This window comes from Pseudomonas sp. PL-6 (genome assembly GCF_054110165.1).
Window position 1 is genome coordinate 1,725,647 of sequence record NZ_CM134189.1, and the last position, 109,761, is coordinate 1,835,407.

A 109,761-nucleotide genomic window follows, 5' to 3' on the forward strand; every position below is an offset into this window, starting at 1 on the left:
GGAGGCGGCGCGCCAGGCCGCCGTGCCCGCCGGCGAGCTGCCCGATCCGAAACTGCTGCTGGGCCTGCAGAACCTGCCCATCGAAGGGCAGGAGCGCTGGCGCCTGGATGCCGAGCCCATGACCATGCGCATGCTCGGCGTCATGCAGGAGGTGCCCAACCGCGCCAAGCGCAGCGCCCGGGTCGAGCTGGCGCGGGCGGGCATCGACTCGGCCGCGGCCCAGGAACAGGTCGAGCGCCTGCAGGTGCAGCGGCAGACCGCCCAGGCCTGGATAGTCGCCCAGGCCCTGGAGCAGCGCCTGCAGCTGTTCCAGGGTTTCTATGCCGAGAACCGCCTGCTCGAGCGGGCGGTGCAGGCGCGCCTGGCCGGCGGGCGCGGGCAGAGCGCCGACAGCCTGGCGTCGCGTCAGGAGGCCCTGGCCCTGGCCGAACGCGAGGATGAACTGCAGCAGCAGCGCAGCCAGGCCCGCGCCGTCCTGCGCCGCTGGGTCGGCGCGGCGGCCGACGAGTCGCTGCTGGGCCCCTTGCCCGACTGGCCGGTGGACGAGGCGCGCTACCGCCATGCCTTGCCCCAGCACCCCGAACTGCAGGCCTACGTCCCGCAGACCCGTGAGGCCGAGGCCCGGGTCAAGCTGGCCGAAGCCGACAGACGCCCTGACTGGAGCTGGGAGCTGGCCTACCAGCAGCGTGATCGCGCCTTCGGCGACATGCTCTCGCTGCAGCTGAGCATCGACCTGCCGGTGTTCGCCGGCAGTCGGCAGAACCCGCGCATCGCCGCCCAGCGCGCCGAGTTGCTGGCCCTGGAGGCCGAGCGCGAGGCGCTGCTGCGTGAGCATGCCCTGCAGCTGGCCATGGACCTGGCCGAGCACCGTCGCCTGCAGCGCGCCGTCGAGCGCAGCCAGGAGCAACTGCTGCCCCTGGCCGAGCAGCGGGTACGCCTGAGCCTGGCCGACTACCAGGCCGGTCGCGGCGAGCTGGGCGAGCTGATCGCCGTCCGCCGCGAGCGGGTGGAGGCGCAGTTGCGCCATCTGGACTTTCTCGAACAGCGGGCGCTGGTTGCTGCCCGCCTGCATTTCGCCTACGCCAACCAGCAGGAGCGTGACCAATGAGCCCCTTACCGATCCAGGCCCTGGGCCTCGTCGTCCTGATTGCCGTCGGCGCGGCCAGCGGCTACTGGCTTGGCCGTCAGGAGCATGGCCATGCGCCCGTGGCGGCTGACAGCGAGCGTCCGGTGCTCTACTGGTACGACCCCATGTACCCGCAGCAGCGTTTCGAGCAGCCGGGCAAGTCACCCTTTATGGATATGGACCTGGTGCCGCGCTACGCCGATACGCAGGTCGGCGATGCGCCGAGCACGGCCATGCAGATCGACCCGCGCCTGACCCAGAACCTCGGCATGCGCCTGGCCCCGGTGGTGCGCGGGCCGCTGCAGGGCGAGCTGGAAGTGGTCGGCAGCCTGGGCTTCGACCAGCGCGACGTGGCCCTGGTGCAGACGCGCAGCTCCGCCTTCGTCGAGCGGGTCTACCCGCTGGCGCCGGAGGACCTGCTGGCGGCCGGCGCGCCGCTGGTGGATCTGCTGGTACCCGACTGGCTGGCGGCGCAGGAGGAATACCTGGCCCTGCGTGATCTCGACCAGCCGCAATTGCTGGCCGCGGCGCGCCAGCGCCTGCAGCTGGTGGGCATGCCGGCGGCGCTGATCGCGCGCCTGGAGCGCAGTGGCCAGGTGCAGCGGCTGTGGACGGTGACCAGCCCGATTGCCGGGGTAGTGCAGGAGCTGGAGGTGCGCGAGGGCATGACCCTCAGCGCCGGGCAGAGCCTGGCGCGGATCAACGGCCTGCAGCGGGTCTGGCTGGAGGTGGCGCTGCCCGAGGCGCAAGCCAGCGGGATCGAGCCCGGCCAGCCGGTCGAGGTGTTGCTGCCGGCCCTGCCGGGGGAGAGTATCGGCGGCCGTATCGAGGCGCTGTTGCCCGAGGCCAACCTGGACAGCCGCACCCTGCGCCTGCGGGTGGTGCTGGACAACCCCGCGGGGCGCCTGCGCCCCGGTATGAGCGCGCGGGTGCGCCTGCAGCACAGCCAGGGCAGCGAGACCCTGCTAGTGCCCAGCGAGGCGGTGATCCGCAGCGGCCGGCGCAACCTGGTGCTGCTGGCCGAGGGCGAGGGCCGCTACCGGCCGCTGGAAATCCGCATCGGCCGCGAGCAGGGCGACCAGGTCGAAGTCCTCGAAGGCCTGAGCGAGGGCCAGCAGGTGGTGGCGTCCGGGCAGTTCCTGCTGGATTCCGAGGCCAGCCTGCGTGGCCTGCTGGCTCAGGAGCTGGGGCAGCCGGCGGCCGAGGTCAAGCTACAGCCGGCCCTGCATGAGGCCGAGGGGCAGATCGACGAGATCGAGGCCGATGGTCTGCTGCTCACCCATGGTCCGTTCAAGACCCTGGGCATGCCGGGCATGAGCATGTTCTTCCCGGTGGTCGATAGCGCCCTGCTGCAGGGCCTGCAGCCCGGCCAGCGGGTGCGCGTGGCGGTGCGCGAAAGCGATGAGGGCCTGCTGATCGAACGGATTCAGCCGCTGGCATCCGCCGAGCATGGCGACCACGGCCATGACGAGGTGCAGCCATGATCGCCGCGCTGATTCGCTGGTCCCTGGCCAACCGCCTGCTGGTGCTGCTGGCCAGCCTGTTCGCCACTGCCTGGGGCGTCTGGGCGGTGCAGAACAGCGCCATCGATGCCCTGCCGGATCTGTCCGACACCCAGGTGATCATCCGCACGCCCTATGTCGGCCAGGCGCCGCAGATCGTCGAGAACCAGGTCACCTACCCGCTGGCCAGCGCCATGCTCTCGGTGCCGGGGGCCAGCGCGGTGCGCGGCTTCTCCTTCTTCGGCGACAGCTTCGTCTATGTCCTGTTCGAGGACGGCACCGACCTGTACTGGGCGCGCTCGCGGGTGCTGGAGTACCTCAGCCAGATCCAGGAGCGCCTGCCGGCCGGGGCCAAGCCGGCCCTCGGCCCGGATGCCACCGGGGTCGGCTGGATCTACCAGTACGCCCTGGTCGACCGCAGCGGCCGGCACGACCTGGCGCAGCTGCGCGGCCTGCAGGACTGGTTCCTCAACTTCGAGCTCAAGGCCCTGGCCAACGTCGCCGAGGTGGCGACCATCGGCGGCATGGTCAAGCAGTACCAGGTGCTGCTCGACCCGATCAAGCTGGCCAGCCGCGGCATCACCCAGCAGCAGGTGGTGGCGGCCATCGGCGAGGCCAACCAGGAAAGCGGCGGCAGCGTGCTGGAACTGGCCGAGGCCGAATATATGGTGCGCGCCTCCGGCTACCTGCAGAGCCTCGCGGACTTTCGCGCCATCCCCCTGCGCCTGGACGCCGGCGGCGTGCCGGTGACCCTGGGCGAGGTGGCGCATATCCAGCTCGGCCCGGAGATGCGCCGCGGCATCGCCGAGCTGGACGGCGAGGGTGAGGTGGTCGGCGGCGTGGTGATCCTGCGCAGCGGGGCGAACGCGCGCAGCACCATCGCCGCGGTCAAGGCCAAGCTCGACGAGCTTAAGGCCAGCCTGCCCGAGGGCGTGGAGATCGTCACCACCTACGACCGCAGCCAGCTGATCGACCGCGCGGTGCGCAACCTGGGCGAGAAGCTGGTGGAGGAATTCGTCGTCGTGGCCCTGGTCTGCCTGGCCTTTCTCTGGCACCTGCGCTCCTCCCTGGTGGCCATCGTCTCGCTGCCGCTGGGGGTGCTGATCGCCTTTATCGTCATGCAGCAGCAGGGCATCAACGCCAACATCATGTCCCTCGGCGGCATCGCCATCGCCATCGGCGCCATGGTCGACGCGGCCCTGGTGATGATCGAAAACGCCCACAAGAAGCTCGAACACTGGCATGCCGAGCACCCGGGCCAGCAGCTCAAGGGCGAGCGGCACTGGCAGGTGATCGGCCAGGCGGCGCTGGAGGTGGGCCCGGCGCTGTTCTTCAGCCTGATGATCATCACCCTGTCGTTTATCCCGGTGTTCACCCTGCAGGCCCAGGAGGGCCGCCTGTTCGGCCCGCTGGCCTTTACCAAGACCTACGCCATGGCCGCCGCCGCCGGGCTGTCGGTGACCCTGGTGCCGGTGCTGATGGGCTACTGGATTCGCGGGCGCATCCCGGATGAGCAGCGCAATCCGCTTAACCGCGGGCTGATCCGTGTTTATCAGCCGGTGCTGGAATGGGTGCTGCGCTTTCCCAAGGCGACCCTGGTGCTGGCCCTGCTGGTGTTTCTCAGCGCACTGTGGCCGGCCAGCCAGCTGGGCGGCGAGTTCCTGCCGCCGCTGGACGAGGGCGACCTGCTGTATATGCCCACCGCATTGCCCGGTTTGTCCGCGCAGAAGGCCGCCCAGCTGCTGCAGCAGAGCAACCGCATGATCAAGACGGTGCCCGAGGTGGCGCGGGTATTCGGTAAGGCCGGGCGTGCCGACAGCGCCACCGACCCGGCGCCGCTGGAGATGTTCGAGACCACCATCGCGTTCAAGCCGCGCGAGCAGTGGCGCCCCGGCATGACCGCGGACAAGCTGGTGGAGGAGCTGGACCGCGCGGTGCAGATACCGGGCCTGGCCAACCTGTGGATCCCGCCGATCCGCAACCGCATCGACATGCTCGCCACCGGCATCAAGAGCCCGATCGGGGTCAAGGTGGCCGGCAGCGACCTGGCGCAGATCGACGCGGTGACCCAGGCGGTGGAGCGGGTGGCGCGTACCGTGCCCGGGGTCAGCTCGGCCCTGGCCGAACGCCTCACCGGCGGGCGCTATATCGATGTGGATATCGACCGGGTGGCGGCCGCCCGCCATGGCCTGAATATCGCCGAGGTGCAGGAACTGGTGGCCGGCGCCATCGGCGGGATGAACGTCGGCGAAACCGTGGAAGGCCTGGCGCGCTTTCCCATCAACCTGCGTTATCCGCGCGAGTGGCGCGATTCCCTGAGCCGTTTGCGCGAGCTGCCGATCTATACGCCGGTGGGCAGCCAGATCACCCTCGGCACGGTGGCGCGCATCGCCATCAGCGACGGCCCGCCCATGCTCAGAAGCGAGAATGCGCGGCCCTCCGGCTGGGTCTATATCGACACCCGCGGCCGCGACATGGCCTCGGTGGTAGCCGACCTGCGCCTGGCCATCGCCGAGCAGGTGCGCCTGCAGCCGGGCATGAGCCTGAGTTTCTCCGGCCAGTTCGAGTTTCTCGAACGGGCCAATGCGCGGCTCAAGCTGGTGGTGCCGGCGACCCTGCTGATCATCTTCGTGCTGCTCTACCTGTGCTTTTCGCGCTTCGACGAGGCGCTGCTGATCATGGCCACCCTGCCGTTCGCCCTGACCGGCGGCGTCTGGTTCCTCTACTGGCTGGACTACAACCTGTCGGTGGCCACCGGGGTAGGCTTTATCGCCCTGGCCGGGGTGGCGGCGGAGTTCGGCGTGATAATGCTCCTGTACCTGCGCAACGCCTGGGCCGAGCGCCTGGCGGCCGGGCAGGGCACGCCGGCGGCCCTGCTCGAGGCGATTCGCGAGGGCGCGGTGCAGCGGGTGCGGCCCAAGGCAATGACGGTGGCGACCATCATCGCCGGCCTGCTGCCGATCCTGCTGGGCAGTGGCAGCGGCAGCGAGATCATGAGCCGCATCGCCGCGCCCATGGTCGGCGGCATGCTCAGCGCGCCGCTGCTGTCCTTGCTGGTGCTGCCGGCGGCCTACCAGCTGTTGCGTATGCGCGAGGTGCGCCAGGCGGGACCGCTGGTGAAAGGCGGGGTGCGCGGCGCACCATAGGGCAACGCGGCTCCGCTGGCCAACCGGAGCCGCGTCGGTTCATTGCCCGTTAGCCATCGACTGGCTTTCCAGCATCTGTTCCATCATCTGCAGCATGTCCTGCATGTTCTGGTGCATGTCCTTCAGGCATTGTTGCTGCATGGGCGCATCCTTGGCCATCGGGCATTGGCTCTGCTGCATGCGCTGGTTCATCATGCCCATCTGCGAACGCATGGCCTGGCGGTGTTCGCTGCGGATCTTCTGCCGCTGCTGAGGGTCGCTGGTGCCGTGCATCTGCCGCATCATGTCCTGCATCTGCGACCAGTCCATCATCATGCCTTGGCCCATGGGCATGCCTTGCTGGTTCTGCGCTAACTGCTCCGGATGATGGGCCTGCTCGGCTAAGGTGGGGGCGCTGAGCAGCGCGCCGGCGAGGGCTAGAGCGGTCAGTGCGTTGCGCGGGTTGCTGTTCATGGTGATTCTCCTGGTGTCGTTACGGGGTGTGGCAAATGCCGCTCAGGCACGCATGCCTGAGCAGCAGGAAATTGGCGATGGACGATGGCGAGCCGGCGCTTACCGAGCCCGTATCACCAGCTGAGCGGGCGCGGCGTCTCATGGCTTGCTCCCGGGTGCGGATCGCGCCCGTCGGGTCAGTTCCGCGCGAATCGCCAGGGCGATGTCACGCTCGGTTTTGCGCGCCAGAACCAGGCTGAGCAGGGCGGCCAACGGACAGGCCAGCAGCAACGGCGCCAATGCCAGCGTTAGCGGCGAGAGGCCGTAGCGGTACAGCAGCCAAGCGGCCAGCAGCGTGGCCAGCCAGGCGCATAGCCGGTAGCCCCGGCGTTTCACGCGGCCTCCCTGGGCATCGCTGCCGCCAGGCGCACGCGCTTGAGCAGCGCCGAATTGACGATCACCGACAGCGACGACAAGGCCATGGCGGCGGCCGCCAGGATCGGGTTGAGCAGGCCGAAGGCCGCGATGGGAATGCCGACGGTGTTGTAGATAAAGGCCCAGAACAGGTTCTGCTTGATCTTGCGCATGGTCGCGCGCGACAGCTGGATCGAGGCCACCACGTCGCGCACGTCGTCGCGGATAAGGATGATGCTGCCGGTCTCCTTGGCCACGTCGGAGCCCGAACCGATGGCGATGCCGATCTCGGCCGCGGCCAGGGCCGGGGCGTCGTTGACGCCGTCACCGACCATGGCCACCACCTGGCCCTCGCCCTGCAGCTGGCGGATCACCGCGACCTTGTCGTCCGGCAGCACCTCGGCGATCACCCGGCCGATGCCGACCTGGCGCGCCACCGCCTCGGCGGTGCGCCGGTTGTCGCCGCTCAGCAGCACCACCTGGATGCCGTCGGCCAGCAGCGCCGCGACCGCTTCGGCCGCCTCCGGCTTGACCGTATCGGCCACGGCGATCACCCCGAGCAGGCGCTGCTCGACGCCGACCAGCATGGCGGTCTTGCCATCGGCTTCCAGGGCGACCAGACTCGCCTCGGCCTCTGCGCTGGCGATGCCCTCGCGGGCGAACAGGCGCCGGTTGCCCAGCCAGACCTTGCGCCCCTCGACCGTGCCGGCGATGCCATGGCCGGCAATGCCCTCGATCGCGTCGGCCTTCGGCAGGCGCATGCCGCGCTGGCGGGCGGCGCGGACGATGGCCGCGCCCAGCGGATGCTCGGAGCCGGATTCGACAGCGGCGGCCAGTTGCAGCACCTCGTCCTCGGCGGCGTCGCCGAAGGCCAGCAGGTCGGTCAGCTCGGGTTCGCCGCGGGTGGTGGTGCCGGTCTTGTCGAACACCACGGTGGAGAGCTTTTCCGCCCGCTCCAGCACTTCGCCGCCGCGGATCAGGATGCCGTTATCGGCGCCCTTGCCGACCCCCACCATCAGTGCGGCGGGGGTGGCCACGCCGAGCGCGCAGGGGCAGGAGATGATCAGCACCGCGATAAAGGCCATCAGCCCCTGGGGAAAGCTGCCGGCCAGCGACCAGCCGAACAGCGCCAGGAAGGCCACGCCGACCACCGCCGGGACGAAGTAGGCGGTGACCTGATCGGCCAGGCGCTGGATCTGCGCGGTGCTGCCCTGCGCCTCCTCGACCATCCTGATGATCTGCGCCAGCGCCGTGTCGGCGCCGATGCGGCTGGCCTTGAAGCGGAACACCCCGCTGCGGTTGAGGGTGCCGCCGATCACCGCGCTGCCCGGGCGCTTGTCCACCGGCATCGATTCGCCGGTCAGCATCGACTCGTCGACGCTCGTCTGGCCTTCGCTGACCTCGCCGTCGGTGGGAATCTTCTCGCCGGGCTTGACCACCAGCATCTCGCCGACCATGACGTTTTCCACCGGCAGGTCGACTTCCTCGCCGTCGCGGATCACATGGGCGATGGCCGGCTTGAGGTCGAGCAGGCGGCGCACCGCGGCCGAGGATTTCTTCTTGATGATCTCCTCCATGTACCGGCCCAGCAGGACGAAGGCGATGATCACCGCCGAGACCTCGAAATAGACCTCGCGCTCGCCCACCTTGACCGGCAGCACCTCGGGAAAGAACAGCACCGCCACGCTGTAGAAGTAGGCCACCGAGGTGCCCATGGCGATCAGGAAATCCATGTTGATGTTGCGCGTGTGGATGGCATTCCACGCGCCCTTGTAGAAGCTCCAGCCGCCGATGAACTGCACCGGTGTCACCAGCAGGAACAGCCACATGCCCCAGGTGAAGAACGGCAGCGCGTCGAACGGCACCCAGCTCATCAGCATGGCGCCGGTGGCCAGGCCGATAAAGGCGCCGGCGCGCAGCAGGGCCAGCGCCAGCACCCCGGTCAGGGCGATGGCCACGCGGGTCTGCATGGCCTTGAGCTCGGCCTCCGGCGACTCGAAGGTGCGCACGCAACTGTCGCTGCAGAAGTAGTAGGTGCGCCCGCCGCGCTCGCGCGACAGCGCCGTGGCCTTGTCCACCATCATCCCGCAGATCGGGTCCTTGGCCAGTTGTCGGCCTGCGCTCGCCGGCGTATGGCTGTGCTGGCAGGGCTGGGCGGCGCTGCCTTGGGCATAGCGCGGCGCATCGCGCAGGAACTCCTCGCGGCAATGCGCCGAGCAGAACCAGTAGCGCCGGCCGGCGAACTCGGCGCTGGCTCCAGCCGTGGCGGGGGTGACCGCCATTCCGCACACCGGGTCGAGCACCTGTTCCTGGTCATCGGGTGTTGCCGTGGGCTGCAGCATGGGCAAGTGGTTCATGGTTGCTTCCTCGTGTCCGCGGCGGCGTGCGGACGGGCCGTTGGCCAGGGCAGGAACGCTGGGGTGGCGTCGCGGTAGCGGCGATAGGTGTCGCCGAAATGCGCGAGCATTTCGCGTTCCTCACGCCTGGCCAACTGCACGTACATCAGCAGCAGGACGGGGAACATCAGCAGGGTCAGCAGGGTCGGCCACTGCAACAGGAAGCCCAGCATGATCAGCACGAAGGCCAGGTACTGCGGATGGCGAATGCGCGCATAGGGGCCGCTGTCGGCCAGCTCGCCGGCCTGCTGCGCGCGGTAGAGCACGCGCCAGGCCGTGGCCAGCAGCCAGAAGCCGGCGAAGATCAGCAGGTTGCTGAGGATGTGCGGCGCGCCGAAGTGCGGGTCGCCTTCCAGGCCCAGCAGGCTGTGCCACAGATGGCCGGCCTCGTGGGACAGCGGATCGAACTGCGGGTAGCGGCTCTGCAGCCAGCCGGCCAGCAGGTAGAGGGTCAGCGGCGCGCCGTACATCTCGACGAACAGCGCGACGATAAAGGCCGCGAAGCTGCCGAAGGTACGCCAGTCCCGCGCGCTGCTGGGCTTGAAGAAGCTGAAGGCGAACAGGATGAATACCAGTGAATTGACGATCACCAGGCCCCACAGGCCGTAGGCCGAGGTCGTAGCGTCCATATGCGGCAGCCTCCCGCCTCAGTGACGATCGTGCCGACCGTGCCCACGGTGCATAAACAGATGCAGCAGCGGGCAGAGCAGCAGGACCAGGTAGGGCAGGGCACCGAGCAGATGGGCTTCGTGCTCCTCCCAGAGGAGGAACAGGGCGATGGCGCCGAACAGCAGCAGGGCCGGCCAGAAACGCCAGGTAGTGGCCGCGGGGGCCGGACGCAGATCGTGAGACATGACGGACTCTCCAGGAATCGGAGGGAGCTTGCCGGCACGGCGAATGACCGGCGCGGGCAGGCTGCGCATTGCACTGGAAGAGGCGGGGTTACTCGTTGAAGCGCTGCAGTTGCAGGTGCAGGGGCGGCGGGAAACCGGGCGCGTGCGCGCAGGGGACGAGACGCAGCAGGCGGCCGCGCAGCCTGTCGGGCAGGGCGAGCAGGCCGGGCATGGCGATCAGCGCGGCCAGTGCCAGCAGCGACAGCAGTTGGCTGAAAAGGATGTTCTGCAGGGCGCTGCAGCTGTCGTCCAGCGCACCGGTCCCCACCGCGCCATGGCCGTGGGTGGTCTGCAGGAACGTGGCCGCCTCCTCGAGATTGAGAACGCTGGCCGACTCCTCGCCCAGTTGCCCATCCAGATGGGGGTGGCTGTCGACATGGATGAGGGAGCAGCCGAGAAACAGCACGAGCCACAGCACCGCCAGGTGTCCGGCAAGCCTCGAATGGCGCTGGCGCAGGGCTTGGATCATGGCGCGGGCCGCAGGTGGGTGAAGGTATTGTCAGTAAAGACCCGCCGCGTGCGAGGCGCCTTGATCCAGATCAATGCTGGCGCTGGCCGTCAGCGCGCCACGCTGACGCCTTCCAGGCTGGCGAAGGAGGTGTCCTTGGCGGTCAGCAGGAAATCGCGCATAAAGGGCGCATCCAGCATGTCGCTGCGGATAGCCGCATAGAGCGTGGCGAACAGGCCCTTTTCGCCCAGGCGCTTGGCGCTGACGTAGCCGCGCGAGCTGTACTCGTGCAGCGCCCAGTTGGGCAGGCCGCAGACGCCGCGGCCGCTGGCCACCAGCTGCATCATCATCACCGTCAGCTCCGAGGTGCGCACCTGCGCCGGCTCGACGTCGGCCGGTTCGAGGAAACGGGTGAAGATGTCCAGGCGGTCGCGCTCCACCGGGTAGGTGATCAGGGTTTCGCTGGCCAGGTCTTCCGGCTGGATATAGGCCTTGCTCGCCAGGCGATGCTGGTTGGCCACGGCGAGCATGGCCTCGTAGGTGAACAGCGGCACATAGGTGATGCCGGCCAGCTCGATGGGATCCGAGGTCACCACCAGGTCCAGGTCGCCACGCGCCAGCGCCGGCAGCGGGGCGAAGGAGAAGCCCGAGGCCAGGTCCAGCTCCACCTCCGGCCAGGCATCGCGGAACTGGTCGATGGTCGGCATCAGCCACTGGAAGCAGCTGTGACACTCGATGGCCATATGCAGGCGGCCCGCGGTGCCACCGGCCAGTCGCGCCAGGTCGCGCTCGGCGCCGCGCAGCAGCGGTAGGGTGGCGTCGGCCAGCTGCAGCAGGCGCAGGCCGGCGCTGGTGAAGCGCACCGGCTTGGTCTTGCGCACGAACAGCTGCAAGCCCAGGCGCTCCTCCAGCTCCTTGAACTGATGCGACAGCGCCGACTGGGTCAGGTGCAGGCGCTCGGCGGCCTCCACCAGGCTGTCGGTTTCGCGCAGGGCGTGCAGGGTTTTCAGATGGCGTAGTTCGAGCATGGCGGACTCACGGAACCTAGAGTGGATGACACTGTGTGTATCCACCGCCGGCGCGCGCCGCTCGATGGTGGATGGGTAAAGCCTCATCCAGGCTACATGAGTGATTCTATAGATCAATACAAATGTCTTGAGCCTGTCTCATTCGGCGTGGCTGCCGGCCCCGTTGCGGCATTGCATGCAACAGGACGGTCGCGCCATTGCGGCCAGCGCTCGAGCCAGCCGGCCTGGTGACTGACCCCGGCCAGCCGGTGTAGCGCCAGGCAGTCGGCTGGGCCCAGCTGCGCGGCGTATGCGGCCAGCAGACCGGCCGGTATCACCCGGTCCTCGACCCCGGCCAAATGGCGTTGGGGCAATGCCCTCAGGCGTTCGACGCGGTCCAGTGGCTCCAGCGAGTCTTGCAGCGGAGCCAATTCGAGTAGTTGCGCCCAGCGCCTCGGGCTCAGATTACCGGCCAGGGTCTGCACTTGGGCGATGTCGTCGCGCTCGGCCGCCAGCAGCAGGGCCAGCGCGCCGCCGCCGGAGTAGCCAATCAGTTCGAAGTCGCTATTGCCATGTTGCCGCTTCAGCCAATCGAGCGCCTCGCTCAGGCTGTCGAGTACCGTTTGGGAAAACCGTCCCTCTGTCCAGTGGTGCGGTCCGCAGTCGGGCGACTGGATGAACTGGCAGGGCCGGGCCAGATAGACGCTGGGGCGAGGGTCGGCCAGCGCCAGGCGGGCCACCAGCAGATTACGTGGGGTCGGGTCCAGGCTGGGCTGGGTGGCGGTGATCCAGGCCCGGCCGTCGCCTTCCAGATAGACCCGCAACCGGCTGTCCGGCTGCCCCGCGTTCGGCAGTACGGCGCGCAGTTCGAACCCGGTCGTCTGCAGCGTCACCGTCCGGTGATTCTGCTGCCGGGCCAGTTCTTCCAGCTGGATGCCGGGAGATGCGCAGCCGCACAGGGCGGCTGCCAAACCCAGCAGGAACGATGAGGCCCGCAGCAGCGGGCCCCGGTACAGGCAGGTCATATCAGAAATCGTAACGGACCCTGGCCTGTACGGTGTCGCTGGAGAAGTCGGCCTTGCTCAGGTAGTCGTAGCTAACTCCGAGGCTGACCGCACCAAGTCGGTAGTGGAGGCCAAGGCTGGCTTCATAGCTGTCGCGCGCCGGCTTGGCGCCGCTGGTGACGAAGGGCGTGCCGCCTACCAGGAAGGCGCTGGTGCTGCTGATCTGGTCGGCGATGAGGTCATGGTAGGCCATCAACCGGACTTCCGGCTCGAGGCTGCCCTGGCCTGCGCTGAAGTGACCGGCCAGGCGCACGCCGGCACCCAGCTCGCCTATTTCGTAGCGCTGACCGGCGACGGCGAGTGCGGCGGACGAGCCCTTCTCGCGGAAACTGTCGATACGCACGTTGCTGTACCGAGCGGCCACACGCGGTTCGAGCAGCAGGCCCTGGCCGATATCAAGACCATAGCCGCCGAGCAGGCTCAGACCCCACAGTTCGCTGTCGTAGTCGCCCTCGGCGCGGGTACCAGCGATGTAGCGCTTGCTCTGGTTGTCGCTGCGGCCATAGGTCAGGCTGGCGTCGGCGAACCAGGCATCTCGTTCGAAACCGCTGTAGAGGGTCAGGGCATGGCCCTCGATATCGGTCTTGTTGCCGGTCTGGCTGCGTACGTCGCTGGTCAGGTAGCTGTAGGCCAGGCCGAGGGTGGTCTGGGCGGTCGGCTTGCCGTCGGCGCCAATGGCGATGCCCTGGCTGTCGGCGTCATAGCCGGGAATGCCGTGGCGGGTACCCTGGTCGGCGTCGCTGCTCAGCACCTGCGTCCAGACCCCGGTCTGGCTCAACCCGTCGCCGGAGGACAGGCCCTGGCGCAGGCTGGCGCTGCGCTGGTTAAGACTGTTGCTGATCAGCTGATGGCCACCGACAACCGCCTGGGACGCGCCGCCGTTGACCTCGGGCGCGAGCTGCTGCGCCAGGCGCACCAGTTGTTCGCCGTTGCTGCTTACCGTGGCTTCGAACAGCGGATCGTCGTTGCGCAAACTGCCGAGGGTGGTGCCGTAGAAGGCGGTAAAGGCGGGCAGCAGATAGGCCTGGGCGCCATGTTCGCTCAGGTAGTCACCGAGCTGTTTCGTGGACAGGCTTTTGACCATGGCGGTGACCCGGGTGTCGGTCACTTCGTAGCTTTCGATTTGCAGCAGGTCGGACAGGCTGGTGACCTGAAGACCAGCATTGTAAGCGGCGCCCCGGTCGTCGATATGGGCGGCGGAGACCAGCACATATTCACGTAGCGGTAGCCCGCGGAAATCTTCCGACGCGGGCTTCAGGCGGATCTGGTCATTGAATTCAAACGAGGCATTGCCGGTGACTTCCAGAATGGCGCGATGGGCGTCGGTCTGGTTGTGCAGGTTGAGGTCGAGGTTACTGTTACCCGCAAGCTCCAGTCTTCCCTCCAGACGGGTATGGGGCTGGCCCAGCTCCAGAGATGAAACGCCGAGCAGAGGACTCTGGATGAGTTGGCCGTTGAATAGTGCATCGCCTGAGGTGAACAGGGTTTGCAACCCCAGTAGGTCGCCTCGAATCTCGCCGCCATCGAAGTTCACCGAGATATTGCCAGAGCCCTTGATGGCGGCCTCTCCACCTTCAATCAGTCCTGCCCACATATCGACCTGAAGCCAGGACGCGAAGCCTGCGAAATTGGCAGGGGTGGGCGCTGTTTCGATGGCAATACCCTCGGCCTGGAGGGTACCGGTATTGATCACCCAGAGACTTTCAGAGGATGCGGGGGCATCCGCATAGTCGCTGTTGAGAACGATGGCCCGGCTGCCGACGCCTTGCGAAGATATCTGCCCCTCGTTGATCAGGATGGGCAGGTTGTTCGGGTGATCTATGTAGACGCCGACGCTTTCGCGTCCTTCGGTCCGGATAAGTCCGCGGTTGGTCAAGAAGCTAGGTTCAGGCTGGATACTACCCTGGGATATGGAAAGCGCGCGGCTGGAGTCGCCACTGGCACTGATCAGGCCGGTTTCCGTATTCAACAGCCCTGTGATCGAGCTTCCGTCTTCCAGGCTAATGGCTCGGCTGGCCGAGCCGCTGGCCTGGATCTGGCCGGAGTTGTAGAGCCCCCCATCGATGCGACTGGCGTTCTCTATCTTGAGCGCATGGCTATGGTCGCCTTCGGCGCTGATCCGCCCGTGGTTGTACAGACCTTCCGCACCGATCTGGCTGTTCCAGATCAACAGACCATTGACGGTTTCGTCGTCATTCGGATCCATGGCGCCGCTGCCATGGATGCTGCCGTTGTTGACGATGCCCTGAACCGAGCTCATGCCGAAGTTGAGTGTGGTGGCAGGGTTGCCCTGACTGCTCAGGTTGCCGTTATTGGTGAAGGTACCGGTAATGCTGCTGCCGTCCACATCGATGGCGCTGTTGGAGTCGCCCGAGGCGTCGAGGTCGGCCTGGTTGGTGACATCGCCCTGGATCAGGATGCCACCGAACTCGATGAGGTCGTCCGTGGAGGCGGATGCTGCTCCTGTCAACGTCAGTGATTCGGCCAGGTCGTTGCCGAATTCCAAGGGTACCTGGCCGCTCACGTCCTGGGTCTGTGCCTGAAGGCCGAGAGAGGCGCCGAGACTGGCGAAAACGGCAAGGGCGAGCGGGGTCTTGCGGGCAAAGCGCAGGCGCATGGAGTGTTCCTTACTCGATAAGGCTTCCGAAAAAGCACGACGGGGGAGGGATGAAACAGGTGGGGAAGATTAATTGGAGTGAAGGCCAAGTGCCATTTTTTTGCTGGATGGCAGCTCAGATACGTGGCATATCGCAAAAAATCAAAGCGGTTCGAGGGCGCCGCTTTGGCTCTAGGCTGCATGTTCTCTGGGGGCTCGGACATTAGCTACTCGCTCAGCCGCGCCTGCTGCTCCGGGGGCATGCAATCCGCGGCCTTTACATGAAAAATTCTATAGTTCAATCCAAATATCTTGAGTTTGTCTCACTCGATGCGTCTGCCGAGAATAGCGCCATCTCGATTTCCCTATGGAGCGTTCTGACATGGCCCTGTCCCATTCCCTCGGTTTTCCCCGTATCGGTCGCGACCGCGAACTGAAGAAAGCCCTCGAAGCCCATTGGCAAGGCACGCTCGACGAGGCCGGTCTGCGTGCGGTCGGCCAGCGCCTGCGCGCCGAGCACTGGCAGCTGCAGAGGGACGCCGGCATCGAGCTGCTGCCGGTCGGCGACTTCGCCTGGTACGACCAGGTGCTCGGCCATTCCCTGGCGCTGGGCGTGATCCCCGAGCGCTTTCGTCCGGCCGCCGGCAAGCCGGGCCTCGATACTCTGTTCGCCATGGCCCGTGGCGCCGTTGGCAACCAGAGCGACCACAGTTGCTGTGGCGGCGCCCACGCCCAGGAGCTGACCAAGTGGTTCGATACCAACTACCACTACCTGGTGCCTGAGTTTGCCGTCGACCAGCAGTTCGCCCTGAGCTGGGAGCAGTTGTTCGAGGAAGTGGACGAAGCCCATGCCCTCGGTCACGCCGTCAAGCCGGTGCTGATCGGCCCGTTGACCTACCTGTGGCTGGGCAAGGTCAAGGGCAGCGACTTCGACAAACTGGAGCTGCTCGAACGTCTGCTGCCGGTCTACGGCGAGATGCTCCGGCGCCTGGCCGCCCAGGGCGTGGAATGGGTGCAGATCGACGAGCCGATCCTCGCGCTGGATCTGCCGCAGGACTGGAAGAACGCCTTCGAGCGCGCCTACAACCTGCTGCAGCGCGAGCCGGGCAAGAAGCTGATCGCCACCTACTTCGGCGGCCTGGAGGACAACCTCGGCCTGGCCGCCAACCTGCCGGTGGACGGCCTGCATATCGACCTGGTGCGTGCGCCGGAGCAGTACCCGACCATCCTCGATCGCCTGCCGGCCTACAAGGTGCTGTCGCTCGGCGTGGTCAACGGCCGCAACGTCTGGCGCAGCGATCTGGACAAGGTGCTCGAGCTGCTGCGCCATGCCCACGAACGTCTGGGCGAGCGCCTGTGGGTGGCGCCGTCCTGCTCGCTGCTGCACAGCCCGGTGGACCTGGGACGCGAGGATCAGCTGGACGCCGAACTGAAGAGCTGGCTGGCCTTCGCCGTGCAGAAATGCCGCGAGGTCGCGTTGCTCGGCCAGGCGCTGGAGGCGCCGGAGGATGCCGAGGTGCAGGCCGCGCTGGCGCAGAGCCGCGCGGTGCAGGCCGCCCGCGCCGCATCAAAGCGCATCCACAAGGCCGAGGTGCAGGCGCGCCTGGCGGCGATCCGCCCGCGTCATGCCCAGCGTCAGTCGCCCTTCGCCACGCGTAGCGCCAAGCAGCGCGCGCACCTACAGCTGCCGCCGTTGCCGACCACCAGCATCGGCTCCTTCCCGCAGACCGCCGCCATTCGCCTGGCGCGGCAGGCATTCAAGGCCGGCAAGCTGAGCGCGGCCGAGTACGCCGAGGCCATGCACAGCGAGATCCGTCACGCCGTCGAGGTGCAGGAAAACCTCGGCCTGGACGTGCTGGTGCATGGCGAGGCCGAGCGCAACGACATGGTCGAATACTTCGCCGAGCAGCTCGACGGCTACGCCTTCACCCGTTTCGGCTGGGTGCAGAGCTATGGCTCGCGCTGCGTCAAACCGGCGGTGATAGTCGGCGACCTGAGCCGTCCGCGGGCGATGACGGTGGACTGGATTCGCTATGCCCAGGGCCTGACCGCCAAGCCGATGAAGGGCATGCTGACCGGGCCGGTGACCATGCTGATGTGGTCCTTCCCGCGCGAGGACGTGCCGCGCGAGGTGCAGGCGCGCCAGCTGGCCCTGGCCATCCGCGACGAAGTGCTGGACCTGGAGGCGGCCGGCGTCAAGATCATCCAGATCGACGAGGCGGCCTTCCGCGAGGGCCTGCCGCTGCGTCGGGCCGCTTGGCAGGGCTATCTGGACTGGGCGACCGAGGCCTTCCGTCTGACCGCCAGCGGCGTGCGCGACGAGACGCAGATCCATACCCACATGTGCTACAGCGAGTTCAACGACGTGATCGAAGCCATCGCCGCCATGGATGCCGATGTCATCACCATCGAGACCTCGCGTTCGGACATGCAGCTGCTGGAGGCCTTCGAGCGCTTCGCCTATCCCAACGAGATCGGCCCGGGCGTCTACGACATCCACTCGCCGCGCGTGCCGGACAGCGCCGAGATGGCCGGCTTGCTGCGCAAGGCAGCCACGCGCATTCCCGTCGAGCGCCTCTGGGTCAATCCGGACTGCGGCCTGAAGACCCGCGCCTGGTCGGAGACCGAGGCGGCGCTGGTCAATATGGTCGCCGCCGCCAGGCAGTTGCGCGCCGAACTGGCCTGATCGGCGCTTCGCCCTGTCGGTTTGCCTGCGTTGGCGTTCGATGGGCGCCAGGGGCGTTGGGCTTCGTCGCAGGCTCCTCAACCCAACCTACGGACGTAGGTTGGCGCTGAGCGCAGCGAAGCCCAACGCGGAGCCGCAGGGCGACCGCTCGTCTTCCTTCATCAAATTGTCATCGTTGTGTGGCAGCGCTCGCGAACGACTATCACCAGACTCGCGGTTCAGTGGGGTTCTGCGTTTCCGGTGTTTTCATGCGTCTATTTATTTTCCTGGCGGCGCTGCTGTGCGGCCTGCCGTCCTGGGCGGCGACTCGCTGCGAGCTCGAGCAACCGACCCGTTACGCGGACGTCGGCGACGTGCGCCTGGCCTACCAGAGCATCGGCAGCCAGCGCGACCCGGCGTTGCTGCTGGTCATGGGCCTGGGCGGGCAACTGATCCACTGGCCCGACGAGGTGGTCGAGCGCCTGTGCCAGCAGGGTTTTCGGGTGATACGTTTCGACAACCGCGATGTCGGCCTGAGCAGCTGGCGGCAGCCGGTGCCGACCATCAACCTGGGCTACGAGGTGCTGCGCTACCGCCTCGGCCTGGCGCCGGGCGCGCCTTACCGGTTGCGCGACATGGCCGGCGACGCCCTGGGTCTGATGGACGCTCTGGGCGTCGCGGCTTTCCATGTGCTGGGGGCGAGCATGGGCGGCATGATCGCCCAGCACCTGGCCGACCTGGCGCCAGCGCGGGTGCTCAGCCTGACCCTGGTGATGACCAGCTCCGGCGCGCAGGGCCTGCCGGCACCGGACGAGTCGCTGCTGCGCCTGCTGGCGCGGCGCGAGGCGGGCAGCCGCGAGGCGGCGCTGCAGCAGCAGGCCGACCTGCTCGCCGCACTGGGCAGCCCGGCGGTGCGCGACGACCGTGCGCTGTTGCTGCAGCAGGCACAGCTGGCCTACGACCGCGCCTTCAACCCCGAGGGTGTGCAGCGTCAGCTACTGGCGATCCTCGCCGAACCGAGCCGGGTGGCGCTGCTGGGTCGCCTGCGGGTGCCGACCCTGGTGGTGCACGGCACCGCCGACCCGCTGCTGCCGGTGATGCACGGCGTGCACGTGGCGGCGCATATCCGGGGGGCCGAACTCAAGCTGATTCCGGGGCTGGCCCATCGCTTTCAGGAGGCATTCAAGGAGCCGCTGCTGGCCGCCGTGCTGCCGCATCTGGCCGCGCACCGGCAGGATCTGGGGCTGGCAAGGCTGTGAGATAAGAGGCGAGGGCATGCGCCCCGGCATCCAGGTGCGCTCAGAGTTCCTGGTTATGCTTGATCGCCGCGCGGCGTTGCAGGTTGTCGATATGTTCGTTGCTGTGGCGCAGCAGCTTGTCGGCCATGTTCACCCGATCGATATAGCGGGCGATGCTCAGCTCGGCGTCGTGGCGGGACATGAAGGGGCCTTCCAGGGTGCCTTCGCGGGTGGCGAAGAAATACTGGCCGTTGACGGCGCTCAGGCGCGAACTGCGGTAATGGGTCCCGGGCTGGGGATCGACGTTGCGTTGGCCGAACATGACGCGGGCTCCATCTGCAAGGGGCGGAATGACTTGAGTCTACTGCGCGCCTTGCGCTCTGCCGAGCGAAGCGACCAGTGGTCGAGGTTGTCGGCCTGATTGGTGCTTTTTGCCGAGTTTTCCAAGATTTTGGCGCCGGAAGCCTGACATTTTCAGGGCTGAGGGCGGTACAGTTGCGCCGTGCAACGCCGCCTAACTGTTACTGTGCCGGTTGCGGTCCGCCTCCTAGAATGGCGCTTTGCGGCCCGAGCGACTTGCCGGGTCGCCCGTTTCGAGGTCGCCATGCATATCTCCTCTGGCCGTTGGCTCTACGGCCTGCTGCTCGCCCTGACCACGTCCGTGCTCTGGGGCATCCTGCCAATCAAGCTGAAAGAAGTGCTGCAGGTGATGGACCCGGTCACCGTCACCTGGTACCGCCTGCTGGTGGCCGGCTCGCTGCTGCTCGCCTACCTGGCCGCGTCCCGCCGGCTGCCGCGCTTTCGCCCGCTGGGGCGCAAGGGCGCCTGGCTGCTGGTGCTGGCGATCGCCGGACTGACCGCCAACTACGTGCTGTACTTGGTCGGCCTCAATCTGCTCAGCCCCGGCACGACGCAGCTGGTGATCCAGGTGGCGCCGATCCTGCTGCTGGTCAGCAGCCTGTTCGTCTTCCGCGAGCGTTTCAGCCTGGGCCAGGGCATCGGCCTGGCGATCCTGCTGCTGGGCTTCGTGCTGTTCTTCAACCAGCGCCTGGGCGAGCTGCTGACCTCGCTCACCGCCTACACCGCCGGCGTGCTGATCGTCCTGGCGGCGGCCTTCGTCTGGACCTTCTACGGCCTGGCGCAGAAGCAGCTGCTGACGCTGTGGAACTCGGTGCAGGTGATGATGGTGATCTACCTGGCCTGCGCCCTGCTGCTGACGCCCTGGGCGCAGCCGCTGCAGGCGCTCGAGCTGAGCCCGTTGCAGGGCTGGCTGCTGCTGGCCTGCTGCCTCAACACCCTGGTCGCCTACGGCGCCTTCGCCGAGGCGCTGGCGCACTGGGAGGCCTCGCGGGTCAGCGCCACCCTGGCCATCACCCCGCTGGTGACCTTCGCCTCGGTGGCCGTGGCGGCGAGCTGGTGGCCGGATCACGTGCAGCCCGAGCAGGTCAACTGGATCGCCTACGGCGGTGCCCTGCTGGTGGTGCTGGGCTCGGCGCTGACCGCGCTGGGGCCGTCGCTGCTGGCCGGGCTGCGCGCGCGCAAGGCAAGGCGGTTGGCCAGGGCGTAGAGGCGCCGCGCGCACCAGCAGCCGGCAATCCAGGCCAGCGCTACGCGCTGCCTAGGCCTTGACCCCCAGCGCCTCGGCCTTGCGCAGCCAGGCCTGGCGCTGTTCCTCGCTGGACGGTCGCACCGGGGCGAATTCGGCCAGGCGGCGGGTCTTGATCCCGCAGAAACCGAGGATGGTGCGCACCATCTGCCGGTGTGCCGGCGCGCCGTAGACCCAGCGGAAGTACCAGGGCGGGGTGTCCAGGGTCACCAGCAGGTCGGCGCTGCGCCCGCTCAGCAGCTTGTCCCACAGCTGCGAGCGGTGGCGGTACTTGAAGGCGAAGCCGGGCAGGAACACCCGGTCGAAGAAGCCCTTGAGCAGCGCTGGCAGGCCGCCCCACCAGACCGGGTAGACGAACACCAGGTGCTCGGCCCAGTGGATCAGGCGCTGGGCCTCGAGCAGGTCGGGTTCCAGGTTCTGGCTCTGGTCGTAGCCGTCGCGCAGGATCGGGTCGAACTGCAGCTCGCCCAGCTTCAGCTGGCGCACCACATGGCCCTGGTCGCGCGCGCCCTGGGCGTAGGCGGCGCCGAGGGCATGGCACAGGCTTTCGCGCTTGGGCGTGCCGAAGATCATCAGGATGCGTTTGCCGTCGCCTTCCAGCGGCGTGGCGCCGCTCTTGCCCTCAGTCATGTTTGCCGGCTCCGAGCATGTCCTGCGGCCGCACCCACTGGTCGAACTGGGCGTCGTTCAGGTAGCCCAGCTGCAGCGCCGCCTGGCGCAGGGTGCTGCCCTCGGCGTACGCCTTCTTGGCGATCTCGGCGGCCTTGTCGTAGCCGATATGCGGGTTCAGCGCGGTGACCAGCATCAGGCCATTCTCCAGGTGCGCGGCCATTTGCACGGCATCCGGCTGCAGCTCGGCGATGCAGTGCTGCTGGAAGTTGCGGCAGCCGTCGGCGAGCAGGCGGATCGACTGCAGCAGGTTGTGGATGATCACCGGCTTGAACACGTTCAGCTGCAGGTGGCCCTGGCTGGCGGCGAAGCCGATGGTGGCGTCGTTGCCCAGCACCTGGCAGGCGAGCATCGACAGCGCCTCGCACTGGGTCGGGTTGACCTTGCCGGGCATGATCGAGCTGCCCGGCTCGTTGGCCGGCAGGCGCACCTCGGCCAGGCCGGCGCGCGGGCCGGAGCCGAGCAGGCGCAGGTCGTTGGCCAGCTTCATCAGCGCCACGGCCAGGGTCTTCAGCGCGCCGGAGAGCTGCACCAGCGGCTCGTGGCCGGCGAGGGCGGCGAACTTGTTCGGCGCGCTGGTCAGCGGCAGGCCACTCAGCGCGGCCAGCTCGGCGGCGATGGCCTCGGCGAAGCCGGGTGGGGCGTTGAGCCCGGTGCCCACCGCGGTGCCGCCCTGGGCCAGTTCGCATACCGCCGGCAGGGCGGCGCGGATGGCCGCCTCGGCGTAGCCGAGCTGGGCGACGAAGGCCGACAGCTCCTGGCCGAAGGTGATGGGGGTGGCGTCCATCATATGGGTGCGCCCGGTCTTGACCAGGTGGGCGTGGCGCTGCGCCTGCTCCTGCAGGCCGTCGCGCAGCTCGGCGATGGCCGGCAGCAGGCTGTGCCTGACCGCCTGCGCCGCGGCGATGTGCATGGCGGTGGGGAAGCAGTCGTTGGAGCTCTGCGCGCGGTTGACGTGATCGTTGGGATGCACCGGGCTCTTGCCGCCGCGCGTGCCGCCGGCCAGTTCGTTGGCGCGGCCGGCGATCACCTCGTTGACGTTCATGTTGCTCTGCGTGCCGCTGCCGGTCTGCCACACCACCAGGGGGAACTGTGCATCGTGGTCGCCACCCAGCACCTCGTCGGCGGCCTGTTCGATCAGCCGGGCGATATCCGCTGGCAGCTCGCCGCTGCGGCTGTTGACCCGCGCCGCGGCCTTCTTGATCAGCGCCAGGGCGTGCAGCACCGCCAGCGGCATGCGCTCGGTGCCGATGGCGAAGTTGATCAGCGAGCGCTGCGTCTGCGCGCCCCAGTAGGCCTCGTTGGGGACTTCGATGGGGCCGATGCTGTCGGTTTCGGTGCGGCTCATGGCGATCTCCGGGAATAGGACGGCTGGCAGTTTAGGCCGTTGCGTCGGGCACTGGTTCCGCGGATTTTCTATCGCGACCATTACCAGCGGGCGTGGGTCGCGCCGAGCCAGCCGAGGGCGCCGTCCACCGGTACCCGCTCGCCCTTGGGACCGCGCAGCACGCCGTCGTAGCGACCGAACCACTGCTGGGTGTCGGCATGGAAGGGGCCGAGCTTGGGGCAGGCGCGGTGCAGCTGGCGCGGGCTGAAACGCAGCGCCACGCGCTCGTCCGCGCTGTCCAGGCGCCAGGGTGCCAGCGGCGCGTGGGCGCTCTGTTCGATGCTCAGGGGGCTGTCCAGGCGCTGCAGTTCGCCGCCGAACCACAGGGCGTTCTCCGACAGGCCGCTGTGTTCCAGCCAGCCGGAGCCGAAGTTGCCGGCGATGCCGCCCGGTGCGGCGAAGGCGGCGCGCTGCCAGTGGCTGTTCAGCGGCCACACGCCGCGGCCGAAATCCAGGGCGGCGAAGCTCTGCCCGGGGGCGCAGCTGTACTGCTTGCGTCCCAGCTGCAGGCTGCCGGCAGCCGGCAGGCCGAGCTGGCGGCTGGTGGCGTGGAAGCCGCCGCCCTGCAGCGGCGCCACCAGGTTGACCGATTGCAGGTGGGCGGGGCGCTGGATGTCCAGCGCCACCTGTAGCGGCTGGCCGCCGATATCCGGGGCGGCGGCGGTCAGGCGCAGGCGGCCGGGATGTTCGTCGATGCGCAGTTGCAGGCGCGGGTGGTTGAAGGCGTGGCTTTCCAGCGGCAGGTCGGGCAGCTGGCAGCCGAAGGCGAAGGGGCGCAGCTGGGTGTGGGCGACGGCCTGGCCGCTGTCCAGGTCGAGGAAGTAGGCGGCGCCGTAGCCCAGGTAATCGAGGTCGGCCAGGGTCAGCGCGAGCATCCACTGCGGGGTGGTGATGCACCAGTGGTTCCAGCGCTTGCGCCGGCCCAGGTGGCCGCGCAGGGCGCAGTGCACCTGCGGTCGGCTCGACCAGCCGATGGCTTCGGCAAGCAGCCGACCCTTGCTGTCGCACAGCGGCTGTGGGGGAAATTCGGCGGGGCTGGCGAAACTGGTCATCGGGCACGTCCATGTGTGTGCGCAGGCTGGCGATCAATTGCCGGGGCGAGGAGTGCGCACGCCATTCGAATCGGGGGCGCACAGCATGCCGAGCACGTTCAAGCATGGGCAAGTGCTGGCATTTTGGCAACTGACCAGCGGGTGCGGCAGTGCGCAGGGGTTTTGTGCGCTGGCGCACGATGCGGCCGACTTGAGGTAAACCGGGCTTGGGCACAAAATGCCCCCAGCGCAGTCTACCCAGACTCACCCGTCACCCCCGGAAGCCTTCCCATGCCTCATCTATTCAAGCTGTGCACCGCCGTTCTGCTCAGCGCCTCGGCGTCCCTGGCCCTGGCCGATGCCGCCAGCCATGCCGCCGATGCCGAGCGTTTCCTCAAGCTGGCACATGCCGACAAGCTGACCGTGCCGGTGTATGGCCAGGTGCAGCAGATGTTCGCCCAGCGCTTCGCCCAGGCGCCGGGTGGCAAGCAGGCGCTGCTGGAAAGCTATCAGGCCAAGGCCAATGCCGCGCTGGACAAGGCGGTGGGCTGGGACAAGCTCAAGCCGGACATGGTCAAGCTCTACACCAGCAACTTCGACGAGCAGGAGCTCAAGCAGCTGATCGCCTTCTACGAGTCGCCGCTGGGGCAGAAGGTGCTGCAGAAGATGCCGACCCTCACCGCGCAGTCCGCACAGATCACCCAGAGCAAGCTGGAAACCGCCGTGCCGGAGGTGAACAAGCTGCTGGCCGAGATGAGTGACGAGCTCGGCGTGAAACAACCCTGATGGAGCCCACGATGTCCAAGCAAGACCTGATCGTCGCCGCGCTGGCCGATCTGCAGCCCGAGCACCTCGAGGTGCTGGACGAGAGCCATATGCACAGCCGCGGCCTGGAGACCCACTACAAGGCGGTGATCGTCAGCCCGGCGTTCGCCGGCCTGAACGCGGTCAAGCGGCATCAGAAGGTCTATGCCACGGTCGGCGAGCTGATGGCGCAGATCCATGCCCTGGCCCTGCACACCTATACCCCCGAGGAGTGGGCGGCGCAGGGCGTGGCGCCGGCCTCGCCGACCTGCCGCGGCGGTCATTGACCCAGGCCGGATGAACGCCGGGGTGCTCCCCGGCTATCGCTGCGCTCGACCCGGGCTGCGGAGCGTTGCCGCCGGGCCAGGCGACAGGCTGTCGCGCCTTGTCGCCAACTCGCCCCGGCGCTTCGCGGCTTTGTTACAATCCGCCTCGCGCCGGCCCACGCCGGCGCTTTCGTTTGGCTTCTCGATCCGGCGAGTTCGCGCCGATCGAGCCCCAGTCCGCCCTTTACGTGGGCGACTACTGAAGGAAATTCCATGACCGACAAGATCGTCGTCGCGGCGCTGTACAAGTTCGTCTCCCTGCCGGACTACCAGGCGCTGCGCGAACCCCTGCTGCAAACCCTGCTCGATAACGGCATCAAGGGCACCCTGCTGCTCGCCGAAGAGGGCATCAACGGCACTGTCTCCGGCAGCCGCGCCGGCATCGATGCGTTGCTTGCCTGGTTCGCCGAGGACGCCCGTCTGGCCGATATCGACCACAAGGAGTCCTACTGCGATGAGCAGCCGTTCTATCGCACCAAGGTCAAGCTGAAGAAAGAGATCGTCACCCTCGGCGTGCCGGGCGTCGACCCCAACCAGCGCGTCGGCACCTACGTCGAGCCGCAGGACTGGAACGCCCTGATCAGCGACCCCGAGGTGCTGTTGATCGATACCCGCAACGACTACGAGGTGGCCATCGGCACCTTCGAGGGCGCCATCGACCCCAAGACCAAGTCGTTCCGCGAGTTTCCCGAGTACATCAAGGCCCACTTCGACCCGCGCCAGCATAAGAAGGTGGCGATGTTCTGCACCGGCGGCATCCGTTGCGAGAAGGCCTCCAGCTACATGCTCGGCGAGGGCTTCGAGGAGGTCTATCACCTCAAGGGCGGCATCCTCAAATACCTGGAGGAAGTGCCGCAGGAAGAGACCAAGTGGCAGGGCGACTGCTTCGTCTTCGACAACCGGGTGACCGTGCGCCACGACCTGACGGAGGGTGACTACGACCAGTGCCACGCCTGCCGCACGCCGATTTCCGTGGCAGACCGCCAGTCCGAGCGCTACAGCCCCGGCGTCAGCTGCCCGCATTGCTGGGACTCGCTGCCGGAGAAGACCCGTGAAGGCGCCCGCGAGCGGCAGAAGCAGATCGAGCTGGCGCGCGCGCGCAACCAGCCGCATCCTCTGGGACGCGACCCCCGCCAACTGAACGAGGCCTGACCATGGCAAGCCGCCTGCTCTACGTGATGGACCCGATGTGTTCCTGGTGCTGGGGCTTCGCCCCGGTGGCCGAGGCCCTCGCCGAGCAGGCCGCGGCGGCCGGCGTGCCGCTGCAGCTGGTGGTCGGCGGCCTGCGCCGCGACCAGGTGGCCATCGATGCCGCGGCGCGGGTGCGTTACCTGGGCTACTGGCAGGCGGTCAACGCCAGCACCGGACAGCTGTTCGACTTCGAGCGCGGCCTGCCCGAGGGCCTGGTCTACGACACCGAGCCGGCCTGCCGCGCCCTGGTCACCGCGCGCAGCCTCGACGCGGCCAGCGCCTGGCCGCTGCTCAAGCTGATCCAGCAGGCCTTCTACACCGAGGGCGTCGACGTCACCCAGGCCGGCGTGCTGGTGCAACTGGCCGAGCAGGCCGGCATTCCGCGCATCGAGTTCGCCGAGGCCTTCGACAGCCAGGCCATGGTTGATGCCACCGCCGCCGATTTCAGCTGGGTGCAGGATCTGGGCATCGCCGGTTTCCCCACCCTGCTGGCCGAGCGCGACGGCCAGCTGGCGCTGCTGACCAACGGCTATCAACCGCTGGAGGTACTGGCGCCGCTGCTCGGCCGCTGGCTGGAGCGCGCCGCCCATGCCTGATCGGTTGAGCTGGGCAGAAATCCGTCGCCTGGCCCTGCAGCACAAGAAAGCGCTGATCCTCGCCAACCTGGTCGCGGTGCTGGCCACCCTGTGCAGCGTGCCGATTCCGCTGCTGCTGCCGCTGCTGGTCGACGAGGTGCTGCTGCACGACGGCGACGCCGCGCTCAAGGTGATGGACAACTTCCTGCCGGCCAGTTGGGAGACCGCCGCCGGCTATATCGGCCTGATGCTGCTGCTGACCCTGCTGCTGCGCGGCTCGGCGCTAGTGTTCAACGTGCTGCAGGCACGCCTGTTCGCGCGGCTGTCGAAGGACATCGTCTACCGCATCCGCATGCGTTTGATCGAGCGGCTCAAGCGTATTTCCCTCGGCGAGTACGAGAGCCTCGGCGGCGGCACGGTCACCACTCATCTGGTCACCGACCTGGACACCCTGGACAAGTTCGTCGGCGAGACCCTCAGCCGCTTCCTGGTGGCGGTGCTGACCCTGGTCGGCACCTCGGCCATCCTGATCTGGATGCACTGGCAGCTGGCGCTGCTGATCCTGCTGTTCAACCCGTTGGTGATCTACGCCACGGTGCAGCTGGGCAAGCAGGTCAAGCACCTGAAGAAGCTCGAGAACGACAGCACCGGCCGCTTCACCCAGGCGCTGACCGAGACCCTCGACGCCATCCAGGAGGTGCGCGCCGGCAATCGCCAGGGCTATTTCCTCGGCCGCCTCGGTGGGCGGGCACGCGAGGTACGCGACTTTGCCGTGGCCTCGCAGTGGAAGAGCGATGCGTCGAACCGCGCCAGCGGCCTGCTGTTCCAGTTCGGCATCGATGTGTTCCGCGCCGCCGCCATGCTCACCGTGCTGTTCTCCGACCTGTCCATCGGCCAGATGCTCGCGGTGTTCAGCTACCTGTGGTTCATGATCGGCCCGGTGGAGCAGCTGCTCAGCCTGCAATACGCCTTCTACGCCGCCGGCGGCGCGCTGACGCGGATCAACGAGCTGCTGGCGCGGCGCGACGAGCCGCAGTACCCGGGCCGTGTCGATCCGTTCAAGGGTCGCGACACCGTCGGCATCGAGGTGCGCGGGCTGACCTTCGCCTACGGCGAGGAGCCGGTACTGGATCGCCTCGATTTGTCCATCGCCCCCGGCGAGAAGGTGGCCATAGTCGGCGCGTCGGGTGGCGGCAAGAGCACCCTGGTGCAGCTGTTGCTGGGGCTCTACACGCCGCAGGCCGGCAGCATCCGCTTCGGCGGCAGCAGTCAGGAGGAGATCGGCCTGGACTGCGTGCGCGACAACGTCGCGGTGGTGCTGCAGCACCCGGCGCTGTTCAACGACACGGTGCGCGCCAACCTGTGCATGGGCCGCGAGCGCAGCGACCAGGCCTGCTGGCGCGCACTGGAGATCGCCCAGCTGGCGCCGACCATCCAGGCGCTGCCGCAGGGCCTGGACAGCGTGGTCGGGCGCAGCGGTGTGCGCCTGTCCGGCGGCCAGCGTCAGCGCCTGGCGATTGCCCGCATGGTATTGGCCGAGCCCAAGGTGGTGATCCTCGACGAGGCCACCTCGGCGCTCGACGCCGCCACCGAATACGCCCTGCACGAGGCGCTGGCGCAGTTCCTCAACGGCCGCACCACGCTGATCATCGCCCACCGCCTGAGCGCGGTGAAGCAGGCCGACCGCGTGCTGGTGTTCGATGGCGGCAGCGTCGCCGAGGACGGCGACCACCAGCAGCTGATCGCCGACGGCGGCCTGTACGCCAAGCTCTACGGGCATCTGCAGCGCTGAGGCGCCGGCGCGTTGTCCGCCCGGCAGGGCACAGCTGATTCAGGGGGATCGGGGTGCGTGGCCGAGGCTTTACCCATCCACCGTTGCGCGCTTCAGCCTCGGCGCGGCGCCCCGATCCACTACGCATGCTCTTCCTCGGCCTCGCCGCGGCAGCTCGTCTGGCAGCCTGGCGAACCGCTCTGGCAAGAAAACCTTACGCATTTACAGGTCTTGCCAGGCCGCATCCCCCGGTTTTTCAGGGTGTAAGGAAAACTTGCCAATACCTCGCCGAGATCGCCCCAACCGGGCGGTTGCGCCGCCTTGTTCGCCGTCTGCCATCGGGTTGTCATGGGTTCATTCAAACGCGCCTCACGGCGCAGCCCACAACAACAACGAGGAGGCGAAATGACCGCCGTGGCCAAGATCGAGCAGCACAACCCCATCGGTACCGACGGCTTCGAGTTCGTCGAATTCACCGCGCCCAACGAAGAAGGCATCGCCCAGCTGCGCCAGCTGTTCACCGCCATGGGCTTCACCGAAACCGCCAAGCACCGCTCCAAGCAGGTCTGGCTGTTCCAGCAGAACGACATCAACATCGTGCTCAACGGCAGCCCCACCGGGCACGTGCGCGCCTTCGGCGAGAAGCACGGCCCCAGCGCCTGTGCCATGGCCTTCCGGGTCAAGAACGCGGCCCAGGCCGCGGCCTACGTCGAGCAGCAGGGCGCCAAGCTGGTGGGCAGCCACGCCAACTTTGGCGAGCTGAACATTCCCTGCGTGCAAGGCATCGGCGGCTCGCTGCTGTATCTGGTCGACCGCTACGGCGACAAGACCATCTACGACGTCGACTTCGAGTACATCGAAGGCCGCAGCGCCAACGACAACGCCGTCGGCCTGCAGTGCATTGACCACCTGACCCATAACGTGCGCCGTGGGCAGATGGACGTCTGGTCCGGCTTCTACGAACGCATCGCCAACTTCCGCGAGATCCGCTACTTCGACATCGAAGGCAAGCTCACCGGCCTGTTCTCCCGCGCCATGACCGCGCCGTGCGGCAAGATCCGCATCCCGATCAACGAGTCGGCCGACGACAAGTCGCAGATCGAGGAATTCATCCGCGAGTACCACGGCGAGGGCATTCAGCACATCGCCCTGTCCACCGACGATATCTACGCCACCGTGCGCCAGCTGCGCGCCAACGGCGTGGACTTCATGACCACCCCGGACACCTATTATGAAAAGGTCGACAGTCGCGTCGCCGGCCATGGCGAGCCGCTGGAGTTGCTGCGCGAGCTGAATATCCTGATCGATGGTGCGCCGGGCGACGACGGCATCCTGCTGCAGATCTTCACCAACACGGTGATCGGCCCGATCTTCTTCGAGATCATCCAGCGCAAGGGCAATCAGGGCTTCGGCGAGGGCAACTTCAAGGCGCTGTTCGAATCCATCGAGGAAGACCAGCTGCGTCGCGGCGTGATCTCCGAGGAGTGATGCCATGAGCCGTAAATGGATCAGCTTTCCCCTGCGCGAGGGCGAGTGCTCGCGTCAGGCGCACTGCGATCTGCCGCAGGGCACCTACGAGCGCGAGATGGGCCGCGAAGGCTTCTTCGGCCCCACCGCACACCTGCACCACAAGCATCCGCCGACCGGCTGGATCGACTGGGAAGGCCCGCTGCGCCCGCACGCGTTCAACTTCAACGACATCCCCAGCGAGCGCGACTGCCCGCTGGCGGCGCCGCTGACCTTGCACAACGCCGATGTGAAGCTGCGCGTCTGGCGTACCCACGGCGCCATGCGCCACCTGGTGCGCAACGCCGACGGCGACGAGCTGCTGTTCGTCCACGAGGGTGCGGGGCACCTGTACTGCGACTTCGGCCATCTGGAATATCGCGACGGCGACTACCTGCTGATCCCCCGCGGCACCGCCTGGCGCATCGAGGCCAGCACGCCGAGCTACTTCCTGCTGATCGAGAACAGCGATGGCGCCTACCAGCTGCCGGACAAGGGCCTGCTCGGCCCGCAGGCGATCTTCGATCCGGCGGTGCTGGAGCACCCGCATATCGATGAGGCGTTCAAGGCGCAGCAGGACGAGAACACCTGGCAGATCAGGATCAAGCGGCGCAATCAGATCAGCACCGTGACCTACCCCTACAACCCGCTGGACGTGGTCGGCTGGCACGGCGACAACACCGTGGTGCGGCTGAACTGGCGCGACATTCGCCCGCTGCTCAGCCACCGCTATCACCTGCCGCCGTCGGCGCACACCACCTTCGTCGCCAACGGTTTCGTGGTCTGCACCTTTACCCCGCGCCCGGTCGAGTCCGACCCGGGCGCGCTCAAGGTGCCGTTCTTCCACAACAACGACGACTACGACGAAGTGCTGTTCTACCACCGCGGCAACTTCTTCAGCCGCGACAACATCGAGGCCGGCATGGTCACACTGCACCCCTGCGGCTTCCCCCACGGGCCGCATCCCAAGGCGCTGAAGAAGAGCCAGGAGGACCCGGCGACCTTCATCGACGAGGTGGCGGTGATGATCGACACCCGCCGCGCCCTGGAAGTGGCCGATGCCGCCGCTGCGGTGGATGTGGCCGAGTACGTCAACTCCTGGCGCGCGCCGGGTACCCAAGGTTGAGCCTGTAGGAGCCGGCAAGCCGGCTCCTATGCCAAGAACGGAAATCGCATATGAAACTCGCATCACTGAACCAGGGCCGCGACGGCGTGCTCGTCGTGGTCTCCCGCGACCTGGCCCGCGCCGTGCGCGTGCCGCAGATCGCCGCCACCCTGCAGGCCGCGCTGGACGACTGGGCCGTGGCCCGGCCCAAGCTGGAGGCGGTCTACCAGCGCCTCAACGACGGTCTGGAGCAGGGCGCCTTCGCCTTCGAGCAGGCCGCCTGCCACAGCCCGCTGCCGCGCGCCTATCACTGGGCCGACGGCAGCGCCTACGTCAACCACGTCGAGCTGGTGCGCAAGGCGCGCGGCGCCGAGATGCCGGAATCCTTCTGGCACGACCCGCTGATGTACCAGGGCGGCGCCGACAGCTTTATCCCGCCGCATGCGCCCATCCGCCTGGCCGACGAGGCCTGGGGCATCGACCTGGAAGCCGAGCTGGCGGTGATCACCGACGACGTGCCCATGGGCGCCACGTCGGCCGAGGCGGGCGGGCATATCCGTTTGCTGATGCTGGTCAACGACGTGTCGCTGCGCAACCTGATCCCCGGCGAGCTGGCCAAGGGCTTTGGTTTCTACCAGAGCAAGCCGTCGTCGAGCTTCTCGCCGGTGGCGATCACCCCGGACGAGCTGGGCGAAAGCTGGAAGGACGGCAAGGTGCACCGGCCGCTGGTCTCGCATATCAACGGCGCGCTGTTCGGCCAGCCCAATGCCGGTGTGGACATGACCTTCAACTTCCCCACCCTGGTCGCCCACGCCGCCAAGACCCGCCCGCTGGGCGCCGGCACCATCATCGGCTCGGGCACCGTGTCGAACTACGACCGCAGTGCGGGTTCTTCCTGCCTGGCGGAAAAGCGCATGCTGGAAATCGTCGAGTCGGGCGAGGCGAAAACGCCGTTTCTCAAGTTCGGCGACCGGGTGCGTATCGAGATGTTCGACGCCAGCGGCCAGAGCCTCTTCGGCGCCATCGATCAGGTGGTGGAACAGTACGACGCCCGCTGATCCCTTGGAGCGTTTCGAGAGGAATCCGAGATGTTGAAACTCTTTGGCTACTGGCGCTCCAGCGCCGCCTACCGCGTGCGCATCGCCCTGAACCTCAAGGGCCTGGCCTATGAGCAGGTGCCGGTGCACCTAGTCAAGGACGGCGGTCAGCAGCACGGCGCCGACTACCGTGCGCTGAACCCGCAGCAGCTGCTGCCGCTGCTGGTGGACGAGGAGAACGGCGGGGTGCGCATTGCCCAGTCGCTGGCGATTCTCGAGTACCTGGAGGAAATCTTCCCGGTGCCGGCACTGCTGCCGGCCGACCCCGCCGAGCGCGCGCAGGTACGGGCGCTGGCGCTGCATATCGCCTGCGACCTGCATCCGCTGAACAACCTGCGCGTGCTGCAGTACCTGTCCGCCGAGCTGGGCGCCTCCGACGAGGCGAAGAACGCCTGGTACCAGCACTGGGTCGCGCTGGGGCTGGCGGCGGTGGAGGAGGGCCTGGCGCCGTTCGACGGGCGCCTGTCGCTCGGCGCGCGGCCCGGTTATCTGGAAGCCTGCCTGATCCCGCAGCTGTATAATGCGCGGCGTTTTAACTGTGACCTTGCCGCGTACCCACGCATTCTCGCCCTGGCGGCGCGCTGCGAACCCCTGCAGGCCTTCCAACAGGCCGCACCGGAGGAGCAGCCCGACGCCCAGTGAGCCCGGCTGGCCTTGCCTGCCGTGCCCAGGCGAACCCGGCTCGATAAAAGCCTTGCATTCCGCTGCGCCACAAGCGCGGCGGGTCCGATTCCGTCACAGATAAAAACAAACAGGTGACGCATGACCCGTGAAAAACCGAAGAACCTCTGGCTCTCGCGCTGGGGTTTCATCCTCGCTGCAACCGGCTCGGCCGTAGGCCTGGGCAATATCTGGAAATTCCCCTACATCACCGGCGAATACGGCGGCGGCGCCTTCGTGCTGATGTACCTGGCCTGCATCCTGGCCATCGGCATTCCGGTGATGATGACCGAGATCGCCCTCGGCCGCCGCGGCCGCGGCAGCCCCATCGACGCCATCGGCCGGGTGGTCCGCGAGAACGGCGGCAACCCGCTGTGGAAGGCGGTCGGCGGTATGGCCATGCTGGCCGGTTTCATGATCCTGTGTTTCTACGTGGTCGTCGCCGGCTGGGCCTTCGCCTACACCTGGAAGATGCTCGACGGCTCGCTGGCCGCCAGCAGCGTCGAGGCGCTCGGCGGGGTGTTCGCGGCGCACAACGCCAACCCCTGGCAGCTCGGCGGCTGGAGCCTGCTGGTGGCGCTGCTGACCCTGTGGATAGTGGCCAGGGGCGTGCAGCAGGGCATCGAGAACGCGGTGCGCTGGATGATGCCGGGCCTGGCCCTGATGCTCATCGTGCTGGTCGGCTACGCCTTCACCAGCGGCAGTTTCAGCGCCGGTTTCGACTTCCTGTTCCATTTCGACGCCTCGAAGATCACCGGCGAGGCGCTGCTGGCCGCACTGGGGCACGCCTTCTTCACCCTCAGCCTGGCCTCGGGCGCCATCCTCACCTACGGCTCCTACATCCCCGACGGCCAGTCCATCGCCCGCACCACCTTTATGGTGGCGATCTGCGACACCTGCGTGGCGCTGCTCGCCGGCCTGGCGATCTTCCCGATCATCTTCGCCAACGGCATGAGCCCGAGCGCAGGGCCGGGGCTGATCTTCATGAGCCTGCCGCTGGCCTTCCAGCAGATGCCGCTGGGTACCGTCTTCGGCGTGCTGTTCTTCGCCATGGTGTCGATCGCCGCGCTGACCTCGGCGATCTCCATGATCGAGGCCACCGTCGCCTACCTGAACGAGAAGCATGGTATCAGCCGTCTGCGCGCCGCCGTGGTTTCCGGCGCGGTGCTGCTGCTGATCAGCCTGCTGGCGATGCTCTCGTTCAACCTGCTGGCCGGCTGGACGCCGCTGGGCAAGAACCTCTTCGACTGGCTGGACTACCTGACCTCGCGCTGGATGATGCCCTTGGGCGGCATCTGCATGGTGATCCTCGCCGGCTATGTGCTGCGCGGCGAGATCATGCGCGACGAGCTGAACCTGCCGCCGGCCGGCTACGCGCTGTGGCTGTTCATGGTGCGCTACGTCAGCCCGGTGCTGATCCTGGTGGTGTTCCTCCATGCGCTGGGCTGGCTGCTGTTCGACCCGGTGGCGCAGTGGTACTGGATCGCCGGCGCCATCGGTCTGCTGGCGGTGGCCGGCGAAGTGCTGCGGCCGCGGGTGATGCCGGTGCTGGCCGGGCGCTGAGTCCTCTGCGCACATCCAGGCGCAGCTCCGCAAGGGGCTGCGCCTTTTTGCGTCTGGCCAAAGCGGTGGGGGGCGCCGTGCGCACCGACGCCAGGGCTAATTGCTGCATACCCATACCTGGCGAAAATCCGCCAATAGTCCGGCGTCAACAAGCGGATTCTTGCCGAATCGGCGGGGGCGCCCGCCGACGGCAGGCTCCGCTCGGCAATCCGCTCTTGGCCAACTGCCAGCACTCAAGCCTCTGCCCGTGTCGGCCGATGTGCTGTCACGGGCCTGGCACAAGGGTTGCCTAGGCTATCGACCAGGTCGCGCTCACGAGGTGCGACCCTAATAAGAAGAACCTGGAGTTGCCCTGTATGTTCGAGCCTGCCGCACGTCTGTTCGCCAACCTTGCCGTCGGCAAGAAATTACTCATCGGCTTCGGTCTGGTGCTGTTGCTCACCGCGGCGATGACCGGCAGCGGCTTTCTCGCCGTGCAAGCGGTGCTGCAGGGGCATGCTCAGGTCGGCCAGCTGGCGCAGGTCAATCAGGAGATTCTCCAGGCGCGGCGTCTGGAGCGCAGCTTCGCCATCGAGCTGAGCCCGCAGAGCGCCGAGCGGGTGCGCGCCAGCCTGACCCAGGTGCAGGGCATGCTGGAGCGCCTGGCGCAGGGCTCCGCCGCGGTCGAGGGCACGCGCCTGCAGACCATGCAGCAGGCGGTCGCCGAGTACCTCAAGCAGTTCGACAACTACGTCGAGCAGCAGGATCGGGCGCGCGAAGCGCGGCAGGACATGCGCAACGCCGCCACTGAGGCGCGCGATCAGTTCGAGGTGATCGAGCTGGACATGTACGACGCGGTGCGCGAACTGCGCCTGCAGGGCGACAAGCTGCGCGGCAGCGATCCGCTGACCCTGGCCGAGACCGCCTCCGGTCTGAGCAAGCGCATGCTCGATCTGCGCGGTCACGAGAGCCTGTACATCATCGACGGCTCCGCCGAGGCGCTGGAGGAGTGGGAGTACGTCAGCGAAGACCTGCAGACCGTGGCCCGCAGCCTGATGATCTGGCTCGACGACGAGCAGAAGGCGGCGATCGAGACCGCGCTGCAGGCGCTGACCCTGTATCAGCGCTCCTTCCTCTACTACCAGCAGCTGCGCGAGCAGAACCTGGCGACGGAAAACGCCATGATCGAGCGTGCGCGCTCGGTGGTGGACCTGGCCGAGGCCGCCCAGGCCGGCGCGGAGCAGGCCATGCTCGACGACAGCCGGCGCTCGCTGGTGCTGCTCGGCCTGATGGGCGCCGCCGCGGTGGTGCTGGGGCTGTGCGCCGCGCTGCTGATCACCCGCCTGATCGTCGTGCCGCTGCGCCAGAGCGTGGGTTTCGCCCAGCGTATCGCCGCGGGCGACCTGAGCCAGGACATTCCCCAGCAGCGCCGCGACGAGGTCGGCCAGCTGTTCGCCGCCATGCAGGGCATGACCCTCAGCCTGCGCACCCTGGTCGGCCGCATCGGCGGCGGGGTGGGGCAGATCGCCGCTGCCGCCGAACAGCTCTCGGCCATCACCGCGCAGACCAGCGCCGGGGTGCAGACGCAGAAGCTGGAGACCGAGCAGACCGCCACCGCCATGCACCAGATGGCCGCCACCGTGCAGGAAGTCGCGCAGAACGCCGAGCAGGCCTCGCTGGCGGCGCGCGACGCCGACCGGGAGGCGCAGCAGGGCAACCGCGTGGTGCAGCAGGCGGTGGATCAGATCGACGGCCTGGCCAGCGAGGTGGAGCAGTCCGCCGAGGCCATCGCCGCGCTCAATCAGGAAAGCGCGCGCATCGGCAGCGTGCTCGAGGTGATCCGCAACGTCGCCGAGCAGACCAACCTGCTGGCGCTCAATGCCGCCATCGAAGCCGCCCGCGCCGGCGAGCAAGGCCGCGGTTTTGCCGTGGTCGCCGACGAGGTGCGCGCGCTGGCCAAGCGCGCGCAGGACAGCACCGAGGAAATCGAGAGCCTGATTGCCGGGCTGCAGCGCATGGCCAAGGGCGCCGTGGAGCAGATGGACAGCAGCCGCGAGCTGACCCGGCGCACCGTCGAGCTGGCGGGCGAGGCGGGCGACGCCCTCGGCCGCATCACCCAGGCGGTGAGCACCATCGAGCAGATGAACCAGCAGATCGCCGCCGCCGCCGAGGAGCAGAGCGCGGTGGCCGAGGCGATCAACGAGAGCGTGACCCGGGTGCGCGACATCGGCGAGCAGAGCGCCACCGCCAGCGAACAGACCGCCGCCTCCAGCGCCGAACTGGCGCGCCTGGGCGTGGAGCTGCAGGAGCTGGTGCGGCAGTTCCGTACCTGAGCCTAGCCTTGCGGCCGGCTGAAACGCTGCCCGGACAGCGCCGGGTGGTACAGCGGCTGCACCTTGTTGCCGGCCGGATCGAGCAGATGGAAGCTGCGCGCCCCGTCGCCGTGATCGAAGGGGCGATCCAGCAGGGTCACGCCGCGGGCCTTGAGGTACTGGTACCAGGCGTCCAGCTCCTCGACGCTGTCGACGATGAAACCGTAATGATCGACCAGCGGCACGCCATGGCTTTCGGCGTAGGCGCGGCCGAGCGACAGGTTGTCGTTGCCGCAGGTCAGGTAGACCAGGTCCTGGTTGGCACGGTGCAGTACCTGCATGCCCAGCACCTCGACGTAGAAGCGCTCGCATTCCTCCAGATTGGGCACCAGGAGCGCCAGGTGGCGCAGGCCATTGAGGCGGGAAGGACGTTCGAGCATGTGCGGGCACTCCAATATGTATACAATTTGTCTTTCAATATAAGACATAAAGGAGTTCGCTGTGTACTGCCTGCTGCTCAAGACCCAGCTCAAGCCGGGTAGCTTCGCTGCCTTCATGGACGCCATGCGCGTCAACGCCGCCGCCTCGGTGCGCGACGAGCCCGGCTGCCTGACCTTCGATGTGCTGCGCGACCGCAGCGACCCGGATCTGGTCTGGCTGTACGAGGTCTACGTCGACGAGGCGGCCTTCGAGGCGCATATGCGCACGCCGCATTTTCTCGCCAGCCGGCCGCTGGTCGAACCGCTGATCGAACGCCAGGACGCCATCGAGGCCGACCTGCTGGCGCTCAATCCGTCACGCTGACGGCGCGGCGGCCGGGTGCGCCGCGCGCCGACCCCGGCGGGCTCAACCCAGGTGAAAACCGCCGTCGATGGGGATGATGGCGCCGGTCATATAGGCCCCGGCGCTGCCGGCCAGACTCAGGGCCAGCGCCGCCATCTCCTCCTCGCGGCCCCAGCGTTGCATGGGAATGAGCGCGGTATCGGCGGCCAGCGCCGCCTCGTCCTCGGCGATAAAGCGGGTCATCTTGCTCGGGAAGCGGCCGGGGGCGATCACGTTGACGTTGATGTGCTCGCCCACCAGCTCCTTGGCCAGCATCCGCGACAGCTGGTGCAGCGCCGCCTTGCTCGGGCCGTAGGCATAGGCCTGCTCGCCCATGGCGCTGATGCCGGCCACCGAGCCGATATTGATCACCCGCGCCGGGCAGTCGGTCGAGCCGGCCTTGCGCAGCAGCGGCAGCAACTGCTGGATGCAGCCGAACACCGAGGTGACGTTGAGCTGCATGACCTTTTCCCAGCCCTTGGCCGGGTAGCTTTCCAGCGGTGCGCCCCAGGTGGTGCCGGCGTTGTTGACCAGGATGTCCAGGCGCTCGATGCGTTCGCCCAGCTCGCGGGCCAGCGCCTGCACGCCTTCCTCGCTGGCCAGGTTGGCGGCGAGGCCCTGGCAGTGGCCGAACGCCGACAGCTCGGCGGCCGTCTGCGCGCAGGCCTCGCCGTCGCGGGCGCAGATATAGACCTGGGCGCCGGCCTCGACGAAGGCCTTGGCGATCATCAGGCCGATGCCGCGGGTGCCGCCGGTGACCAGGGCGGTACGCCCGGCAAGGGAGAAATAGCGATGCATGGAGGAGGCCTCGGAGTTGGCTGATCGGGTCTCCAGCCTAGGGCCGCGCGTGGCAGAACGCAGGCATCATTGCCGGGCGAAATGCTGCCCTATGCGCAGGCTGCGTCGCGCGTGCGGATCGAGGCGCGCTGCAAGCCTGTCCCCGATGCGCTCCGACGCGCCCATCGTGCGGACAGAAAAAAGCCGGGCAGGCGCCCGGCTCTCGTGTCTCGCCCGAAGTCAGTCGCGGCGGCCTTCGACCGGCTTGCCGTCGACCGTGCCTTCCTTGAGCATGATCTGGTATTCCTTGCCGTCCTTCTCCACCTGGTGCAGGCGCACCAGCAGGTGGCCCCAGTCCTTGGCGAACCACAGCACGGTCTTGCGCGCGCTCTGGGTGGGGTCGCGCACCCGCTCGACCTTGATCGCGTCGATCAGGCCGGCCTTGGTGCGCACCACTTCCTCGCCGAGCACGCGGAAGTCGTAGGTCTCGATCTCGTCGCCGTCCACCACTTGGTAGCTCATGCTCTGCTTGCCGGCAGCGACGTCCTGCTGCAGGGCGAGTTGGTAGGTCGACTTGTCCTGCAGACCGCGGTTGAGCGGGAAGCGCACCGCGTCGCCGCGGTCGTTGCCGAGCACCTGCTTCTGTTCCCAGTCGAAGTCCTGCTCGACGGTCTTGCCCTTGCCCAGGCCGCTGCGGTTGAAGCGGTAGGTCAGCGGCAGCAGGGCCTGGTTGTCGACGCGGAAGGTGCTTTGCTCGGTGAGGCTGGCGACCAGCATCGAGGCCTCGAAATTGAGGGTCCAGCGGCCGTCGTCCTCGCGCTTGAGGCTGCGCTCGGCGCTGCCGCTGACCGGCAGCTGCTTCCAGTCCGCGGTGTAGCTGGCGGAGAAGGGTTGCAGCTCGCTGGCGAGGGCGGGCAGGCTGAGCAGGGTCAGGGCGAACAGCAGGGCACGACGCATAGAGTCTCCTAGGTTCGAATCAGGTGGCCGCTGGCGGGCAGCGGCTGGCCATCCAGCATTGCGCCTTGGGCGCCAAGACGCAAGCGGCCCTCGGCGAACCAGCGCACGGCCAGCGGATAGATCTGGTGCTCCTGGCGGTGTACGCGTTGGGCCAGGCTGTCGGCGCTGTCGTCTGCGGCAATCGGCAGCACAGCTTGTACGACCAGAGGGCCGCCATCGAGTTCCTCGGTGACGAAGTGCACGCTGCAGCCGTGCTCGGTGTCGCCGGCCTCCAGCGCCCGCTGATGGGTGTGCAGGCCCTTGTGTTTGGGTAGCAGCGAGGGATGGATATTCAGCAGGCGGCCGGCGTAGTGCTGGACGAAGCCCGGGGTGAGGATGCGCATGAAACCGGCCAGCACCACCAGCTCGGGCTGGTGGGCGTCGATGGCCTGGATCAGCGCCGCGTCGAACGCCTCGCGGCCGTCGAACTGCTTGTGATCGAGCACCGCGGTGGCGATCCCGGCGGCCTGCGCGCGCCGCAGGCCGTAGGCATCGGCGCGGTTGGAGATCACCGCGGCGATGCGTGCCGGGTTGCCGTCATCGGCGCTGCTGTCGATCAGCGCCTGCAGGTTGCTGCCCGATCCGGAGATCAGGACGACGACGTTGCAGGGCATCAGTGGGCTTTCAGGTTGTTCAGCTGAACCTGGGCCGCGCCTTCGCCCGCCACGGCGATCTGGCCGATCACCCAGGGCGCTTCGCCGCTGGCGCGCAGGCTGGCCAGGGCGGTCTCGACCTGGTCCTGGGCGACGCAGATGACCATGCCGACGCCGCAGTTGAGCACGCGGTGCATCTCGTGCTCGTCGACATTGCCTTGCTGCTGCAGCCAGTCGAACACCGCCGGGCGCTGCCAGCTGGCCACGTCGACCACGGCCTGGGCGCCTTGCGGCAGTACGCGCGGGATGTTGTCGAGCAGGCCGCCGCCGGTGATGTGGGCCATGGCCTTGACCGCGCCGGTGTCCTTGATCAGCTTGAGCAGCGGCTTGACGTAGATGCGCGTCGGCGCCATCAGCAGGTCGGCCAGGGCCTTGCCGTCCAGTTGCACCTGTTCGATGTCGGCACCGGAGATTTCGATGATCTTGCGGATCAGCGAGTAGCCGTTGGAGTGAGGGCCGGAGGAGGGCAGGGCGATCAGCGCGTCGCCGGCGACCACCTTGGAGCCGTCGATGATCTCGCTCTTCTCCACCACGCCGACGCAGAAGCCGGCCAGGTCGTAGTCTTCGCCCTCGTACATGCCCGGCATCTCGGCGGTTTCGCCGCCGACCAGGGAGCAGCCGGCCAGCTCGCAGCCGGCGCCGATGCCGGTGACCACGGTGGCGGCCACGTCGACGTTGAGCTTGCCGGTGGCGTAGTAGTCGAGGAAGAACAGCGGCTCGGCGCCGCACACCACCAGGTCGTTGACGCACATGGCGACCAGGTCCTGGCCGATGCTGTCGTGCTTGTTCAGGTTCAGCGCCAGGCGCAGCTTGGTGCCGACGCCGTCGGTGCCGGAGACCAGCACCGGCTGCTTGTAGCCGGCCGGGATCTCGCACAGGGCGCCGAAGCCACCCAGGCCCCCCATGACTTCCGGACGCGCGGTGCGCTTGGCCACGCCTTTGATGCGTTCGACCAGGGCCTCGCCGGCATCGATGTCGACGCCTGCGTCCTTGTAGCTGATGGAGGGTTGCTTGCTCATAGATCCGGGCCTTTGGATGGGGAGTTCGTGTAGGCGCCGATGTGGCGGGGCCCGTGCAGGGGCCCGGCGCATGCACCGGCTGGCGAAGGCGCGCGATTTTATCAGGCTTGCCCGGTAGCGGCCACTCGCGTGCATGCGCTTCGTCGCGGGCAAGCGCTCAGGTTGCCGGGGCTGGAGCGGCTGTTTAAGGTATACGCCTTTGCGCACGGACTCCGTGCCATCACCCGTCTGCGAGAGCCCGCCATGCGCCTGTCCGTCCGCCCGATCCTGTTCTGTCTGTCGCTGCTGTGCCTGCCGGCCCTGGCCGCGCCGGTCGCCGGCCTGTATCAGGTGCGCGAGGCGGTGGCCGACCAGCAGCCGGAGACCCGCGACGCGGCCATGCAGCGTGCCCTGCAGACCCTGGTGCAGCGCCTGACCGGCGATGCCGAGGCGCTGCAGAGCGCCAAGCTGGAGGGCCTGCGCCAGGATCCGCAACAGATCGTCAGCCAGTACGGCTACGAGGGCGATGTGCTGCTGGTGGAGTTCGACCCGGCCAGCACCGAGCGCCAGCTGCGCCAGGCCGGGCTGGCCCTGTGGGGGGCCAATCGCCCGGCGATTCTCACCTGGTGGCTCGCCGAGTCGGCCGAGGGCAGCCAGTTGATCGGCGAGAGCCAGGGCCCCGCGACGATGCTGCGCGACGCCGCCCAGCACCGCGGCCTGCCGCTGCGCCTGCCGCTGGCGGACCTCAGCGAGCAGCTGCTGGCCACGCCGGAGGCCCTGGCGGCCAACGATCCGCAGGCGCTGCGCGAGGCCTCCGAACGCTACGCCGCCGACGCCCTGCTGGCGGTGCAGGCGAGCGAGAGCGGCGGCACCTGGCAGGCGACCTGGCGCCTGTGGCTGGGCGACGAGCGCGAGCAGGGCAAGGCCGAGGCCGCCGATCCGGCAGCGCTGGCCGATGCCGTGCTGCTGGCGGTCAGCCAGCGCCTGGCCCCGCGTTTTCTGGTCAAGCCGGGTGCGGCCGAGAGCCTGACCCTGGTGATCGAAGGCGCCGACCTGAGCCGTTTCGCCGCCCTGGAGCGCCTGCTCGAGCCGTTCGCCGCGCGCCTGCAGGCGATCGACGGGCAGCGCCTGACCTACCAGGTCAACGCCAGCCCGGAACAACTGCGTGCGCAACTGGCCCTGGGCCAGTTGCAGGAGGTCGCCGAGCCGCAGGACGCCGCTGCACCGGTCGACAGCGCCGACGCCGGCACGGAAGCGGCGCCGCAGGTGCTGCCGCGCAGCAACCAACTGCGTTTCCGCTGGTAAACTGCAGCGCCCTGGCCATGTGCCGCGCCAGGGCCCCATCCGCGGCGCCGGTCGGGCGCCGTTTCGCATCGAGGACGCGAGCATGACCGATTCCACCCGCTGGCTATGGATGGCTGGGCTGTTCCTGCTCGCCTGGCTGCTGTACCTGCTGCAACCGATTCTCTCGCCCTTTCTGATCGGCATCCTGCTGGCCTACCTGGGCGATCCGCTGGTCGATCGCCTCGAACGGCAGCGCCTGTCGCGCACCGCCGGGGTGACGGTGGTGTTCGCCCTGTTCGGCCTGGCGCTGCTGGTGCTGGTGCTGGTGCTGGTGCCCATGCTCGGCCGCCAGCTGGCGCGGCTGTACCAGCTGGCGCCGGAAATACTCGACTGGCTGCAGGGCACCGCCTTGCCCTGGACGCAGGCACATTTCGGCCTGAACGACGACTTCTGGCAGTTCGACCAGCTCAAGGCGGCCTTCTCCGAGCACCTGGGCAAGACCACCGACGTGCTCAAGACGGTGCTGGCCCAGGCCACGTCCTCGGGCCTGGCGCTGCTGGCCTGGCTGGGCAACCTGCTGCTGATTCCGGTGGTGAGCTTCTACCTGATGCGCGACTGGGACCTGCTGGTCGAGCGCCTGCGCCACCTGCTGCCGCGCCAGCGCGAGGCGCTGGTGGTCAGGCTGGTGGGCGAGTGCCACGAGGTGCTCGGCGCCTTCCTGCGCGGTCAGTTGCTGGTGATGCTGGCGCTGAGCGTCATCTACGCCGCCGGGCTGATGCTGGTGGGTCTGGAACTGGGCCTGCTGATCGGCGTGCTGGCCGGTCTGGCCAGCATCGTGCCCTATATGGGCTTTATCGTCGGCATCGGCGCGGCGGTCACCGCGGCGCTGTTCCAGTTCGGCCTGGAGCCCTATCCGCTGCTGGGTATCGCCGCGGTGTTCATGGTCGGCCAGTTGCTTGAAGGCATGCTGCTGACCCCGCTGCTGGTGGGCGACCGCATCGGCCTGCATCCGGTGGCAGTGATCTTCGCCATCCTCGCCGGCGGCCAGCTGTTCGGCTTCACCGGCGTGCTGCTGGCCCTGCCGGTGGCGGCGGTGATCATGGTTCTGCTGCGCCATGCCCATGATTTGTATAAACTTTCCGGCCTTTACGGAGAGTCCAACAGCGGTTCCGACGAACCGCCGAGCCCGGCATGAAACCAATCCAGCTTCCCCTCGGCGTACGTTTGCGTGACGACGCCACCTTTGCCAACTACTACCCCGGCGCCAATGCCGCGGCGCTGGGCTATGTCGAGCGGCTGTGCGAGGCCGACGCCGGCTGGACGGAAAGCCTGATCTACCTCTGGGGCGCCGAGGGCGTCGGCCGCAGCCATCTGCTGCAGGCCGCCTGCCTGCGCTTCGAGCAGCGCGGCGAGGCGGTGGTCTACCTGCCGCTGGGCGAGGTGGTGCAGCACGGGCCTGAGCTGCTCGACAACCTGGAACTGTGCGAGCTGGTCTGCCTCGACGATCTCGACGCGGTGGCCGGGCGCAGCGACTGGGAAGAGGGCCTGTTTCACCTGTTCAACCGCCTGCGCGACAGCGGTCGGCGCCTGCTGCTGGCCGGCACCGTGTCGCCGCGCGAGCTGCCGGTGCAACTGCCGGACCTGAAATCGCGGCTGACGCTGGCGCTGGTGTTCCAGCTGCACGAGCTGGCCGACGAGGACAAGCTGCGCGCCCTGCAACTGCGCGCCTCGCGCCGTGGCCTGCAGCTGAGCGACGAGGTCGGGCGCTTCATCCTCACCCGTGGCGAGCGCAGCATGAGCGCGCTGTTCGAACTGCTCGAACGCCTCGACCAGGCCTCGCTGCAGGCCCAGCGCAAGCTGACCATTCCCTTCCTCAAGGAAACCCTGGGCTGGTAGACGGCCTGGCCCGGATGCAATCCGCGGCCAGGGCCCCGTCATTCCCGGATTGCATCCGGGCTACGCCTCGCGTTGCGCCTATTCCCCGGCCAGCTTGCGGTCGTACTGGAAGCGCCAGCGGGTGTAGAGCAGGGCGCTGCAGAACAGGCCGAGGCTGATCACCGCTTCCAGGGCGCCGAACACTGCGCGGGCCGGGTCTATGGCGGCCAGCACGCCCTGGATGAAGTAGAGATTGACCACGAAGCAGGCCCAGGCGTGGGTGCGGGCGTTGCCCAGCAGCAGGCCGGGGGCGAGCAGCGCCAGCGGCAGCAGCTGGATCGCCAGGACCACGCCGATGCGGGCGCCGTGCAGGTCGGCGAAGGCCAGGTTCCACACCAGCAGCAGGGTCAGCAGGGCGAAAAAGCTCAGCAGGCTGAGGGCGCGGCTGAGCTTCAGCCGGGGTTGCAGCCAGTCGAGGCTGGGCAGCGGTTTCTTCGCGCGGGCCACGTCAGTTCTCCAGTTTGCCGGCGGTTTGCGCCAGGCGTTGGCCGAGTGCGCGGCACAGGGCGATCTCGTGTTCGTCCAGCGGCCGCTTGCCGTCGCCGCCGGCGTGGTGGCTGGGGCCGTAGGGGGTGCCGCCGCCGCGGGTATCGAGCAGCGCCGACTCGCTGTAGGGCAGGCCGCAGACCAGCATGCCGTGGTGCAGCAGCGGCAGCAGCATCGACAGCAGGGTGGTTTCCTGGCCGCCGTGCAGGCTGGCGGTGGAGGTGAATACGCCGGCGGGCTTGCCCACCAGTTCGCCGGTCAGCCACAGGCTGCTGGTGCCGTCGAGGAAGTACTTCAGCGGGGCGGCCATGTTGCCGAAACGGGTCGGGCTGCCCAGGGCCAGGCCGGCGCAGTGCCTCAGGTCGTCCAGGGTCGCATAGGGCGCGCCCTCGTCGGGAATGGCCGGGGCCACCGCCTCGCATTCGCTGGACACCGCCGGCACCGTGCGCAGGCGTGCCTCCAGGCCGGCCAGCTCGACGCCGCGGGCGATCTGCCGGGCCATCTGCGCGGTAGCGCCGTGGCGGCTGTAGTAGAGCACCAGGATATAGGGCGCGCTCATGCCAGCAGCTCCAGCACCTTCTCCGGCGGACGGCCGATCACCGCCTTGTCGCCGGCCACCAGGATCGGCCGCTCGATCAGTTTCGGATGGCGCACCATGGCCTCGATCAGCTGTGCCTCGCTGAGGCTGGCATCGGCCAGACCCAGGGTCTTGTATTCGTCCTCGCCGCTGCGCAGCAGCTCGCGCGCGGAGATGCCCAGCTTGCCCAGCAGGCTCTTGAGCTGCTCGGCACTGGGCGGGGTTTCCAGGTAGCGCACCACGGTCGGCTGCAGGCCGCGGGCTTCGAGCAGCTCCAGGGCACCGCGGGATTTCGAGCAGCGCGGGTTGTGATAGAGGGTCAGGTCGGTCATGGTGGGTCGCATCCGGCTTGAAGTGGCGGCTATTCTAACCGGGTCGGTTGGCTGTGGTTAGCTAAGGAGAGGGCATGCACCATCGCGTGAAGGATTGGCTGGAGTTCTGGCTGACCCTGTCTCGGCGTTTCGTCCAGAATCGCGGTGCCGGCAGCGCCGCGGCGTTGACCTACACCACGCTGTTCGCGGTGGTGCCGATGATGACCGTGACCTTCGCCATGCTCTCCGCCGTTCCGGCCTTTCAGAACGTCGGCGAGGATATTCAGGGCTTTATCTTCCGCAACTTCGTGCCCTCCACCGGCGAGACGGTGCAGCAGTACCTGCGCGAGTTCACCGTGCAGGCGCGGCAGTTGACCTGGCTCGGCGTGGGGCTGCTGGCGGTGACCGCCTTCCTCATGCTGGTGACCATCGAGAAGACCTTCAACCACATCTGGCGGGTGCGCCAGCCGCGCCGCGGCATGTCCAGCTTCCTGCTGTACTGGGCGATTCTCAGCCTGGGCCCGCTGCTGCTCGGCGCCGGGTTCGCCGTCAGCACCTACATCACCTCGCTGTCGCTGATCTCCGGGCCGGATGCGCTGCTCGGCGCCAAGACACTGCTCGGCTTCATGCCGCTGCTGTCCAGCGTGGCGGCCTTCACCCTGCTCTATGCGGCGGTGCCCAACACCCGCGTGCCGCTGCGCCATGCCCTGCTCGGCGGATTGTTCAGCGCGCTGCTGTTCGAGCTGGCCAAGTCGCTGTTCGGCCTCTATGTCAGCCTGTTCCCCGGCTACCAGCTGATCTACGGCGCCTTCGCCACGGTGCCGCTGTTTCTGCTGTGGATCTACCTGTCCTGGTTGATCGTGCTGCTCGGTGCCGAGCTGGTCTACGGGCTGTCGCAGCCGCGCCACTGGCGGCGTCAGCCGTTGCCGCGCACGCTGGTGCTGCTGGGCGTGCTGCGCCTGTTGCTGCAGCGCCAGCAACGCGGCGAGGCGCTGCGCCATGCGGACATGCAACGCGCCGGCTGGAGCTTGCCGGAAGACGAATGGGGCGAGGTGCTGGATTTTCTCGAGCGCGAGCAACTGGCCTGTCGCGCCAGCGGCGGTTGGGTGCTGTGCCGCGACCTGCATCGCTTCAGCCTGCAGCAGCTGCTGGAGCGCAGCCCCTGGCCGCTGCCGCGCCTGGCGCAGTTGCCGGCGCAGCTCGACGAGCCCTGGTTCCCGGCGTTGCGTCAGGCGCTGGAGCGCTTGCAGGCCGAGCGCGCCGAGCTGTTCGGCGCCAGCCTGGCGGACTGGCTGGCAGGGCCGGGGTGACAAAAAATGTCAGTTTGCGGCGTCCGTCTTCCGCAGCGCTGTCATGGCGATGGCCTGGACGCCAGGCGATGGGGCTACGGATGGGCTGGCACGCTTCTGGCTACGGCAGTATCAGTTGCTATCGAACTGCCAGCAGGGCAGGGGTCGCTAAGGGTATTGGCAGTAATGACTGGTCGCAAAGACAAGGTAATCCATCTGCATCGGCGTGACCCGCAGGGGGCGCTGACGCGGCTCAACCGCATCACCGGGCTGCACTTAGCGCGCTGGCCGGAGTCGCTGCTGGCGCATGCCGAGCAGGATGCGCAGCCACCGGCCGAGGCGTCGCCGCCGTTACCGGCCAGCCCCGGGGTTTCCTCCGGTTGAAACGAAAACCCCGCGACTGAGCGCGGGGTTCGGCAGCCATTCGCCAGGCGCTCAGGCCATGGCCTGGCGGCTCTCGCTGCTGGCCAGTTCCACGGCCTGGACGAAGAACTCCTCGACCACCAGGCTCTGTGCCGGCACCGCCGAGCGCAGGCGTACCTGCATGTCCTCGATCTTCTGCTTGACCGGCATGCGGGCGATGCCCGACAGCAGGATCTTGCCCTGGGCGCTGACCTTGCCGTGGTCGACGTTGACCTCGCGGCGCTTGTCGCCGTCGCGGTAGCTGACCAGCAGCGACACCGGCAGGTTGGCCAGGCCCGGCAGTTGCAGCCAGGCCGCGACATTGTATTCGGCCACCCGGCCCTCGTAGGGCGTGACCTGCAGGCGGGCGACGTCGACGATGCGCGAGGGCACGGAGCCGATCAGCTTGTCTTGTGCTTGGGACATGACGGGATTCCAGGCTGATAGCGAATTAAATGAAACACCAGTGCCAGGAATTATAAGCAGGCCGCCACGGCCGAAACTGTGCACTCTGCAGACAGGCGGCGTGACTGGCCTCGCAGTTTCGCGTATCGGAACCTGCTCAGAGGCTCGCGAGCCAGAGGCATGCAATACCGATGGCGGCCCCGCAAGAACAGGCGAGAACCGCTCGGAGTCGCGCTCGACTTTACGAGTAAGCAGTCCGAGCCTGTTTTAACGCAGCAGGCTTTGCGTTGGTTTTCAGGCCAGTTTCAAGGGATGCCGGCTGACTGAGGGCGTCTCCAGGTTGCTTGCCGGCAGCGGCAGGATCGCCTGGTTGTGCACGCTGGCCAGCTGCAGCCAGAGGTGCTCGCCGGCGGCGAACTGGCCGTTGGGCAGCCACACCCCGTGGTGCCAGCCGTTGCCCGGCGCCGGGGTGCTCTGCAGCACGCCGGGGTGGGTCTGGGCATTGGGCGCGCGGCGTAGCCAGACCGGGCGCGGCAGGCCCTTTAGATAGCGCAGGCCCAGGTGCAGACCCTCGCTGTTGAGGTGGCGCCAGCGCACCAGGGCCAGGGTCGGGGTGCCGTTGGTGAGCAGCAGCACCAGTTGGCCGACCTGCAGCTGACCGCCCTCATTGGCATTGCACAGCAGGCGCGCGCCGCCGGGGCTGGCGTCGAGGATATGGGCTTCGGTGCGCTGCGGTAGCTTGTCCAGCAACTGGGCGTGGATGGCCGGCAGGCCGATCACCAGGCTGCACTGGCCGTCGAGTTCGGCGCGTTCGTGGCGGCGTTGCTGGCGCCCCAGCCAGTGCTGGCGCACTTGCTCGAGCAACTGGCGCTCGGCCTGGCTCTGCAGCGGTGCCGGCTCGTGCAGGGCGATCAGCAGGGCGCCCAGCTCGAAGCGGCGCAGGTAGGCCTTGTCGCCCTCGATGCGCTGCTCGAACGCCAGGCAGGCCTGCGACTCGCTGAGATCGACTATCGGGCCCTCGGCCTCGTCCTCCTCGTCCCAGGGCAGCAAGCGTGCCAGGCCGGCCAGGGGGGCGAGGGCGGCGAACAGGGTGGCGCACTCGCCTTCGGCCAGGTGGAAGGGGTTGCTCTGGGCCAGCAGCAGCATCTGCTGGTACAGGCCGCGCAGGGTGCTGGCCGGCCTGGGCTGGAAGGCGGCGGCGACCGGTTCGTCCAGGCACTGCTGGTGTTCGCCGATCCAGTACAGCAGGTGGCTGTCGCGCCACAGCGCGGCCGGCGGTTCCTGGTACAGCTGGAAGTGGCGCAGCAGCTGCTGGGCGAGGAAGTGCTGGGCCATGTACAGGCACCAGGCCAGGTGCGGGCGCGACGGCTGGCGACCCTGGAGGATCTGCAGCAGCAGGCGCTTGAAGCCGATCGCCAGCTCGCCGCACAGGCGCACGAACAGCGCGCTCGGCGTGTGGCCACGGCCCAGCAGGGCGGCATAGTGGCGGTATTCGTCGCTGAAATTTTGCAGCGCGCGTTGCCTTTCCAGTAAGGTCAGGCCGCTGCGGTTGAGCGTGAACAGCAGGCCGAGCACCTGTTGCAGGCCGTGTTCGGGCTCCAGGTGGCGGGCGGCGGCGAGCTGTTCGGCGATTTCTGCCGGCGCGGCGGCGCCGTCTTCGCGGATGTCGGGTACTTCCAGGCGCAGGGCATCCAGCGTCATATCAACCCCGGGTGGACGAGGATCGAATACATGGGCTTACGGCTCCGGATGGTCTGCAAGGCTGTTATAGGTATCTGCGCCGGTCTGCTGCTGGCTGGCTGCGCCGAGGACTTCGGCCTCGACCAGTATGGACGAAAGGTACCGGCTGGCAGCGTCGATGGCCAGTGGCTAGTCATTAATTATTGGGCCGAGTGGTGCGCCCCCTGCCGCACCGAGATTCCCGAACTCAACGCCCTGGCCAAACAGCTCGAGGGGCGCTCGGCGCGGGTGCTCGGGGTCAACTTCGACGGCCTTGCGGGCGAGGATCTCAAGCGCGTCTCCGAGGCCTTCGGCATCGCCTTCACCGTGCTCGCCGTCGACCCGGCGCCGCGCTTCCAGCTGCCGCGCAACGACGTGCTGCCGGTGACCTATATAGTCGACGCCGACGGCAAGCTGCGCGAGCGCCTGGTCGGCGAGCAGACCGCCGCCGGCCTGCTGGCGCACCTCGAGCGCTTGCGCGGCGAATAAGGACGCGTTGCCCCAAGCAACTTGGGGCTGGTCGTAGGTTGGCGCTGAGCGCAGCGAAGCCCAACGGGGAGCACGCAGTGCTCCGCGCGACGCTCCTTGACGCGTTGGGCTTCGGCGCTGCGCGCCTCAACCCAACCTACAACGCAGTGCTTGGTGTGCGCGGCCCCGCAACTCCCAGGCAGTGGCCGGCTCGTCGGTAGGTTGGCGCTGAGCGCAGCGAAGCCCAACGGGGAGCACGCATTGCTCCGCGCGACGCTCCTTGATTCGTCGGGCTTCGGCGCTGCGCGCCTCGACCCAACCTACGGCGAAATATTGCGCCCGCTCACCAGCCCGGCACCCCGCTCATGTCCGGCAGCTGGTGGGCGATGCCCTTGTGGCAGTCGATGCAGGTGGCGGAGCCTTCGGCCAGGGCGCTGGAGTGCATCTGCCGGGCGCGCGGGCTCTGCTTGGTGAAGTCCATGTAGTCGAAGTTGTGGCAGTTGCGGCACTCCAGCGAGTCGTTGGCCTTGAGCCGCGCCCATTCGTGCTCGGCCAGTTCGCGGCGCATGGCGAGGAACTTGTCGCGGGTGTTGATGGTGCCGAAGATCTTGCCCCAGACCTCCTTCGACGCCTGCATCTTGCGCGCGATCTTGTCCGTCCACTGGTGCGGCACGTGGCAGTCCGGGCAGGTGGCGCGCACCCCGGAACGGTTGCTGTAGTGGATGGTGTCCTGCAGCTCGACGTAGACGTTGTCGCGCATCTCGTGACAGGAAATGCAGAACTGCTCGGTGTTGGTCGCCTCCAGCGCGGTGTTGAAGCCGCCCCAGAAGATGATCCCGGCGATAAAGCCGCCGAGGGTGAGAAACCCCAGGCTGTAGTGCACGCTCGGGCGACGCAGGATGCCCCAGTAGTCCTTGAGCAGGGCCAGTAATGACTTCATGAATTCTCCTCAGGGCTGCGCCGCGCCGGCCGCTTCACCCTGCAGCAGGCGGTCGATGTTCTGGAAGCTGTTGCCCACCAGCGGCTGCACTTCCTTCTGCGGCACATGGCACTGGGTGCAGAAGTAGCGCCGCGGCGATACCGCCGCCAGCGCCTGGCCGTCGCGATCCATGTAGTGGGTGATGCTGATCATCGGCGCCTGGCTGCGCGCGCTGTTGGCGCGGCTGTGGCAGGCCAGGCACTTGTTGCCGTTGGCGTCGACCTGGTAGCCGCGGATGCTGTGGGGGATGGTCGGCGGCTGTTCGGGGTAGTTGCGCTCGCGCTTGAGGTCCTTGTTTTCCTCGTTGGCGATCACCGGTGCCGGTAGCGTCTGGCTGAGGGTGCCGCCGGGACGGCGGCCGTCCGGCGCCGGGGCGTCGAGGGGGTAGTCGAGCTCGGCCGCGACGGCCAGGCCGAAGGCGGCGAGCAGTAGCAGGGGCAGATGACGCAGGCTCATGGCGATGCTCCTCAGGCCAGGCTGACCAGTTCGATCTTCACCGCACACTTCTTGTAGTCGGTCTGCTTGGAGATCGGGTCGGTGGCGTCCAGGGTGACCTTGTTGATCAGCTTGTTGGCGTCGAAGAAGGGCACGAACACCAGGCCGCGCGGCGGTTTGTTGCGCCCGCGGGTTTCCACCCGGGCGCGTATCTCGCCGCGCCGGCTGACCAGCTTGACCTCGCTGCCGCGCCGCGCGCCGAGGGTCTTGGCGTCGTCCGGGTGCATGTACACCAGGGCGTCGGGCACCGCGCCGTGCAGTTCCTCGACGCGCTGGGTCATGCTGCCGGTGTGCCAGTGCTCCAGCACCCGGCCGGTGCTGAGCCAGAACGGGTAGTCGCTGTCCGGTGCCTCGGCCGGCGGCTCGTAGGGCAGGGCGAAGATGATCGCGCGCTTGTCCGGGTGACCGTAGAACTGCACGCCGCTGCCTTTCTCGACATAGGGATCGAGGCCCTCGCGGTAGCGCCAGCGGGTTTCCGCGCCGTCCACCACCGGCCAGCGCAGGCCGCGCTCGGCGTGGTAGGCGTCGAACGGCGCCAGGTCGTGGGCGTGGCCGCGGCCGAACTGGGCGTATTCCTCGAACAGGCCCTTCTGCAGGTAGAAGCCGAAGGCCTCGGCCTCGTCGTTGGCGTAGCCGGCCTCGATCTGCTCGCGCGGGAACTGGTCGACCTGGCCGTTGGCGAACAGCACCTGGTACAGGGTCTTGCCTTTGTAGGCCGGCGCCTTGGCCAGCAGCTCGGCGGGCCAGACCTCGTCGGTGGTCAGGCGCTTGGAGAATTCCACCAGCTGCCAGAGATCGGATCTGGCCTCGCCCGGCGCTTTGACCAGCTGGTGCCAGAACTGCGTGCGGCGCTCGGCGTTGCCGTAGGCGCCTTCCTTCTCCACCCACATGGCGCTGGGCAGGATCAGGTCGGCGGCCTGGGCCGAGACGGTGGGGTAGACGTCGGAGACCACGACAAAGGCCTGCGGGTTGCGCCAGCCCGGCAGCACCTCCTGCATGATGTTCGGCCCGGCCTGCATGTTGTTGCTGGCCTGGGTCCAGTAGACCTTGAGCACGCCGTCCTTGAGCTTGCGGCTCTGCTCGACGGCGTGGAAGCCGACCTTCTCCTGGATGGTGCCCGGCGGCAGCTTCCAGATCTTCTCGGCGGTTTCGCGGTGCTTGGGGTTGGTCACCAGCAGATCGGCCGGCAGGCGGTGGGCGAAGGTGCCCACCTCGCGCGCGGTGCCGCAGGCCGAGGGCTGGCCGGTGAGCGAGAAGGGGCTGTTGCCCGGCTCGCTGATCTTGCCGGTGAGCAGGTGCAGGTTGTAGATCAGGTTGTTGGCCCACACCCCGCGGGTGTGCTGGTTGAAGCCCATGGTCCAGAACGACATGACCTTGCGCTTGGGGTCGGCGTACAGCTCGGCCAGGGCCTTGAGCCGCTCGGCCGGCACGCCGCTCTCCTTGGCGGTGCGCTCCAGGGTGTAGGGCTTGACGAAGGCGGCGAAGGCCTCGAACGACATGTCGTTCCAGGTGTTGGCCTTGGCCGCGTTCTTGGCCTGCTGCTCCAGCGGATGGTCGGCGCGCAGGCCGTAGCCGATATCGTCGGTGCCCTTGGCGAACCTGGTGTGCCGGGCGACGAAGTCCTGGTTCACCGCGCCGCTTTCGATTATGTGATTGGCGATGTAGTTGAGGATCAGCAGGTCGCTCTGCGGGCTGAACACCATGGGGATGTCGGCCAGGTCGAAGCTGCGGTGCTCGAAGGTCGACAGCACCGCCACCTGCACGTGTGGATGGCTCAGGCGGCGGTCGGTGACCCGGCTCCACAGGATCGGGTGCATCTCGGCCATGTTCGAGCCCCACAGGACGAAGGCGTCGGCTGCCTCGATATCGTCGTAGCAGCCCATCGGCTCGTCCATGCCGAAGGTGCGCATGAAGCCCATCACCGCCGAGGCCATGCAGTGGCGCGCGTTGGGGTCGATGTTGTTGCTGCGCAGGCCGGCCTTCATCAGCTTGTTGGCGGCGTAGCCTTCCCACACCGTCCATTGCCCGGAGCCGAACATGCCGACCGCCTCGGGGCCCTGCTCGGCGATCGCCTGCTTGGTCTTCTGCGCCAGGATGTCGAAGGCCTGCTCCCAGCTCACCGGCTGGAATTCGCCCTGCTTGTGGTAGGCGCCGTCCTGCATGCGCAGCAGCGGCTGGGTCAGGCGGTCGACGCCGTACATGATCTTCGACAGGAAGTAGCCCTTGACGCAGTTCAGGCCGCGGTTGACCTCGGCCTTGACGTCGCCGTGGGTGGCCACCACGCGGTTGTCCTTGGTCGCCACCATCACGCTGCAGCCGGTGCCGCAGAAGCGGCAGGGCGCCTTGTTCCAGTCCAGGCGGGTCATGTCCGCCTCGGTGACCAGGTTGCTCGCCGTGCTGGCGAGCGGCAGGCCGGCGGCGGCCGCGGCGATGGCGGCGGCATTGGCCTTGGCGAATTGACGGCGGGTGAGCTTCATTCGGTATCTCCCTCGGCGGCGAGGAGTTCGTGATAGACCAGGGCGGCGTTGAGCACGCCGGGCAGGGCGTTGATCTGCTCGATGCGTTCGAGAATCTGCCGCTCGTGCTCGGCCTCCAGCACCACCACCAGCTTGCCCTGCGGGCTTTCCTGGTGCAGTTCGAGGCCGTCGAGGCGGCGCAGGTTGGCCTTCACCGCCTCGAACAGTTCGGGGCGGACCTGTACCAGCAGGCTGGCGATGTGCAGGGCTTCGGCCATGTTCCGTGGCTCCAGGGGTAGTCGGGATCAGCTGGGCGGGCCGGGCGGCCCCAGCAGCATCTGCATGAACCAGATGAAAAAGCCGTAACCACCGACCAGGGCGATGGACAGCAGGGGAAAGAGGCAGACGACCAGGAACAGGAACAGGCGGGTTTCCTTGCCCTTCGGGGTGGCTTCGGCAGCGGGTTTGCGCATGCGATCGACTCCGTTCTCGCGTCGCTTTCAGGCTAGACCCTATAAGCAGTACGGGCAAAAGCCGTTGAGCTGGATCAAGGCAAATGGTTTGCGTCCGCCCGCGCGGCGCGCAGCGCTTGTGCCAGTGCGGCGCAGCCAGGTTGATAGGTAGCGTGCTAAGCTTTTTACCGGCCGTTCCGGCGCCCTGTTTCGTGAGTCCGTTCCATGTCCGCTACCCATCTCGCTCGCGGCACCGCCGCCTACCGGCGTGCCACCCTGGCGCTGTTCTGTGCCGGTTTCGCCACCTTCGCCATGCTCTATTGCGTGCAGCCCCTGCTGCCGCTGCTGGCGGCGCATTTTCGCGTGTCGGCGGCCAGCAGCAGCCTGGCGCTGTCGCTGACCACCCTGAGCCTGGCGCTGTGCCTGCTGGTATCCGGCGCGCTGGCCGAGAGCTGGGGGCGCAAACCGGTGATGGCCGGCGCCCTGGGCCTGGCCGCGTTGCTCGGCATCGCCTGCGCGCTGGTGGAGAGCTGGAACCACCTGCTGTGGCTGCGCGCTTTGCTCGGCCTGGCCCTGAGCGGCCTGCCGGCACTGGCGATGGCCTACGTCGGCGAGGAGTTCGACCCGGACGCGCTGCCTGCGGCCATGGGCCTGTACATCGGCGGCACCGCCCTGGGCGGGCTGCTCGGGCGTCTGCTGGCCGGCCTGCTCAGCGATCTCGGCGGCTGGCCCTGGGCGCTCGGCGGCATCGCCGGCCTCGGTCTGCTGGCGCTGGCGCTGTTTCTCTGGCTGCTGCCGCCGTCGCGGCATTTCCGCGCCCAGCCGCTGTCGCTGCGCGGGCTGCTCGGCAACTTCGCCCTGCACCTGGGCAACCCGCGGCTGCGCCTGCTGTTCGCCCTGGCCTTCCTGCTGATGGGCGGCTTCGTCGCCCTGTTCAACTACGTCGGCTTTCGCCTGGCCGCGGCGCCGTTCAACCTCTCGGCCACGGTGATCGGCCTGCTGTTCACCGTCTACCTGCTGGGCATCTTCAGCGCCGGCTGGTCCGGCCGGCTGGTGCCGCGTTTCGGCGCACGCCGGGTGCTGCTCGGCGGCATCGCGCTGATGCTGCTCGGCGTGGCCCTCTGCGCGACGCCCTGGCTGAGCGCCGCGGTGGCCGGCCTGGCGCTGTTCACCCTGGGCTTCTTCGCCGCCCATGCGGTGGCCAGCGGCCAGGTCGGCGCCCACGCCCAGGGCGCCAAGGCGCAGGCCTCGGCGCTGTACCTGTGCGCCTACTACCTGGGTTCCAGCCTGGTCGGCTACGGCGGCGGCTACGTCTGGGAGCACGCCGGCTGGCTGGCGCTGCTGGCCGTGCTGGCGGCCCTGTTCCTCCTCGCCGTGGCCCTGGTGCGGCGGTTGTAGACGCTCTGTGAGTCGTTCAGGCGAGGTTCAAGGAGGGTTCAGTAGGGGTTCAGTGGCCCTCGGGCAGACTGCTTGTCGAGTCAGTCAACAACCGATCCGCGAGGCAATCCCGATGAAACCCACCCTGAACCGCATCGCCCTGGCCACTCTGCTTTCCTGCGCCGCCGTCGGCGCCCAGGCCGCCGACAGCTTCGTCGGCCTGACCTGGGGCCAGACCAGCAACAACATCCAGAAATCCAGCGCGCTGAACGCCAACCTCAACGATCCCAAGCTCGACAAGGCGATCCACGACAGTGGCACCTGGGGCGTGCGCGCCGGCCAGCAGACGGCCGACAGCCGCTACTACGCCACCTACGAAAACGTCTCCGACAGTCACAACGGCTACAAGCTGCGCCAGCAGAACCTGCTCGGCAGCTACGACCTGTTCGTCCCGCTGGGCGACAACAATACCAAGCTGTTCGGCGGCGTCAGCGCCGGCCTGGTCAAGCTGGAGCAGGAGAGCCGCGGTTTCTCGCGCGACAGCGACATCGGCTACGCCGCGGGCCTGCAGGCCGGTATCCTGCAGGAACTCAACCGCAATACCTCGATCGAAGCGGGCTATCGTTACCTGCGCAGCAACGCCAGCACCGAAATGGCGCCGCACGGCGCGGCCAAGGCCGGCTCGCTGGACCTGCACAGCAGCTCGCAGGTCTACCTCGGCGCCAACTATGCCTTCTGAGGTTCACGCCATTAACCGCGGCCGGGCCTCTTGCCCGGCCTGCCAGCCAATAGGGGATGCGTCATGAAATTGTTGGTGGTGGAAGACGAAGCGCTGCTGCGCCACCATCTGTTCACCCGTCTCAGCGAGCAGGGCCACGTCGTCGACGCCGTGCGCACCGCCGAGGAGGCGCTGTACCGGGCCGAGTCCTACAACCACGACCTGGCCCTGGTCGACCTCGGCCTGCCCGGAATGAGCGGCATCGACCTGATCCGCCAGCTGCGCAGCCAGGACAAGAACTTCCCGATCCTGATCCTCACCGCCCGCGGCAACTGGCAGGACAAGGTCGAAGGGCTGTCCTGCGGCGCCGACGACTACGTGGTCAAGCCGTTCCAGTTCGAGGAACTGGAGGCGCGCCTGAACGCCCTGCTGCGGCGTTCCTCGGGCTTCACCAAGTCGACCATCGAGGCCGGCGGCCTGGTGCTCGACCTGAACCGCAAGCAGGCCACGGTGGACGAGCAGCCGCTGCAGCTGACCGCCTACGAGTACCGCATCCTCGAATACCTGATGCGCCATCACCAGCAGGTGGTGGCCAAGGAACGGCTGATGGAGCAGCTCTACCCGGGCGACGAGGAGCGCGATCCCAACGTCATCGAAGTGCTGGTCGGGCGCCTGCGCCGCAAGCTGGAGGCGGCCCTCGGCGGCAAGCCGATCGAGACCGTGCGCGGCCAGGGCTACCTGTTCAACGAGCGCTGCAAGTGAGTCGCAGCCGCGCCTACCTGCGCCGGCTGCGGGCGCGCCTGGGCTCGCTGCGCCTGCGCCTGATGCTGGGCACCGCCGTGCTGGCGGTGCTGTTCATGCTGGTGCTGCTGCCGGTGCTGCAGGGCGTGTTCAACATGGCCCTGGAGCAGACCGTGGAAAAGCGCCTGGCCTCCGACGCCGCCGCGCTGATCTCCGCCGCGCGCATCCACGACGGCCAGCTGCGCATGCCGGAGAAGATGCCGGACGAGGAGTTCGATAACCTCGACTCGCACCTGCTCGGCTTCATCTACGACCGCGACGGCCGGCTGCTGTGGCGCTCGCGCTCCTCCGAGGACGAGGCGATCCGCTACCAGCCCCGCTACGACGGCCGCGGCCACGAGTTCGCCCGCGTGCGCGACGAGCACGGCGAGGAATTTTTCCTCTACGACATCGAGGTCGACCTGCTGCGCGGCAACGCCGCCGCCTTCAGCATCGTCACCATGCAGCCCACCAGCGAGTACCAGAAGCTGTTCGACGGCTTTGTCTGGCGCCTCAAGCTGTGGCTGGGCATCGCCCTGCTGGCGCTGCTCGGCCTGCTCTGGTTCGGCCTGACCTGGGGCTTTCGCAGCCTGCGCGGCCTGAGCGACGAACTGGACGGCGTCGAGGCCGGCACCCGCCAGCACCTGAGCGACCAGCACCCGCGCGAACTGCTGCGCCTGACCGGCTCGCTCAACCGCCTGCTGGACAGCGAGCGGCGCCAGCGCGAGCGCTACCGCGACTCCCTGGAAGACCTGGCGCACAGCCTGAAAACCCCGCTCAGCGTGCTCCAGGGCCTCGGCGAAACCCTCGCCGGCCAGCCGGCCAACCGCGACCAGGCGCAACTGATGCAGGCGCAGATCGAACGCATGAGCCAGCAGATCGGCTACCAGCTGCAGCGCGCCAGCCTGCGCCGCAGCGGCCTGGTGCGCCACCGCGAGGCCGTATGGCCGCTGCTCGACGGCCTGTGCCTGTCGCTGGACAAGGTCTACCGCGACAAGCGCGTGCAGGTTGACGTGCAGGTGGCCGAACACAGCCAGATCAGCATGGAGCGCGGTGCGCTGATGGAACTGCTCGGCAACCTGCTGGAAAACGCCTACCGCCTGTGCCTGCACCGCGTGCGCGTGAGCCTGGAGGAACTGCCCGACGGCTGCCGCCTGACCATCGAGGACGACGGTCCCGGCGTGCCCGCCGACCAGCGCGCCCGCGTGCTGCGCCGCGGCGAACGGCTGGATGCGCAAAACCCGGGGCAGGGCATCGGCCTGGCGGTGGTGCAGGACATCATCGACAGCTACGACGGCGAACTGAGCCTGGAGGATTCGCCGCTGGGCGGCGCCTGCTTCAGGGTGCGCCTGTACGATTGAGCCCGCGCCCGCCGCACGCCCTGTAGCAGCGGCTTCAGCCGCGAAGCCGTCGCCGCCAGTCGCGAGGGGCGAGCCGCTGCGCTGCGACGGCCCGAACGTCACCCGCAGCGACTGACCGGGCGTGTAGGCGTGACCCGTTCGCTCACTCCGCGGCCTCGGGCGCGCGCAAGGCCTTGCTGTAGTAGCCCGACTGATCGAAGCAGCAGACCCGCTGCTTGCCCTCGCCGAGCATGGCGCAGGCATCGGCGATACGCTTGGCGCGGGTCTTGGCCTGCTTGGCCGAGTCGATCCAGTGAATCCAGTCCAGCCGCGCGATAGTCGTCGTGCCGTCCCAGACGCTGCGCGCCGCGGGCGCGGCGGCCAGTGCCGCGGCCAGATCCGCCGGCACCTGCGGCTCGGGCTCCTCCGCCACGGGCTCGATTTCCAGCGTGACCAGATCGCCGACACTCGCGCCCGCCGCCTGCAGCAGGTCGCTATCCACCCGCAGCCAATGACTCAACTGGCCATCCGGCTCGAGCCTGGCCCGGAACGGCTGCCCATTGAGGCGGCCGTCCACGCTGGTCCTGCCGCGCCTTGGCAGCTGCTCGCTCACCTCCCGCGGCAGCACCACGAATGCCCAGGAGGGCTCGCCAGCCGGCAGGCGAGGGCGCAGCAGTTGTGCCTGGAACTGGGCGTTTTTATCCGTTTGAGGCATTGGGATAAATCCTTGGGGGTTGAGCCTAGGGGGCAGCCAAAACGCGTCGGCTGCCGTGGTCAGACTAGCGCGACGATGACGCTGGCCACCGAACAGACCTGGCTGGCCCGTCGCGCGAACGACAAAACGGCCCGGGCAATGCCCGACGCAAGGCCGGATATACCAATGCAACCGCGCTGACGACGGGATCGAAGAGCTATTCCTCACTGCTTGTGGGGGGAGTCTATATACATTTGTTAGAGATTTACTCTGATCTTGCGTTGCATATGTTTATACCAGCCGGAAATTATTACGCACTCGGCATAGGCGATTAAGCCATAAAGTATGAAGTGGGAAACTCTCTCTATCTTGAAATTTTCAGGCTCGGCAACCAGCCAGATTAACGGAAATGTAAGCATGACCCCGGAAGCAACTCTTATTAGACCTAATGCGCTAGCCCCCGCCTCTTGGAGAGCATGAGTAATGATGTTCCATGTCTTTCTGCTTGAGTCTGTTGGCTTCCAAATTAGCCAATTGATTCCGCCCACAACTAGAAATGCCGCAAATAACGCTATTAAGTAGTACGTAAGGAAACTGTTCTTGGTTATGAGCGCCCCAATCATTGCCTCTAGCTCTTTTGCCCCACCAAGGAAATGGCTGGCTATAAGAGGTAGGCCTCCAAGCAGGAAAATTATGAGTGCTTCATTTATCAGGCGAGTCTGCATTTTTCGATCAATCTATAGCGTCTAAGTTCACCGGCCTGCTCAGCTTTTCGCGCAGGTCCGGTGGGATTATTTGTTGAGCCTTGCGTCACGGCAGGGTGGGCAAGTAACGTTGAAGCGCATCGACAACAGTTTGTTGCTTCGGGCTCTTCAATAGTCGCACGAGAAGCTTTTTGTACTCACCGTTGGCTAAACCCAACAGTCCAGAAATGCGTGCGGGAAGGCTCTTTCGGTTATATACTCGAAGTAATTCGTCCAATTTGTTTGAGGCAATTGCTCTGTCAAATTCGACTTTGCATTCGCCATAAATACGACCAACGTCGATACGGCCTAGAGTTACATTGAGGCCGTTAGCCAATCCAGATTGATCATTCGATGACTTAGAAAATGCACCAAGCAAATATTGAATACGTCGCTCCGCCATCGAAGAGACCTGTAACTCCAGTTCGCCGGTAAGTGCGGTAGAAACGAATTGAGTAACTTTGATTACAGCGTTATCCGGATCTTGCGCTAGATGATCGGCAACAATCCTGACAGCGGCTTCAACGCAGAAAATGTTCTCGATCTCAGCCACAAAAATGGTTTGAATGCCATGGTTTAATAATGCCGCAACTTCCTCAGAAGTTCTGTAATCGCTGTCGATAATTCCCACTGCATCGAGGTGGTGCAGTGACGCGTTATTTCTTAGGGCCTTTGTGGAGTCGATGACTTTCTCGCACCCACCTCGTGGGATGACATGGTATTGGGGGTAGGCAATCTGGTAGATAGTCGCATCAAGGCTTCCAGCCTCGCCTTCGCAAAACATGATCTTCTTTCTGCTACCTAGGACTTCAAGAATCATGCTTTCTGGAAGACTGTCTTCATCAGGAACTTCAGACCAAGTCCATGCATTATTTCCGCTGAAGCTCTTGATCCAAATTTTATTGGCATCAGTTCTTGACGACGCGAAGTCCAGGTCGTGGGTGATGTAGATGATTTTCTTTGACTGCGAAAGTTCTTCGACCTTGTTCCATAATTTATCTACAAGGGACTTGTGAAGATGAATCTCAGGTTCATCAATAATAATGATTGACTTGTCTGGGGCGCACAGACACTGCCCGATAAGATAAAGGGCGACTCGTTCGCCATCACTCATTTCCTTGCCGTGATATTCAGGGTCATCGGTCTTCTTGACGAGCACCTTTCCGTCTAGAAACTTGATTTCGCGGTGGGGCATGATGTCGCTCCACACTTTTACGATTGTGTCGATTGGGGCATCTGGCACTGGAACATAACTTTGAGACTGTCGAGTCTGCTCAGTGTGTTTGCGATCGCGTTCAGCTGATTTTGCAAACAGAAGCGATAGTAATTTGTCGTAGTCGTTCAGCAGAAATGTCGCAGGGGTATTACCCCAACGATCGTGGACTTTCCTGCCTACTGCAGCATGTTGGTCAGACCTGCCGAAGATTAAGTCCTTTTCAGCTTGTTCAAGATTCTTGAGCTGTGCAAACTCGGGAATAGATAATGCTTTCTGGGCGCTAATCCTATGCACCGAGTAATTGTTCTGGTGGTGCTGTTCAATCCAGATTCCGAGGCGAGTCTTACCTGAACCATTCGCGCCAATTAGGACAATATGTCCGGAAGAATCGATTGATTCCGGATTTCCTTGGCCCGTTCTATTTGGAAGTTTAACGACGAACGACATTTATGTTCTCCAAGAGGCCCAGCGTTTGGTTAAGGAGCGGGCTCTAGCCCGTCCCGAGTGAGCGTAGCGAACGACTTGAGTTTGTTAGAGTTTTTATTTGTCAGTTTTAATTAGGGCGCTGCGAACTGAAATTTTTGCTGTGTAGAAGGAAAAGGCATTTAGCGACGCAGAAATAGCAAACATGAAAAATAGCCAAGCCCCTTCAAATTTATCGAGTCCACCAAAAAACCAGACGCTTACGCATGGTAGAAGATAGATTATGCTATTTAGAATGCCGACATCGAAATGGGCTTTAAGTCTCCAGTAGTCAGGCCATTCATGTAAAATTCTACTTGTACGGTCATCAGGAAAGATGACGCCGACTCCATCTTTTAGAGTCCATCCAGAAATACCAATTGGGAATAGCATGGCCCATTTTAATGCTTCTTCGTTTATGGGGAATTTAAGAAAATATCTTCCAAGAGAATCTCCGAATAAAATGTAGATGGCGCCACAAAAAACCAAAAATAAAAACTCATAACTAATGAAGAAAACTCTTAAATAGTAGAGTGCTTTCATTAATGCTTCATATCCCTTTCATTTGAAACTTTATCAAGCTGAGATTTAGCCTTTACAGCAAGCTCGTTGGGCTCTGGTTCCTTATCGTGAAGGAAGCTTTTCTGGGTGTCACTTGTTTTTATTACCACCTCATCGCCACTTTCAATACCGACTACTTTGCCTCGTCCATAACCATCTGCAGCCATAAGGATTGCTGCATCACCAATTGCAGGTATTTCATTAGGGTCATAGTCTGGTGAGTCCATGATCCTGTCCATAAGCTCAATTATTTTTGATTTTAGACCTGCTGGCTTAGAAGTTTGCTCTTTGACTGCTATTTCTGATGCATTTCGACTAGCAATGTATTCATTTAGACTGCCCCACAATCTGCCAAACAAAGGGTTTGGTGGGTAAACAGTTGCCGAAAACTCAGTAAATTTACTAAGTTTTTTCAGTCGACTAGTAAAAGCTCGGTAATCAGAGATGGGCTCAACATCACAGGCAACCATAAAGCCATCAAAGGCAGCCTCAATTACTGATTTAAATCGACGAGGAAACACATCTTCTTGAATGCCGTTCCACACATGCAAAAAAGCTATACCTGAGTACTCAGGCAAGTACACGAAGGGTGAGCTTGCCTCAAGAAGGTTTGGCACATCAGTATTAATTTGTGATTTGCTAACTTCGTCAATAACTTTTGCGTGTCCGTCCTTTGCATACTTAGATAGTTTTCCAAAAATATAAGGAAAATCTTCGCGCCTATTGTCTTCGACGTCGGTAATGGTCCAGTCAAATTTACCAAGCGTTATGATGGGAGCGTTTGTGATTGCATCCATTAAGCTTTCTTGGTCGAGATTTATTTTAACGACTCGACCAAGATAATATCGGCCTCTTCTCATCGGATATCCCTATGCTTCTTAAAAATTCTAACGTTTGGTTAAAGGGCGGGCTTTAGCCCGTCCCAGTGAGCGCAGCGAACGGTTTGAACCAGTTGTTAAAGCTTTACCGGTAAGAAGGTGACACCCATTCGCAAAGCCACCATGTATTACTTGCCAATTTAGCCGGCTTGATACAGCCGATTTTCTTAAGATTTTGCAGTGCATGCTTTATGTCTGCCTCGGATAACGTCGGTCTCTCATACTTTTGAGCATGAGAATCTACAGCAGGCTTAATATCTTCCACTTTCACATTTTTGTTTGAGTCTTTAACCTGCCACATTACCCATAGAGTAACTGCTTCTGCCTCTGTGAGGCTTACTTGCATATTTCTCCATATGCTATTCCATAGCAGTATTGCGGCAAAAGGTATTGCCCATGGTGCTTGCACTGCAGAGATTACGGTAAATACTCCACCTGAAACAGCCTCAAACAGAACGCGAATATTTAATTTAATATTGCCTGCTTTAGAACTACGGCCACCACCACGCCCAGAGGGCGCCATGGTAACCATATGGATAAACACTTCTTCTTTTTCAGGAGGCGATACTCGAATGGCCTTTTCGAGAAATTCTTTCGCTGTTGTTTGGATGCTTGGTTCGTCTAAACCAGCTTCGCGAAGATAATTTTCAATATCTCCTTGGATTTCTGCTTCTTTTTCCTTTTTTCTTTCGTAATCCCATGCCATTCCGTAAGTCTCGGTTTCAGTGATTTTGAGCTTTAACTATTAATTAGGCGACATAGCTGTCGCGTTTACCCACGACACCTGTCGCATAACCTTCCTTGTCGTTCTGTAACTCCTTGTCTGACCTGAAGATGCTTGCGGCAAACGCGACAGCACTCAGGGAGCAACTCGACAGGGATAACGGCAAGCTTGTCGCTTCTGGCGTAATGCCAGCAGGCTTGAGCCAGAAGCTAGTGCATGACTGCCGGTTCTGTCCATGCACAGCGCCAGCGCGTCTTACCCCTCCTGCGCGCGATAGGCCCCCGGCGTCAGCCCGGTCCATTTCTTGAACGCGCGGTGGAAGGCCGAGGGTTCGGAGAAGCCGAGCTGTTCGGCGATGTCCTGGATGGCCAGCTCGTCGCGTCCGAGGTGGTAGATGGCGAGGTCGCGGCGCAGGTGGTCCTTGAGTTCCTGGAAGCTGGTGCCTTCCTCGCGCAGGTGGCGGCGCAGGGTCTGCGGGCTGATATGCAGCTGCTGGGCGACCCGTTCCAGGTCCGGCCATTGCTGGCAGTCGCGGCCGAGCAGGCGGCGGATCTGGCTGGTCAGGCTGTCGCCGCCGTCGGGGCGGGCCAGCAGGTCGGCGGGGGAGTGTTCGAGGAACTGCTTGAGCGTGCGTTCGTCCTGCAGCAGCGGCATGGCCAGGTAGCGGGCGTGGAACAGCAGGCTGGTGGCGCCTGCGCAGAAGCGCCGGGGGCAGGGAAACAGCAGTTCGTACTCGGCGGCGTGCTCCGGCTCGGGGTAGGCGAAGGTGGCTTCCTCCAGGCGGATGCGCTGGCCGATCAGCCAGCTGCCGAGGCGGTGCCAGATCACCAGCAGGCTTTCCACCAGGAAGTGGTCGGGGTCCCACAGGCTGCTGTCGTCCACGCTCAGCCGCGCCCAGTCGCCTTCGCGCTGCAGGCGGATGCTCGGTGCATCGGGGAACAGGCCGTAGAACAGCGCACCGCGGCTCAGCGCTTTTTCCAGCGTGCGACAGTGGATGATGGCGTGGCCCATCATGGCGAAGGTGCCGCGTTTGCTCGGTTGGCGGCCGAAGCCCAGGTACTCGTCGTCCAGCGCTTCCCACAGCAGCTGCATCAGCCGGGCGAACTGCTCGGGGGCGATGCGCGCGCGCGGCTCGATGAGCACCGCCGGCTGGATGCCGGCCTGGCGCAGCAGCGGCTCGCAGGCCAGGCCCCGACGCTGCGCGCCGCGCAGGGCGGCGCGGACGAAATGGCTGGCGATGGTGCGTTCGCGCATGTCGGGCTTCCGTGATCGGGGTGCCGATGGTAGGCAGCGGCTGTGGTGCAGGGCAAGCCAGCCGAGCGATTGGGTCAATCGAGGCTGAGCGCATGGGTCATTGAGGGGGACGGGGGCGGCGCCTAACCTCGCTGGCAGCACAATCAGCGGAGGAACCGCCCCATGCAGCGCAACCATTTCGACACCGAGCACAATCTCTTCCGCGACGCCTTCGCGGCATTTCTCGATAAGGAGGTGGTGCCGCATCAGGAGGAGTGGGAGGCCGCCGGGGTGGTCGACCGCAGCGTGTGGGCCAAGGCCGGCGAGATGGGCTTTCTGCTGCCCTGGGCGGACGAGGAGTACGGCGGCGCCGGGCTCAAGGATTTCCGCTACGAGCAGATCATGTGCGAGGAGCTGGCGCGGATCAACGAACCGGGCTTCATGATCCCGCTGCACTCGGCGCTGTGCGGCCCCTATATCGCCGAGTACGGCAGCGCGCAGCAGAAGGCGCGCTGGCTGCCGGGCATCGTCCGCGGCGAGACCATCCTCGCCGTGGCCATGACCGAGCCGGCCGCCGGCTCCGACCTCGCCGGCATGCGTACCACCGCGGTGGACAAGGGCGACCACTGGCTGCTCAACGGCTCCAAGGTGTTCATCTCCAACGGCTACCTGGCCGACCTGGTGATAGTCGCGGCCAAGACCGACCCGGCCAACAAGCACGCCATGGGCCTGTTCCTGGTCGAGCGTGGGATGCAAGGTTTCGAGCGCGGCAAGAAGCTGAAGAAGCTCGGCATGCACAGCCAGGACACCGCCGAGCTGTTCTTCAACGACGTCAAGGTGCCCAAGGAGAACCTCTTGGGCGATGCCAAGGGCGGCTTCTTCTACCTGATGAACATGCTCGCCCAGGAGCGCCTGACCAACGCCTGTGGCGCGGTGGCCGGCGCCGAGGCGGCCCTGCAGACTACCATCGACTACGTCAGGGAGCGCCAGGCCTTCGGTCGCCCGGTGGCGCACTTTCAGAACACCCGCTTCAAGCTGGCCGAGATGCGCACGCAGATCGACGTGGCCCAGGTGTTCACCGACCGCTGCGTGCTGGATCACAACCAGAAGAAGCTCAGTGCAGAAGTCGCCGCAGAGGCCAAACTGTTTACCACCGAGCTGCTGTGCAAGGTGGTCGACGAGGGCGTGCAGCTGCACGGCGGCTGGGGCTACATGTGGGAATACCCGATCTGCAAGATGTACGCGAACGCGCGTATCCAGCGCATCTTCGCCGGCACCTCGGAGATCATGAAGGAGATCATCAGCCGCGGGATGAAGCTGTAGCGGCCGTTCGACGGAGAGTGGAGATGAATCTTGCGATTGACGCATGGGCCCAGCCCGCCGGTGGCCGGCTGCGCGAACGCATGCCGGAAGTGGCGGGGCTGTTCGAGAAGTCCGGCAGTGCGCATCTGCTGGATGTGCGACTCGGCCCCGAGGAGACCATCGCGCTGATGGACGAGGCGGGTGTCGACAAGCTGATGCTGGCCGCCTGGTGCCGCCCCGAGGGCTGGGTGTTCAGCAACGACGAGATCGCCGAGTTCACTCGGGCCTTTCCCGAGCGCTTCGTCGGCGTGGCCACGGTCGACCTGAGCAAGCCGATGGCCGCCGTGCGCGAGCTGGAGCGGGCCGTGCACGAGCTGGGCTGCAAGGCGCTGCGCATCGTGCCCTGGCTGTGGAAATTGCCGCCGAACGACCGGCGCTACTACCCGCTCTACCTGAAGTGCATCGAGCTGGACATTCCCTTCTGCACCCAGGTCGGCCATACCGGCCCGCTGCTGCCGTCGGAAACCGGGCGCCCGGTGCCCTATCTGGATGAGGTGGCGTTGGACTTTCCGGAGCTGCGCATCGTCGCCGGGCATATCGGCCATCCCTGGACGGACGAGATGATCGGCGTGGCCTGGAAGCACGACAACGTCTTCATCGACACCTCGGCCTATCTGCCCCGTTACTACCCGGCGCAGCTGCTGCAGTACATGCAGAGCTACGGCGCGCACAAGGTGCTGTTCGGCAGCAATTTCCCCCAGCTGTCCCTGAGCCGCTGCATGGCCCAGGTCAAGGAACTCGGCCTGGCCGCCGAGGTGGAGGCGCAGTTTCTGTACGGCAACGCCCGCCGGGTGTTCGCCTTGTAATGTCCGACTGAGCGAGACGCCCCCGGCGCCGCGCCGGGATCTGCCGCTGGCCCCGCACAACAACCGACAACAGGTGCGCCGCGATGACCGAACCACTGCAACTGCCGCTGCAACGCTTCAACCACTGGCTGGATCGGCAACCCGACGCGGTCTGGCTGCGCCAGCCGGTGGCCGGTATCTGGCACGATTTCACCTGGCGCCAGGTCGACGAGCAGGCGCGGCGCCTGGCCAGCGCGCTGCTGGCGCTGGGCTGCTTGCCCGGCGAGCGGGTGGCGCTGCTGGCGAAGAACTGCGCCGAATGGTTTATCAGCGACCTGGCGATCCAGCACGCCGGGCTGGTCAGCGTGCCGCTCTATCCGCTGCAGGCGCCCGAGCAGATTGCCTACGTACTGCGGCACGCCGGCTGCAAGCTGATCCTGGTGGGTAAGCTGGACGAGCCGGACAAGCTGGCCGCCGGCATCGGCCCGCATATCACGCGTATCGCCATGCCCTATCCGAGCATGCCGGCCGAGCACCGCTGGCACGAGCTGCTGGCCGCCCACGAGCCCCTGGCGGGTAGCCGCCAGCAGCGCGGCGACGAGCTGCTGTCGATCCTCTATACCTCGGGCACCACCGGGCAGCCCAAGGGGGTGATGCTCTCGGCCCATGCCATGGCCTTTTCCGCGGCGCACGCCACGGCGGAGATGGGCATGACGCCGCAGGACCAGTTCTTCTCCTACCTGCCGCTGTCGCACGCCGCCGAGCGCTTCCTGGTCGAATTCAACAGCCTCTACTGCGGCGCGCCGGTGGCCTTCGTCGAGTCGCTGGAGACCTTCGCCAGCGACCTGCGGCGGGTGCGGCCGACCGTGTTCTTCTCGGTGCCCAGGCTGTGGACGCGTTTTCAGCAGGGCGTGCTGGAGCAGCTGCCGGCGCACAAGCTCGAACGGCTGCTGCGCATCCCGCTGCTCGGCCGCCTGGTGGCGCGCAAGGTGCGCGCGGGGCTGGGGCTGGATCGTGCGCGCATCCTGGTGTCCGGCGCGGCGGCGATTTCCACCGGGCTGCTGGACTGGTACCGGCGCCTGGGCATGACCATTTGCGAGGGCTACGGTATGACCGAGCACTTCGCCTACGGCTGCTTCAACCGGCCGGGGCAGGTGCGCTTCGGCACGGTGGGCCGGCCCATGCCGCACCTGCAATTGCGCATCGACGCCAGCGGCGAGATCCTGTTGCGCAGCGAAACCCTGATGCAGGGCTATTACCGCGAGCCGGAGAAGACCGCCGAGACGCTCGAGGGCGGCTGGCTGCACACCGGCGACCGCGGCCAGCTGGACGAGGCGGGCTACCTGCGCATCACCGGGCGGGTCAAGGACATCTTCAAGACCAGCAAGGGCAAGTACGTGGCGCCGGCGCCCATCGAAGGCGAGATCGCCAAGAGCCACTGGGTCGAGCAGGTGTGCCTGATGGGCAGCAACCTGGACCAGCCGCTGGCGCTGATCGAGCTGTCGCCGGCGGCCCGCCAGCAGCCGCAGGAGGTGGTCGGCCAGGCGCTGCAGGCGCATCTGCAGGCACTCAACGAGCGCCTGGCGCCGCACGAGCGCATCAGTCATTTCATCCTGGTGCGCGAGGCCTGGACGGTGGACAACGGCTGCATGACGCCGACCATGAAGATTCGCCGCAACGTGCTGGAGGCGCGCTACGCCGGGGCGCTGGCCGGCCTGTCGGCGAGCGAGGCCATCGTCTGGGAGCCCTGATCCCTGGCCCGCAGGCAATCCGCTAGCGCAATTCCGGATGGCCTCCGGGCCAAGCTGGCCACGCCGGCCGGGGTTGCACCGTTCTACCCCTCGCCCCTCTGGGGGGAGGGCTGGGGCGAGGGGCTGGGGCCTCTCGCCCGACACCACATCATCTGATCGGGAGTCGCCATGTCCGGCCCACTGTCTTCACTGAAAATCCTCGACTTCTCCACCCTGTTGCCGGGGCCCTTCGCCTCGCTGCTGCTGGCCGACCTGGGCGCCGAGGTGCTGCGGGTCGAGTCGCCCACGCGCATGGACCTGGTGCGCGTGCTGCCGCCGCACGACGGCGGCACCTCCACCAGCCACGCCTACCTGAACCGCAACAAGCGCGCCATCGCCCTCGACCTCAAGCGCCCCGAGGCGCTGGAGGTGGTGAAGAAGCTGGTGGGCGAGTACGACATCGTGCTGGAGCAGTTCCGCCCCGGGGTGATGGACAAGCTGGGCGTCGGCTACGAGGCGCTGAAGGCGATCAACCCGCGGCTGATCTACGTGTCGATCACCGGCTACGGCCAGAGCGGGCCGTACAAGGACCGCGCCGGGCACGACATCAACTACCTGGCGCTGGCCGGCCTCGCCAGCTATACCGGTCGCCGCGACAGCGGCCCGCTGCCGCTGGGGGTGCAACTGGCGGATATCGCCGGCGGCTCGCTGCACGGGGTGATCGGCCTGCTCGCCGCGGTGGTGCAGCGCCAGGTCACAGGCCTGGGCCAGCAGGTGGACGTGAGCATGACCGACTGCGCCTTCAGCCTGCACGCCATGGCCGGCGCCGGCTACCTCGGCGCCGGGGTGGAGCCGGAGATGGAGAACCAGGCGCTCAACGGCGGCAGCTTCTACGACTACTACCGCACCCGCGACGGCCGCTGGTTCTCGGTGGGCAGCCTGGAGCCGCAGTTCATGCAGCAGTTCTGCCAGGCCATCGGTCGGCCGGAGCTGGCGGCGCGCGGGTTGTCGCCGAAGCCCGAGGATCAGCGCGCGCTCAAGCGCGAGATCGAGATCGAGTTCGAGCGCCGCGACTTCGCCGAGTGGTGCCAGCGCTTCGCCGCCCTGGACGCCTGCGTCGAGCCCATGCTGCCGCTGTCCGAAGCGGTGGAACATCCGCAGATCAAGGCGCGCGGGCTGGTCACCGAGGTGCCGCGCGATGGGCTGCCGGCGCAGCGGCAACTGGCCTGCCCGCTGAAGTTCTCGGGCGGTTTGCCGGCGCCGCGGCATATCGGCGCGGCGGTCGGCGCGCATACCGAGGAAGTCCTGGCCGAACTGGGCTATAGCGCCGAGCAGATCGCCGCGCTGCGGGCGGTCAAGGCGCTGGGCTGATTGACGGGGCTATGCTGAAGCGGGAGGGCCCGGCCATGATCGCCATGCTCGAAGCCGTCCAGGCCGATATCACCGGCCTGGAGGTCGACGCCATAGTCAACGCCGCCAACAGCTCGCTGCTCGGCGGCGGCGGGGTGGACGGCGCCATTCACCGCGCCGCCGGGCCGCGGCTGCTGGAGGCCTGTCGGCCGCTGGGCGGTTGTCCCACCGGCGAGGCGCGGCTGACGCCCGGCTTCGCGTTGCCGGCGCGCTGCGTGATCCATACGGTGGGGCCGGTCTGGCACGGCGGCGAGCGTGGCGAGGCGCAGCTGTTGGCCAGCTGCTATCGCAGCGCACTGCGCCTGGCCGCCGAGCACGAGCTGCGCAGCATCGCCTTTCCCTCGATCAGCACCGGCATCTACGGTTATCCCGCCGAGCAGGCGGCCGGCATCGCGGTGGCGACGGTACGCGAGGAAGTCGCCCACCTGCCGAGGATCGAGCGCGTGCTGTTCTGCTGTTTTTCCGCCGCCGATCTGGCGCGGTATCGGGATTTGCTAAGGCAACTCTGAGATAGCCGTCGTTCCCGCGCAGGCGGGACAGCAGCTTTATCGCTGAACAGCGCTTGCGCTGGCCCGCAGGGGAATAATCCAGAAGCTGCGTCGTCCCCGGGCCCCTTCGCGGGGGGGTGGCGATAAATGGCTTATTCAGGACGTTCCTGACGTAGGACGTGCCTGTGGGCGCTGCCGGGGCCTGGCCGCAGGCTATTCCACCCGCTGCTGGCCGGTGAACTGCAGGGTCACCTTGCAGCGTCGGCAGTAGTAGCGCCGGCCCTTGGCCACCAGGGCATGGCGCTGGGCGGAGAAGGGGAATTCGCCGTCGGGGCAGCTGCAGCGGTAGATAAAGCGGCTGACCTTGCGCCGCTGCACGTCGTAGCTGTGGCAGCGGTGCGGCGGCAGTTCGTAGACCCCGCGCATGATCAGTTGCCATTCCTCGCCGTGGGGCTGGATACGCGGGCCGAACAGCTGGTGGGCGATCAGGTGCGCCACCTCGTGGGCCACGGTCTGCTGCAGGAAGTCCTCGCGGTTGTCGCGATACAGCTGCAGGTTGAAGCGCAGCTTGTTTTCCGTCAGATGGGCGACGCCGGCCTTCTGCCCGCGCAGCTTGAAGCTGATCTCGGGGCGAGCGAAGCGTTGCTTGAAGAAGGTTTCGGCCAGCTGATAGCAGGCCTCGACGCGGGCATGGAGCTGTTCGGGCATGCGCCGATTATGCCCAATCATGGCCCTGGCGGCAGCCCATAAACGACGAAACCACCCGCAGGTGGTTTCGCCGAGTCGCCCTTGCCCTCAGCTGGTGTAGACCGGGCCGACGCCCAGGCCCCAGAGGATCACCGAGGTGGCGATCATCGCCACCAGCACCACCAGGCCTACCGCCAGCACCGAGCTGGAGAACATGAACCCCTCGTCCTCGGGGATGTTCATGAAGGTCGGGATGCCGACGTAGAGCAGGTACACCGTGTAACAGATGGCCACCGTGCCGACCACCATCGCCAGCCACAGGTGCGGGTAGAGCGCCGCCAGGCCGCCGATGAACAGCGGGGTGGCGGTGTAGGCCGCGAACACCACGCACTGGGTCATGGTCGGGTTGGCGTCGTAGGTGCGCGCCATCCAGTGGATGAAGGCGCCCATCACCGCGACGCCGGCGAGCATCGCCAGGTAGGACATGATGGTCATGCTCAGGGCGCTGCCCTCGGTGAGCATCACCGGCGCTCGGTCGCCGATCGACCAGCCCACCTGGGTGGTGCCGATGTAAGCCGAGACCGCCGGGATGGCGGCGAGCAGCAGGACATGAGTCAGGTACATGTGGCTGATGGTTTCTTCCTCGCCACGGATTTCTTGCCATTCTTGGTCGGGATGGGTGAAGAGCCCCCAAACGTGGTGGATCATGCCAGACACCTCCTCTTTTTATGACGATCGCCCCCCAGCGGACGCCCGGCGCGCGTGTACAGCGCCACCGGGTGCCAGGCCGAACCTATGCGACCGTATGTCGCAGTATAGGCAGGGGCTGGAGGGCGCGTGGTGCCTGGCTTTAGAGCGAATTGCTCTCTGCCGGTCAGTTGTAATAGCGCTCTAGAATTTCCATGGCCTTGTTGATCGACTGCAGCCGCTCGGTGCTGCCGCCGCGATCCGGGTGGTGCTGGCTGACCAGCTGGCGGTAGCGCCGCTTGATGCTGGCCAGGTCGAGGACCGCGCCGGGGCCGTCCAGTTCGAACAGCGCCAGCGCCGCCTGTTTCTCCTCGCCGCCCTGCATGCGGGTCCAGAAACTGGCCAGCAGGCGCTCGACATCGCGCTCGTCGGTATCGCGCAGGTTGCTCATGTCCAGGTAGTAGTCGCGCAGCCCGTCGCGCTCGCTGAGCGCCGCGCTGCCGGCCTGGTAGGGCAGCAGGCGGATGCACAGCGGGGCGATCTGCAGCTGGTGGCGGCCCTCCTGCCAAAGCCGCTCGCGCAGGCGATACAGGGCGTTGAACAGGAGGAAATGGGTGCGAAACAGCACCAGCTTGTCGGTCAGCGGCAGGTTGGGGATATGCCCGCTGTGGCGCTGCTTGAGCTGCTGGATCAGCTGGTACTCGGCCAGCCCGTCGGGCGCGGCGAGCAGCAGTTCGAGCACCTGGTCGGCCAGGTCCAGGGCGGGGTCGAGGTCGTCGTTCATCGGCCGAGCCTAGCATTTCGCCGTCGGTGGGGTAGGGCGAGCGGGCCATTGTGCGTAAAATGTCGCGCTTTCGTTCCTACCCCCGGATTCCGACGCACCATGGGCACCCTTTCGGTCAACCAGAACAAACTGCAGAAGCGCATTCGCCGCCTGGCCGGCGAAGCCATCACCGACTTCAACATGATCGAGGATGGCGACAAGGTGATGGTCTGCCTGTCCGGCGGCAAGGACAGCTACACCATGCTCGACGTGCTGCTGTACCTGCAGAAGGTGGCGCCGATCAAGTTCGAGATCGTCGCGGTGAACATGGACCAGAAGCAGCCGGGCTTTCCCGAGCACGTGCTGCCGGCTTACCTCGAATCCATCGGTGTGCAGTACCACATCATCGAGAAGGACACCTACTCGGTGGTCAAGGAGAAGATTCCCGAGGGCAAGACCACCTGCTCGCTGTGCTCGCGCCTGCGCCGCGGCACCCTGTACACCTACGCCGACGAGATCGGCGCGACCAAGATGGCGCTGGGGCACCACCGCGACGATATCCTGGAAACCTTCTTCCTCAACATGTTCTACGGCGGCACGCTCAAGGCCATGCCGCCCAAGCTGCTCTCCGACGACGGCCGCAACGTGGTGATCCGCCCGCTGGCCTACTGCGCCGAGGCCGATATCGAGGCCTACAGCCAGCTTAAGCAGTTCCCCATCATCCCCTGCAACCTCTGCGGCTCGCAGGAGAACCTGCAGCGTCAGGTGGTCAAGGAGATGCTGCAGGAGTGGGAGCGCAAGAGCCCGGGGCGGGTCGAGATCATGTTCCGCGCGCTGCAGAACGTGCACCCCTCGCAACTGGCCGACCGCAACCTGTTCGACTTCAAGAGCCTGAAGATCGACGACAGCGCCACGCCGCGTTTTCTCGATGTGATGAGCCTGTAAGGCTCCGCTGCCAAAGCCCTCCCACAGATTGAGTGGTCTGGCGTAGGGTGGATCACGCTTCATCGATCCACCGTGTACGGGCCGGTGGAACTGGTGGATGTAAAAAGCGACATCCACCCTACGGCGCTGCCCCGGATTGCCCGCCGATGCCCCAGCGTAGGTCAGACCTGTGGGAGGGGCTTTAGCCGCGACCATTGTTTCTCCACGCCTCGCTTGCCAGGCCGCGAAGGCCTGGAGTAAGGTTCGGCCATCGCTTCGGAGAACATCATGTCGTCCAGCCTCAACCTCCTGTCCTCGCTCCACGCCGGTGCCGCGCGCACCGCGCTGGCCCGTGCGCAGGCGGTGGTCGCTGCCGCGTATTACTTTGGGTATTGGTTTAGCCACAGGCGCGCCTGATACCCCACAGGCGGCCTGAGACAACAGGGTCGCCACCAGAGACGTTTTCCAGAAAACCCCCGGTCGGCAACCCGACCGGGGGTTTTGTTTTTTTCGGCCGAAAACGGCCAAGCGCTCAAGAGGATGCACAGATGAACCGTTATTACCGCAACTACCGCTACGACTGGCGATTTAGCAGCGTCACCGCCGCCCTGACACCCCTGCAACGAACACTCAGTTAGCGCCGCCGCGGCATCGACCGCGCCGGCCAAGGAACCGCCAGATCATGAATGCATCCGTCTCCGCTCAACTCGTTTCCAGCGTCACCCCCATCGCCCGCCGCAGCGCTCAGCCGCTGCCCAGCCCCGCCGTGCTGCGCCAGCGCCTGCCGCTGGCCAATGCCCTCGCCGAACGTATCGCCGCCGACCGCGCCGCCATCCGCTCCGTGCTCGATGGCCGCGATTCGCGCCTGCTGGTGGTGGTCGGCCCCTGTTCCCTGCATGACCGCACTTCTGCGCTCGAATACGCCGAGCGCCTGGCCGCACTGGCGCCGCAGGTGGACGACCAGCTGCTGCTGGTGATGCGCGCCTACGTGGAAAAACCGCGCACCACCGTGGGCTGGAAGGGCCTGCTGTACGACCCGCAGCTGGACGGCAGCGGCGATATGGCCGAAGGCCTGCGCCTGTCGCGCCAGTTGATGCTGGATATCCTCGCCCGTGGCCTGCCGCTGGCCAGCGAACTGCTGCAGCCGCTGGCGGCCGGTTACTTCGACGACCTGCTCGGTTGGGCGGCCATCGGTGCGCGCACCAGCGAATCGCAGGTACACCGCGAGATGGTCAGCGGCCTGGATCTGCCGGTGGGCTTCAAGAACGGCACCGACGGCAGCCTCGCCATCGCCTGCGACGCCATGCGCTCGGCGGCGCACCCGCACCAGCATTTCGGCATCGACGAGCTCGGTCACCCGGCGCTGCTGCACACCGCCGGCAACCCGGATACCCACCTGGTGTTGCGCGGCGGCCACGGCGCGCCCAATTACGACGCTGCCAGCGTGGCGGCCGCACGCGAGGCGCTGCAGCGCCAGGGCATCGCCCCGCGGATCATGGTCGACTGCAGCCACGCCAACAGCGGCAAGGACCCGCTGCGTCAGCCGGCCGTGCTGGCCAGCGTGATCGACCAGCGCCTGGCCGGCGACGCCAGCCTGCGCGGGGTGATGCTGGAGAGCCACCTGGAAGACGGCTGTCAGGCGCTGAGCGGCGAGCTGCGCTACGGCGTATCGATCACCGACGGCTGCCTGGGCTGGAGCAGCACCGAAAGCGCCTTGCGCCAGGCGGCCGAGCGGCTGCGGGGCGCGGCGCTCTCGGCGTAGGCGGCTGCTGGCGGGCGATGCGGCGGGAGCGCTGGATCGCCCGCCAGCGCGCTGCTACGGCAGACATGGCACTTGCCGCACCGGGGGCTGTGCGGGCACCCTTTGCAGCTTGTTCCACTGACGGCGCGACCCCTCCATGCGTGACTACAAATGGCTGCACGAATACTGCCTCAACCGCTTCGGCTCGGCCCAGGCGCTGGAAGCGCTGCTGCCACAGCCGCGCAGCGACGCCGAGCTGCGGGCGCTGAGCGATGACCGCTACCTGTCGTTGATCAGCCTGCGTATCTTCCGCGCCGGCCTCAAGCACAGCCTGGTGGACGCCAAGTGGCCGGCGTTCGAGGAGGTGTTCTTCGGCTTCGATCCGGAGAAGGTGGTGCTGATGGGCGGCGAACGCCTGGAGAACCTGATGCAGGACGCGCGGCTGATCCGTCACCTGGGCAAGCTGAAAAGCGTGCCACGCAATGCCCAGTTCATCCTCGACGTGCGCCGCGAGAAAGGCAGTTTCGGCGCCCTGATCGCCGACTGGCCGGTGACCGATATCGTCGGCCTGTGGAAGTACCTGGCCAAGCACGGCAGTCAGCTCGGCGGCATGTCGGCGCCGCGCTTTCTGCGCATGGTCGGCAAGGATACCTTCATCCCCAGCGACGACATGGTCGCGGCGCTCAAGGCCCAGGGCATAGTCGACAAGGCACCGACCAGCCAGAAGGAGCTGGCCGCGGTGCAGGCCGCCTTCAACCAGTGGCACGCCGAGAGCGGCCGGCCGCTGTGCCAGCTGTCGGTGATGCTGGCGCATACGGTCAATCATTGAGGCACCTGCGGGAGGGGCTTTAGCGGCGACTACTTGTCGCGGCTAAAACCCCTCCCACGGGATGTGCGCTCAGAGCACACCGCCGTCCTTGCGCCTGGCCTCGCGAAACTCCCCCGGCGTCTGCCCGGTCCAGCCCTTGAAGCTGCGGTGGAACGAGCGTGATTCGGTGAAGCCCAGGTAGCAGGCGATATCCTGGATCGCCAGGTCGCTGCGCAGCAGGTAGTGCTCGGCCAGCTCCTGGCGCAGCTCGTCGAGGATCTGCTGGTAGCTGGTGCCGGCCTGCTGCAGGTGGCGCTGCAGGGTGCGCACGGTCATGTCGAACTTCTCCGCCACCCGTTCCTTGCGCGGCAGGCCGTCCTTGAGCAGCAGGCGCAGGGCGTTTTTCACCCGTCGCGGCAGCGGCTCGTCGTCGTCCAGCCCGGCCATCAGCGCCAGGGCGTGTTCTTCCAGGGTGCGCAGCAGGTTGGCATCGGCCTGGCGCAGCGGCACGGCCAGGTAGTCCAGCGGCACCAGCAGGGCGTTGCAGGGTTGTTCGAACAATACCGGGCAGCCGAACAGACCCTCATACTCCGCCAGCTCGGTGGCGGCCGGCTGCGCATGTTCGAACCAGACCTCGCGCGGCGAGTGCTCGGAGTCGGCGATCCAGCGCGCGTACAGCAGCCAGGAGGCGAGCACGTTCTCCACCATGTGCCGGCGCACCTGCGGCGCCTGGTGGCGGCAGCTCCAGATCAGCCGCACATGATCGGCGGCCATTTCCAGGCGGCTGGTGCCCATGTCGCCGACCAGTTTCTCGTAGGGCACGATGCGGCCCATGGCCTCGCCGAGGGTGGCGCAGTTCATGGCGATATAGCCGAGCACGCTCCACGAGCCGGGCTGGACGAAACGCGCCGAATGCAGGCCGAACAGCGGGTCGCCGGAGACCTCCAGCAGATGCGCCAGCAGGCGCTCGTGCACCTCGCTGGGGATGCGTTTGCCGTTGTCGGCCAGCTCCTGCGCCTCGATGCCGGCGGCCGCCAGGGCGCGGTCGACATCCAGACCGAGCTGTTCGGCCTGGCGCAGGTACTTGAGCAGGGCGGGAACCGAGGTGTAGCCGAGGTTTTCCATGGTTTCTTCTTGTTCTGGGGGAAGCGGGCGCGGCGCCTGGCTTGATTGGCGACAGGCCCTGGCCCGATCCGACAGTGACGGCCGGCGGCGGCTGGCTAGTATAGGCAGCCATAAGTGCCGATCGGAATGGGGGATGCGATGCGACGTTGGAACGGTTGGGGTGACGAAGCCACCGAGGTGGAATTGCCGGCCCATGGCGAGGCCTTTCTCGCCGAGCTGATCGGCCCCGGCCAGCGTCTGGCCGACGCCAGCCTGCAGGAGGTGTTGGCCCGCGTGCCGGCCTCGCGCCTGGCCCCGCACCCGCTGATCAGCCAGGATGCCGAGGTGCGCGTGCGCCATGCCCGCGGGCAGAGCCTGCCGGACTGGCTGGCCATGCGCTCCGGCGACTTCGGCCTGTTCCCCGATGGCGTCGCCTGCCCGGAGAGTGCCGCGCAGATCCGCGAGCTGCTGGCCTGGGCGCAGCAGCATGACGTCACCCTGATTCCCTACGGCGGCGGCACCTCGGTGGCCGGGCATATCAACCCGCAGGCCGGTGGGCGGCCGGTGCTGACCCTGTCGCTGGAGCGCATGACGCGCCTGCTGGAGATCGACGAGGACAGCCTGGTCGCCACCTTCGGCCCCGGCGCCAACGGCCCGCAGGTGGAAAGCCAGCTGCGCGCGCGCGGCTATACGCTGGGCCACTTCCCGCAATCCTGGGAACTGTCGACCCTCGGCGGCTGGGTCGCCAGCCGCTCCAGCGGTCAGCAGTCGCTGCGCTACGGGCGCATCGAGCAACTGTTCGCCGGCGGCAAGCTGGAGACCTTCGCCGGCACTTTGGAGATTCCCACCTTCCCGGCGTCGGCCGCCGGCCCCGACCTGCGCGAGCTGGTGCTGGGTTCGGAAGGGCGCTTCGGGCTGATCTCCGAGGTGCGCGTGCGCATCAGCCGCCTGGCCGAGCAGGAGCGCTTCTACGCGGTGTTTCTGCCCAGCTGGCAGCAGGCGCTGACCGCCATTCGCAGCCTGGCCCAGGCGCGCGTGCCGCTGTCCATGCTGCGCCTGTCCAATGCCATCGAAACCCGCACCCAGCTGGCCCTGGCCGGCCACCCGCGGCAGATCGCCTGGCTGGAAAAGTACCTGGCGCTGCGCGGTGCGCGCGACGGCAAATGCATGCTGACCTTCGGTCTCACCGGCAACCGCCTGCAGAACGCCGCCTCGCTGAAGCAGGCGCGGCGCCTGCTGAAAGGCTTCGGCGGGGTGTTCACCGGCACCCTGCTGGGCAAGAAATGGGAGCACAACCGCTTCCGCTTCCCCTATCTGCGCCACGGCCTGTGGGAGCGTGGCTACCTGGTGGACACCCTGGAAACCGCCACCGACTGGTCCAACGTCGACAAGCTGTTGAACCAGGTGGAAGCCAGCCTGCGCGACGAACTGGCCGGCGAGGGCGAGCGGGTGCACGTGTTCACCCACCTGTCGCACGTCTACGGCGAAGGATCGAGCATCTACACCAGCTACGTGTTCCGCCCCGGCGCCGATTACGCCGAGGCCATGGCGCGCTGGCAGCGCCTGAAGGCGGCGGCCAGCCGCACCATTGCCGCGAACCGCGGCACCATCAGCCACCAGCACGGCGTCGGCCGCGACCACGCGCCCTACCTGGCGGCGGAGAAGGGCGAGTTGGGCATGGCCACGCTGCGCAGCCTGGCCACGCATTTCGACCCGGAGCAGCGCCTGGCTCCCGGCGTGCTGCTGCAGGATTGAACATGCAGCAGTGGAACGCCGCCTGGCGCGAGCGCGCCCTGCCCGAACTGGCCGCGCGCGACTGGGATCTGCTGGTGATCGGCGGCGGCATCTGCGGCGCCGGCATCCTGCGTGAGGCTGCGCGGCGCGGTTGGCGCTGCCTGTTGCTGGAGCAGCGCGACTTCGCCTGGGGCACCTCCAGCCGCTCGTCGAAGATGGTCCATGGCGGCCTGCGCTACGTCGCCAAGGGCCAGCTGGGGCTGACCCGCGACTCGGTGCGCGAACGCCAGCGCCTGCTCGGCGAGGCGCCGGGGCTGGTCGAGCCGCTGAGCTTCGTCATGCCGCACTACCGCGGCGGTTTTCCCGGGCCCAAGGTCTTCGGCGGCCTGCTCAGCCTGTACGACGCCCTGGCCGGCAAGCGCAATCATCTGTTCTACCCGCTGCAGCAGCTGCGCTACCTGGCGCCGGGCATCCGGGTGGACGGCCTGCTCGGTGGCACGCGCTTCTTCGATGCGGTGACCGACGACGCGCGGCTGGTGCAGCGGGTGCTGGGTGAGGCCCGTGGCGAAGGCGGCGAGGCGCTCAATGGCATGCGCGTGGTCGAGCTGCTGCGCGAGGCGGGCCAGGTGGTCGGTGTGCTCGCCGAGGATATCGAGACGGGCAACCGCTACCGCCTGCGCAGCCGCGCCGTGGCCCAGGCCACCGGTGCCTGGGCCGACCGCCTGCGCCAGCCGGGCAATGGCCGCATCCGTCCGCTGCGCGGCAGCCATCTGCTGCTGCCGAGCTGGCGCCTGCCGGTGGCACATGCCTTCAGCTTTATGCATGCGGCCGATGGCCGGCCGGTGTTCGTCTTCCCCTGGGAGGGCGCGACGGTGATCGGCACCACCGATCTGGATCATGCCGGCGACCTGGATGCCGAGGCCGCCATCAGCATGGAGGAGGTCGACTACCTGCTGGCCGCCTGCGCCCAGCAGTTCCCGAGCGCCGAGGTGACGCGCGGCGATGTGCTGTCGACCTGGGCCGGCGTGCGCCCGGTGGTGGGCGATGGCAGCGCCGGGCTCAAGCCCTCCGACGAGAAGCGCGAGCATGCGCTGTGGATCGAGCCGGGCAGCGTGACCCTGGCCGGCGGCAAGCTGACCACCTTTCGCCTGCTGGCGCTGGAGGTGCTGCGCGCCTGTGCGGGCTTCGTCGGCAAACCGGTGGAGGATCGCGGCACGGCGGTGTTTCGTCCGTTGTCGATCCCGCCCATGCCCGGCCTGAGCCCGGCGCAGCAGCGCCGCCTGGCCGGTCGCCATGGTCGCCAGCTGGGCGAGGTGCTGCGCCTGATCGACGAGATCGGCGGCGACCGCGTCGGCGCCACCGACACCCTCTGGGCCGAACTGGCCTGGGCCGCCGAGGGCGAGCTGGTGCTGCACCTGGACGACCTGCTGTTGCGCCGTACCCGCCTGGGCCTGCTGCTGGCGGGCGGTGGGCGCGCCGAACTGCCGCGTATCCGCACGCTGTGCCAGCCGCGCCTGGGCTGGAACGATGCGCGCTGGCAGCAGGAAGAGACGGACTACCTGGCGCTGTGGCGGCGCTGCTATAGCCTGCCATGACCCGGATCACCGCCGGCCCGCAGGGTGTCGCGGGGCCGCCTAGGCCATGCACACCGAACATTCCCCGATATACAGGTCCATGTGCGCAACCACAGGTATAACGAGAAGGATCACACCTTGAGCGAACCAAGCTACCTGCTGAGCATCGACAACGGCACCCAGAGCGTGCGTGCGTTGCTGTTCGATACCCAGGGCAACCTGCTGGCCAAGGGTAAGGTGGAGCTCGATCCCTATTTCTCCAGCCAGCCGGGCTGGGCCGAGCAGGACCCGGAATACTACTGGGCCAGCCTCGGCGAGGCCTGCCGCCTGCTGTGGCAGCAGGTGGATATCGACCGCGGTCTGATCCGCGGCGTCGCCGTCACCACCCAGCGCGGCAGCATCATCCATGTCGATGAGCAGGGCGCACCGCTGCGCCCGGCGATACTCTGGCTCGACCAGCGCCGCGCCGAGGTGCAGGGGCGGATCAAGGGTCCCTGGGGCTGGCTGTTCAAGCTGGCGCGCGCCGAGGAGGCGGTGGATCACTTCCGCGGCCAGGCCGAGGTCAACTGGGTCGCCCAGCACCAGCCGGACATCGCGGATCGCACGCACAAGGTGCTGCTGCTGTCCGGGTTTCTCACCCAGCGCCTGTGCGGCCGCTTCGTCGATTCCACCAGCAGCTGCGTGGCCTACTTGCCGTTCGACTACAAGCGCCTGCGCTGGGCCGCGCCGGGCGACTGGAAATGGCAGGCGCTGGCCGTGCGCCGCGAGCAACTGCCGGAGCTGGTCAAGCCGGGCGAGCGCCTGGGCAGTATCAGCGCCTCCGCCAGCCTGCATACCGGCATTCCCGAGGGCCTGCCGCTGATCGCCGCCGGCGCCGACAAGGCCTGCGAAGTGCTGGGATCCGGCGCGCTGGACGCCGGCACCGCCTGCCTGTCCTACGGCACCACGGCGACCATCAACACCACGCGCCGCCGTTACCTGGAAACCATCGCGCTGATCCCGCCGTACCCGGCGGCGCTGCCGGATCACTTCAACACCGAGGTGATGATCTACCGCGGCTTCTGGATGGTCAGCTGGTTCAAGCGCGAGTTCGGCCTGCGCGAGATGCAGCGCGCCGAGGCCCTCGGCGTGCCGCCCGAGGCGCTGTTCGACGAGCTGGTCAACGCCGTGCCGCCCGGCTCCATGGGCCTGATGCTGCAACCCTACTGGACGCCGGGCATCCGCGAGCCGGGGCTGGAGGCCAAGGGCTCGATCATCGGCTTTGGCGACGTGCACACCCGCGCGCACCTGTACCGGGCGATTCTGGAAGGATTGGCCTACGCCCTGCGCCAGGGCAAGGAGCGCATCGAGAAACGCGCCGGCACCCGCATCGAGCGCCTGCTCGTGTCCGGCGGCGGTTCGCAGAGCGATGCGGCCATGCAGCTGACCGCCGATATCTTCGGCCTGCCGGCCGAGCGCCCGCACCTGTACGAGACCAGCGGCCTGGGCGCGGCGATCAATTGCGCGGTGGGCCTGGGCCTGCACCCGGATTACCCGAGCGCCATCGCCGCCATGACCCGCGTCGGCCAGGTATTCCAGCCCAACCCGGAGGCCCAGCGTGTTTACCAGCAGCTCTACGGGCAGGTCTACCAGCGCATGTATCGTCAGCTCAAACCGTTGTACCAGCGCATTCGCAAGATCACCGGTTACCCGGCGTAAAGCGCTATTCGTAGCCCGGATGCAATCCGGGAGGCGTGTACGCCGCTTCCGCGGATTGCATCCGGGCTACTTTCCACAGAAAAAGATCGCCCTCCTAAGCGGAGGGCGATTGGTTTGGCATCAGGCGACATCCACCAGCACGATCTCGCTGTCTTCCTGGGCCTCGACGCGGATCAGCGTTTCATCGGCGATGGCCACGCCGTCACGTGCCTGGGCCGCCACGCCGTTGACCCTGAAGGCGCCGCTGGCGCCCACCAGATAGGCCTTGCGACCCGGCTGCAGGCTGTACTCGGCGCTTTCTCCGGCCTTGATCGTGGCCGCCACCAGGCGCGCATCGGTGCGGATGCGCAGGGCGTCGGCATCTTCCTCGTAGCCGCTGGCCAGGGTGACGAAGGCTCCGGAGCGGTCGCCTTTGGGGAACGGCTTGGCCCCCCAGGACGGCGGCAGCCCGGCCTGGTTCGGCTGGATCCAGATCTGGAAGATCTTGGTGGTCTCGTCCTCCAGGTTGTATTCGCTGTGGGCGATGCCGGTGCCGGCGCTCATCACCTGCACGTCGCCGGCCTCGGTACGGCCCTGGTTGCCCAGGTTGTCCTGATGGGTGATCGCACCCTGGCGCACGTAGGTGATGATCTCCATGTCGCGGTGCGGGTGCGGCGGGAAGCCCGACTGCGGGGCGATCTCGTCGTCGTTCCACACCCGCAGGCGGCCCCAGTTCATCCGTGCGGGGTCGTGGTACTCGGCGAAGGAGAAGTGGTGACGGGCATTCAGCCAGCCGTGCTGGGCGGCGCCGAGCTGTGCAAAGGGGCGTACTTCGATCATGGCAAATCCTCCGGTAGTGCCCGGGCCTAGTCCCGTGCAACGTCGATGGCGGCATGATCTATTTGAATTGATCGATTTAAAAGCGCAAATATTGCGGTATAGGTATCTATTTATTAGATGTGTTTGTCGGGCAAGCAGCCAGTAGGCTGTTGCCGATCCCTTTCAAGGAGGACTGCGATGCGCGAGCGCAAGGCCTGGTTGATCCTGCATGGCAAGCAGGCGTTGAACGAGGAGGTGAGGGCGGCGGTGGCCGATCTGCGCGAGCAGGGCTGGGACCTGGCGGTGCGCCTGACCTGGGAGGGCGGCGATGGCGAGCGCCTGGTCGCCGAGGGGCTGGCGGCCGGCTACCCGACTCTGATCGCCGGCGGCGGCGACGGCACCCTGCGCGATGTCGCCGAGGCCCTGCACCGGGCCGGTGGCGGTGCCAGTCTGGCGCTGCTGCCGCTGGGCACCGCCAACGACTTCGCCCGCGCCGCCGGTGTGCCGTTGGCGCCGGCCGAGGCGCTGGCGCTGCTGGAGCGGGAGCCGCGTCCGGTGGACCTGGGCCTGGCCGGCGAGCGCGCCTTCCTCAATATGGCCACCGGCGGTTTCGGCTCCAACGTCACCGCCAATACCTCGGAGGAATTGAAGAAGGTGCTCGGTGGCGCCGCCTATTTCCTCACCGGGCTCAGCCGCTTTTCCGAGGTGCGTTCGGCCTTCGGTCGTTTCCAGGCGCCGGGTTTCGCCTGGGAGGGCGACTTTCTCGCCCTGGGCATCGGCAACGGCCGGCAGGCCGGCGGCGGCCACCTGCTGTGCCCCGATGCCCTGGCCGACGACGGCCTGCTCGACGTGTGCATAGTGCCGGCGGCGCAGGATGTGGTCGGCACCCTCGCTACGCTGCTGTCCGGCGGCATCAACGGCCTGCAGAGCGTGGCCATCGGCGCCCGCGTGCCCTGGTTGGAGGTGGAGGCGGCCGAAGGGCTCGACCTCAATCTCGACGGCGAGCCGCTGGAGAGCCGCGGCCTGCGCTTTCGCGCGGAAGCCGCGGCGTTGCGCCTGCACCTGCCGGCCGATTCGCCCTTGCTTGGCGGCTGAGGGCGGCTCAGGCATGATGGCGCTACGCCAGCAGCGCTTCAGCGGCAGCGCGCGCGGCCGATAACCTGACGCTAGACTCGCCTTAACCCCTCAGGAGCGCGCAATGGCCGGCATCCTCGATTCAGTAGATCAACGCACCCAGCTGGTCGGTGAGAACCGCCTGGAAATCCTCATGTTCCGCCTGGCCGGGCGCCAGCTGTTCGCGATCAACGTGTTCAAGGTGCAGGAGGTGCTGCAGCTGCCCAAGCTGACCCTGATGCCGCAGCGCCACCCCTTCGTCTGCGGCGTGGTCAACCTGCGCGGCCAGACCCTGCCGGTGATCGACCTGTCCCAGGCCATCGGCATGCGTCCGCTGGTGCCGGACGAGCGCAGCACCATCATCGTCACCGAGTACAACCGCTCGGTGCAGGCCTTTCTGGTCGGCAGCGTCGACCGCATCCTCAACCTCAACTGGGAGTCTATCCAGCCGCCGCCCGGGGGCGCCGGGCGCCAGCACTACCTGACCGCCATCACCAAGGTAGAGGAGCAGATCGTCGAGGTCATCGACGTGGAGAAGGTGCTGGCCGAGATCGTGCCGATGAGCACTAAGGTTTCCGCCGAGAAACTCGCCGATCCGCTGCTGGAGAAGGCCCGCGGCCGCGAGGTGCTGCTGGTGGACGACTCCAGCGTGGCCCTGAGCCAGCTGCGCGATACCCTGTCGCAGCTGGGCATCCGCATGCATATGGCCAGCGATGGCCTCAAGGCGCTGAACCTGCTGAAGAAGTGGGCCGACAGCGGCGAGGTGATGACCGACAAGCTGCTGATGATCTTCACCGACGCGGAAATGCCGGAAATGGACGGTTACCGCCTGACCAGCGAGATCCGCAACGACCCGCGCCTGCGCGACCTCCATGTGGTGCTGCACACCTCGCTGTCGGGCAGCTTCAACGATGCCATGGTGAAGAAGGTCGGCTGCGACAACTTCCTCTCCAAGTTCCAGCCGGACAAGCTGGTGGACGTGATCCGCCAGCGCCTGGCGCTGGACGAACCGAGCTGAAACCTAGGGCTGTTGCGCCAGGCGCTGGCGCAGATGCTCCACCCGCTCGCGGTTGACCCCCAGATCCGAATGCCCCAGGCGCGAGGCGGAGCGCACCTGCACCGCCTGCGGCTCGATAAGAAACTCCACGTCGTCGACGAAGCGCAGCACCCGGCTGGTGAATTCCGCGCGCAGATAGTCGTCCTCCTGCACCACCAGGCGTACTCGCGGCTCGTCCGCCAACAGCTGCAGCAGGCGTCTTCGGGTTTCCTCCGGGCTGCCGCGCAGCGCCAGCGGCGCTATGGCATGTTGCTCGTCGCTGGCCTGGCTGTTGACGCAGTTGGGCGAGGCCGGGCAGGGCGCCAGGCGACCGTCGCGCACCCCCAGCTCGCTCGGCGGGCTGCCGCTGCAGCCGCCCAGCATCGCCGCCAGGAGGATCGCGGCGGCGGACTTGTGAGCGCCGCCGGCAACTCGTATAAGGGCGTTTTGCGAAACAGGAAGCTGGCGCATGTTGAGTCTCTCGCAGTTGTACCGCTATCCGCTCAAATCCGGTCGTGGTGAAGTGCTGCAGCGCAGCGCCGTGGACGGCCTGGGCCTGCATGGCGACCGTCGCTGGATGGTAGTCGAAGCCGAGAGCGGGCGCTTTATCACCCAGCGCCTGCTGCCGCAGATGAGCCAGCTCGGCGCCCTGTACGACTCCCGCGGCGGCCTGACCCTGAGCGCGCCGGGTTGCGCCGATCTGGCCGTGGCGCTGCCCGACCCCGAGCAGGATCTGCGCGGCGTGACGGTCTGGCGCGACAGCCTGCGCGTGCCGGATGCCGGCGATGCAGCCGCCGATTGGCTTAGCGCGCTGCTGGGCCGGGCCTGTCGTCTGGTGCAGGTGCCGGAGACGCGCACGCGCCAGGTCGACACCGCCTATGCCCAGCCGGGTGATCGGGTGGCCTTCGCCGACGGTTTTCCGCTGCTGCTGATCGGCCAGGCGTCGCTGGACGACCTGGCGGCGCGGGTCGGCCGGCCGCTGTCGATGCTGCGTTTTCGCCCCAACCTGGTGGTCACCGGCAGCGAAACCTATGCCGAGGACGAGTGGAAGCGCATCCGCATCGGCGCGGTGGAGTTCGAGGTGGCCAAGGGCTGCTCGCGCTGCATCCTCACCACCGTGGACCCGCAGACCGGCGAGCGCAGCGCCGACCGCGAACCGCTGAGCACGCTGAAGACCTACCGCGAGCGCGATGGCCAGGTGTACTTCGGGCAGAACCTGCTGCCGCGCGGCGTCGGCGAATTGCAGGTCGGTATGCCGGTCGAGGTGCTGGAGTAACGCCGGCAGGGTCGCGCGATGCGCAGCAGACCCTTGGTCAGCTGCGCGCGGCGCGGCCGGCCGAGGGGATCGCCTCTCACTGATCGTCGAAATAACGCTCGTGCCAGGCCACCAGCGGGTGCGGCGCGTCGAGCTTCTGACCGTAGATCACCGAGTAGGACAGCACGTTCTGCACGTACTGGCGGGTTTCGTCGAACGGGATGTTCTCCACCCAGACGTCGTAGCTCAGATGGTCGGCGCCGCGCAGCCACTGGCGCACGCGGCCGGGCCCCGCGTTGTAGGCGGCCGAGGCGAGGACGCGGTTGCCGTTGAACTGGCCGTACACCTGGCTCAGGTAGGCCGCGCCGAGCTGGATATTGGTGTCCGGGTTGAGCGCCTGCTGCGGCGAGGCCAGGGGGATGCCGAACTTGCGCGCGGTTTCCTTGGCGGTGGCCGGCATCAGTTGCATCAGGCCCATGGCGCCGACGTGGGAGCGGGCGTCGGCCATGAACGCGCTTTCCTGGCGGGTGATGGCGAATACCCAGCTCGAATGCAGCTCGCGGCGCTTGGCTTCGCGCACCAGCTGGTCGCGGTGGGCCATGGGGAAGCGCACCTCCAGGTCGTCCCAGTACTGCGCCTGGCTGATGGTGCGGATGGCCGGGAAATACCACTGCATCTCGTAGGCCAGGCGGGCCTGGGCCACCAGCTCGTCGCGGCTGAACAGGCGGCTGACGTGGTACCACTCGCGGCGGCCGTCGACGATCTGGCCGCGATCGTGAAATTCCATGGCACGGCGGATGCCGGCGGTGTTGCGCACCTTCTGCACCGTCTTCGGATCGAGCGCCAGCGGCTTGTTGTTCAGCTGGTAGGGCGCCTTGACCTGATCGGCGGCCATGAAGCCGTAGAAGTCGCGCTCCTTGGCCAGGGCCTGGTAGAGCACCGCCGGCTGCTGGCTGTTCGGTTGTGCCAGCTGCAGGCTGCGCGCGTTCCAGTAGCGCCAGCGGTTGCTGCTGGCCAGGTCGGCCGGCATGCGCTGGGTCAGCTGATGAGCCTCGTCCCAGCGGCCGTGACGCAGCAGCAGACGGGCGCGCCACTCGCTGACGGTGTTGTCGCGCAGCTCCGGGTCGTACTTGGCCATCACCTGCAGGCCGCGCATGTCGAAGCGCTTGGCCAGGGTCAGGCCGATCTGCCGGGCGATGGCCACCTGTTCGTCCTGGGAGAACTTCATGCGCTGGGCGTAGCTGTCGAGCAGGCTCAGGGCGTCCTCGGGGCTCTGCCGGGCCAGACGGCGCAGGCCGAGGCCGACCACGTCGGCCATGGCGGCGTCGGCCGGGGCGAAACGCGCGGTCTGCTTGAGCAGCTGCGGCTTCTGCGCCACCTCGACCAGCAGCTTGGCGCGCGCGCCGAGGGTTGGCATGCTCTTGCTCAGGTGGTTGGCCAGGCCGTAGTTGCCGGCTTCCACCGCCAGTTTGGTGCGTTGCCAGCGGCGTTGTTCGGTGAGCTGGCCGGCTGCCGCCCAGCGCGCGAACAGTGGATCGCAGGCATTGGGCTGCGACTTGCCCACCAGCCACAGCTTCTCCGCGGTGGCATTGCCTTCGGCGATCAGGCCGTGGCTCAGCTGGTATTGGCCATAGAGGCAGTCCAGCTCGGTGAAATTGAGCGCCGGGTCGTAGTGGGCGAGAAAGGGCTGCCAGTCGCCGCGTTCGGCCAGCCAGCGCAGCCAGCGCAGTTTCATCCAGCTGGCCTGGGGCAGGTCGCCATGCTCGGCGAGGAACTTCTCGATCTCGGCGTTGCTCGCCGACTTGAGCCGGTGAGTCAGCTCGTCGTAGGCCAGGTGGGGCGTCAGCGGGTAGTCGCGCAGCGCGGCCTGGTAGCGGCGGTAGGGACCGCTGTCGCCCTTGGCCAGGGCGCGCTTGGCCTCGTCGTAGTACTGGCGCTGTTGCGTCAGGTTGGCGGCTTCGGCGCTGGCCAGGCCGGCAGTGGTGAGGATCAGGCAGGAAACTACAGAAAGAAGGCGACCGCGCATGGCATTTCCAGGGCAAGCAGATGAGGGGGCAACGGGTTCCGTTCGTTGCATGGCTCTAGCTTAGCCGTTCGCCGGGGCGCGGTGAATGCCGACGCGCTCGGCGGACATATGTGGCAACAGAGCGCCGGCCAACTCGGGTAGAATGCGCCGCCTGTTTCTGGAGAAGCCCATGACCCTGCTCAAGTTCGCCGATGTATCCCTCGCCTATGGCGCCATGCCCCTGCTCGACGGGGTGTCCTGGCAGATCGCACGGGGCGAGCGGGTGTGCATCATCGGTCGCAACGGTACCGGCAAGTCGAGCATGCTCAAGCTGGTCAAGGGCGAGCAGATGGCTGATGACGGCGAAATCTGGCGGGCGCCGGGGCTGAAGATCGGCGAGCTGCCGCAGGAGCTGCCGCGCGCCGACGAGCGCACGGTGTTCGACGTGGTGGCCGAGGGGCTGGCCGGGGTCGGCGAGCTGCTGGCGCGCTATCACCATCTGGCGCAGAACATCCACGGCGATGAAGACCTCGAGCAACTGATGCACGTGCAGCAGGAGCTGGAAGCCAAAGACGGCTGGCGCCTGCAGCAACTGGTCGACAGCACCCTGAGCCGCCTGCAACTGCCGGCCGACAAGACCCTGGCCGAACTCTCCGGTGGCTGGCGCCGGCGTGTGCTGCTGGCCCAGGCGCTGGTTTCCGAGCCGGATCTGCTGCTGCTTGACGAACCGACCAACCACCTGGACATCGGCGCCATCGCCTGGCTGGAAGAGGCACTGAAGGATTTCGGCGGCGCGGTGCTGTTCATCACCCACGACCGTTCCTTCCTGCAGAACCTGGCCACGCGCATCCTCGAACTGGACCGCGGCGGCCTGATCGACTGGAACGGCGACTACGCCAGCTTCCTGGTGCACAAGGAGCAGCAACTGGCGGCCGAAGAAACCGCCAACGCCCTGTTCGACAAGCGCCTGGCCCAGGAAGAGGTGTGGATTCGCCAGGGCATCAAGGCCCGCCGCACCCGCAACGAGGGCCGCGTGCGCGCACTCAAGGCGATGCGTGCCGAGCGTGCCGAGCGCCGCGAACGTCAGGGCAAGGCGAACATCGCCCTGGAAACCGCGGACAAGTCCGGCAAGCAGGTGATGCTGGCGGAAAACGTCAGTTTCGCCCATGCCGGGGGCCCTTTCCTGGTCAAGGATTTCTCCATGGTGCTGCAGCGCGGCGACCGCATCGGCCTGCTCGGCGCCAACGGCACCGGCAAGACCACGCTGCTCAAGCTGCTGCTCGGCGACCTGCAGCCCAGCAGCGGCAGCATCGAAGTCGGCACCAAACTGGAAGCGGCGTATTTCGACCAATTGCGTCACCAGCTCGAGCCGGAAAAAACCGTGATCGACAACGTCGCCGAAGGCCGCGATTTCATCAGTATCGACGGCCAGAGCCGTCACGTGCTGAGCTACCTGGGCGACTTCCTGTTCAGCCCGCAGCGCGCGCGCACGCCAGTCAAGGCGCTGTCCGGCGGCGAACGGGCACGACTGTTGCTGGCCAAGCTGTTCAGCAAGCCGGCCAACCTGCTGGTGCTGGACGAACCGACCAACGACCTGGACGTGGAAACCCTGGAACTGCTCGAAGAAGTGCTGCTTAACTTCCCCGGCACCGTGCTGATGGTCAGCCACGACCGTGCTTTTCTCGACAACGTGGTCACCAGCACCCTGGTGTTCGAGGGCGAAGGCAAGGTGCGCGAATACGTCGGCGGCTACCAGGACTGGCTGCGCCAGGGTGGTTCGCCGCGTCTGCTCGGTGTGGGTGAAAGCAAGTCCGGCAAAGCCGAACTGGCCACTGCCATAGTCGAAGCGCCGGCCCCGGCGGCAGTCGCCCCGGTGCAGGAGAGCGCCGAGCCGGCGAAGAAGAAACTCAGCTACAAGCTGCAGCGCGAGCTGGAAGCGATTCCCGGGCAGATCGATGCCCTGGAGCAGGAAATGGCCGGGTTGCAGGAGCGGATCGCCGATCCGGGCTTCTACCAGCAGCCGGTGCAGGCCACCACGGAAGTATTGGCGCGCCTCGACGACTTGCAGAAGGACTTGGACAAGTTGCTCGAGCGCTGGGCAGAGCTGGAAGGCTGAACGAAGGAACGCACAGACATGGCCATCGAGTACCGCATCACCCTCGACGACAATCATCAGTTCAGCTACCGGATCGAGCTGAACCGCGAATACGACCCCGCCCAGGCGCAGCAGGCCCCGGCCTGGACCCGGTTGGGACACCAACAGTGCAGCAACTGCCCGCTCAGTCGCGAGCAGTTCAGCCATTGCCCGGCGGCGGTCGACCTGCACCGGGTGATCGAGGATTTCCGCGGCCTGCCGGCGTTCAAGAAGGCCAGCGTGTGGGTGCGTACGCCGGAGCGCGAGTACACCAAGCAGGTCGGCCTGGAAGAGGGCCTGCGCGCGCTGCTCGGGGTGATCATGGCCACCAGCGCCTGCCCGGTGCTGGCGCGGCTCAAGCCCATGGCGCAGAACCACCTGCCGTTCGCCAGCAACCAGGAGTTCATCCTGCGCGCGGTGTCGCTGTACCTGGCGCGGCAGTACTTCAACATGCGCGAGGGACGCCTCGCGGACTGGGAGCTCAAGGGCCTGGTGCGCCTGTTCCAGCAGCTCAAGCTGGTCAATCAGGCATTCTGGCAGCGCATCCACGACACCTGCGACGGCGATTCCAACCTCAAGGCCTTCCTCACCTTCTTCTCCATGTCGTCGAGCATGACGGTGTCGCTGGAGACTCAGTTGCAGAAGATCCGCCCGCTGGTCATGAGTGCCGGCGATTCGTTCGAGTGACGCTATCTCGGTATGAGGAGCGCTGAGCGCTCCTCATACTCACGTCTCAGGCGCTTTTCTCGGCTTTCTTCAAGCGCACTGCGAGCACGTCGCAAGGCGCGCCGTGCAGCACGTCGTTGGCGGTGGAGCCGAGCAGCAGCGCCAGACCGTGGCGGCCGTGGCTGCCGACCACGATCAGGTCGCAGCCCTGTTCCTCGGCCAGACGATGAATTTCCTGGCGCGGCTGGCCGTAGGCCAGATGGCGCTGATCCGCGGTCAGTTCCGGGTACTTGCCGGTAAAGCTGTTCAGGCGTTCGCGCGCCTGCTCGAATTGCTGCTGCTGCAGCATCGACAGGTCCATCGGCACGTCGCCACCGAAGGCCATGGCCATCGGCTCGACGATATGCACCAGGGACATCTTGGCGCCGCTGGCCTTGGCCAGCTTCTGTGCGCGAACCACCACGGGGTCGCATTCCTCGGTCAGGTCGACGGCGACCAGAATATGCTGGTAGGGCATGGTGAACTCCTCCTTAAGGGTACGAATGGCTCTGCAGCAAGTATGGCCCCATTGCGCCCGATAAGCGGCCGCTTATTGTTACGACCTTGCCTGGCGGGCAGGGTGCCGGCTGAGAGCTTGTTCAAAGTCTGCTGCGCGTCGGCACTACTGTGTCAAAAACAGGCTGGAGCGCCAGCCCGGTCGGAATGCTCATTTACACCAGTAAAGTCGCCCGCGACTCCGACCGTTCCTCGCCTATTTTGATCAGCCGGAGGCTGTTACTAACGTAGCGCCTTGCATTGCTCTAGCTCGCGATACTTTGAACAGGCTCTGAGGGCGGACAAAGAAAAGCCCGGTGCGAGCACCGGGCCTGAATCGGGCCAGGCAGGCCGGAAAAACTGTGGCATCAGTGCTGGTTGGCGGCGTACTGGGCGGCTACGCCTTCCAGGCCTTCGATGATGCTGTCGGAATACTTGCTGACCAGAAAGGGCACGCTGTTCTCGTTGTAGTTCAGCAGGGATTTCTCGATATAGCGCCATTTGGTGCCGATACTGCCGAGAGCTGCGCTGATCTCCGGAGTGTTTTGCTGGGCGCGATTGAGCCCGTCGAGCTTGCTGGCGAACTCGCCGACCAACTCGTCGATGGCGCGCTCCTCGCCGCCGCCGAAGAAACTGCCGCCGATCGAGGCGCTGCGCGAGGCGTAGTCCAGGGCGATGCCCTGCATCAGCAGGCTCTGCTCGCGGCTCTGCTGGGTCAAGGGCGGTACGCTGTAGCCGCTTTCCTGCTGGATTTTCTGGTACAGCTCCTGGGCAATGGCCATCAGCCGCTGGTTGCTGTCCGCCAGGTCGGCGACCGGCTGCAGGTCGGTGTAGCCCTGGCTGCGCATGGCCTCCATCAGCGCCTGCAGGCCGTCGCGGTAGCCCTGCCATTCGCCCTGCCACTGGCTGCGCAGGGCCTTGGCGCCCTCGCCGGGCATCTCGCCGAGGGCATCCAGGTGGCCCTGGGCCTCCTGCAGCGACTCGCCGATCATCCGTGCGTAGCGCTGGTCGCCCTCCATGCCGTTGTACATATAGAAGTCGCCGAGGCTCTTCTGCGTGGCCAGGCGCAGCTGGTGCAGGCGCAGCAGATCATCGGCCGGTGCGGCCAGCAGGGATGGCGAGACGAAGGCGAAGAGGAAGACGAGCAGGGCGCTCAGGGAAAATGCCAGCGAACGGCGGCTCGACATTGGGGGCTCCGTGCGGCCCATCGTGGGGCTCGATTTGTTGTGGTATTGCAGCCGGATGGCGCTGTGCCAGCCGAAAGTGAGACGACTGTACCTGCAGCGCAGGGATTTGGCTAGGCGCAGGCGGCCGGCCGCCGGGGCGCCTTAAAGCGCCGCAATGGTGCGTTATCGATGGCGTTTATCGGGCCCTGGCCCAGGCCTCGGCAGGCCTGGGTTTGCGCCAGGGATGCGCACGCCGCGCAAGAAGGCCAATTGACAAGCGCCGGCTTTTCCCCGAAGGTGTGCACACCCAAATCAAACGGGCGTATGAATTGAGCGTTTGCCTGGAAAGGCGCGCCTTATACAGCCCGATTATCGCGTCGGCGGGTGTGTCGTACCGATTGGGGCTATGCTCGACGGCTGTGCCGCGAGCTGGCCTGCCGGTTGGCTCCGATGTGTACTGTTCAGCTTCCATACCGTGGAGATCAGTTGATGATTTACGAAGGTAAAGCCATCACGGTTAAGGCTCTTGAGAGCGGCATCGTCGAATTGAATTTCGACCTCAAGGGTGAGTCCGTCAACAAATTCAACCGTCTTACCCTCAACGAGCTGCGCGCCTCCGTCGACGCGATCAAGGCCGACGGTTCGATCAAGGGCGTGATTGTCACCAGTGGCAAGGACGTGTTCATCGTCGGTGCCGATATCACCGAATTCGTCGACAACTTCAAACTGCCCGACGAAGAGCTGGTGGCTGGCAACCTGGAAGCCAACAAGATCTTCAGTGATTTCGAAGACCTCGCCGTGCCCACCGTCGTCGCCATCAACGGCATCGCCCTGGGTGGCGGTTTCGAGATGTGCCTGGCCGGTGACTACCGCGTAATGAGCGAGACCGCCAAGATCGGTCTGCCGGAAGTCAAACTGGGCATCTACCCGGGCTTCGGCGGCACCGTGCGCCTGCCTCGCGTGATCGGCACCGACAACGCTGTCGAGTGGATCGCCTCCGGTAAGGAAAACCGCGCCGCCGACGCCCTCAAGGTAGGCGCCGTCGACGCCGTCGTCGCTCCCGCCAAACTCAAGGAGGCCGCGCTGGACCTGGTCAAGCGCGCCATCTCCGGCGAGCTGGACTACAAGGCCAAGCGTCAGCCCAAGCTGGAAAAGCTCAAGCTCAATGCCATCGAGCAGATGATGTGCTTCGAGACTGCCAAGGGCTTCGTTGCTGGCCAGGCCGGCCCGAACTACCCGGCTCCGGTCGAGGCGATCAAGACCATTCAGAAGGCTGCCAACTTCGGCCGTGACAAGGCGCTGGAAGTCGAGGCCGCCGGCTTCGTCAAGCTGGCCAAGACCTCGGTCGCCGAGAGCCTGATCGGTCTGTTCCTGAACGATCAGGAACTGAAGAAGAAGGCCAAACACCACGACGAAATCGCCCGCGACGTGAAACTGGCTGCCGTACTCGGCGCCGGCATCATGGGCGGCGGCATCGCCTACCAGTCGGCCTCCAAGGGCACCCCGATCCTGATGAAGGATATCCGCGAAGAGGGTATCCAGATGGGCCTGACCGAGGCCTCCAAGCTGCTCGGCAAGCGCGTCGAGAAAGGTCGCATGACCCCGGCGAAGATGGCTGAAGCCCTCAACGCCATCCGTCCGACCATGTCCTACGGTGATTTCGGCAACGTCGACATCGTCGTCGAAGCCGTGGTTGAGAACCCCAAGGTCAAGCAGATCGTGCTGGCCGAAGTGGAAGACGTGGTGCGCGAAGACGCCATCCTGGCCTCCAACACCTCGACCATCTCCATCTCCCTGCTGGCCCAGGCGCTCAAGCGTCCGGAAAACTTCGTCGGCATGCACTTCTTCAACCCGGTGCACATGATGCCGCTGGTGGAAGTCATTCGTGGCGAGAAGTCCAGCGAAGTGGCCGTGGCCACCACCGTTGCCTACGCCAAGAAGATGGGCAAGAACCCGATCGTGGTCAACGACTGCCCCGGCTTCCTGGTCAACCGCGTGCTGTTCCCGTACTTCGGTGGCTTCTCCAAGCTGCTGGGCTTCGGTGTCGACTTCGTGCGCATCGACAAGGTCATGGAGAAGTTTGGCTGGCCCATGGGCCCGGCGTACCTCTCCGACGTGGTCGGCATCGACACCGGCCACCACGGCCGCGACGTGATGGCCGAAGGCTTCCCGGACCGCATGGCGGTGGAAGGCAAGACCGCTGTCGACGTGATGTACGAAGCCAATCGCCTGGGCCAGAAGAACGGCAAGGGCTTCTACGCTTACGAGACCGACAAGCGCGGCAAGCCGAAGAAGGTCTCCGACCCTGAAGCTTACGAGCTGCTCAAGTCCATCGTGGTCGAAGAGCGCGAAGTCACCGACGAGGACATCATCAACTTCATGATGATCCCGCTGTGCCTGGAAACCGTTCGTTGCCTGGAAGACGGCATCGTCGATACCGCAGCCGAGGCCGATATGGGCCTGATCTACGGCATCGGCTTCCCTCCCTTCCGTGGTGGTGCGCTGCGCTACATCGATTCCATCGGTGTCGCCGAGTTCGTCGCCCTGGCCGACAAGTACGCCGACCTGGGCGCGCTGTACCACCCGACCGCCAAGCTTCGCGAAATGGCCGCCAAGGGCCAGAAGTTCTTCGGTTAAGCGCGCAACGACTAGAGCGAGAGTGAATTTATGAGCCTGAATCCTAGAGATGCAGTGATCGTCGACTTCGGTCGTACCCCGATGGGTCGTTCCAAGGGCGGCATGCACCGCAACACCCGTGCCGAGACCATGTCCGCGCACCTGATCAGCAACGTGCTGGAGCGCAACGCCAAGATCGACCCGGCAGAAGTCGAGGACGTGATCTGGGGCTGCGTCAACCAGACCCTGGAGCAGGGCTGGAACATCGCGCGCATGGCGTCGCTGATGACCCAGATCCCGCACACCAGCGCCGGCCAGACCGTCAGCCGCCTGTGCGGTTCGTCCATGAGCGCCCTGCACACCGCCGTGCAGGCGATCCAGACCGGCAACGGCGACGTGTTCGTCGTCGGCGGTGTGGAGCACATGGGCCACGTCGGCATGATGCACGGCGTCGACCCGAACCCGCACCTGTCCCTGTACGCCGCCAAGGCGTCCGGCATGATGGGCCTGACCGCCGAAATGCTGGGCAAGATGCATGGCATCAGCCGCGAGGCGCAGGACGCCTTCGGTGAGCGTTCTCACCGTCTGGCGCACAAGGCCACCGTCGAAGGCAAGTTCAAGGATGAAATCATCCCGATGCAGGGCTACGACGAGAATGGTTTCCTGAAGGTCTTCGACTACGACGAGACCATTCGCCCGGAGACCACTCTGGAGAGCCTGGCTACCCTGAAGCCGGCGTTCAACCCGAAAGGCGGCACCGTGACCGCGGGTACTTCCTCGCAGATCACCGACGGCGCTTCCTGCATGATCGTCATGAGCGCCCAGCGCGCTCAGGATCTGGGCATCCAGCCGATGGCCGTGGTTCGCGCCATGGCCGTTGCCGGTGTGGATCCGGCGATCATGGGCTACGGCCCGGTGCCGTCCACTCAGAAGGCGCTCAAGCGCGCCGGTCTGACCATGGCCGACATCGACTTCGTCGAGCTCAACGAAGCCTTTGCTGCCCAGGCCCTGCCTGTGCTGAAGGATCTGAAGCTGCTCGACAAGATGGAAGAGAAGGTCAACCTGCACGGCGGCGCCATCGCCCTGGGTCACCCCTTCGGTTGTTCCGGTGCCCGTATCTCCGGTACCCTGCTCAACGTCATGAAGCAGAACGGTGGCACCCTCGGTGTCTCCACCATGTGCGTGGGCCTTGGCCAAGGCATCACCACCGTCTTCGAGCGCGTTTAAGCGCAAGCGGACAGAAACCGGGGCCCAGTGCCCCGGTTTTGCTTTTTACGGCTTTTATTTCGGGAACCTCTCATGCAGTTGCAGCCAGGACTCTATCGCCACTACAAGGGCCCGCAGTACCGCGTATTCGGTGTGGCGCGCCATTCCGAGAACGAGGAAGAAGTGGTGGTGTACCAGGCCTTGTACGGTGAATTCGGCCTGTGGGTTCGGCCGCTGAGCATGTTCTGCGAAGAGGTCGAGGTGGACGGCAAGCGCGTTCCACGCTTTGCTTTGATTCAGGCCGAAGTCAGCCCTATCGGCAGTTCGGAAGCCTGACTGCGCAGTCCCTGCGCTTGACCTTCGCTTGGTCACCACTATATATAGCGGGGCCTCAAGGCTCCCTGCCTTCTATATTTCGCAATTCAGGAATTTTCTGATCCATGGGCAAATCGCTGGTCATCGTGGAATCCCCGGCCAAGGCCAAGACCATCAACAAGTATCTGGGCAGCCAGTACGTGGTGAAGTCGAGCATCGGCCACATCCGTGACCTGCCTACCAGCGGCTCGGCAAGCGCCACCAAGGAGCCGGCCAAGCGTGGCAAGGCCGCCGCCGAGGCGCCTGCGCTGTCGCCCAAGGAAAAGGCCAAACGTCAGCTGTTCGCGCGCATGGGCGTCGACCCCGAGCACGGCTGGAAGGCCAAGTACGAGATCCTGCCCGGCAAGGAAAAGGTGATCGAAGAACTGCGCCGCCTGGCCAAGGATGCCGACACCATCTATCTCGCAACCGACTTGGACCGCGAGGGGGAGGCCATCGCATGGCACCTGCGCGAATCCATCGGTGGCGATGACGCCCGCTACAAGCGTGTGGTGTTCAACGAGATCACCAAGAAGGCGATCCAGGAAGCCTTCTCCAAGCCCGGCGAACTGGATATCAACCGCGTTAACGCCCAGCAGGCGCGGCGCTTCCTCGACCGCGTGGTGGGCTACATGGTCTCGCCGCTGCTGTGGGCCAAGATCGCCCGCGGCCTGTCCGCCGGCCGCGTGCAGTCGGTGGCGGTGAAGCTGGTGGTGGAGCGCGAGAAGGAAATCCGCGCCTTCGTCCCGGAAGAATACTGGGAAGTGCACGCCGATCTCGGCACGGCGAAGAACGCCAAGGTGCGTTTCGAAGTGGTGCGCGAGGGCGGTGCGGCGTTCAAACCGGTCAATGAAGCACAGGCCATGGCCGCACTGGAGAAGCTCAAGGCCTCCAGCTACAGCGTGGTCAAGCGTGAAGACCGCCCGACCAGCAGCAAGCCGTCGGCTCCCTTCATTACCTCAACCCTGCAGCAGGCGGCGAGCAACCGCCTGGGCTTCGGGGTGAAGAAGACCATGATGATGGCCCAGCGTCTCTACGAGGCCGGCTACATCACCTATATGCGTACCGACTCGACCAACCTGTCGGCCGACGCAATTGAAATGGTCAGAGGCTTTATCGGTAGCGAGTACGGCGACAAGTACCTGCCGGGTAAGCCCAATCTGTATTCGAGCAAGGAAGGCGCTCAGGAGGCGCACGAAGCGATTCGTCCGTCCGACGTCAACCTGCGTCCGACCCAGCTGTCGGGCATGGAGCGTGACGCCGAGCGTCTGTACGACCTGATCTGGCGCCAGTTCGTGGCCTGCCAGATGCCGCCGGCCGAGTACCTGTCCACCAGCGTCACCGTGGCCGCTGGCGCCTTCGAGCTGCGTGCCAAGGGCCGCATCCTCAAGTTCGACGGTTACACCCGCGTGCTGCCGCAGCAGAGCAAGCCGGGCGAGGACGATGTCCTGCCGGAAATGAAGGAGGGCGAGGGCCTCAAGCTGATCCAGCTCGACCCCAGCCAGCACTTCACCAAGCCGCCGGCGCGCTACTCCGAAGCCAGCCTGGTCAAGGAGCTGGAGAAGCGCGGCATCGGCCGCCCGTCCACCTACGCGGCGATCATCTCCACCATCCAGGAGCGTGGCTACGTCACGGTGCATAACCGCCGCTTCTATGCCGAGAAGATGGGCGACATCGTCACCGAGCGTCTCGACGAGAGCTTTGCCAACCTGATGGACTACGGCTTCACCGCCGCGATGGAAGAGCATCTCGACGACGTGGCCCAGGGCGAGCGCGAGTGGAAGCACCTGCTCGACGAGTTCTATGGCGACTTCAAGAAGAAGCTCGAGGTGGCCGAGGCGGGCGAGGGCGGCATGCGCGCCAACCAGCCGACCACCACCGACATCCCCTGCCGCGAATGCGGCCGGCCGATGATGATTCGCACCGCCTCCACCGGCGTGTTCCTCGGCTGCTCCGGCTACAGCCTGCCGCCGAAGGAGCGCTGCAAGGCCACCATCAACCTGGTGCCGGGCGACGAGATCGCCGCGGACGACGAGGGCGAATCCGAATCCCTGGTGCTGCTCGGCAAGCACCGCTGCCCGATCTGCAGCACGGCGATGGACGCCTATCTGCTGGACGAGACGCGCAAGCTGCATATCTGCGGCAACAACCCCGATTGCGCCGGCTACGAGATCGAGCAGGGCCAGTACCGCATCAAGGGCTACGAAGGGCCGAGCCTGGAGTGCGACAAGTGCGGCAGCCAGATGCAGCTCAAGACCGGCCGTTTCGGCAAGTTCTTCGGCTGCACCAACGCCAGCTGCAAGAACACCCGCAAGCTGTTGAAGAACGGTGAGGCGGCGCCGCCGAAGATGGACCCGGTGAAGATGCCCGAGCTCAAGTGCGAGAAGGTGGACGACACCTACGTGCTGCGCGACGGTGCCTCCGGCCTGTTCCTCGCCGCCAGCGGTTTCCCCAAGAATCGCGAGACCCGCGCGCCGCTGGTGCTGGAGCTGATTCCGCACAAGAGCGAGATCGATCCCAAGTACCACTTCCTGCTGGCCGCTCCGGCCAAGGATCCGGACGGCCGTCCGGCGGTGATCCGCTACAGCCGCAAGACCAAGGAGCAGTACGTGCAGTCCGAGGTGGACGGCAAGCCCACCGGCTGGCGCGCCTTCTTCGACGGCGGCAAGTGGAAGGTCGAAGACAAGCGCTGAGCCTGTCCTGACGAGGTGCGCGCCGGTCGAGGCCGGCGCGCGTATCATGGCTCGATCCGCAGTGGAGATCGCCCCGATGGCCAAAGAGCTCTATACCCGCACCAACCAGAAGATCTTCTTCGCCGGCCTGGCCCTGGACGCCTGGCGCAAGGCGCAGGCGGAGGGTGCGTTCAACGCCCAGGCACTGGTGCAGGCCGAGCGCGAGGCGGCCCTGTTCCACCTCTATGGCGGGCTGCTCGGGCTGTGCCACGAGATTGCCGGCTATTACCGCATGGCCGATGCCGCCCAGCCGCGCGCCGAACTCTTGCTCACTCGCGCGGTGCTCGACAGCGCGCCGAGCCCGGAACTGGCCGAGCTGGTGGAGCTGGCGCAACAGCCGGAAACCTGGCTGGCACAGCTGCTGGCGGCCTATGCCGAGCTGTTCCGGCCGCCGCAGGGCGAGAAGAAGGCCAAGGTCGATCCTGGCTTGCCGTTGATCACCGCACTCAGCGTCGAGGACGAGGCGGCCGAACTGGCGCCGGAAACCCTCGAGGCCTGGCGTCAGCAGCTCAAGGAACTGGTGCTGCGCTTTCGCGAATCGCTCAGCGAGTGCTGAGCCGCGCCGGCTCCGCCTGGAGCTCATCCGTCGTCATCTGGATCGGCGGGCTGGGGTCATGCCCGGTCGGCTGGTACAATGCCGGCCTTTCGTGGAGAACCTGAACCATGCCTACATCCTTTCTGGAAATCGTCGAACTGCCCGATGGGCGTATCGCCCTGCGTCGTGCGGAAGACGAGGAGGCCCTGGTGACCCTGGATTTCTCCGCCGATGCCAAGGCCTTCCTGCAGGGTCAGCACGTCGAGGTGGCCAAGGCCATGCTCAATGTCGGGGTGCAGATGGCCGGACGCCTGGCCGAGGGCGACTACAGTGCCGAGGACGAAGGGCCGCGGGTGCTGCACTGAATTTTCCGCGGCGCGGCAAGCAAAACGGGGCTCCAAGCGAGCCCCGTTTTTGTTGGTCGGATACCTTGCTGGCTGTAGCCGTAGCTCGGACGTGATCCGCGGCTCAATGGCGGCATCTGGGCGACGGGATGGTCTGGGGGGCGAGGTGGCAGGGAAGGTGCTCTGCGATCTAGCCCAGGCTGATATTCAGGCTCTGCGCTGCGCCGATATCGGCGGCTTGAGCCAGACGGCGGCGCGTGCCGCGTTCGAGCGGGTGCAGCCAGCTCACCACGGTATGGCTGCGGCCCAGCCTGAGCGCCTCCTCGGCCAGCTCCACGGCACTCTGGCCGCGGCGTGGTTGCAACAGCAGGATGCGTTCGCGGTTCAAACCGGCTTCGCGCAGCCAGGACTGGGTCAGGCTGGCCGGCGGCGCCACCAGAGTCAGCCAGCGGGCATCGAGGTTCTCGCTCAGTTCGCGCAGGATCGGCGCCAGCAGGTGCAGGCAGTGTCCGGCCGCGCCGCGCAGCGACAGTTCGCTGAAGGCTTCGGACTCGTCGAGTAGCGGGGCGGCGAGTCCTGGCTCCAGCAGGACTTCTGTCGGTTGGCCGAGAAAGGCATCGAACAGCGCCATTTGCGGGCGATCGAGTGGGTGCGGGAACTGCATGGAGCCTCCTCTAGCGGCGGATCACGCCGACGCTCAAACCTTCGATGACCAGATCCTGGTGTTCCAGATCCACTTCGATCGGCGCGAACTCGGGGTTCTCGGCGATCAGCCAGACCTTGTTGCCTTCGCGCTTGAAGCGCTTGACCGTGACTTCGTCGTCCAGCCGCGCCACCACGATCTGGCCGTTGCGCGCCTCGCGGGTGGTGTGCACCGCCAGCAGGTCGCCGTCGAAGATGCCGATGTCCTTCATGCTCATGCCGCGCACGCGCAACAGGTAGTCGGCCTTGGGTTGGAAGAAGGCCGGGTTGATCTGGCAGGATTCCTCGACATGCTGCTGGGCGAGAATCGGCGCGCCGGCGGCGACCCGGCCGATGACCGGCAGGCCTTCGTCCTCGTTGCTCGGCTCGAAGCCGGGGATGCGGATGCCGCGCGAGGCGCCCGGAGTCATTTCGATGGCGCCCTTGCGGGCCAGGGCCTTGAGGTGTTCCTCGGCGGCGTTGGGCGATTTGAAACCGAGTTCCTGGGCGATTTCCGCGCGGGTGGGCGGGTAGCCGTTGTCTTCCAGGCAGCGTTTGATGAAGGCGAGAATCTCGGCTTGGCGTGGCGTCAGTTTCAGCATGGCGGCGCTCTGTCTTTTTATACAGTGACTGGGATTATATACAGTAAGGCCGGCTTGGCAACGCACAATTTCGCCTACCCGCCGGCCGCCCTGTAACCTGCGACGGGCAATCTGCGTCTGTGCTTGTTGTAAGCTGTGACCGGCTGGCCAAAAGACGGCTCGTGCGGCTTGACAATGCAGTGGGCTGAAACGTATGTTTCAAACAAGTGTTTGTCAGGTGATAGCTCATGGCTCAGTCGGAAACCGTTGAACGCATTCTCGATGCTGCGGAACAGCTGTTCGCGGAAAAAGGCTTCGCCGAAACCTCGTTGCGTCTGATTACCAGCAAGGCCGGGGTCAACCTGGCGGCGGTCAACTATCACTTCGGCTCGAAGAAGGCGCTGATCCAGGCGGTCTTCTCGCGCTTCCTCGGGCCTTTCTGCGCCAGCCTGGAGAAGGAGCTGGATCGGCGTCAGGCCAAGGCCGATACCCCGGCCAGCCTCGAAGAACTGCTCGAACTGCTGGTCGAGCAGGCGCTGGCGGTCAAGCCGCGCAGCGGCAACGACCTGTCGATCTTCATGCGTCTGCTCGGCCTGGCCTTCAGCCAGAGCCAGGGCCACCTGCGCAAGTACCTGGAAGAGGTGTACGGCAAGGTGTTCCGCCGTTACATGCTGCTGGTGCATGAGGCGGCGCCGCGCATCCCGCCGCTGGAGCTGTTCTGGCGCGTGCATTTCATGCTCGGCGCGGCGGCCTTCAGCATGTCCGGAATCAAGGCGCTGCGCGCCATGGCCGAGACCGATTTCGGCGTCAACACCTCGATCGAGCAGGTGATGCGCATGATGGTACCGTTCCTCGCCGCCGGCATGCGCTCCGAGACCGGGGTCAACGACCCGGCGCTGGCCGCCGCGCAGCTCAAGCCGCGCAGCAAGAGCGCGAGCACGCCGGCAAAGGTTTGACGTCTGCAGGTGGGCGCGGCGTTGGCCTTCGGCTAAGCTAGCCGCCCATGTTCGATCTCGATCTGCTGCATATCTCCATCGCTGATCAGGCTCTGTACGGTTTCCGTGCGGGGCAGTTGGTGCTGCGCCTGCCGGTTTCCACCGCGCTGAACGGGGCGGGGGAGCGCAACGGCTCCGGCTGCACGCCGCGCGGCCTGCACCAGGTGCGGGCGAAGATCGGCGCCGGCCTGCCGCTGGGCGCGGTGTTGCGCGGCCGACGCTGGACCGGCGAGGTCTGGTCGCCGGCGCTGCACGAGCAGTTTCCCGGGCGCGACTGGATTCTCACCCGCATCCTCTGGCTCAGCGGCCTGGAGCCGGGACGCAATCGTTCTGGCCAGGTGGACAGTTTTCGCCGCTATATTTACCTGCATGGCACGCCCGATAGCGAACCCATGGGCGTGCCGCTCTCGCATGGCTGCGTGCGCCTGCGCAACGCCGACATGCTGGCCCTGTTCGATCGGGTGGCGCCGCACTGCCCGGTCATGATCGACGAGGCGCCCTGCCCGCAGTGGGCCGGGGCGGATCTTCGCTAAGGATTTTTTTGTGACGACACGCATGCAAGGCTCTTTGATGCTGGATATCGCCGGCACCTGGCTGACCGCCGAGGATCGCCAGCTGCTGCGCCAGCCCGAGGTGGGCGGGCTGATCATCTTCGCCCGCAATATCGAATCGCCGCGCCAGGTGCGTGAGCTGTGCCAGAGCATCCGCGCCCTGCGTCCGGATCTGCTGCTGGCGGTGGATCAGGAAGGCGGTCGGGTGCAGCGCCTGCGCCAGGGCTTTTTGCGTCTGCCGGCGATGCGCGCCATCGCCGACAACGACAACGCCGAGATCCTGGCCGAGCATTGCGGCTGGTTGATGGCCACCGAGGTGCTGGCGGTGGGGCTGGACCTGAGTTTCGCCCCAGTGCTGGACCTCGATCACCAACGGAGTGCGGTGGTCGGCAGTCGCGCCTTCGAGGGCGATCCGCAGCGCGCCGCGTGCCTGGCCGGAGCCTTTATCCGCGGCATGCGCGAGGCCGGCATGGCCGCCACCGGCAAGCATTTTCCCGGGCACGGCTGGGCCGAGGCCGATTCCCATGTGGCGATTCCGCTAGACGAGCGCAGCCTCGATGAAATTCGTGCCTGCGACCTGCAGCCGTTCATGCTGTTGGCCGGCGAGCTGGATGCGGTGATGCCGGCGCACGTCATCTACCCGCAGGTCGACGCGCAGCCGGCCGGCTTCTCGCGGCGCTGGCTGCAGGACATCCTGCGCGGCGAGCTGGGCTTCGACGGGGTGATCTTCAGCGACGACCTGTCCATGGCCGGTGCCCATGTGGTCGGCGATGCCGGCCAGCGCATCGAGGCGGCGCTCGGCGCCGGTTGCGACATGGGCCTGGTGTGCAACGACCGCGCCGCCGCCGAGCTGGCACTGACGGCCCTGCAACGCCGGCAGGTGACGCCGCCGGCGCGCCTGGCGCGTATGCGCGGCCGTGCACACGCCTGTACCGAATACCGCCAGGCGCCACGCTGGCTGACTGCCGTGGCGGCGCTGCGAGCCGCCCAGTTGCTTGACTGAGGAGCGCCCATGACTGTCTACGCGATTATCGGCGGCACCGGCCTGACCCAGCTCGAAGGCCTGACCATCCGCGAAGCATTGCCGCTGGATACGCCCTACGGCGCGCCGTCGGCCGATGTGCTGCGCGGCGACTACGCCGGGCGCGAGGTGCTGTTTCTCGCCCGCCATGGCCAGCCGCACCGTATTCCGCCGCATCAGGTCAACTACCGCGCCAACCTCTGGGCGCTGAAACAGGCCGGGGCCAAGGCGATCCTCGCGGTCAACGCGGTCGGCGGCATCCATGCGGCCATGGCCACCGGGCATTTCTGCGTGCCACACCAGCTCATCGATTACACCGCGGGGCGCGCCCATACCTTCTACGAGGGCGAGTTGGAGCACGTCACCCACGTCGATTTCAGCCAGCCTTACGATGCTCAGCTGCGTGAGCGGCTGGTGGCGGCGCTGCGCGCCGAGCACGCCGCGTTCAGCGATCACGGCGTCTACGGCTGCACCCAGGGCCCGCGCCTGGAGACGGCTGCGGAAATCGCCCGCATGGAGCGCGACGGCTGCGACCTGGTGGGCATGACCGGCATGCCCGAGGCGGTGTTGGCGCGCGAACTGGCGCTGCCTTACGCCTGCCTGGCGTTGGTGGTCAACCCGGCAGCGGGCAAGTCCAGCGCGCTGATCACCATGGCCGAGATCGAGCGGGTGCTGGAGCAGGGCATGGGCACGGTCAAGTCGGTGCTGGCGCGGGTGCTGGCGGGCTGAGCCTGGTTCCCCGGATAACGAAAAGGGCCGCTTAGCGGCCCTTTTTGCATCGTTCGGCACATCCCTGCGTTTCACCCCTCTGGGGCTTGCGCGCCAAACAGCTCCCGGCGCTCTCCTGTCTGGCCTCCGCTCAGAGCGGGCTGATGCGGATCAGCGCGCCCAGGCTGCCGTGATCCAGGTAGGTCAGGCTGTTGTCCTTCAGGCGCTGGGCGATCTTCAGGTGCTCGCTGGCATCGAGCAGGCCGTCGGCGCTGAACTGGTTGATCCACAGTTCCAGTTCCAGGTCGGCGAAGCGTTCCTGGGTGAAGCTCAGCGTGCCCTCGACCGGATGGTGGCCGAACTGCGCCTCGCCGCTGCTCACCGCGACGCGGCTCGGGCTGCTGCCGATGCTCTGGCTCCAGGCCTTGTGCAGCAGCAACTGGTAGCCGTTGCCGGGGTTGAGCTTGGCCGCCTCGTTGTCCAGCGCCGTGGGGCGTTCGTTGCCGGCGATCGGCAGGGCGCTGCCGGCCCAGTCGTCGGGAGCGATCTTGGGCGCGACGACGGGGTCGCCGGCCTGGCGGAACACCAGCAGTTCGACCTGGTAGAGGCGTTCGGCGAAGGCGCTCGGGGCCAGCAGGCAGAGCAGCAGGGGGATCAGGTGCAAGAGACGCATGGGCGTTTTGTCCTTCAGGTGGATGAGGCTTGTGGGGCCAGGCGTTCGAGCAGGGCCTCCAGGGTGTTGAAGCGCTCTTCGGCGCGCTCCATCGGCACCTGGATCTTGAACACCGTGGCGCCTTCGAATTTGTAGCGCTTGGGCTGCGCCTGGATCAGCTTGATCAGGGTTAGCGGGTCGACGCAGGTCTCGGCGGCGAACTCGATGCGCCCGCCCTGCGGCCCGGCGTCGATCTTGACGATGCCCAGCTTGTCGGCCTGCAGCTTGAGCAGGGTCAGGCGCATCAGGTGCTTGGTCGGCTCCGGCAGCAGGCCGAAGCGGTCGATCATCTCCACCTGCAGCTCCTTCAGGCCGTCTTCGTCGGTGGCGTTGGCGATGCGCTTGTAGAGGATCAGGCGGCTGTGCACGTCGGGCAGGTAGTCCTCGGGGATCAGCGCCGGTACGCGCAGGTTGATCTCCGGGCCGCCGCCCAGCGGCTGGTCGAGGTTGGGCTGCTCGCCTTTCTGGATGGCCTTGACCGCCCGTTCGAGCATTTCCATGTAGAGGGTGAAGCCGACCGCCTGGATCTGCCCGCTCTGGCCGTCGCCGAGCAGCTCGCCGGCGCCGCGGATCTCCAGGTCGTGGGTGGCCAGGACGAAGCCGGCACCGAGGTCCTGGGCATTGCTAATGGCCTCCAGGCGCTTCTGCGCGTCGTCGGTCATCTGCTTGCGTGGCGGCGTGAGCAGGTAGGCATAGGCCTGGTGGTGGCTGCGGCCGACGCGGCCGCGCAACTGGTGCAGCTGGGCCAGGCCGAACTTGTCGGCGCGGTCGATGATGATGGTGTTGGCGCTGGGCACGTCGATGCCGGTCTCGATGATGGTCGAGGCCACCAGCACGTTGAAGCGCTTGTGGTAGAAGTCGCTCATTACCTGTTCCAGCTCGCGCTCGCGCATCTGCCCGTGGCCGATGCCGATGCGCGCTTCCGGCACCAGCTTGGCGAGGTCGGCGGCGCACTTGTCGATGGTCTTCACGTCGTTGTGCAGGTAGTACACCTGGCCGCCGCGCAGCAGTTCGCGCAGCAGCGCTTCCTTGATGGTCGGCTGGTTGCTTTCCATGACGAAGGTGCGCACCGACAGGCGGCGCGCCGGCGGGGTGGCGATGATCGACAGGTCGCGCATGCCGGCTACGGCCATGTTCAGGGTGCGCGGAATCGGCGTGGCGGTGAGGGTGAGGATATCCACCTCGCTGCGCAGGGCCTTGAGCTGTTCCTTCTGACGCACGCCGAAGCGGTGTTCCTCGTCGATGATCACCAGACCCAGGTTGTGGAACTTGACGTCGTCCTGCAGCAGCTTGTGGGTACCGATAACGATATCCACCTTGCCTTCGGCCAGCTGTTGCACCGCGCCTTCGACTTCCTTGGCGCTCTTGAAGCGGCTCATCACCTCGACCTTCACCGGCCAGTCGGCGAAACGGTCGCGGAAGCTGTTGTAGTGCTGCTGGGCGAGCAATGTGGTGGGCACCAGCACGGCCACCTGCTTGCCGCTGTGCACGGCGATAAAGGCCGCGCGCATGGCCACTTCGGTCTTGCCGAAGCCGACGTCGCCGCAGACCAGGCGATCCATCGGCTTGCCGGCGAGCATGTCGCCGCGCACCGCGTCGATGGCGGCCTGCTGGTCCGGGGTCTCCTCGAAGGGGAAGCCGGCGCTGAAGCTGGCGTAGTCCAGCGCCGGGTCCTGGAAGGCGAAACCTTCGCGGGCGGCGCGGCGGGCGTAGATATCGAGCAGTTCGGCGGCGACGTCGCGCACCTGTTCGGCGGCCTTGCGCTTGGCCTTCTGCCAGGTTTCCGAACCGAGGCGGTGCAGCGGCGCCAGGGCGTCGTCGCTGCCGGTGTAGCGGGCGATCAGGTGCAGGCTGGCCACTGGCACGTAGAGCTTGGCTTCCTCGGCGTACATCAGGGCGAGGAACTCGGCGGCCTGGCCGTCGAACTCCATGGTCACCAGGCCCAGGTAGCGGCCGACGCCGTGGTCGATATGCACCACCGGCGCGCCTTCGCGCAGCTCGGTGAGGTTCTTGATCACGTTGTCGCCGCCGTCGCGACCCTTCTCGCGGCGGCGGCGCTGCATCACGCGCTGGCCGAACAGCGGGCTTTCGGCGATCAGCGCCAGGTCGTCGAGCAGCAGGCCTTCGTCCAGCGGGGCGATGCAGATCCCCAAACGCTCGTGGCTTGCGACGAAGGCCGGCCAGCCCTCGACTTCCTTCGGCTTGAGCTTGAGCCGGGCGAGCAGTTCCAGCAGCACCTCGCGGCGCCCGGCCGATTCGGCGCAGAACAGCACGCGGCCCGGGTATTCCTCGATGAAGCGGCGCAGCGCCGCCAGCGGCTCGCCGGCCTTGGCCTGAATCGCCAGATCCGGCAGCGCTTTGGCGTCGAAGCGCGTCTGGCCGACGCCGGGTTCGATATCCTCGGGGTTGACGACGATGCGCGGCCAGCTCTTCAGGCGGGCGAAGCAGTCCTCCACCGGCAGGAAGATGTCGGCCGGCGGCAGCAGCGGGCGTTCCGGGTCGACGCGGCGATCCTCATAGCGGCTGCGCGCGTCGGTCCAGAAGTGCTCGGCGGCTTTTTCGATGCCGGGCAGGGAGAACACCTGGGTGTCGCCCGGCAGGTAGTCGAACAGGGTGTCGGTTTCTTCGAAGAACAGCGGCAGGTAGTACTCGATGCCGGCCGGGGTGATGCCGCTGGAAAGATCCTGATAGATCGGACAGCGGCGGAAATCCACGTCGAAGCGCTCGCGAAAGCGTCCGCGGAAATCGCTGACGGCCTTCTTCTCCAGCGGAAACTCGCGCGCCGGCAGCAGGCGGATCGACTCGACCTTGTCCACCGAGCGCTGGGTCTCCGGGTCGAAGGTGCGCAGGGTCTCGATCTCGTCGTCGAACAGGTCGATGCGGTAGGGCGTGTCGCTGCCCATGGGGAAGAGGTCGATCAGCGCGCCGCGCACGGCGAACTCGCCGTGCTCGTAGACGGTGTCGACGCAGCGGTAGCCGGCCGCCTCCAGGCGCGTGCGCATCTGCGGGGCGTCGAGCTTCTGGCCGACGTCCAGCACCAGGCTGCTGCCGAGCAGAAAGCGCTTCGGCGCCAGACGGTGTAGGGCGGTGGTGATCGGCACTACCAGAATGCCGCGGGTCAGCTGCGGCAGGCGGTAGAGTGCGGCGATGCGCTGCGAGATGATGTCCTGGTGCGGCGAGAAGACGTCGTAGGGCAGGGTTTCCCAGTCGGGGAAATGCAGCACCGGAAGATCGGGGGCGAAGAACGCCAGTTCTTCCTGCAGGCGCTCGGCGCTCTGGCTGCCCTCGGTGAGCACCAGGGTGAGGCGCCCGGCGGCGCTGGCGGCCTCGGCGATGGCCAGCGGCAGGGCGGCGCCGGGCAGGTTGCCCCATTGCTGTTTGCCGGCGCTGGCGGGCAGGGACGGAAGACGCAGTACGGACGCGGTCGTTGCGGACACGGGCGGCTCACGGTCGTGACAAAAGGCCGGGAATTGTAGCGGGGCTTGGTGGTCAATGTCAGTCGCGACAGGCGCGCATTGCTCATGCCCGCGCGCGCCGTCATAATGTAGCCCCTTTTTTCAGCCCCTACATGTGGAAGGTACTGCCCGTGACTCAGAAGCCCGACCAGTGTCTCGGTGAATGGATCGATCGTGAAGCCCTCGCGGAAGCGATGATTCCGCTGATTGGTCAGCTCTACCGCAACAACAATGTGGTGACCTCGATCTATGGCCGCGGCCTGATCAACCGCTCGGTGATCGACATCCTCAAGGCCCACCGTTTCGCCCGCCACCGTCTGGAAGGCGAA

Annotated in this window: 103 protein-coding genes and 1 pseudogene (1 of these 104 running past the window's edge); 56 read left to right on the top strand and 48 right to left on the bottom strand. The window is 66.5% G+C overall.

Annotated features, from left to right (window positions below; translation table 11 throughout):
* From ACW9UL_RS07945 to ACW9UL_RS07955, 3 genes are all read left to right on the top strand, one after another.
* Positions 1 to 1,108 (top strand): TolC family protein (locus tag ACW9UL_RS07945; RefSeq protein ID WP_457789975.1); only part of this gene is annotated, 1,108 nt, incomplete at its 5' end.
* Positions 1,105 to 2,610 (top strand): efflux RND transporter periplasmic adaptor subunit, encoded by a 1,506-nt coding sequence (locus ACW9UL_RS07950; RefSeq protein ID WP_457789977.1) that lies wholly within the window; start codon positions 1,105 to 1,107, stop codon positions 2,608 to 2,610. The genes ACW9UL_RS07945 and ACW9UL_RS07950, both read left to right, overlap by 4 nt.
* Positions 2,607 to 5,774, top strand: a complete 3,168-nt coding sequence (locus ACW9UL_RS07955) for an efflux RND transporter permease subunit (protein ID WP_457789998.1) — start codon at positions 2,607 to 2,609, stop codon at positions 5,772 to 5,774. Before ACW9UL_RS07950 ends, ACW9UL_RS07955 begins: the two co-directional genes overlap by 4 nt.
* A gap of 39 nt (positions 5,775 to 5,813) precedes the next feature.
* Here the strand turns inward: ACW9UL_RS07955 and ACW9UL_RS07960 are convergent, their stop codons facing one another.
* From ACW9UL_RS07960 to ACW9UL_RS08000, 9 genes are all read right to left on the bottom strand, one after another.
* Positions 5,814 to 6,227 carry a hypothetical protein gene (locus ACW9UL_RS07960; protein WP_457790000.1) on the bottom strand — a complete coding sequence of 138 codons (414 nt, stop codon included), beginning with the start codon at positions 6,225 to 6,227 and terminating at the stop codon, positions 5,814 to 5,816.
* A gap of 138 nt (positions 6,228 to 6,365) precedes the next feature.
* Positions 6,366 to 6,602, bottom strand: coding sequence for a hypothetical protein (locus ACW9UL_RS07965; RefSeq protein ID WP_457790002.1), 237 nt, complete (start codon positions 6,600 to 6,602; stop codon positions 6,366 to 6,368).
* Positions 6,599 to 8,977, bottom strand: coding sequence for a heavy metal translocating P-type ATPase (locus ACW9UL_RS07970; RefSeq protein WP_457790004.1), 2,379 nt, complete (start codon positions 8,975 to 8,977; stop codon positions 6,599 to 6,601). Before ACW9UL_RS07970 ends, ACW9UL_RS07965 begins: the two co-directional genes overlap by 4 nt.
* A complete protein-coding gene (locus tag ACW9UL_RS07975; RefSeq protein ID WP_457790006.1) occupies positions 8,974 to 9,645 on the bottom strand; it encodes a methyltransferase family protein in 672 nt (223 codons plus the stop codon). Before ACW9UL_RS07975 ends, ACW9UL_RS07970 begins: the two co-directional genes overlap by 4 nt.
* 18 nt (positions 9,646 to 9,663) lie before the next feature.
* Positions 9,664 to 9,870, bottom strand: a complete 207-nt coding sequence (locus ACW9UL_RS07980; protein ID WP_021443794.1) for a DUF2933 domain-containing protein — start codon at positions 9,868 to 9,870, stop codon at positions 9,664 to 9,666.
* Between the two features lie 88 nt (positions 9,871 to 9,958).
* Positions 9,959 to 10,378, bottom strand: coding sequence for a hypothetical protein (locus ACW9UL_RS07985; protein ID WP_457790008.1), 420 nt, complete (start codon positions 10,376 to 10,378; stop codon positions 9,959 to 9,961).
* An 89-nt stretch (positions 10,379 to 10,467) separates the two neighbouring features.
* Positions 10,468 to 11,385, bottom strand: a complete 918-nt coding sequence (gene metR, locus ACW9UL_RS07990) for a transcriptional regulator MetR (protein WP_122107348.1) — start codon at positions 11,383 to 11,385, stop codon at positions 10,468 to 10,470.
* A gap of 113 nt (positions 11,386 to 11,498) precedes the next feature.
* Entirely contained in the window at positions 11,499 to 12,389 is an 891-nt protein-coding gene (locus tag ACW9UL_RS07995; RefSeq protein ID WP_457790010.1) for an alpha/beta hydrolase, read from the bottom strand.
* A 1-nt stretch (position 12,390) separates the two neighbouring features.
* Positions 12,391 to 15,045, bottom strand: coding sequence for an autotransporter family protein (locus ACW9UL_RS08000; protein WP_457790012.1), 2,655 nt, complete (start codon positions 15,043 to 15,045; stop codon positions 12,391 to 12,393).
* A 361-nt stretch (positions 15,046 to 15,406) separates the two neighbouring features.
* On the opposite strand from ACW9UL_RS08000, the gene metE reads away from it, so the two are divergent.
* Entirely contained in the window at positions 15,407 to 17,710 is a 2,304-nt protein-coding gene (gene metE / locus ACW9UL_RS08005; RefSeq protein ID WP_457790014.1) for a 5-methyltetrahydropteroyltriglutamate--homocysteine S-methyltransferase, read from the top strand.
* Positions 17,711 to 17,958: 248 nt separating this feature from the next.
* The gene (locus ACW9UL_RS08010; RefSeq protein WP_457790016.1) at positions 17,959 to 18,948 is read left to right on the top strand and encodes an alpha/beta fold hydrolase; all 990 of its coding nucleotides are present in this window, start codon (positions 17,959 to 17,961) and stop codon (positions 18,946 to 18,948) included.
* A 40-nt stretch (positions 18,949 to 18,988) separates the two neighbouring features.
* Here the strand turns inward: ACW9UL_RS08010 and ACW9UL_RS08015 are convergent, their stop codons facing one another.
* Positions 18,989 to 19,249 (bottom strand): DUF6316 family protein, encoded by a 261-nt coding sequence (locus ACW9UL_RS08015; RefSeq protein ID WP_457790018.1) that lies wholly within the window; start codon positions 19,247 to 19,249, stop codon positions 18,989 to 18,991.
* A 282-nt stretch (positions 19,250 to 19,531) separates the two neighbouring features.
* Here ACW9UL_RS08015 and ACW9UL_RS08020 point away from each other — a divergent pair, with 282 nt between their 5' ends.
* Positions 19,532 to 20,494, top strand: a complete 963-nt coding sequence (locus tag ACW9UL_RS08020) for a DMT family transporter (RefSeq protein ID WP_021443242.1) — start codon at positions 19,532 to 19,534, stop codon at positions 20,492 to 20,494.
* Between the two features lie 51 nt (positions 20,495 to 20,545).
* On the opposite strand, the gene ACW9UL_RS08025 is transcribed toward ACW9UL_RS08020, so the two are convergent.
* The 3 genes from ACW9UL_RS08025 to ACW9UL_RS08035 all read right to left on the bottom strand — a co-directional run bounded on the left by ACW9UL_RS08025 (position 20,546) and on the right by ACW9UL_RS08035 (position 23,641).
* The gene (locus ACW9UL_RS08025) at positions 20,546 to 21,163 is read right to left on the bottom strand and encodes an NAD(P)H-dependent oxidoreductase (RefSeq protein ID WP_021443243.1); all 618 of its coding nucleotides are present in this window, start codon (positions 21,161 to 21,163) and stop codon (positions 20,546 to 20,548) included.
* On the bottom strand, positions 21,156 to 22,550 hold the full coding sequence (locus tag ACW9UL_RS08030) for a class II fumarate hydratase (protein ID WP_021443244.1): 1,395 nt from the start codon (positions 22,548 to 22,550) through the stop codon (positions 21,156 to 21,158). The genes ACW9UL_RS08025 and ACW9UL_RS08030 overlap by 8 nt, the downstream gene beginning before the upstream one ends.
* Before the next feature lie 80 nt (positions 22,551 to 22,630).
* Positions 22,631 to 23,641, bottom strand: coding sequence for a DUF2804 domain-containing protein (locus ACW9UL_RS08035; protein ID WP_457790021.1), 1,011 nt, complete (start codon positions 23,639 to 23,641; stop codon positions 22,631 to 22,633).
* A 270-nt stretch (positions 23,642 to 23,911) separates the two neighbouring features.
* Here ACW9UL_RS08035 and ACW9UL_RS08040 point away from each other — a divergent pair, with 270 nt between their 5' ends.
* The 12 genes and pseudogenes from ACW9UL_RS08040 (at position 23,912) to ACW9UL_RS08095 (ending at position 36,530) form a co-directional block, all read left to right on the top strand.
* Positions 23,912 to 24,406, top strand: coding sequence for a DUF2059 domain-containing protein (locus tag ACW9UL_RS08040; RefSeq protein ID WP_021443246.1), 495 nt, complete (start codon positions 23,912 to 23,914; stop codon positions 24,404 to 24,406).
* Positions 24,407 to 24,417: 11 nt separating this feature from the next.
* Positions 24,418 to 24,711: a BolA family protein gene (locus ACW9UL_RS08045; RefSeq protein ID WP_457790023.1), complete on the top strand. Its 294-nt coding sequence runs from the start codon at positions 24,418 to 24,420 to the stop codon at positions 24,709 to 24,711.
* 252 nt (positions 24,712 to 24,963) lie between these two features.
* Positions 24,964 to 25,902 carry an oxygen-dependent tRNA uridine(34) hydroxylase TrhO gene (gene trhO, locus ACW9UL_RS08050; protein WP_021443248.1) on the top strand — a complete coding sequence of 313 codons (939 nt, stop codon included), beginning with the start codon at positions 24,964 to 24,966 and terminating at the stop codon, positions 25,900 to 25,902.
* Between the two features lie 2 nt (positions 25,903 to 25,904).
* Positions 25,905 to 26,537, top strand: coding sequence for a DsbA family protein (locus ACW9UL_RS08055; RefSeq protein WP_397496582.1), 633 nt, complete (start codon positions 25,905 to 25,907; stop codon positions 26,535 to 26,537).
* A complete protein-coding gene (locus tag ACW9UL_RS08060; RefSeq protein ID WP_457790026.1) occupies positions 26,530 to 28,308 on the top strand; it encodes an ABC transporter ATP-binding protein in 1,779 nt (592 codons plus the stop codon). Before ACW9UL_RS08055 ends, ACW9UL_RS08060 begins: the two co-directional genes overlap by 8 nt.
* A gap of 384 nt (positions 28,309 to 28,692) precedes the next feature.
* Positions 28,693 to 29,775, top strand: a complete 1,083-nt coding sequence (gene hppD / locus ACW9UL_RS08065) for a 4-hydroxyphenylpyruvate dioxygenase (protein ID WP_457790028.1) — start codon at positions 28,693 to 28,695, stop codon at positions 29,773 to 29,775.
* Between the two features lie 4 nt (positions 29,776 to 29,779).
* Positions 29,780 to 30,919: a homogentisate 1,2-dioxygenase gene (locus ACW9UL_RS08070; protein WP_397496585.1), complete on the top strand. Its 1,140-nt coding sequence runs from the start codon at positions 29,780 to 29,782 to the stop codon at positions 30,917 to 30,919.
* A gap of 50 nt (positions 30,920 to 30,969) precedes the next feature.
* A complete protein-coding gene (locus tag ACW9UL_RS08075; protein WP_457790030.1) occupies positions 30,970 to 31,956 on the top strand; it encodes a fumarylacetoacetate hydrolase family protein in 987 nt (328 codons plus the stop codon).
* A gap of 30 nt (positions 31,957 to 31,986) precedes the next feature.
* Complete coding sequence (gene maiA / locus ACW9UL_RS08080) at positions 31,987 to 32,637, top strand: maleylacetoacetate isomerase (RefSeq protein WP_457790032.1); 651 nt, start codon at positions 31,987 to 31,989, stop codon at positions 32,635 to 32,637.
* Between the two features lie 120 nt (positions 32,638 to 32,757).
* Positions 32,758 to 34,218, top strand: coding sequence for a sodium-dependent transporter (locus ACW9UL_RS08085; protein WP_457790034.1), 1,461 nt, complete (start codon positions 32,758 to 32,760; stop codon positions 34,216 to 34,218).
* A gap of 1,268 nt (positions 34,219 to 35,486) precedes the next feature.
* Positions 35,487 to 35,672: pseudogene (locus ACW9UL_RS08090) on the top strand (HAMP domain-containing protein); the annotation flags it as partial.
* Complete coding sequence (locus tag ACW9UL_RS08095) at positions 35,667 to 36,530, top strand: methyl-accepting chemotaxis protein (protein ID WP_457790926.1); 864 nt, start codon at positions 35,667 to 35,669, stop codon at positions 36,528 to 36,530. The pseudogene ACW9UL_RS08090 and the gene ACW9UL_RS08095, both read left to right, overlap by 6 nt.
* 2 nt (positions 36,531 to 36,532) lie before the next feature.
* Here ACW9UL_RS08095 and ACW9UL_RS08100 read toward each other — a convergent pair whose 3' ends face one another.
* Positions 36,533 to 36,949 carry a VOC family protein gene (locus tag ACW9UL_RS08100; RefSeq protein WP_457790036.1) on the bottom strand — a complete coding sequence of 139 codons (417 nt, stop codon included), beginning with the start codon at positions 36,947 to 36,949 and terminating at the stop codon, positions 36,533 to 36,535.
* A gap of 61 nt (positions 36,950 to 37,010) precedes the next feature.
* Here ACW9UL_RS08100 and ACW9UL_RS08105 point away from each other — a divergent pair, with 61 nt between their 5' ends.
* Complete coding sequence (locus ACW9UL_RS08105; RefSeq protein WP_021441847.1) at positions 37,011 to 37,313, top strand: putative quinol monooxygenase; 303 nt, start codon at positions 37,011 to 37,013, stop codon at positions 37,311 to 37,313.
* A 42-nt stretch (positions 37,314 to 37,355) separates the two neighbouring features.
* Here the strand turns inward: ACW9UL_RS08105 and ACW9UL_RS08110 are convergent, their stop codons facing one another.
* The 4 genes from ACW9UL_RS08110 to purM form a co-directional block, all read right to left on the bottom strand.
* Positions 37,356 to 38,129, bottom strand: coding sequence for an SDR family oxidoreductase (locus ACW9UL_RS08110; RefSeq protein WP_457790038.1), 774 nt, complete (start codon positions 38,127 to 38,129; stop codon positions 37,356 to 37,358).
* Between the two features lie 219 nt (positions 38,130 to 38,348).
* Positions 38,349 to 39,065 (bottom strand): DUF3108 domain-containing protein, encoded by a 717-nt coding sequence (locus ACW9UL_RS08115; RefSeq protein ID WP_122108623.1) that lies wholly within the window; start codon positions 39,063 to 39,065, stop codon positions 38,349 to 38,351.
* Positions 39,066 to 39,073: 8 nt separating this feature from the next.
* Entirely contained in the window at positions 39,074 to 39,718 is a 645-nt protein-coding gene (gene purN, locus ACW9UL_RS08120) for a phosphoribosylglycinamide formyltransferase (RefSeq protein ID WP_457790040.1), read from the bottom strand.
* Positions 39,718 to 40,776, bottom strand: coding sequence for a phosphoribosylformylglycinamidine cyclo-ligase (gene purM, locus ACW9UL_RS08125; protein ID WP_457790042.1), 1,059 nt, complete (start codon positions 40,774 to 40,776; stop codon positions 39,718 to 39,720). The genes purN and purM overlap by 1 nt, the downstream gene beginning before the upstream one ends.
* 243 nt (positions 40,777 to 41,019) lie before the next feature.
* Here purM and ACW9UL_RS08130 point away from each other — a divergent pair, with 243 nt between their 5' ends.
* From ACW9UL_RS08130 to hda, 3 genes are all read left to right on the top strand, one after another.
* Positions 41,020 to 42,060 carry a DUF2066 domain-containing protein gene (locus ACW9UL_RS08130; protein ID WP_457790044.1) on the top strand — a complete coding sequence of 347 codons (1,041 nt, stop codon included), beginning with the start codon at positions 41,020 to 41,022 and terminating at the stop codon, positions 42,058 to 42,060.
* Positions 42,061 to 42,142: 82 nt separating this feature from the next.
* Complete coding sequence (locus ACW9UL_RS08135; RefSeq protein ID WP_457790046.1) at positions 42,143 to 43,234, top strand: AI-2E family transporter; 1,092 nt, start codon at positions 42,143 to 42,145, stop codon at positions 43,232 to 43,234.
* Entirely contained in the window at positions 43,231 to 43,935 is a 705-nt protein-coding gene (gene hda / locus ACW9UL_RS08140) for a DnaA regulatory inactivator Hda (RefSeq protein ID WP_031304327.1), read from the top strand. Before ACW9UL_RS08135 ends, hda begins: the two co-directional genes overlap by 4 nt.
* 78 nt (positions 43,936 to 44,013) lie before the next feature.
* Here the strand turns inward: hda and ACW9UL_RS08145 are convergent, their stop codons facing one another.
* The 3 genes from ACW9UL_RS08145 to arsC are packed head-to-tail and all read right to left on the bottom strand — an operon-like array spanning position 44,014 to position 45,369.
* Positions 44,014 to 44,421 (bottom strand): DUF2069 domain-containing protein, encoded by a 408-nt coding sequence (locus ACW9UL_RS08145; protein ID WP_021446436.1) that lies wholly within the window; start codon positions 44,419 to 44,421, stop codon positions 44,014 to 44,016.
* Between the two features lies 1 nt (position 44,422).
* Entirely contained in the window at positions 44,423 to 45,019 is a 597-nt protein-coding gene (gene wrbA, locus ACW9UL_RS08150; protein ID WP_021446435.1) for an NAD(P)H:quinone oxidoreductase, read from the bottom strand.
* Positions 45,016 to 45,369: an arsenate reductase (glutaredoxin) gene (gene arsC, locus ACW9UL_RS08155; RefSeq protein ID WP_021446434.1), complete on the bottom strand. Its 354-nt coding sequence runs from the start codon at positions 45,367 to 45,369 to the stop codon at positions 45,016 to 45,018. The genes wrbA and arsC overlap by 4 nt, the downstream gene beginning before the upstream one ends.
* A 74-nt stretch (positions 45,370 to 45,443) precedes the next feature.
* Between arsC and ACW9UL_RS08160 the strand changes: the two genes are divergently transcribed.
* Positions 45,444 to 46,658 carry a virulence factor BrkB family protein gene (locus tag ACW9UL_RS08160; RefSeq protein WP_122108617.1) on the top strand — a complete coding sequence of 405 codons (1,215 nt, stop codon included), beginning with the start codon at positions 45,444 to 45,446 and terminating at the stop codon, positions 46,656 to 46,658.
* 165 nt (positions 46,659 to 46,823) lie between these two features.
* Positions 46,824 to 47,021, top strand: coding sequence for a hypothetical protein (locus ACW9UL_RS08165; protein WP_457790049.1), 198 nt, complete (start codon positions 46,824 to 46,826; stop codon positions 47,019 to 47,021).
* A gap of 51 nt (positions 47,022 to 47,072) precedes the next feature.
* On the opposite strand, the gene ACW9UL_RS08170 is transcribed toward ACW9UL_RS08165, so the two are convergent.
* Complete coding sequence (locus tag ACW9UL_RS08170) at positions 47,073 to 47,465, bottom strand: hypothetical protein (protein ID WP_397496593.1); 393 nt, start codon at positions 47,463 to 47,465, stop codon at positions 47,073 to 47,075.
* Positions 47,466 to 47,738: 273 nt separating this feature from the next.
* The gene (locus ACW9UL_RS08175; RefSeq protein WP_397496594.1) at positions 47,739 to 49,145 is read right to left on the bottom strand and encodes a cyclic-di-GMP receptor FimW-related protein; all 1,407 of its coding nucleotides are present in this window, start codon (positions 49,143 to 49,145) and stop codon (positions 47,739 to 47,741) included.
* Between the two features lie 48 nt (positions 49,146 to 49,193).
* On the opposite strand from ACW9UL_RS08175, the gene ACW9UL_RS08180 reads away from it, so the two are divergent.
* Entirely contained in the window at positions 49,194 to 49,652 is a 459-nt protein-coding gene (locus ACW9UL_RS08180) for a TlpA disulfide reductase family protein (protein WP_397496637.1), read from the top strand.
* Positions 49,653 to 49,974: 322 nt separating this feature from the next.
* On the opposite strand, the gene ACW9UL_RS08185 is transcribed toward ACW9UL_RS08180, so the two are convergent.
* Genes ACW9UL_RS08185 through ACW9UL_RS08205 form a run of 5 tightly spaced genes read right to left on the bottom strand, consistent with a single transcriptional unit; the run spans position 49,975 to position 54,034 of the window.
* Positions 49,975 to 50,571: a cytochrome c3 family protein gene (locus tag ACW9UL_RS08185; protein WP_457790051.1), complete on the bottom strand. Its 597-nt coding sequence runs from the start codon at positions 50,569 to 50,571 to the stop codon at positions 49,975 to 49,977.
* A 9-nt stretch (positions 50,572 to 50,580) separates the two neighbouring features.
* Entirely contained in the window at positions 50,581 to 51,066 is a 486-nt protein-coding gene (locus ACW9UL_RS08190) for a nitrate reductase cytochrome c-type subunit (RefSeq protein ID WP_397496596.1), read from the bottom strand.
* An 11-nt stretch (positions 51,067 to 51,077) separates the two neighbouring features.
* Positions 51,078 to 53,582 (bottom strand): nitrate reductase catalytic subunit NapA, encoded by a 2,505-nt coding sequence (gene napA, locus ACW9UL_RS08195; RefSeq protein WP_457790052.1) that lies wholly within the window; start codon positions 53,580 to 53,582, stop codon positions 51,078 to 51,080.
* Positions 53,579 to 53,839, bottom strand: coding sequence for a chaperone NapD (locus tag ACW9UL_RS08200; protein WP_457790054.1), 261 nt, complete (start codon positions 53,837 to 53,839; stop codon positions 53,579 to 53,581). Before ACW9UL_RS08200 ends, napA begins: the two co-directional genes overlap by 4 nt.
* A gap of 27 nt (positions 53,840 to 53,866) precedes the next feature.
* A complete protein-coding gene (locus ACW9UL_RS08205; RefSeq protein ID WP_021446424.1) occupies positions 53,867 to 54,034 on the bottom strand; it encodes a periplasmic nitrate reductase, NapE protein in 168 nt (55 codons plus the stop codon).
* A gap of 204 nt (positions 54,035 to 54,238) precedes the next feature.
* Between ACW9UL_RS08205 and ACW9UL_RS08210 the strand changes: the two genes are divergently transcribed.
* From ACW9UL_RS08210 to ACW9UL_RS08225, 4 genes are all read left to right on the top strand, one after another.
* Positions 54,239 to 55,411: an MFS transporter gene (locus tag ACW9UL_RS08210; RefSeq protein WP_457790056.1), complete on the top strand. Its 1,173-nt coding sequence runs from the start codon at positions 54,239 to 54,241 to the stop codon at positions 55,409 to 55,411.
* Between the two features lie 112 nt (positions 55,412 to 55,523).
* On the top strand, positions 55,524 to 56,129 hold the full coding sequence (locus ACW9UL_RS08215) for a putative outer membrane beta-barrel protein (RefSeq protein WP_021445707.1): 606 nt from the start codon (positions 55,524 to 55,526) through the stop codon (positions 56,127 to 56,129).
* 63 nt (positions 56,130 to 56,192) lie between these two features.
* Entirely contained in the window at positions 56,193 to 56,870 is a 678-nt protein-coding gene (locus ACW9UL_RS08220; RefSeq protein WP_397496602.1) for a response regulator, read from the top strand.
* A complete protein-coding gene (locus ACW9UL_RS08225) occupies positions 56,867 to 58,249 on the top strand; it encodes an ATP-binding protein (protein ID WP_021445709.1) in 1,383 nt (460 codons plus the stop codon). The genes ACW9UL_RS08220 and ACW9UL_RS08225 overlap by 4 nt, the downstream gene beginning before the upstream one ends.
* A 142-nt stretch (positions 58,250 to 58,391) precedes the next feature.
* On the opposite strand, the gene ACW9UL_RS08230 is transcribed toward ACW9UL_RS08225, so the two are convergent.
* The 7 genes from ACW9UL_RS08230 to ACW9UL_RS08260 all read right to left on the bottom strand — a co-directional run bounded on the left by ACW9UL_RS08230 (position 58,392) and on the right by ACW9UL_RS08260 (position 64,760).
* On the bottom strand, positions 58,392 to 58,943 hold the full coding sequence (locus ACW9UL_RS08230; RefSeq protein WP_457790059.1) for a YdeI/OmpD-associated family protein: 552 nt from the start codon (positions 58,941 to 58,943) through the stop codon (positions 58,392 to 58,394).
* 236 nt (positions 58,944 to 59,179) lie between these two features.
* Positions 59,180 to 59,647 (bottom strand): hypothetical protein, encoded by a 468-nt coding sequence (locus ACW9UL_RS08235; RefSeq protein ID WP_457790061.1) that lies wholly within the window; start codon positions 59,645 to 59,647, stop codon positions 59,180 to 59,182.
* An 85-nt stretch (positions 59,648 to 59,732) separates the two neighbouring features.
* A complete protein-coding gene (locus ACW9UL_RS08240; protein ID WP_457790062.1) occupies positions 59,733 to 61,328 on the bottom strand; it encodes a DUF4435 domain-containing protein in 1,596 nt (531 codons plus the stop codon).
* Between the two features lie 93 nt (positions 61,329 to 61,421).
* Positions 61,422 to 61,886 carry a hypothetical protein gene (locus tag ACW9UL_RS08245; protein ID WP_457790064.1) on the bottom strand — a complete coding sequence of 155 codons (465 nt, stop codon included), beginning with the start codon at positions 61,884 to 61,886 and terminating at the stop codon, positions 61,422 to 61,424.
* Positions 61,886 to 62,701: a hypothetical protein gene (locus tag ACW9UL_RS08250; protein ID WP_457790066.1), complete on the bottom strand. Its 816-nt coding sequence runs from the start codon at positions 62,699 to 62,701 to the stop codon at positions 61,886 to 61,888. Before ACW9UL_RS08250 ends, ACW9UL_RS08245 begins: the two co-directional genes overlap by 1 nt.
* A 166-nt stretch (positions 62,702 to 62,867) precedes the next feature.
* Positions 62,868 to 63,488 (bottom strand): hypothetical protein, encoded by a 621-nt coding sequence (locus tag ACW9UL_RS08255; RefSeq protein ID WP_457790068.1) that lies wholly within the window; start codon positions 63,486 to 63,488, stop codon positions 62,868 to 62,870.
* Between the two features lie 273 nt (positions 63,489 to 63,761).
* Complete coding sequence (locus ACW9UL_RS08260; protein ID WP_457790070.1) at positions 63,762 to 64,760, bottom strand: AraC family transcriptional regulator; 999 nt, start codon at positions 64,758 to 64,760, stop codon at positions 63,762 to 63,764.
* A gap of 162 nt (positions 64,761 to 64,922) precedes the next feature.
* Here ACW9UL_RS08260 and ACW9UL_RS08265 point away from each other — a divergent pair, with 162 nt between their 5' ends.
* The 5 genes from ACW9UL_RS08265 to ACW9UL_RS08285 all read left to right on the top strand — a co-directional run bounded on the left by ACW9UL_RS08265 (position 64,923) and on the right by ACW9UL_RS08285 (position 70,535).
* On the top strand, positions 64,923 to 66,062 hold the full coding sequence (locus ACW9UL_RS08265) for an acyl-CoA dehydrogenase family protein (RefSeq protein ID WP_457790072.1): 1,140 nt from the start codon (positions 64,923 to 64,925) through the stop codon (positions 66,060 to 66,062).
* Positions 66,063 to 66,085: 23 nt separating this feature from the next.
* Positions 66,086 to 66,907: an amidohydrolase family protein gene (locus tag ACW9UL_RS08270; protein ID WP_457790074.1), complete on the top strand. Its 822-nt coding sequence runs from the start codon at positions 66,086 to 66,088 to the stop codon at positions 66,905 to 66,907.
* Between the two features lie 83 nt (positions 66,908 to 66,990).
* Entirely contained in the window at positions 66,991 to 68,637 is a 1,647-nt protein-coding gene (locus ACW9UL_RS08275; RefSeq protein WP_457790076.1) for an AMP-binding protein, read from the top strand.
* Positions 68,638 to 68,805: 168 nt separating this feature from the next.
* A complete protein-coding gene (locus ACW9UL_RS08280) occupies positions 68,806 to 69,987 on the top strand; it encodes a CaiB/BaiF CoA transferase family protein (RefSeq protein ID WP_122107275.1) in 1,182 nt (393 codons plus the stop codon).
* Positions 69,988 to 69,998: 11 nt separating this feature from the next.
* A complete protein-coding gene (locus ACW9UL_RS08285; protein ID WP_457790078.1) occupies positions 69,999 to 70,535 on the top strand; it encodes an O-acetyl-ADP-ribose deacetylase in 537 nt (178 codons plus the stop codon).
* A 192-nt stretch (positions 70,536 to 70,727) separates the two neighbouring features.
* Here the strand turns inward: ACW9UL_RS08285 and ACW9UL_RS08290 are convergent, their stop codons facing one another.
* From ACW9UL_RS08290 to ACW9UL_RS08300, 3 genes are all read right to left on the bottom strand, one after another.
* The gene (locus tag ACW9UL_RS08290; protein WP_021444087.1) at positions 70,728 to 71,222 is read right to left on the bottom strand and encodes a SprT family zinc-dependent metalloprotease; all 495 of its coding nucleotides are present in this window, start codon (positions 71,220 to 71,222) and stop codon (positions 70,728 to 70,730) included.
* 87 nt (positions 71,223 to 71,309) lie between these two features.
* Positions 71,310 to 71,909, bottom strand: coding sequence for a Yip1 family protein (locus ACW9UL_RS08295; protein WP_021444086.1), 600 nt, complete (start codon positions 71,907 to 71,909; stop codon positions 71,310 to 71,312).
* Positions 71,910 to 72,075: 166 nt separating this feature from the next.
* A complete protein-coding gene (locus tag ACW9UL_RS08300) occupies positions 72,076 to 72,672 on the bottom strand; it encodes a DNA-J related domain-containing protein (protein ID WP_021444085.1) in 597 nt (198 codons plus the stop codon).
* Between the two features lie 99 nt (positions 72,673 to 72,771).
* On the opposite strand from ACW9UL_RS08300, the gene ttcA reads away from it, so the two are divergent.
* The 3 genes from ttcA to ACW9UL_RS08315 all read left to right on the top strand — a co-directional run bounded on the left by ttcA (position 72,772) and on the right by ACW9UL_RS08315 (position 76,145).
* Complete coding sequence (ttcA, locus tag ACW9UL_RS08305; RefSeq protein ID WP_024308826.1) at positions 72,772 to 73,596, top strand: tRNA 2-thiocytidine(32) synthetase TtcA; 825 nt, start codon at positions 72,772 to 72,774, stop codon at positions 73,594 to 73,596.
* Between the two features lie 661 nt (positions 73,597 to 74,257).
* Entirely contained in the window at positions 74,258 to 75,337 is a 1,080-nt protein-coding gene (locus ACW9UL_RS08310) for a 3-deoxy-7-phosphoheptulonate synthase (protein ID WP_457790081.1), read from the top strand.
* Positions 75,338 to 75,473: 136 nt separating this feature from the next.
* Positions 75,474 to 76,145, top strand: a complete 672-nt coding sequence (locus tag ACW9UL_RS08315; RefSeq protein WP_457790083.1) for a DNA-3-methyladenine glycosylase I — start codon at positions 75,474 to 75,476, stop codon at positions 76,143 to 76,145.
* A gap of 69 nt (positions 76,146 to 76,214) precedes the next feature.
* Here ACW9UL_RS08315 and gliR read toward each other — a convergent pair whose 3' ends face one another.
* On the bottom strand, positions 76,215 to 77,249 hold the full coding sequence (gliR, locus tag ACW9UL_RS08320) for an AraC family transcriptional regulator GliR (protein ID WP_457790085.1): 1,035 nt from the start codon (positions 77,247 to 77,249) through the stop codon (positions 76,215 to 76,217).
* A gap of 138 nt (positions 77,250 to 77,387) precedes the next feature.
* Here gliR and ACW9UL_RS08325 point away from each other — a divergent pair, with 138 nt between their 5' ends.
* The 3 genes from ACW9UL_RS08325 to ACW9UL_RS08335 all read left to right on the top strand — a co-directional run bounded on the left by ACW9UL_RS08325 (position 77,388) and on the right by ACW9UL_RS08335 (position 82,234).
* A complete protein-coding gene (locus ACW9UL_RS08325) occupies positions 77,388 to 78,983 on the top strand; it encodes an FAD-binding oxidoreductase (protein ID WP_457790087.1) in 1,596 nt (531 codons plus the stop codon).
* A gap of 2 nt (positions 78,984 to 78,985) precedes the next feature.
* Positions 78,986 to 80,557 (top strand): glycerol-3-phosphate dehydrogenase/oxidase, encoded by a 1,572-nt coding sequence (locus ACW9UL_RS08330; RefSeq protein WP_457790089.1) that lies wholly within the window; start codon positions 78,986 to 78,988, stop codon positions 80,555 to 80,557.
* A gap of 117 nt (positions 80,558 to 80,674) precedes the next feature.
* Positions 80,675 to 82,234, top strand: a complete 1,560-nt coding sequence (locus tag ACW9UL_RS08335) for an FGGY-family carbohydrate kinase (RefSeq protein ID WP_457790091.1) — start codon at positions 80,675 to 80,677, stop codon at positions 82,232 to 82,234.
* A 120-nt stretch (positions 82,235 to 82,354) separates the two neighbouring features.
* On the opposite strand, the gene ACW9UL_RS08340 is transcribed toward ACW9UL_RS08335, so the two are convergent.
* The gene (locus ACW9UL_RS08340; protein ID WP_021442946.1) at positions 82,355 to 83,053 is read right to left on the bottom strand and encodes a pirin family protein; all 699 of its coding nucleotides are present in this window, start codon (positions 83,051 to 83,053) and stop codon (positions 82,355 to 82,357) included.
* Positions 83,054 to 83,230: 177 nt separating this feature from the next.
* Between ACW9UL_RS08340 and yegS the strand changes: the two genes are divergently transcribed.
* Both yegS and ACW9UL_RS08350 read left to right on the top strand, forming a co-directional pair.
* Positions 83,231 to 84,127 carry a lipid kinase YegS gene (gene yegS, locus ACW9UL_RS08345; protein ID WP_122107267.1) on the top strand — a complete coding sequence of 299 codons (897 nt, stop codon included), beginning with the start codon at positions 83,231 to 83,233 and terminating at the stop codon, positions 84,125 to 84,127.
* A 103-nt stretch (positions 84,128 to 84,230) separates the two neighbouring features.
* Positions 84,231 to 85,163 carry a chemotaxis protein CheV gene (locus ACW9UL_RS08350; RefSeq protein WP_021444477.1) on the top strand — a complete coding sequence of 311 codons (933 nt, stop codon included), beginning with the start codon at positions 84,231 to 84,233 and terminating at the stop codon, positions 85,161 to 85,163.
* Between the two features lie 3 nt (positions 85,164 to 85,166).
* Here the strand turns inward: ACW9UL_RS08350 and ACW9UL_RS08355 are convergent, their stop codons facing one another.
* Positions 85,167 to 85,652 (bottom strand): DUF1499 domain-containing protein, encoded by a 486-nt coding sequence (locus ACW9UL_RS08355; protein WP_457790094.1) that lies wholly within the window; start codon positions 85,650 to 85,652, stop codon positions 85,167 to 85,169.
* Between ACW9UL_RS08355 and ACW9UL_RS08360 the strand changes: the two genes are divergently transcribed.
* The gene (locus ACW9UL_RS08360) at positions 85,651 to 86,457 is read left to right on the top strand and encodes an MOSC domain-containing protein (protein WP_457790096.1); all 807 of its coding nucleotides are present in this window, start codon (positions 85,651 to 85,653) and stop codon (positions 86,455 to 86,457) included. The genes ACW9UL_RS08355 and ACW9UL_RS08360 overlap by 2 nt on opposite strands.
* 76 nt (positions 86,458 to 86,533) lie before the next feature.
* Here ACW9UL_RS08360 and ACW9UL_RS08365 read toward each other — a convergent pair whose 3' ends face one another.
* Positions 86,534 to 88,462, bottom strand: coding sequence for a transglycosylase SLT domain-containing protein (locus tag ACW9UL_RS08365; RefSeq protein WP_457790098.1), 1,929 nt, complete (start codon positions 88,460 to 88,462; stop codon positions 86,534 to 86,536).
* 169 nt (positions 88,463 to 88,631) lie between these two features.
* Here ACW9UL_RS08365 and ACW9UL_RS08370 point away from each other — a divergent pair, with 169 nt between their 5' ends.
* Positions 88,632 to 90,557 (top strand): ATP-binding cassette domain-containing protein, encoded by a 1,926-nt coding sequence (locus ACW9UL_RS08370; RefSeq protein WP_457790100.1) that lies wholly within the window; start codon positions 88,632 to 88,634, stop codon positions 90,555 to 90,557.
* A gap of 18 nt (positions 90,558 to 90,575) precedes the next feature.
* Entirely contained in the window at positions 90,576 to 91,262 is a 687-nt protein-coding gene (locus ACW9UL_RS08375) for a DUF6901 family protein (RefSeq protein WP_457790102.1), read from the top strand.
* A gap of 46 nt (positions 91,263 to 91,308) precedes the next feature.
* On the opposite strand, the gene ACW9UL_RS08380 is transcribed toward ACW9UL_RS08375, so the two are convergent.
* The gene (locus ACW9UL_RS08380; protein WP_021444483.1) at positions 91,309 to 91,758 is read right to left on the bottom strand and encodes a universal stress protein; all 450 of its coding nucleotides are present in this window, start codon (positions 91,756 to 91,758) and stop codon (positions 91,309 to 91,311) included.
* A gap of 385 nt (positions 91,759 to 92,143) precedes the next feature.
* Positions 92,144 to 92,962 (bottom strand): hypothetical protein, encoded by an 819-nt coding sequence (locus tag ACW9UL_RS08385; RefSeq protein WP_457790104.1) that lies wholly within the window; start codon positions 92,960 to 92,962, stop codon positions 92,144 to 92,146.
* Between the two features lie 468 nt (positions 92,963 to 93,430).
* Between ACW9UL_RS08385 and fadB the strand changes: the two genes are divergently transcribed.
* The 6 genes from fadB to ACW9UL_RS08415 all read left to right on the top strand — a co-directional run bounded on the left by fadB (position 93,431) and on the right by ACW9UL_RS08415 (position 100,749).
* Positions 93,431 to 95,578 carry a fatty acid oxidation complex subunit alpha FadB gene (gene fadB / locus ACW9UL_RS08390; RefSeq protein WP_457790106.1) on the top strand — a complete coding sequence of 716 codons (2,148 nt, stop codon included), beginning with the start codon at positions 93,431 to 93,433 and terminating at the stop codon, positions 95,576 to 95,578.
* Between the two features lie 30 nt (positions 95,579 to 95,608).
* The gene (gene fadA / locus ACW9UL_RS08395) at positions 95,609 to 96,784 is read left to right on the top strand and encodes an acetyl-CoA C-acyltransferase FadA (RefSeq protein WP_457790108.1); all 1,176 of its coding nucleotides are present in this window, start codon (positions 95,609 to 95,611) and stop codon (positions 96,782 to 96,784) included.
* Between the two features lie 72 nt (positions 96,785 to 96,856).
* Positions 96,857 to 97,099 carry a DUF1653 domain-containing protein gene (locus ACW9UL_RS08400; RefSeq protein ID WP_457790110.1) on the top strand — a complete coding sequence of 81 codons (243 nt, stop codon included), beginning with the start codon at positions 96,857 to 96,859 and terminating at the stop codon, positions 97,097 to 97,099.
* 104 nt (positions 97,100 to 97,203) lie between these two features.
* Entirely contained in the window at positions 97,204 to 99,810 is a 2,607-nt protein-coding gene (gene topA, locus ACW9UL_RS08405) for a type I DNA topoisomerase (protein ID WP_457790112.1), read from the top strand.
* Between the two features lie 76 nt (positions 99,811 to 99,886).
* Positions 99,887 to 100,405: a DUF6586 family protein gene (locus ACW9UL_RS08410; protein ID WP_021444489.1), complete on the top strand. Its 519-nt coding sequence runs from the start codon at positions 99,887 to 99,889 to the stop codon at positions 100,403 to 100,405.
* Between the two features lie 107 nt (positions 100,406 to 100,512).
* A complete protein-coding gene (locus tag ACW9UL_RS08415) occupies positions 100,513 to 100,749 on the top strand; it encodes a hypothetical protein (RefSeq protein WP_021444491.1) in 237 nt (78 codons plus the stop codon).
* A gap of 169 nt (positions 100,750 to 100,918) precedes the next feature.
* Here ACW9UL_RS08415 and sulA read toward each other — a convergent pair whose 3' ends face one another.
* Both sulA and lexA read right to left on the bottom strand, forming a co-directional pair.
* Positions 100,919 to 101,392: an SOS-induced cell division inhibitor SulA gene (gene sulA, locus ACW9UL_RS08420; protein ID WP_457790114.1), complete on the bottom strand. Its 474-nt coding sequence runs from the start codon at positions 101,390 to 101,392 to the stop codon at positions 100,919 to 100,921.
* Between the two features lie 10 nt (positions 101,393 to 101,402).
* Positions 101,403 to 102,011, bottom strand: coding sequence for a transcriptional repressor LexA (gene lexA, locus ACW9UL_RS08425; RefSeq protein ID WP_122107259.1), 609 nt, complete (start codon positions 102,009 to 102,011; stop codon positions 101,403 to 101,405).
* Between the two features lie 227 nt (positions 102,012 to 102,238).
* Here lexA and ACW9UL_RS08430 point away from each other — a divergent pair, with 227 nt between their 5' ends.
* Genes ACW9UL_RS08430 through ACW9UL_RS08445 form a run of 4 tightly spaced genes read left to right on the top strand, consistent with a single transcriptional unit; the run spans position 102,239 to position 105,286 of the window.
* Positions 102,239 to 102,946, top strand: coding sequence for a TetR/AcrR family transcriptional regulator (locus ACW9UL_RS08430; RefSeq protein ID WP_457790116.1), 708 nt, complete (start codon positions 102,239 to 102,241; stop codon positions 102,944 to 102,946).
* Positions 102,947 to 102,993: 47 nt separating this feature from the next.
* On the top strand, positions 102,994 to 103,518 hold the full coding sequence (locus ACW9UL_RS08435; RefSeq protein WP_457790118.1) for a L,D-transpeptidase family protein: 525 nt from the start codon (positions 102,994 to 102,996) through the stop codon (positions 103,516 to 103,518).
* A 22-nt stretch (positions 103,519 to 103,540) separates the two neighbouring features.
* Entirely contained in the window at positions 103,541 to 104,539 is a 999-nt protein-coding gene (nagZ, locus tag ACW9UL_RS08440) for a beta-N-acetylhexosaminidase (RefSeq protein WP_457790120.1), read from the top strand.
* A 9-nt stretch (positions 104,540 to 104,548) separates the two neighbouring features.
* The gene (locus ACW9UL_RS08445; RefSeq protein ID WP_021444013.1) at positions 104,549 to 105,286 is read left to right on the top strand and encodes an S-methyl-5'-thioinosine phosphorylase; all 738 of its coding nucleotides are present in this window, start codon (positions 104,549 to 104,551) and stop codon (positions 105,284 to 105,286) included.
* 130 nt (positions 105,287 to 105,416) lie between these two features.
* Here ACW9UL_RS08445 and ACW9UL_RS08450 read toward each other — a convergent pair whose 3' ends face one another.
* A complete protein-coding gene (locus ACW9UL_RS08450) occupies positions 105,417 to 105,938 on the bottom strand; it encodes a CsiV family protein (protein ID WP_021444012.1) in 522 nt (173 codons plus the stop codon).
* Positions 105,939 to 105,952: 14 nt separating this feature from the next.
* On the bottom strand, positions 105,953 to 109,414 hold the full coding sequence (gene mfd, locus ACW9UL_RS08455; protein WP_457790122.1) for a transcription-repair coupling factor: 3,462 nt from the start codon (positions 109,412 to 109,414) through the stop codon (positions 105,953 to 105,955).
* 131 nt (positions 109,415 to 109,545) lie between these two features.
* On the opposite strand from mfd, the gene ACW9UL_RS08460 reads away from it, so the two are divergent.
* A protein-coding gene (locus ACW9UL_RS08460; RefSeq protein WP_457790124.1) for a glyceraldehyde-3-phosphate dehydrogenase crosses the window boundary here: on the top strand, positions 109,546 to 109,761 show its beginning. Its footprint extends 1,251 nt past the window's final position; 216 of the gene's 1,467 nt are visible here — the first part of the coding sequence; its start codon is at positions 109,546 to 109,548; its stop codon lies beyond the right edge, outside the window.

Excerpts from the sequence above, each read along its gene's own strand:
- arsC (WP_021446434.1), bottom strand. The coding sequence starts at position 45,369 with ATGACCGACCTGACCCTCTATCACAACCCGCGCTGCTCGAAATCCCGC.
- napA (WP_457790052.1), bottom strand. The coding sequence starts at position 53,582 with ATGAAGCTCACCCGCCGTCAATTCGCCAAGGCCAATGCCGCCGCCATC.
- ACW9UL_RS08035 (WP_457790021.1), bottom strand. The coding sequence starts at position 23,641 with ATGACCAGTTTCGCCAGCCCCGCCGAATTTCCCCCACAGCCGCTGTGC.
- ACW9UL_RS07950 (WP_457789977.1), top strand. The coding sequence starts at position 1,105 with ATGAGCCCCTTACCGATCCAGGCCCTGGGCCTCGTCGTCCTGATTGCC.
- ACW9UL_RS08085 (WP_457790034.1), top strand. The coding sequence starts at position 32,758 with ATGACCCGTGAAAAACCGAAGAACCTCTGGCTCTCGCGCTGGGGTTTC.
- ACW9UL_RS08435 (WP_457790118.1), top strand. The coding sequence starts at position 102,994 with ATGTTCGATCTCGATCTGCTGCATATCTCCATCGCTGATCAGGCTCTG.
- ACW9UL_RS08210 (WP_457790056.1), top strand. The coding sequence starts at position 54,239 with ATGTCCGCTACCCATCTCGCTCGCGGCACCGCCGCCTACCGGCGTGCC.
- ACW9UL_RS08060 (WP_457790026.1), top strand. The coding sequence starts at position 26,530 with ATGCCTGATCGGTTGAGCTGGGCAGAAATCCGTCGCCTGGCCCTGCAG.
- ACW9UL_RS08200 (WP_457790054.1), bottom strand. The coding sequence starts at position 53,839 with ATGGCCGAAGCCCTGCACATCGCCAGCCTGCTGGTACAGGTCCGCCCC.
- nagZ (WP_457790120.1), top strand. The coding sequence starts at position 103,541 with ATGCAAGGCTCTTTGATGCTGGATATCGCCGGCACCTGGCTGACCGCC.
- ACW9UL_RS08285 (WP_457790078.1), top strand. The coding sequence starts at position 69,999 with ATGCTGAAGCGGGAGGGCCCGGCCATGATCGCCATGCTCGAAGCCGTC.
- ACW9UL_RS08230 (WP_457790059.1), bottom strand. The coding sequence starts at position 58,943 with ATGCCTCAAACGGATAAAAACGCCCAGTTCCAGGCACAACTGCTGCGC.
- ACW9UL_RS08240 (WP_457790062.1), bottom strand. The coding sequence starts at position 61,328 with ATGTCGTTCGTCGTTAAACTTCCAAATAGAACGGGCCAAGGAAATCCG.
- ACW9UL_RS08135 (WP_457790046.1), top strand. The coding sequence starts at position 42,143 with ATGACCGATTCCACCCGCTGGCTATGGATGGCTGGGCTGTTCCTGCTC.
- ACW9UL_RS08430 (WP_457790116.1), top strand. The coding sequence starts at position 102,239 with ATGGCTCAGTCGGAAACCGTTGAACGCATTCTCGATGCTGCGGAACAG.
- ACW9UL_RS08165 (WP_457790049.1), top strand. The coding sequence starts at position 46,824 with ATGACTGGTCGCAAAGACAAGGTAATCCATCTGCATCGGCGTGACCCG.
- ACW9UL_RS08415 (WP_021444491.1), top strand. The coding sequence starts at position 100,513 with ATGCCTACATCCTTTCTGGAAATCGTCGAACTGCCCGATGGGCGTATC.
- ACW9UL_RS08350 (WP_021444477.1), top strand. The coding sequence starts at position 84,231 with ATGGCCGGCATCCTCGATTCAGTAGATCAACGCACCCAGCTGGTCGGT.
- ACW9UL_RS08040 (WP_021443246.1), top strand. The coding sequence starts at position 23,912 with ATGCCTCATCTATTCAAGCTGTGCACCGCCGTTCTGCTCAGCGCCTCG.
- ACW9UL_RS08070 (WP_397496585.1), top strand. The coding sequence starts at position 29,780 with ATGAGCCGTAAATGGATCAGCTTTCCCCTGCGCGAGGGCGAGTGCTCG.
- ACW9UL_RS08130 (WP_457790044.1), top strand. The coding sequence starts at position 41,020 with ATGCGCCTGTCCGTCCGCCCGATCCTGTTCTGTCTGTCGCTGCTGTGC.
- ACW9UL_RS08030 (WP_021443244.1), bottom strand. The coding sequence starts at position 22,550 with ATGAGCCGCACCGAAACCGACAGCATCGGCCCCATCGAAGTCCCCAAC.
- ACW9UL_RS08255 (WP_457790068.1), bottom strand. The coding sequence starts at position 63,488 with ATGGCATGGGATTACGAAAGAAAAAAGGAAAAAGAAGCAGAAATCCAA.
- purM (WP_457790042.1), bottom strand. The coding sequence starts at position 40,776 with ATGAGCAAGCAACCCTCCATCAGCTACAAGGACGCAGGCGTCGACATC.
- ACW9UL_RS08365 (WP_457790098.1), bottom strand. The coding sequence starts at position 88,462 with ATGCGCGGTCGCCTTCTTTCTGTAGTTTCCTGCCTGATCCTCACCACT.
- ttcA (WP_024308826.1), top strand. The coding sequence starts at position 72,772 with ATGGGCACCCTTTCGGTCAACCAGAACAAACTGCAGAAGCGCATTCGC.
- sulA (WP_457790114.1), bottom strand. The coding sequence starts at position 101,392 with ATGCAGTTCCCGCACCCACTCGATCGCCCGCAAATGGCGCTGTTCGAT.
- ACW9UL_RS08340 (WP_021442946.1), bottom strand. The coding sequence starts at position 83,053 with ATGATCGAAGTACGCCCCTTTGCACAGCTCGGCGCCGCCCAGCACGGC.
- ACW9UL_RS08010 (WP_457790016.1), top strand. The coding sequence starts at position 17,959 with ATGCGTCTATTTATTTTCCTGGCGGCGCTGCTGTGCGGCCTGCCGTCC.
- ACW9UL_RS08270 (WP_457790074.1), top strand. The coding sequence starts at position 66,086 with ATGAATCTTGCGATTGACGCATGGGCCCAGCCCGCCGGTGGCCGGCTG.
- ACW9UL_RS08385 (WP_457790104.1), bottom strand. The coding sequence starts at position 92,962 with ATGTCGAGCCGCCGTTCGCTGGCATTTTCCCTGAGCGCCCTGCTCGTC.
- ACW9UL_RS08190 (WP_397496596.1), bottom strand. The coding sequence starts at position 51,066 with ATGAGCCTGCGTCATCTGCCCCTGCTACTGCTCGCCGCCTTCGGCCTG.
- ACW9UL_RS08205 (WP_021446424.1), bottom strand. The coding sequence starts at position 54,034 with ATGCGCAAACCCGCTGCCGAAGCCACCCCGAAGGGCAAGGAAACCCGC.
- ACW9UL_RS08055 (WP_397496582.1), top strand. The coding sequence starts at position 25,905 with ATGGCAAGCCGCCTGCTCTACGTGATGGACCCGATGTGTTCCTGGTGC.
- ACW9UL_RS08360 (WP_457790096.1), top strand. The coding sequence starts at position 85,651 with ATGTTGAGTCTCTCGCAGTTGTACCGCTATCCGCTCAAATCCGGTCGT.
- ACW9UL_RS08220 (WP_397496602.1), top strand. The coding sequence starts at position 56,193 with ATGAAATTGTTGGTGGTGGAAGACGAAGCGCTGCTGCGCCACCATCTG.
- ACW9UL_RS07955 (WP_457789998.1), top strand. The coding sequence starts at position 2,607 with ATGATCGCCGCGCTGATTCGCTGGTCCCTGGCCAACCGCCTGCTGGTG.
- ACW9UL_RS08295 (WP_021444086.1), bottom strand. The coding sequence starts at position 71,909 with ATGATCCACCACGTTTGGGGGCTCTTCACCCATCCCGACCAAGAATGG.
- ACW9UL_RS08180 (WP_397496637.1), top strand. The coding sequence starts at position 49,194 with ATGGTCTGCAAGGCTGTTATAGGTATCTGCGCCGGTCTGCTGCTGGCT.
- metE (WP_457790014.1), top strand. The coding sequence starts at position 15,407 with ATGGCCCTGTCCCATTCCCTCGGTTTTCCCCGTATCGGTCGCGACCGC.
- hppD (WP_457790028.1), top strand. The coding sequence starts at position 28,693 with ATGACCGCCGTGGCCAAGATCGAGCAGCACAACCCCATCGGTACCGAC.
- ACW9UL_RS08290 (WP_021444087.1), bottom strand. The coding sequence starts at position 71,222 with ATGCCCGAACAGCTCCATGCCCGCGTCGAGGCCTGCTATCAGCTGGCC.
- ACW9UL_RS08355 (WP_457790094.1), bottom strand. The coding sequence starts at position 85,652 with ATGCGCCAGCTTCCTGTTTCGCAAAACGCCCTTATACGAGTTGCCGGC.
- ACW9UL_RS08375 (WP_457790102.1), top strand. The coding sequence starts at position 90,576 with ATGGCCATCGAGTACCGCATCACCCTCGACGACAATCATCAGTTCAGC.
- yegS (WP_122107267.1), top strand. The coding sequence starts at position 83,231 with ATGCGCGAGCGCAAGGCCTGGTTGATCCTGCATGGCAAGCAGGCGTTG.
- ACW9UL_RS08115 (WP_122108623.1), bottom strand. The coding sequence starts at position 39,065 with ATGCGTCGTGCCCTGCTGTTCGCCCTGACCCTGCTCAGCCTGCCCGCC.
- metR (WP_122107348.1), bottom strand. The coding sequence starts at position 11,385 with ATGCTCGAACTACGCCATCTGAAAACCCTGCACGCCCTGCGCGAAACC.
- ACW9UL_RS08265 (WP_457790072.1), top strand. The coding sequence starts at position 64,923 with ATGCAGCGCAACCATTTCGACACCGAGCACAATCTCTTCCGCGACGCC.
- trhO (WP_021443248.1), top strand. The coding sequence starts at position 24,964 with ATGACCGACAAGATCGTCGTCGCGGCGCTGTACAAGTTCGTCTCCCTG.
- ACW9UL_RS08235 (WP_457790061.1), bottom strand. The coding sequence starts at position 59,647 with ATGCAGACTCGCCTGATAAATGAAGCACTCATAATTTTCCTGCTTGGA.
- ACW9UL_RS08260 (WP_457790070.1), bottom strand. The coding sequence starts at position 64,760 with ATGCGCGAACGCACCATCGCCAGCCATTTCGTCCGCGCCGCCCTGCGC.
- ACW9UL_RS08410 (WP_021444489.1), top strand. The coding sequence starts at position 99,887 with ATGGCCAAAGAGCTCTATACCCGCACCAACCAGAAGATCTTCTTCGCC.
- ACW9UL_RS08330 (WP_457790089.1), top strand. The coding sequence starts at position 78,986 with ATGCAGCAGTGGAACGCCGCCTGGCGCGAGCGCGCCCTGCCCGAACTG.
- ACW9UL_RS07960 (WP_457790000.1), bottom strand. The coding sequence starts at position 6,227 with ATGAACAGCAACCCGCGCAACGCACTGACCGCTCTAGCCCTCGCCGGC.
- fadB (WP_457790106.1), top strand. The coding sequence starts at position 93,431 with ATGATTTACGAAGGTAAAGCCATCACGGTTAAGGCTCTTGAGAGCGGC.
- ACW9UL_RS08160 (WP_122108617.1), top strand. The coding sequence starts at position 45,444 with ATGCACCATCGCGTGAAGGATTGGCTGGAGTTCTGGCTGACCCTGTCT.
- ACW9UL_RS08015 (WP_457790018.1), bottom strand. The coding sequence starts at position 19,249 with ATGTTCGGCCAACGCAACGTCGATCCCCAGCCCGGGACCCATTACCGC.
- ACW9UL_RS08110 (WP_457790038.1), bottom strand. The coding sequence starts at position 38,129 with ATGCATCGCTATTTCTCCCTTGCCGGGCGTACCGCCCTGGTCACCGGC.
- hda (WP_031304327.1), top strand. The coding sequence starts at position 43,231 with ATGAAACCAATCCAGCTTCCCCTCGGCGTACGTTTGCGTGACGACGCC.
- ACW9UL_RS08310 (WP_457790081.1), top strand. The coding sequence starts at position 74,258 with ATGAATGCATCCGTCTCCGCTCAACTCGTTTCCAGCGTCACCCCCATC.
- ACW9UL_RS08025 (WP_021443243.1), bottom strand. The coding sequence starts at position 21,163 with ATGACTGAGGGCAAGAGCGGCGCCACGCCGCTGGAAGGCGACGGCAAA.
- ACW9UL_RS08175 (WP_397496594.1), bottom strand. The coding sequence starts at position 49,145 with ATGACGCTGGATGCCCTGCGCCTGGAAGTACCCGACATCCGCGAAGAC.
- ACW9UL_RS08245 (WP_457790064.1), bottom strand. The coding sequence starts at position 61,886 with ATGAAAGCACTCTACTATTTAAGAGTTTTCTTCATTAGTTATGAGTTT.
- fadA (WP_457790108.1), top strand. The coding sequence starts at position 95,609 with ATGAGCCTGAATCCTAGAGATGCAGTGATCGTCGACTTCGGTCGTACC.
- ACW9UL_RS08100 (WP_457790036.1), bottom strand. The coding sequence starts at position 36,949 with ATGCTCGAACGTCCTTCCCGCCTCAATGGCCTGCGCCACCTGGCGCTC.
- ACW9UL_RS07975 (WP_457790006.1), bottom strand. The coding sequence starts at position 9,645 with ATGGACGCTACGACCTCGGCCTACGGCCTGTGGGGCCTGGTGATCGTC.
- ACW9UL_RS08000 (WP_457790012.1), bottom strand. The coding sequence starts at position 15,045 with ATGCGCCTGCGCTTTGCCCGCAAGACCCCGCTCGCCCTTGCCGTTTTC.
- ACW9UL_RS08170 (WP_397496593.1), bottom strand. The coding sequence starts at position 47,465 with ATGTCCCAAGCACAAGACAAGCTGATCGGCTCCGTGCCCTCGCGCATC.
- ACW9UL_RS07995 (WP_457790010.1), bottom strand. The coding sequence starts at position 12,389 with ATGACCTGCCTGTACCGGGGCCCGCTGCTGCGGGCCTCATCGTTCCTG.
- ACW9UL_RS08250 (WP_457790066.1), bottom strand. The coding sequence starts at position 62,701 with ATGGATGCAATCACAAACGCTCCCATCATAACGCTTGGTAAATTTGAC.
- purN (WP_457790040.1), bottom strand. The coding sequence starts at position 39,718 with ATGCCCTGCAACGTCGTCGTCCTGATCTCCGGATCGGGCAGCAACCTG.
- topA (WP_457790112.1), top strand. The coding sequence starts at position 97,204 with ATGGGCAAATCGCTGGTCATCGTGGAATCCCCGGCCAAGGCCAAGACC.
- ACW9UL_RS08325 (WP_457790087.1), top strand. The coding sequence starts at position 77,388 with ATGCGACGTTGGAACGGTTGGGGTGACGAAGCCACCGAGGTGGAATTG.
- ACW9UL_RS08445 (WP_021444013.1), top strand. The coding sequence starts at position 104,549 with ATGACTGTCTACGCGATTATCGGCGGCACCGGCCTGACCCAGCTCGAA.
- ACW9UL_RS08300 (WP_021444085.1), bottom strand. The coding sequence starts at position 72,672 with ATGAACGACGACCTCGACCCCGCCCTGGACCTGGCCGACCAGGTGCTC.
- ACW9UL_RS08450 (WP_021444012.1), bottom strand. The coding sequence starts at position 105,938 with ATGCGTCTCTTGCACCTGATCCCCCTGCTGCTCTGCCTGCTGGCCCCG.
- ACW9UL_RS08020 (WP_021443242.1), top strand. The coding sequence starts at position 19,532 with ATGCATATCTCCTCTGGCCGTTGGCTCTACGGCCTGCTGCTCGCCCTG.
- ACW9UL_RS08400 (WP_457790110.1), top strand. The coding sequence starts at position 96,857 with ATGCAGTTGCAGCCAGGACTCTATCGCCACTACAAGGGCCCGCAGTAC.
- ACW9UL_RS08045 (WP_457790023.1), top strand. The coding sequence starts at position 24,418 with ATGTCCAAGCAAGACCTGATCGTCGCCGCGCTGGCCGATCTGCAGCCC.
- ACW9UL_RS08380 (WP_021444483.1), bottom strand. The coding sequence starts at position 91,758 with ATGCCCTACCAGCATATTCTGGTCGCCGTCGACCTGACCGAGGAATGC.
- gliR (WP_457790085.1), bottom strand. The coding sequence starts at position 77,249 with ATGGAAAACCTCGGCTACACCTCGGTTCCCGCCCTGCTCAAGTACCTG.
- ACW9UL_RS08315 (WP_457790083.1), top strand. The coding sequence starts at position 75,474 with ATGCGTGACTACAAATGGCTGCACGAATACTGCCTCAACCGCTTCGGC.
- ACW9UL_RS08095 (WP_457790926.1), top strand. The coding sequence starts at position 35,667 with ATGACCCTCAGCCTGCGCACCCTGGTCGGCCGCATCGGCGGCGGGGTG.
- ACW9UL_RS07970 (WP_457790004.1), bottom strand. The coding sequence starts at position 8,977 with ATGAACCACTTGCCCATGCTGCAGCCCACGGCAACACCCGATGACCAG.
- wrbA (WP_021446435.1), bottom strand. The coding sequence starts at position 45,019 with ATGAGCGCGCCCTATATCCTGGTGCTCTACTACAGCCGCCACGGCGCT.
- ACW9UL_RS08370 (WP_457790100.1), top strand. The coding sequence starts at position 88,632 with ATGACCCTGCTCAAGTTCGCCGATGTATCCCTCGCCTATGGCGCCATG.
- ACW9UL_RS08280 (WP_122107275.1), top strand. The coding sequence starts at position 68,806 with ATGTCCGGCCCACTGTCTTCACTGAAAATCCTCGACTTCTCCACCCTG.
- ACW9UL_RS08075 (WP_457790030.1), top strand. The coding sequence starts at position 30,970 with ATGAAACTCGCATCACTGAACCAGGGCCGCGACGGCGTGCTCGTCGTG.
- ACW9UL_RS07985 (WP_457790008.1), bottom strand. The coding sequence starts at position 10,378 with ATGATCCAAGCCCTGCGCCAGCGCCATTCGAGGCTTGCCGGACACCTG.
- maiA (WP_457790032.1), top strand. The coding sequence starts at position 31,987 with ATGTTGAAACTCTTTGGCTACTGGCGCTCCAGCGCCGCCTACCGCGTG.
- ACW9UL_RS08275 (WP_457790076.1), top strand. The coding sequence starts at position 66,991 with ATGACCGAACCACTGCAACTGCCGCTGCAACGCTTCAACCACTGGCTG.
- ACW9UL_RS07980 (WP_021443794.1), bottom strand. The coding sequence starts at position 9,870 with ATGTCTCACGATCTGCGTCCGGCCCCCGCGGCCACTACCTGGCGTTTC.
- ACW9UL_RS08215 (WP_021445707.1), top strand. The coding sequence starts at position 55,524 with ATGAAACCCACCCTGAACCGCATCGCCCTGGCCACTCTGCTTTCCTGC.
- lexA (WP_122107259.1), bottom strand. The coding sequence starts at position 102,011 with ATGCTGAAACTGACGCCACGCCAAGCCGAGATTCTCGCCTTCATCAAA.
- ACW9UL_RS08185 (WP_457790051.1), bottom strand. The coding sequence starts at position 50,571 with ATGAAGTCATTACTGGCCCTGCTCAAGGACTACTGGGGCATCCTGCGT.